Here is a 110,509-nt window from a genome sequence, read left to right as displayed (position 1 = left end):
TGGTCGGCCTGGACCGAGACGTCGACGGCGTCGGAGGGCTGGAAGGCGATGGCGGCCTCGAACGGGCCGAGCTTGCCCGCCACCGCGTCGAGGAGGTCGGCCGGGCCGCTCACCCGCACGGGCGCGCGGGCGTCGCCGAGGATGCGGGCGAGGCTCTGGGCGAGCTCGTCCACGGCCTGGCGGCGCAGGGCCTCGGTCAGCACCGGCACGAGCAGGTGCCCGACCCGGTCGGTCAGGCCGGCCCCGAGGGCCTGGAGCGCGTCGGCGAAGCCGGCCGCGAGGCGGTCGCCCTCCTGCCCGCACCAGGCCTGGCGCAGCTCGGTGAGGTGCGCGGCGTGGTCGGCCTGCAGGCAGGCGAGCACCGTGGCGGTCTCGGCCGCCGCCTCGGCCCGGCCGAGCTCGCGTCCGCGCTCGAGGCCGCGGGCCTCGGCCGCGCGCAGCAGGGCCTCGCGGTCCTCGGGCGGCTCCACGGGCTTGCGCAGCAGGGCCGCGAGCCCCTCCGGGGGACGGGGCGGCGGCGGGGAAGCGGGGGCGGCGGCCCGGGGGGCCGGAGCGGCGCGCACCGGCGCCACGGCGTCGGAGAAGTCGGGCAGGAGGCGAGCGATCGCGGGGGCCATCACGCGGCCTCACGCACGAGCCAGCGCTTCAGAATCTCGGCGGCCTGCGCCTCGTCGGCCTCGATCATCTGCTCAAGTCTCTTCTGCGGCGAGCGGTTCAGCTTCTCGGTGAGGTCTTCGATCATGCTGGCGACCGGGCTCTGGGCGGGGCCCGCCAGGCTCGGGACGGCGTCCGGGTCGGCGTCGAGGACGCCGTTCGGGCCGGCGAGCGCCGCGTTCGCGGCGGCGCCGGGCAGCGCCTGGGCCTCGGCCGCGGCCGCCAGGGCCCGGGCCTCCTCCTGCTGGGCGGCCGGGATCTCCAGGATGGCGCGCATGGCCGGGCGCAGGCCGAACCAGATCAGCAGGCCCGCGACCAGCAGGATGGTGCCGGCGTTGATCAGGGTGGCCGACTGGCGCATCAGCACGTCGGTGAGGCTCAGGGGCGCCACCGGCTCCAGGGCCTGCCCGTCGTTGACGAAGCCGACGGCGGCGACCTTCACGTTGTCGCCGCGGTCCTTGTTGAAGCCGGCGGCCGAACCCACGAGCTGCTCGATCTCGGCGACCTGAGCGTCGATGGCGGCCTTGCCGGCATCCGGGCCGGCCAGGGCGGCGAGGCGGGCGCGGTTGACGAGGACGGCCACCGAGATCTGCTTGATGTTGTAGCCGTCGCTCACCGTCTGGATCGTCTTCGAGGAGATCTCGTAGTTGGTCAGATCCTCGCGCTTCTGCGTCTCGTTGCTGGCGGTGTCGCCGCCATCCGAGCGGGCGCGCTGGTCGGGCAGGTTCGTCTGCGTCGAGGTCGCGCGCTGGCTGGCGTTGCGGTTCTGCGAGTTCTCGGTCTCGCGCACGGCCCGGGTCGAGCGCTCGACGCGCTGGTCCGGGTTGAAGATGGTCTCGTTCTGCACGGTCTTGTCGGTGTTCAGGCGCGCCGCGACGCTGACCTCGAAGTTGCCGACGCCGAGATAGGGGGTCAGGGTCCGGCGGATGTTGTCCTGGACCTCGTGGCCGATGGTCTTCTCCAGGGTCGCCATCTTGCCGGTGGGCACGGCCGAGGCCTCGTCGCCCGAGAGCAGGAGCGAGCCGTCCGAGCCGATCACGGTGACGCGGTCGGGCTTCATGCCGGGCACGGCGGAGGCGACGAGGTGGCGGATCGACTGGGCGCCGCTGACGTCGTCGGCCGGCTCGGTGCGCACCACCACGGAGGCGGAGGGGGGCTGCTGGTCGCGGCGGAACGAGCCGCGGTCGGGCAGCACGATGTGGACGCGGGCGGCCTTGACGCCCTTCATGCCCTGGATGGTGCGGGCGATCTCGCCCTCCAGGGCGCGCACGCGGGTCACCTCCTGCATGAACGAGGTCATGCCCAGCGAACCGAGGTCGTTGAACAGCTCGTAGCCGGACTTGGAACTCTGGGGCAGGCCCTTCTCGGCCAGCAGCATCCGGGCCTGGGCGGTGTGGCCGTAGGCCACCAGCACGGCCGCGCCGTCGGCGCTGACGTCGAACGGGATGTTGGCGTCCTTGAGCACGCTGCCGATGCGGCCGACATCCTCGCGGCTGAGGCCCGTATAGAGCGGCTCCTGCGCGGGCCGGCTGAGATAGTAGGCTCCGAGGCCGACGGCGAGGAAGACCACCACGCCGATCAGCGACAGGGCGGCGATCCGCCGGCCGCCGAGCGCGAGGATGTTGTTCCAGAGCCGTTCGGCGTGCTGAAGACCGGACATTCGGTGGGCTGCTCCGCTCCGGATCCGCGATCCGATACCGTCCTCTCACCCGCCAGCCTTGCGCGGAGATTGCGTCGCGGGGCGCCGGGCGGCCCGCTCGGCGGCGGTGAGCCCGCAAAACCACCGGAGCTCAGAAAAACGACCGCACCAATCCGCCCACCAGCATGTTCCAGCCGTCGATGAGGATGAAGAACAGCACCTTGAAGGGCAGCGAGATCACGGTGGGCGGCAGCATCATCATGCCCATCGACATGACGATCGTGGAGACGATCATGTCGATCACCAGGAACGGCAGCGCGATCAGGAAGCCGATCTCGAAGCCGCGGCGCAGTTCCGAGATCATGAAGGCCGGGATCAGGATGCGCAGGTCGATCTTCTCGCCGCCCTCGGCCTTGGGGATGTTGCGGCTGGCGAGATCCGTGAAGGTCTGGAGATCCTTCGGCCGGACGTGCTGGACCATGAACTCCCGGAACGGCTCGACGAGCTTGGGGATCGCCTCCTCCTCCGAGATGCGGTTCTCGGTCAGGGGCTTCAAACCCTCGTTCCAGGCCCGGTCGAAGGTCGGCGCCATCACGTAGAACGTCATGAACAGCGACAGGCTGACGAGGAAGATGTTGGCCGGCGTGCTCTGCAGGCCGAGGCCCGAGCGCAGGAACGAGAAGGCGATAGCGAACCGGGTGAAGCTCGTCACCATGACGAGAAGGCCGGGGGCCAGCGACAGCACGGTGAGCAGCGCCACGAGCTGCAGGATGCGCCCGCTCGCCGCCCCGTTCCCGGCCGGCAGCAGCGCATCGAGGGCGGGCAGCCCCGTGGCCGACTGGGCCAGCGCCGGGCCGGCCAGAGCAAGCCCGGCGCCGAGGACGAGGCCGGCGGTGACGAGGCGTTTCATGGGTGTTCCAGCCGGTCGTGTCACAGGCGGCACAAGCCCCGACGCATCCGTGTGCCACGCGCCGCACCGCCGCTCGGCGAACGGGTTCGCGAGCCATCGCGCACCGGTGTCGGGCGCCACAGGCTCCCTCTCCTTCCAGGAGAGGGGACCCGCGCAGCCCGAGCACGTCCCGTCTCCGAGGCGGTCGCCGGAAGGGCGCGCAGGCCCGGCGGGATTGGCGAGGCCGATGCCGCGACTGCGCCCCATCACTGCACCACCAGCATCTCGACGATCAGCTCGCGCACCTGCCCCTTCGTGCGGAGCGCCACGCGCTCGTTGAGGTCCTCGCGCAGGTGCTGCAGGCCGCTGGGGCCCTCGAGCTGCCGCAGGGATAGGGTGCGCAGGTAGGCGACGATGTCGGAGCGGATCTCGGCGAGCGCCACGTCGGGGTTCGGCACGCTGCCGGTCTTGAACACCACCGAGGATTCGAGGCGGACCCAGTTGTCCGGGGTGTCGGCGAGGTTGGTCACCACCGAGCCGACGCTGCGCAGGGCCACGTCCCCGGTGTATTTCAGAACCTTGACCGCCTTGTCCTCCTCGTCCTTCTTCTTGACGTCCACCGCCTTCTCCACGGTGGACAGGAGGTACATGCCCAGGCCGCCGCCCGTGCCGATGGCGACGAGGCTGGTCAGGGCGAGGGCCAGGATCCAGCCCTTGCCGCCGCCCGCCTTCGCCTCCGTCTTGTCGCCGGTCTTGGCCGCCATGGCTCCGCTCCCGCCTTCCGGATCTCAGAACGGCGCCAGGGTCTCGAAGACCTGCTGGCCGAAGCTCGGGCCCTGCACGTCCGAGATCCGGCCGCGCCCGCCGTAGGAGATGCGCGCCTCGGCGATCTTGTCGTAGTCGATCGTGTTCTTGCGCGAGATGTCCCGCGGCCGGACGATGCCCGCCACGGTGAGCACGCGGACCTCGTTGTTGACCCGCACCTCCTGCGAGCCGCTGATGACCACGTTGCCGTTGGGCATCTGCTCGGTGACGATGGCGGCGACCTGCAGGCGCAGCACCTCGGAGCGGTCGATGTTGCCCGCCCCCTTGGTCTCGGTGGAGGAGCGGATGCCGGTATCGGCGGTGGCCGAATCCTTCAGGCCCGAGACGCCGTAGCCGAAATCGAAGCCGAGGCCCGACTTCTGGCTGCGCGAGCGGTCGCTCGAATTGCCGAACTGCGCCTTGTCGTCGATGAGGATCGAGACCGTGATCACGTCGCCGACGTTGCGGGCGCGCGGGTCCTGGAACATCTCGGCGCTGCCCGGCGCCCAGGTCGAGTGATAGGAGCGGCGCCCGAGGGAGCCGTAGCTGGTGGGCAGGGCCTCGCGCGGCGGCTGCAGGCCGGTGCCGATCGGCGTCAGCAGCGGCGCCTGGCCGATCCGGTCCATCGGCGTGTTGCAGGCCCCGAGGGCGGGGGCCGCCAGCGCCAGGATCAGGCCGGCCCGGAACGTGTTGGACAGCATCAGGATTTCTCGCTCGTGCGGGACTTCTTGGCCGGATCGGATTTGCCCCCGCCGGTCTTGCCCATCTCGGTCATCATGCGGGCCAGCTGCGCGGCGCGGGCGGCCTCCATCTCGCTCAGGATTCCGCTCGCCGTGCGGGCGTTGAGCTTGGTCAGGATCGCGGCGGCGCCCTCGTCGGGCATGTTGGCGAGCTGGAGCGCGGCGGCATCCGCCCGCATCTTCGTGTAGATCGCGACCACGCCCTCGTCGGCCTTGGCCAGGAAGGCGTCGCGGCGGGCGAGCCAGGTCTCGTACTCGGCGCGCTTGGCCTCCAGGGCGGCGATCCGCTCCTCGACCTGCTTCTCCAGCGCCGCCAGCTGCTCCTTCTGCCAGGCGAAGCGCGCGTCGGCGGCGGCGTCCGCGATGCCGGCGCAATAGGCCGGCGGCTTCGGCGCGGGCTTGACCGGCTCGGGTTCGGGCGCGCGGACCTCGGCGATCTGGACCGGCTCGGCGGGCTTCGCCTCCGCCGCCTTGTTGTCATTCACCTTGGCGTCGATCGCCCCCGTGGTCTCGATCGGCTGGGACACCACCGTGACGGGTTCGGCGGGGCCGACCGGCTGGGGGACGCCGGCGACGGGCTTGTCGGAAACAGGCTTGGCCGCGACGGCGAGGCGGGGCGCGGCCGCCTTCGGCAGCGGGCCTGGGTTCAGCCCCGAGATCGCCGGCCGGCCGCCCTCGAGGGCGCGGGCCGGGCCGAGGCCGACCGAGGCGAGGGCCAGGGCGCCGGCGAACAGCAGCACCCGCAGGGCCATCAGGGCGAGCCAGCGCCCGGGCTGCACCGGCGGGCGGCTCTGGACCACCAGGCGGGCCGGCTCGGCCGGCAGGGGAAGGCGGTTCGCCGCGCTCATTGCACCACCAGCTCCGCCTGCAGCGCCCCGGAGGTCTTCACCGCCTGGAGGATCGAGATGATGTCGCTGGGCTTCAGCCCGACATTGTTGAGGCCGCGCACCAGGGTCTGGAGATCCGAGCCGCCGATGATCGCCATCCGGCCGGACTGCTCGTTGACCGCCACCTCGGTGCGCGGCACCACCGCCGTCTGCCCGTTGGAGAACGGGGCCGGCTGCGAGACCTCCGGCGCCTCGGTGACCCGCACGGTGAGGTTGCCGTGCGTCACCGCCACGGTGGAGATCTGAACGTTGCGGCCGATCACCACCGTGCCGGTGCGCTGGTCGACGACGACGCGGGCCGGGGTGTCGGGATTGACGGTGAGGTCGCCGATCTCGGCCACGAACCGGGTCTGGGCGATGTTGCTCGGCCGCAGCAGGGCGATGGCGCGCTGGTCGCGCGGGGCCGCGACCCGGCGGTTGAAGCGTGCCAGCGAATAGGCGTTGATGGCGTCGGCCACCATGGTGGCGGTCTTGAAGTCGGGGTTCTTCAGCTCGAACACGAGTTCCGGCAGGTCGCGGAAGGTGCCCGGCACCTCGCGCTCGATCAGGGCGCCGTTGGGGATGCGCCCCGCCGTCGGCACGCCCTGCGTCACCGTCTCGGCCTGGCCGCCGACGCTGAAGCCCGAGACCGCCAGCGGCCCCTGCGCGGCGGCGTAGGTCAGGCTGTCGCCGCCCATCAGGGGCGTCATCAGCAGGGTGCCGCCCTTGAGCGAGGTGGCGTCGCCCAGCGAGGTCACGGTGACGTCGATGCGCGAGCCGGTGCCGGTATAGGGCGGCAGGTCGGCCGTCACCATCACGGCGGCGACGTTGCGGGTGCGCAGGCGGGCGTCGCGGACGTTGATGCCCATGCGGTCGAGCATCGATTGCAGCGACTGCTCGGTGAACTGCGCGTTGCGCAGGGTGTCGCCGGTGCCCTGCAGGCCGGTGACGAGGCCGTAGCCCACGAGCTGGTTGTCGCGCACGCCCTTGAGGGTGGCGATGTCCTTGATCCGGGTACCGGCCAGGGCGGGGCTCGGCAGCGCCAGGAGCAGCGCCGCGAGCAGGGCGGGAATCTTGGCGGACATCCTGGCGGAAATCCTGGCGGGAATTTTGGCAGCCAACTTGGCCGACATCTTGCCGAAGAGGCTGCGCATCAGTGGTCCCCGGTCCGGATTCGGCCGTCGGCCATCACGGTGCCGAGCACGATGCGGTTGGTGTCGGTGTTGCGCACGCGGATGACGTCGCCGAGGCCGCCGTTCTGGAGCGGCGCGCCGACGGCGGTGATGAGCAGGCCCTGCTCCTCGAACACGATCTGGGTCGGCGTGCCGCGGCTGACGAGGCGGGGATCGTCGATGGCGTTGACCGGCACCGGCTCGCCCGGCAGCAGCATGCGCTTGGCGACTCGCCCCGAGATCGCCAGGGCGGCGTCCACCACGGCGGTGCGCGCCTTGAAGGTCTCGGGGTAGGCCTGCATGCGCAGCATCGACGGCTTGATGGTGTCGCCGGGATAGATCGTCACCGTCGGCACCGGCAGCAGCAGGTCCTCGGCCGCGGCCGGCCCGGCCAGCAGCGCCAGCAGGATGGCGGCCGGCCGGCGCAGGGAAAGGCCCGGAAGGTGGATACCCATGACGTGGTCGCGCCCTTGGAGGGAAAGCCCGGAGGGGCGGCGGCGGCCCTGGCGAAGAAGCCGGTGCCGCCCGTCGCCGCCGCGCGGAGGTGGGGGATGATCGAAGCCGGGCGGCGGCGCCGTCCGAAGCGCTCGGCGGATGCGCTCAGCGGATGCCCTTGGAGACCGTGCCGGCCATCTCGTCGGCGGCCTGGATCACCTTCGAGTTCATCTCGAAGGCGCGCTGGGCCGTGATCATGTTGGTGATCTCCTTGACGGGATCGACGTTCGAGCTCTCCAGGTAGCCCTGCTGCAGCTTGCCGAAGCTCGGGTCGCCCGGCACGCCGGTGACGGGGGCGCCGGAGGCCGCGGTCTCGCGGTAGAGGCCGTTGCCCAGGGGCTCCAGGCCGGCATCGTTGGCGAAGTTGGCGATGGTGATCTGGCCGAGGTTCTGCGCCTGCACCTGCCCGTCCACCTTGGCGAAGACCTGGCCCGACTGGTTGATCACCACGTCGACGGCGCCGTTGGGGATGAGGATCGCCGGGTCGAGGGCGTAGCCCTCCAGGGTCACGATCTGGCCGGCGTTGTTGCGGTTGAACGCGCCCGCGCGGGTGTAGTTGATCTCGCCGTTGGGGTTGGTGATCTGGAAGTAGCCCCGGCCGTTCACCGCCAGGTCGAGCTGGTTGGCGGTGTTGGCGAGCGGCCCCTGCCGGTGCAGGTTGCGGATGGCGGCGGTGCGCACGCCCAGACCCAGCATGGCGCCCTCCGGCACCGGCTCCTGGCCGGCCTGGTTCGGCACGCCCTGCTGGCGCTCGGCCTGGTAGAGCAGGTCGGTGAACTCGGCCCGCGCGCCCTTGAACCCGGTGGTGTTCAGGTTGGCGATGTTGTTGGCGATGACCTCGAGGTTCATCTGCTGGGCGTTCATGCCCGTGGCCGCGATGGCGAGCGCTCTCATGGTGTCCCGGTCCCGTCGAAGCGTATGGCGAGGGTCGTCACGCGATCAGGTCGTCAGATCGGCATGCGGCTGAGTTCGAGATAGGCGGCGACCACCTTGTCCCGGACGGCGATGGCGGTCTGCAGGCTCTGCTCGGCGGACATCACCGCCTCCACCACCTGCTGCGTCGAGGCCTTGCCCTGGATGCCCGAGATGGCGGTGGCCTCGCCGGTGCGCAGGGAGGTGCGCAGGCCGCCGGCGAGCTGGGCCATGAGGTCGCCGAAATCGGTGCCGGGCGCCGCCGAGGTGGCCGCCGGCAGCACGGGGAAGCTGGTGCGCGCCAGGGGCGCGGCGGCCTCGGTGCGGGGGATGCCGGCGGCCCGGTCGAAGGCGGCGAGCGAGGTGAGGGCTTCGATCATCGGGAGGCTCAGGTTCTCAGGAGGTCGATGACGCTGGCGACCATGGCGCGGGCCTGCTTGATCACCTGGACGTTGGCTTCGTAGGAGCGGTTGGCCTCGCGGATGTCGGCCATCTCCACCAGCACGTTGACGTTGGGCATCTTCACGTTGCCCTCGGCGTCGGCCGCCGGGTTGCCGGGGTCGCGCTCGATGCGGAAGGGCGCGTCGTCGGTGCCGATCCGGCGCAGGGCGACCGTGGGGCCGCCGGCCGCCCGGTCCATGGCGGAGCGGAAGGTCACGGTCTTGCGGGCATAGGGGTCGGCGCCGGGGGCGTCGCCCACGGATTGCGCGTTGGCCACGTTCTCGGCGGCGATGCGCAGGCGCAGGGACTGCGCCTCCATGCCGGCGGAGGCGAGACGGGTGGAGGCGGAGAGCGGGTCGATCATCAGCTGCCCCGCACCGCCGCCTTGAGCATCCGGTCGAAGGCCTTGACGATGCCCATGTTGAGGTTGTGCTCGCGGCTGACCTCGCCGGCCTTGAGCATCTCCTGCTCCAGGCTCACCGAGCTCGAGGTCGAGAGCGCGTCCCAGGCCTCCGCCGCCGCCACCGGCTTGACCGGGATGCGGCCCTCGCCGGCGGTGACGTGGGCGCTCTCCGTCATGGCCATGCCCATGGAGGCGGTGCGCGCCATCACCTCGGAGAACGGCACCACGTCGCGCGCCTTGTAGTCGGGCGTGTTGGCGTTCGCGACGTTGCTCGCGATGGTCGCCTGCCGCACCGCGAGGTAGCGCGCCTGCTGCGAGGCCAAGTCGAAGAGGTAGACGCCTGTCACTTCCGGCTCCGGGCCCGATCCTTCATGACCGGAGCTTTAGGGCGGCAATCTTGTCCCAGGCTGACGGGGCCCGAGCGGACGATCCGCCGGCGTCCGTCGCGCCGGCGGATCGGGCGCGTCCGGCACGCGATGTACGATCGCCCGGTTCCGACAGGCCGGGACGTTTCGGGATTCGATGCCGCGGAGCCGTGTCGGGACCCGCGATACCGGCCAGCAGAGACTCTACGGCGCATCGACGTCGATGCCGGTCGTCCCCGTCCTCGTCGCAACCAATCGGTCCGCGATCGGTTTCCTTGGGTTCGGCACGCGCGACCGCGTCTGCGCAGGTCCCGGCTGATCCAAGGACATCGACATGCAGGTTTCGAAGGCGATGATGGCGGCCGCGCTGGTTCTGGGCCCGGCCCTTGCGCACGCTCAGGGCGCCCCGGTTCAACCCGCCGATCCCTCGCATTCCGCACCCGGCAGACCCGCGAACCTCTGCCAGGAACTGGTCGCCTTCGTGAAACAGCCCGAGGCCGCGACGAAGGCCGCGGAGACGCCGCCGCAGCTCGCGACGGCCGTGACGGCCAGGAAGAGCGACGACGCGGCGGCCAAGCCCTCCGCGCCGGGCACGCCGCAGAGCACCTCCGGCCAGAGCGGGCAGATCACGGCGTCCGGTCCGGGCGCGTCCGGTCCGCAGGGCGACACCCAGAACAAGGCCGCCCCGACCGGCTCGACGGCGACGGCATCGGGACCCGCCAGGGACGCGTCCGCCGCCGCGCCGGCCGGACCGGTGGCGCCCAAGCCCTCCGCCGAGAACGTGCAGCAGATCGAGAGCGCAGCGGGCGCCAACGACATCCAGGGCTGCCGAGCCGCCGCTCAGACCATGCGGCGCGCAGGGGTCGTCATGCCGGGGCCGCTCCTGGCCCTCTCCGCGATGTCGCCCAAGCTCCTGGAAGGCGCGGCACGTCCCTGAGAGGCCCTGCCACGGGGGACGATCACGTCGGGGGCGCGACCCCGCGCCCGCGTGACCTCCGAGGCCGACGGATCGGGCGGTCGACGCCGGCGCGTCGGCGCCCTCAGGAGCCCGGATGTGCTGACGGTAATCCGCCAGGCATTCGTCGCGGAACACCGTCTTGCCGCGAGCGTCGGCTGTGCCGGCCCGTGGTTCGCCGTGCGCCGAACCGGCCGCTCGGGGCCTGCTGCGGATGTCGGGCGGCGAACGGGACCTCGAAACGGGGCGGATGCGGCCTCCATTGCGGCCCGCGACAGGCCCCGCCGCCCCTCGGATGGGGACGGCGAGCACGCCCGGGCGCCGTCCGCTTGACATGGACGGGCCTGCCCGCCTCAGTGACGACGCCCCGACAGGCCCCCGGGCGAACCCGACATCGGCCGGACCGCTCCCTGACCCGCACCCCGCGCCCCACCTTGCCGATGTCTTCCCCTCCCGCCTCCACCCGGTCCGCGTCGTGAGCGCGCCGCGCGCGCCCGACATCCGGGTCCTGCTGCCGGAGGCGGTTCGCTATGCCGGGGGGGCCGGGGTCGGGCCGGGCGAGAACGAGCACTGGGTTCCGGCCAAGAACCGCTGGTCGCGGGTGGTGCTGCCCTTCGGCGGGCTGGAGCCGGAGGCGTGGTGCAGCCTCGGCTTCCGCCTCGCCTGGGCGGAGGCGGAGACCGCCGGGGCCGCCCTCGACTTCGCCCTGGTGGGCATCGACTTCCTGGCGGAGGACGGCTCGAGCCTCGACTTCGACCACGTTCCGGGCCTCGACCGGACGCTCCTCGACCCGCACGGCAGCTGGATCGCGGGCCCGTCCGCCCTACCCCCCGAAACGCACGGGGCGCGGGCCGGGCGCATCCACCTCGCCTTCCGGGTGCCCGCGCCGGCGACCCGGCTCACGGTGACGATCCGCTCCTGGCGCAACAGCCAGCCCTTCGCGGTGGCCGAGGCCCGCCTCGCGCAAGGGACGGACCTGCCGCCGGCGCCCTCGCTGATCCCCCGGGTCCGGCACCGCCTCGGGCCGGAGCCGGCCTGGCGCGACCACGCCCTGGTGCCGGGCTGCGGCCTCGTGCTGCGCGGCCAGCTCCACACGCCGCGGCCGGGCCCCCACGCGGCGCTCGCCCGCATCGTCTACCGCGACCGGGACGGGGCGGAGCTCGCGCCGCCCTATCCCGGGACGATCTCGGTGCCGGGGCTCGGCGCCCTCGTCGACCTCTCGGCCCACCAGCAGGCCCGGCGCTTCACCCTGGAGCTCCAGCCCCCCGCCGGGGCGGCGCGGGTGGCGGTCGGCTTCGCCACCTGGGAGGCGGACGGGCCGGAGGCGGAGCTCCTGGCCCCGCCGGAGATCGCCCTGGAGGACCGGATGCGGCTGGAGAGCCTCTGCGCCGACGACCTCCTCGCCGCCCCGGACTTCCTCGCCCGCCTCGCCGAGCGCCTGTCCCTGCCCGGCGCCGCCTTCGCCGGCTGGTGCCCGCAGCCCGAGGCCGTGGCCGCCCTGCCGGGGGTGCTCGCCCGGGCCCGGGCGATCCAACGCGGCGAAGGCCAGCGCGCCGCCGGCCTCGACCGGACCCTGCGCCTCGCCGGCCAGCCGGCCTGGACCCTGCCCGAGGCGCCGGACTGGACCGAGGACCCGTTCCGCTCGGTGCCCTGGCGCCTGGAGTACCAGTCCCTGGCCTGGCTCGGGGCGCTGGCCGAGGCCCCCGGCGGCGCGGGCATCGCCGTCGGCCTCGCCCTGTCCTGGTCCCGGGCCAACCCCTGGGGGGCACCCACCGACGGCCTCGCCCTGCACCCGGCCGCCCTCGCCGCCCGCACCGAGACCGTCCTGCGGCTCCTCGCCCGGGCCGGCAAGCCCGGCGCCGCCGCCTCCCTCACCCTCACCGGCGAGGCGGTGCGCCACGGCTTCGCCCTGGCCGAGATCCTCGGCCAGAACACCTTCGGCCACTCCATCCACCAGCTGCAGGCGGCCGCGACCCTGCGCACCGTCGCCTGCGCCCTGCCGCTGCTGCCGCTCTCGGCGCACTGGCTCTCCCTGGCCGAGAACGCCCTCGAGGCCGGCCTCGCGCCGCTCCTCGACGCGGAGGGGCGGTTCTCCGACCCCGCCCTGCACCAGCGCCTCGAACTCCTGACCCTGCTGCGCGCCCTCGGCCTCGGGCTCGACGCCGGCGACCCCGCCGAGGCGGCCCTGAAGGCCCGCCTGGACCGGCTCGTGGCGGCCGGGCTCCCGGCGGTGGCCGGTCTCCTCGATCCGACCGGGCGCCTGCCGCCGTTCGGCGACGCGCCGGCGGGCGAGGATGCCGCCGGCTGGATCGGACGCCTCGGCGCGGATGCGGGTCGCGCGCTCAGTGCCGTGCGCTGGTCCGGAGACGCGCGACCTCGACGCGACCGTCCCAGTATGCCGCGCGTCGCCCTCGAGCCCGCCGCGGGCCGCGTCGACCCGTCCTCGGGCATGATCGCGCAGCGCCACGACGCCCCCGGCCGCGGCTGGGGCCACTTCGCCTGCACCTTCGCCAGCCAGGGCCAGGGCCCCGGTCCGGGCCACCGGGACGTCGGCTCCTTCGTCTACGCCTGCGAAGGGGTGCGCTGGATCGTGGAGGCCGGCGGGTCGAGCCAGGTCGAGACCGGCGCCGCCCGCCACCACCTGCTCTCGGGGGCCGGCCACAACGTGGCGGCCCTCGACCAGCGCGAGCCCATGGCCGGCCCGGCCCTCCACCTCGGGGCGCAGCGCCTCATCGGCGCCACCGCCCACGCCCTCGCCACGCAGGGCTACGGGCCCGAGATCGCGCACCGGCGGGTCTTCCTCGTCCTCGACGACCTCTCCGGACTGGCGGTGTTCGACCGCTTCATCGGGTCGGGCGCCCTCGGTTTCGGGGGCGCGGTCCACCTGTCGCCGGAGATCCTGCTGGCCCTGGCCGGTCCGCGCCGGGCGATGGCCCAGGCCGGCCGCCACAGGCTCTCGCTCTCCCCCGTGGCGGTGACCGGGCGCGGCGCCGGGCTGACGATCCGCAACGGCTGCAACGCCCATCCGGGCGCCCTGCGGGGCTTCGTCGCCGCGACCGCCGGCGGCCTGCAGCCGACCAGCGTGCTCGGCTACGCCTTCGCCGGCCAGGGAACGGTCTGCGGCGGCCTCGCCCTGGCGGCCGACGCGGATGCCGACCGGCGGCTGACCGCGCTCCTCGCCGAGGCCGCCTTCGCGCGCCTGCTCATTGAGAACTGAGGACGGGCGTCAGGAGCGGACTTCGCGCTTGGCGACGAAATTGAACTCCTCCACCAGCACGTCCTTCACGACGTCGGAGCCGAGCCGGGCATTCACCTGCTTGCGGATCTCGGCGAGGCGCTGGGTGACGTTGTAGCGGGAGAGGCGTTTGAAATCGATCGCCGGGTCCGTGTAGATCTGCCGAAAAGTCTCATCGACCACGAAGGCGTTCGGCGGCACCGAGAGCGTGTGCATCAGCCGCGCGTCGGCGGTGAAGACCAGAACGGCGACGATGTAGCCCTGTACCTTTCCATCCACGACCATCGGCACGTTGATGGGCGGCAGCTTCTGGTACTGGAGACCTTCGAGGTAGGGCTCGGTCTTCTTGGCGAACAATCCTGCGCCCCAGGTCACCGCGCCGTAGCAGGACAGGATGGTGAGGCCGCAGATCCACAGGCCGGTGACGAGAATGCGCATGGCGGGGAGCGGGCCTCAGCGCCGGAGGTGGCCGGAATAGGTGCCGTCGGACTCCGCCTCGCGGATCGAATCCGCGACGATGCCGGAGATCTCCTCGACGGCCCGCAGGTGCAGGCCGACCACGTCCTGGTTGCGCTCCAGGGCCCCGCGCAGGCGCAGGAGCTGGTCGAGGACCGGCGGTTCGAGCCCGGCGGGATCGAGGCCCCGCGTCAGGCGGGTGAGTTCGAGGAGGCTCTGGCTCTTGCGCCGGTTCACCGTCTCCTGGTCGACGGGACGGTGCGCCAGGAGCGCCTCCGTCTCCGCCGTGACGGTGGCTTCGAGGCGCTTCAGGGATGCGAGCAGCATGGGGTCTCAGCTCTCCGAGGTCTTGGCGGCCGGGGCGATGGCGGTCGCGGGCGGGTTCAGCGGACGCGCCGCCTCGAGCATCCGGGCGATGCCGACCCCGCCGGCCTTGGCGACCTGGGTCCCGACCTGGTCGGCGAGCATCGACTTCCAGATCCCGCCGGCATTGCCCTTGCCGAAGACCGCGCTGGCCTTCGACGGCATCATCGTCTCGACGAACTGGCGCAGGACGAAGGCCTCGAACTGCTTGTAGGGATCTCCGGCCTTGCCGGCGCCCGAGACCGCGTTGTCGGTCTGCAGGGCGGTGAGGGTTCCGCGCGCGTCGAGGGGCATGTGCACCGAGACGCCGGCCATGCGGTAGGCGTCCCCGAAGGCCGCCGGATCGGTTCCGGGGGCCGACAGCTTGGCGGCGGCCTCCTGCACGCGGCCGGGATCGGCGGCACGGGCCACATCGAGGACGATGTCGGAGGGGGGCGAGATGCTCATGGCAGGCGCTCAAGCGGGTTCGAGGAGCCGGTCCTTCGGAGGCATAGGCCCCCTGGCTTTCGGCAGGCTTGCGTCGTGGCCGCGGCGCTTGCATCGTGGCCGCGGCGCTCGGCTCAGTCCGAGGGGGATGCGCCGCGCGCGACCAGGAGGTCGAGCTGCTCCAGCATGGCGTGCTGCTCGCGCTCGCGGTCGCGCAGCTTCAGGAGGCCCTCGGCCTGGCGCTCGGCGCGCTTTTCCGCGAGGCCGCGGGCCGTCAGTATTTCAGACAGTCGTGTCGAGGTCGCGCTGAGTTCGGTCGCCTCCGCGGCGAGCGCGCGCAACCGACGCGCGGCGGCGTCGAGGAACAGCCCGTGCATGGTCTCGCCGGCCAGCGTCGCCAGCATGGCGGCCCGGTCGGCCTCGACCTTGGCGGCCTGCGCGCGGTTGGCGGCGAGGTCGCGCTCGGCGAGGCCCCGCATCTGCTCCTGGACCTTGAGGAGGCGCTGGGCGCGCACGAGCCGCAGGCGGGTGGTCATCGGCTCAGCCCCGGCGCAGGTAGTCGAAGTAGCCCATGACGAACTGCATCATGAACTCGTTGCTGATGGCGTAGAGCAGCAGCAGCCCCCCGGCCATGATGAACGGCGTGGCGATGAAGTAGACCGGGATCTGCGGCACGAGCTTGTTCACGAAGCCGGCGGCGAGGTTCACCGCCACCGCGTAGACGAGGAACGGCGAGGTGATGCGCAGGCCGAGCACGAAGGCGGTGGTGACCTGGTCGACGATGCGCACCAGGGCGGCCTGCGAGCCGATGCCCTCGCCGGGCGGGATCCGGCCGTAGGAATCGATCAGCCCGCGGAACAGCTCCCAGTGGAGGTCGGCGGCGAACAGCAGGGCGGCGGCCGCCATCATGATCATGGCCTCCACGGCCGGGACCGGGTCCATGCCCTCGGCGACCGACCCCGGCATGCCGCCGAAGCCCACCATGGTGACGGCGGCGTTCACGACGGTCTCGAGCACCACGTAGTAGACCCGGCCGAGGAAGCCGAGGACGAGGCCGGTCAGGCTCTCGGTGACGATCCAGCCCAGGGTCGCGCCGGGATCCTGGGCCGCGAGCTTGCCCTGGAACAGCGGCAGCAGCAGCGGCGTCAGGGCGAGCGAGACCGCCAGCGAGATGAGGAGGCGGACCTGCGCGGGCACGCGGGGGCTGGAGAAGCCCGGCACGATGAGCAGGCAGGCGCCGACCCGGCAGAAGATCAGGAACACCCCGAGGAAGCTCTCGGGTCCGAGCACGGCCAGCAGCGGCGCCGTCACGAGATGGTGCCGAGGGAGCGGATCTCGACCCCGCGCGCGATCTCCAGGTGCGAGAGCACGGCCAGCGTCGGGTAGAGCCGCTCAATGATCATGCGCACGTAGGGGCGCGCGTCCGGCGCGGTGACCAGGGCGAAGTTGCGGGTCTCGCGCATCTGCTTGCGGATCGCCTCCGAGGCCTCGGTGCCGAACTGCTCGACGAGGCGCGGGTCGATGTCGAACTCGATGACCTCGCCCTTGCCGTCGCGCTTGAGGCTCTGGTGGAAGGAGAGGTCCCAGGCGCTGCCCAGGCGCAGCACCGCGAGCACGCCGTTCTCGGCCAGATCCCCGCAGATCTGCTGGGCGATGCGCATGCGGACATGCTCGGCGATCTGCTCGGCCCGGCGGGCATGGGGCGTGATCTCGGCAATCGCCTCCAGGATGAGGTGCAGGTTGCGGATCGACACCCGCTCGGAGAGCAAGAGCTTCAGCACGGCCTGCAGGCCCGAATAGGAGATCTGCGACGGGCAGATCTCGTCGAGCAGGCGCTTGTACTCGGGGTCGAGCCGGTCGAGCAGGTTGCGCATGTCCTTGTAGGACAGGAGCGTGGGCAGGTTGTTGCGGATGACCTCCGAGAGGTGGGTCAGCAGCACGGAGGAGCCGTCGATGGGCTCGAAGCCGCCGCGCCGCACCTCGCCCGCATAGGCGTCGAGCACCCAGCGCGCCTTCATGCCGAAGGCGGGCTCGCGGACCTCGTCGCTCGGCACGTCCGGCACGGGGCCGTCGCCGACCACCACCAGGAGTTCGCCGGGCCGCAGGTCCTGGGTCGCCACCACGGTGCCGTGGATGAGGATCTGGTAGCATTTCGGCGGCACGGCGAGGCTGTCGGTCAGCTTGATGTCGGGTACGACGAAGCCGTACTGGCGCGCGAACTTGCGGCGCATCTTGGCGACGCGGTGCGTGAGCTCGGACTGGCCGCCCTGGAGCTGGAGCGAGACCTGGCGCCCGAGGCAGAGCTCGATCTCCGGGGTCTTGAGCGATTCCTTGACGGATTCGCGCACCGCGATCTGCTTCTTCTCCTCCTCGGCGATGGCCTTGGCGTCGACGATCGCCTTCTGGGCGGCGAGCTTCCTCGGGATCGCGTAGGCGGTGAAGGCCATCAGCCCGGAGAGCACCATGAAGGGCACGAAGGGCAGGCCCGGCACCAGGGCGAACATGAACATCAGGGCCGCGGCCACCGACAGGGCGCGCGGATAGGCCCCGAGCTGGCCGATCACCGCCTGCTCGGCGGTGCCCCGCGTGCCGCCCTTCGAGACGAGGAGGCCGGCGGCCAGGGAGACGATCAGGGCCGGGATCTGCGAGACGAGGCCGTCGCCGACCGAGAGCTTGGTGAAGACGTCGGCCGCCTGGCCCAGCGGCATGCCGTGGCGGGTGGTGCCGATGATGATGCCGCCGAACACGTTGACGGCGATGGTGATGAGGGAGGCGACGGCCTCGCCGCGCACGAATTTCGAGGCGCCGTCCATCGAGCCGAAGAAGGCGCTCTCCTCTTCCAGCTCGCGCCGGCGGAGCTGGGCCTCCTTGTCGTCGATCAGGCCGGCGTTCAGGTCGGCGTCGATCGCCATCTGCTTGCCGGGGATGGCGTCGAGGGTGAAGCGCGCACCGACCTCGGCGATGCGGGTGGCGCCCTTGGTGATGACGAGGAAGTTCACCGTGATCAGGATCAGGAAGACCACGATCCCGATCACGAAGTCGCCGCTCATCACGAATTGCGAGAAGCCCTGGATGACGTGGCCCGCCGCCGAGACGCCGTGCTGGCCGTTGGCCAGGATCAGCCGGGTGGTGGCGATGCCGAGCGCCAGGCGCAGCAGGGTCGCGATCAGCAGGACGGTGGGGAAGGCCGAGAATTCCAGCGGCTTCTTGATCCAGAGCGCCACCATCAGGATCAGCACCGAGAGGGCGATCGAGAAGGCGAGGCCGATATCGAGCAGGATCGCCGGCACCGGCAGGAACAGGATCGCCAGGATGGCGACGATGCCCGCGGCGAACCAGATGTCCCTCTGGGACCGGCGCTCTCCTGCGATCGTGGCGCTTGCCGCCATGGCGGATACTCAACCCCCGTGAACCTACACGGGCTTGTCGCTCCGCAAGCTTGCGCGAGGGTCGCGCGGCACCTGGGCTCGCCCAGGTCGCTGGCTCGCGAAGGTCGCGCGGTCTCGGCGAGGCGACCGAACGGGCACGGCGTGCGTTGGAAGACCGACGACTCCGCGGTGCGGGGGCGCCCATGCTAAGATCTTTGTCTGTGTCGGCGCCGCCGGCTGGGATTTCGGACCCAGCGGACGGTGCCCCCAAAGTGTCCTGTGAAAGTCGCGATCGACCCATGTCCAAGCTCCGCCTCGCTCTTCTCGTGCTCCCTGCCGTGCTCGTGCCGGCTGCCGCATCGGCCCAGTCCACGCCGCTTCGCGAGCTGCTCAAGCTCTCCTGCACCGGGGACTACCTCGAGCATTGCAGCATGCATCCGCCCGGCGGACCGGAGGTCGAGGCCTGCTTCCGGCAGAACCTGCGCAAGCTCTCGCCGGACTGCGCCCGGGCGATCCGGACCTACCAGCGCGAGAAGAAGTCCACCCGCTGAGGACCGGCCGGGCCGGGCCTCTCGCCGCTCACGCTCGAGGATCACGCCGTGTCGCAGACAGGTGAAAGCGCGCAGGCCGGTCCGGACGCCGTCCGCTTCCGCGACGCCGCCGAGGCGGCCCTGGTCGTCGAGTTCGGCGCGCGGGTCGATCCGGACCTGAATGCGCGGGTGCTCGCCCTGGACGCGGCCCTGGCGCAGGACCGGATCGACGGCCTCCTGGAGACGGTGCCGACCTATCGCTCGCTGATGCTCCACTACGACCCGCTGGTGCTCGACCGCGACGTCCTCGCGGCCCGGGTGACGACCCTTCTCGACCGGCCCCCGTCCCGTCCGCGCGAGGCCCGCGCCTGGACGCTGCCCTGCTGCTACGACCCGGCCCTGGCGGAGGACCTCGCGGCGCTGGCCGACTGGGCCGGGCTGGCGCCCTCCGCCGTGGCCGAGCGCCACGCGCAGGCCGCCTACCGGGTCTACATGTACGGCTTCGCGCCCGGCTTCGCCTATCTCGGCGGGCTGCCGGAGAGCCTGGCGATTCCCCGCCGACGGACACCGCGCCCGCCCCATCCCGCCAACGCGCTGCTGGTGGGCGGCGGCCTCGCGGCCGTGGCGAGCGTCCCGATGCCCACGGGCTGGTACGTCGTCGGCCGCACGCCGGAACGGCTGTTTTCCGAGGCGCGCCCGCAGAGCTTCCTCGTCGAGCCCGGCGATGCCCTGCACTTCGAGCCCATCGATGCGGCGACCTTCGCCGCCCTCGAGGCCCGGGCGGCCCACGGCGAGGTCATCGCGCGGAGGCGCGCGTGACGGCGGTGCGGCCTTCGACGGGTGCGGGCTCCTCGGGGTCGGGCACGGCGACGCTCCGTATCCTCGCGGCCGGCGGCGGCGTCACCCTGCAGGATGCCGGCCGGCACGGCTTCCTGCGCTACGGCATCACGCCCGCCGGACCGATGGACCCCCTGGCCCATGCCACCGCCAACCGCGCCCTCGACAATGCCCTGACGGCGACCGCCATCGAGGTCTCCCTCGGCGGCCTCGCCCTGACCGTTGAGGAGGCCGCCGTCGACGTCGCTCTGGCGGGGGGTGACCTGCGCATCGACCTCGACGGGCGCCCCCTCCCCCCGGCCGTCGCGCTCACCCTGCGGCCGGGCGCGCGGCTGACCCTGCGGGCGGGCCGGGCCGGGGCCTGGTGCAGCCTCGCGGTGGCGGGCGAGATCGCCGTGGCGCCGGTGCTGGGCTCGACCGCGACCCACACCCGCTCCGGCCTCGGCGGCTTCCACGGACGCGGGTTGCAGGCGGGCGACGCCCTTCCGGTGATGCGCCCGCGCGCCGCGATCGGCGACCCGGCGCGCCTGGCGGTGCCCTGGCTGCACCGGCCGCCGGCGGTGATCCGCGTCGTCCCGGGACCGCAGGACGACCTGTTCGAGGCCGCCGCCCTCGACGCCTTCCTGGCGGGCCCCTGGCGGGTCGGGCCGCGGGGCGACCGCATGGCCTGTTTCCTCGAAGGGCCCGCGATCCGCGCCCGGAGCCACGACATCGTCTCCGACGGCGTCGCCATGGGGGCGATCCAGGTGCCGGGCTCGGGCCAGCCCCTGGTGCTGATGGCCGACCGCCAGCCCACCGGCGGCTACCCGAAGATCGCCACGGTGATCGGGGCCGATCTTGGCCGCCTCGCCCAGGCCCAGGCGGGCACGCAGCTGCGCTTCGCCGCCGTCGACCTCGCGCAGGCGGTGGCGGCCCGGCGGGCGGAGCGCGAGGCCCTGGGTCCGGCCATCCGGCGCCAGCCCGTCCTGCGCACCGAATTTCCCTCCGAATTCCTGCTCGGGACCAACCTCATCGACGGCGTCGTCGGCTAGGATCGCGCCGCCAGCGGCCGCAGGGCCGCGCCGAGCCGGGGATGCGCCAGATGCCGACCATCGACCTGAATGCCGATCTCGGCGAGGGCTTCGGCGCCTATCGCTGCAGCGACGACACGGCGATGCTCGGCCTCGTCACCTCCGCCAACGTCGCCTGCGGATTCCATGCCGGCGACCCCGAGATCATGGCCGAGACCTTCGCCCTGGCGCGGGCGCGGGGCGTCGCCGTGGGCGCGCATCCGGGCTTTCCCGACCTGGCGGGCTTCGGCCGCCGGCCGATGCCGTTCGGCCCGGCCGAGATCGAGCGCCAGGTCGCCTACCAGATCGGCGCCGCCCAGGCGCTGGCCGCCTGGGCGGGGCATCGCCTGACCTACGTCAAGGCGCACGGGGCGCTGGCCAACCGGGCGGCGGCGGAGCGGGACGTGGCGGATGCGATCGCCCGGGCCGTGAGGGCCGTCGACCCGGGTCTGGGGCTCCTGGCCATCGCCCGCACCGAGCAGGTGGCGGCCGGCGAGGCGGCGGGGCTCAGGGTCCATGCCGAGATCTTCGCCGACCGCGGCTACACCGAGGCGGGCCAGCTCATCCCGCGCGACCGGCCCGGCGCCCTCATCGCGGACGCCGAAGCGGCGGCGGACCGGGTGCTGGCGATGGTGCAGGCCGGCGGCATCCTGACCGCCCAGGGCACCTTGCTGCCGACGCGCATCGACTCGGTCTGCGTGCACGGCGACAGCGCGCATGCGGTGGCGATGGCGCGGGCGGTGCGGGCGCGGCTGGAGGAGGCGGGCATCACCCTGCGGGGTCTGGCTCAGAACCCGGTGACGATGCGCCCGTAGGTGGCCTCGGCGAAGGTGTAGATCTGCGCCCCGATGAAGGAACTGGTGACGAGGAGCACCAGCAGGATCACCACGATCTTGGGCACGAAGGTGAGCGTCACCTCCTGGATCTGCGTGAGCGCCTGCATCAGCGCCACGGCGATGCCGATCAGCATCGCGGCGCCGATCGCCGGCCCGGCCGCGACGATCACGGTCCAGATCGCGGCGCGCACGAGTTCGAGGGCGTCGACCTCGTTCATCCGATGGGTTGCCTCATCCTGCGGGGTCGTCGAGCCGGGCCCCTGTCCAGAGCCGGGGCCCTGTCCAGGGCATTGTCTTCACGCGAGCCGGCATCCACCTCGCATGGAAACGCTCTAGCCCGGAACCCGTCACTGCGACAGCGAGATGCCCTGCGTGAGGAGCACGTCCTGGCCGTTGGTGAGGCGGGCGAGCGCGCCCTCGCTGGTGATCTTGACCGACTGGACCTCGCCGGTGGCGGTGCCGTCGGCGGAGGTGATGGTCCGGCCGATGATCTGGTCGGCCTGCGACAGGAAGCTCGACGACAGCAGCGAGTCGAGCTTCGCGTTGGTCTTCGTCGCCTGCTCCACCTGCGAGAAGGTCGCCAGCTCGCTGACATAGGCCGTGGAATCCATCGGCTTCGTCGGGTCCTGGTTCTTCAGCTGCGTCATCAGCAGGGTGAGGAACGTGTCGGCGTTCATCGAGGCGGCGATGCCCGTCGCCGTCTTGGTGGCGGCGGCGGTGGTGGCCGTCTGGGATGTGGCCGTGCTGGGGACGCTGGCGACGCTCATGGCGGGCCTCCTGGTTCGATGGCCCGGATCAGGCCGGATGGATGGGGGATGGCGCCGGCGGGGTCCGGGGCACGCTCGTGTCCGCCGGCGGGGCCGCCAGCAGGGCCGCCTCGGCCGGATAGAGCCCGCGGATCAGCTTGAGCGCCTCGATCAGCCGGTCCGCCTCGACGAGCTGGCCGGCGCCGAGGACGCCCTCGCGGATCTCCGGATCGGCGACCACCGCGAGGATGCCGGCCTGCAGGCTGCGGCAGAGTTCGCGGGCCTGATCCGTGGCGGCCGGCTCGATCACCAGCGTCTGGATCGCGAAGTAGAGCTGGCGCAGGGGCGTCGTCGCCGCCTCCGCCTGGAGCACGTGGGTCTCGAGCAGGAAAGTGGCGTCGTTCAGAAGCTCCAGGGAGACCTTCCGATCGACGCGCAGGACCGCGCCGTTCACGTAGACGCGCTCGCCGGCGCGCAGGGACAGGCGCATGGGCCGGCTCACCGCAGGCCGTCCCGGACCGAGGTGTTGACGGTGATCAGCGCCGACAGCGAGCGGTCGGGCGCGGCGATCACCGCGTTGGCCTCGTACATGCTCCACAGGCCGATGGAGACGAGGTCGGCCCGCAGGTCCGGCGGCAGGCCGTTGTCCTCGCTCCGCAGGTCGTCGATCAGCACGCCCCAGAGGCTCTGCAGGAAGCCGGCCGCCATGGCGCGGTCCGCCTGCTGGGCGTCGGGCCGGTCGGCGATGCGCAGCAGGTCGAGGGCCCGGTCGAAGGCCGCGCGCTCGCGCTCGCGTGCGATCGCCGGGGCCTCCTCCAGGATCTCGGCATAGGAAAACTGGTACATATGGGTCCTGTCCCGTGTATCCGCGGCCCCGCCGCGCCGAGCGGACCGGGGCCGATGAGCCGTTGGGGCCGGCGAGGTCCCTCGGGGGGCTCCCCGAAGGGTCCCCCGGGGGCCCCCGGGGGTCCTGCCCCCGGGGGTCTTGGCCTCGCCGCCGGGTCGTTTCGCGGGCCCGGCCGCCCGGGCCGGCGCTGCGCTAGAGGTAGTTGACGAGGGTGAGCTGCCGCAGCTGCGCGGTCAGGGCGTAGGAGATCTGCACCTGGGTCGACAGGCGGTCGCTCCGGGTCTTGGCCTCGGCGGTGTCGACGCCCTCCATCTGCCCGATCTGGGACTGGAGCAGCGTCGTCTGGGTCTCGAGCCGGGTGTTGGCGTCGGTGATCGCGGCCTGCGAGCGGCCGAGATCCGCCTGCAGGCCGATGAGGCCCGCGCTCGCCTCGCCGAGCAGCCCCGCGACCCGCGTGGTGAGCACGTCCTGCGCGGCCGCCGAGAGGTTCCCGGCGCCGAGGTCGGAGGCCATCACGTAGGCCATGGCGAGCTTGCGCAGGGCCGGCGCGTTGGCACTCGCCGAGGTCGTGGCGGTCTCGCTGAGGGAGATCTGGTTGGTCAGGGGGGCGGAGCCGGCGCTGGACCAGTCGGCGCTCCACGCCTCCGCGTCGAACAGGCCCCGGAAGGCCGGCCCGTCGAGGAAGGCCGCCATGTCGCCGGCCGAGATCGTACCCACCCCCGGGCTGTCCTGCGACATCGCGAAGGTGGCGCGGAAGGCCGCGTCGACGGCGGTCTTGGCCGGAGAGGCCGGGCTCGCAGCGTAGGCGGTCAGGGGCGCCTCGGCGGTCCGGGTGCCGCCGAAGACGAACTGGCCGCCGGCGGAGGTGTTGAGGAGCACCCCGAGGCCCGCGAGGCGGTTCGCCGCGATGTCCTTGAGCACGTCGGCACGCTTGTCCGAGGGCGCTCCGATCAGGGCCTTCAGGGTGGCGTCGGCGCCGTCCTGGATCTGCTTCAGGGCGACCTGCGAGGTGCCGAGCCGGAGGGTGGCCGCGTCGTTGCTCTCGCGCAGGGCGCCGAGCTCGGCGATCTTCTGGCGCAAGCCGATGGCGAGGCCGGTGCGGCTCCCCAGGGCGAGGCCGACATCGGCGAAGCGACCGCTGACGATCTCCTGCGTGGCCTTGGCCAGGTCGGATTGCATGCGGGACACGCCGATGCGCGGCGCGTTCCAGAAGCTCAGGGAGGAGAGGGCGTTGGTCCGCATGGGGTCTATCGCACCGCATCCATCAGGGTTTTCAGGAGGTCGTTCACCAGCGTCAGCAGCTTGGCCGAGGCGGTGTAGGACCGTTCGAGGTCGAGGGTCATCGCCGTCTCGTCGTCGCCGTTGACGCCGGTGGCGTTGGAATAGGCGTCGGAGGCGCGGGCCAGCAGCGTCGACTGGTAGGTCGATTCCGCGGTGGCGGCCTGGCGCTGGCCGGCGAGCCAGCCCGTGGAGGCGGTGGCGAAGTCCTGGAGCGTGCTCCGGGTGGCCAAGCCCGAGGACGGGTCGAAGGCCCGGTCCGCGCCCAGGACGGAGGCCAGGGTCCGCAGGCGGTCCGGGAAGGCGGTGACGCCGGACGCGGCCGGGTTCGAGCGGTAGTCGGCCCCGGCGATCCCGCCGTCGCGCAGCAGGTTGACGGCGCCGCCGCGCTGGGGATCTACGGAGGCGTTGACCCGGATCCCGGCGGCCAGGCCGGCGGCGGCGGAGACCGTGCCGCCCGGGACGGCGACGCTGGCCCCGGCGGTGAACAGGCCGGCCGCCCGCGGAGGCAGGCCGCCGACGAGGCCGAAGCCGACATCGACCAGGGTGTTGCCGGCGCTCGCCTCGACGTTCCGGACGGTGAGCTGCGCGGCGGCCCCCGCGGCGGGCGTGGTGGCGAAGGTCAGGCTCCCGCCGGGGTCCAGGGAGGCGACGACCCGGCCGGACAGCGCGGGCGTCGCGGGGTCGGCGGCGATCTGGGCGTTGATCGCGTCGACGAGCTCGGCCGGCGTCACCTTCGTGAGATCCGCGGCCGCCGCGGCCAGGGTGCTCCGGTTGAGCGCGATCCGGATGCCGGAACCGTTGGAAAGGCCGAGCGAGAACGCGACCTCGCTGGTGCCGCTGAGATCCGCGGTGCCGGCCGTGCCCGGGGCGGCGCCCGGGCGGAAGGCCTCCGTCGCCGCCAGGGGGGCGATGCCGCTCACCCGGGGGCTCGACTGGTTCAGGGCGCGGGTGCCGGTCTCGGCGAAGCCGTCCACCAGGGCGGCGGCGATGCCGTCGAGCTGGGCCCCGTAGCGGGTCGCGACGCCGTCGCGCAGTTCGGCGAGTCCGGCGATCCGGCCCGAATGCACCGGCATCGGCGCGTTGGCCCCGGTCACCGGGACGCCGTCGACGATCACGGCGCCGCCCGTCGTGCCGGCCGAGAAGGAGGCGGTGGGGGTGAAGGAGACGCGCCGGGCGCCGCGCTCGAACAGGGGCACGCCGCTGTCGGTGTAGATCGCGACGTCGTTGCTGCCGCGGACCACCGTGGAGATCCCGATCTCCTGCGCCAGGCCGGCGAGGATGCGGTCGCGGTCGTCGAGGGCATCGGTCACGTCGTCGCCGTTCGCCGTGCCGGTGGTGACGATGCGGTTGGCGGCGTCGAACCGCGCCAGGAGGTCGTTGATGGTGGCGACGGACTCGGCCAGGTCGGCATCGGCCTGCGTCCGGACCGTCTCGACCGCGGCCGCCCCGCTGTTGAGGCTCGTGGCGAGGTCGCGCGCGCGGTCGACGGCGTCCCTGGCCAGCGCCTGGTCGTCGGGCTGGTTGGCCGCGGCCTTGAGCGCCGCGTTGAGCGCGCCGAGCCGCGCGGCGGGAGAGGTGCCGTCGTTGGTGTCGCCGATGGTGGCCTGGAGCTTCGTGAGACCGTCGAGCACGGCTTCGCTCGCCGCCACCGACGAGGTCCCGTCGAGCTTGCGGTCGAACAGGGCGGCGTCGGTGGCGCGCTGGATCGAGACCGCGCTGCCGCCGCCGGCCGCCACGAGGTTGGCGATCTTGCGGGTGTAGAACGGGTCGCTCGCCCCGGCGACGTTGCGCGCCGAGACGGCGATCTGCGACGAGGTCGCGACCAGCGAGGTCCGGGCGGTGTTGAGGGCGAGGGCGAGGCCCATCGGATCTGTCCTGGGAAGCGGGCGGCGGGTCGGGCGGCGGGAGCCGCCGCGCCGGGGGGCGCGGCGGACGGGGTTTCGAGGGCGCGCGGCGCGGCGCGGCCTCAGCGCTTGAGGTTCATCAGGGTCTCGAGGAGCTCGTTGCCCGTCATGAACACCTTCGAATTGGCGGTGTAGACGGTCTGCGACTCGATCATCGCGGTCAGCTCGGTGCTGACGTCGACGTTGGACTGCTCGAGGGCGCTGGCCTTGACGGTGCCGAGGCCGCCGAGGCCGGCGAAGCCGATCTGGAGATCGCCGGAGTTCAGGGAGGTCTGGTAGACGTTGCCGGCGCGCGGGTCCAAGTTGTCCGGGCTCTTGACCGAGGCCACCGGGATCTTGAACACCCCGAGGCGGGTGCCGTCGGCGTAGGTCGCGTAGACGACGCCGTCGGGGCCGAACTCGGTGCCGGTCACGGCGGAGGGCGCCTTGCCGTCGGCCGTGCCCTTCAGGGCGTCGGCGCCGGCGAGCTGCGTCAGGCCGCCCATGTCGAGGGTGAACGGATCGCCGCCCGGGATCGTGAAGCTCATCGTGTTGGGGCCGCTCAGCTTGCCGTCGGCACCGAACACGAACGGGATCGGCCCGGCCAGGACGTTCTTGTCCGGGTCATAGACCGATGCGGTCCAGGTGTTGGGAAGGACCGGGGGAGCGGCGCTCGGGTCGGCGGGAGACCGCTTGAAGACGACGTCCAGGGTCACGCTCTTGCCGAGCTTGTCGTAGGTGACGACCGACGTCTTCTTCGAAAAGTTCGTCGGCGAGACGACGCCGCTGAGCGCCGGGGTGTCGGCGGAGAGGTTGCCGCCGATCGTCGCCTTCGTGCTGGGCGTCGTCCGAAGGCCGAGGCTCGCCATGTTGACCGGCACCAGCCCGTCGGTGCTGTTGAGGGCCGGGCTCGGATCCTGGCCATCGGCGAGGCTGTAGCCCATCAGGGAGAAGCCGCCCGCGTTGACGAGATTGCCGGTCGGCCCGTCCACCACGAAGTTGCCGGCGCGGGTCAGGAAGGGCGCCTTGTTGTCGTCCTGCACCACGAAGAAGCCGTTGCCCTGGATGGCGAGGTCGGTCTTCGAGCTCGTGAAGGTGATCGGGCCCTGGGAGCCGATCGACCGGCGGACCGTGGTCTCGACCGCACCGGAGGTGTAGTTCGCCGTGGACCCGCCGTCGATCAGCAGGGACGAGAACTCGGCCGCCGAGCTCTTGTAGCCGGTGGTGCTCGCGTTCTGGACGTTCTCGGCGACGGTGGAGATGCGGTTCGACTGCGCATTCATGCCGGAGACGCCGGTGCGCAAAACGCTGATGAGACTCATGACGTCACCTCGAAGACGGGGATCGCGGCGCGGCGCGCAGGATCGGCGGGCCGGGATCGGCGGGCATTGACGGATCGGCGGACACGGAAGGACCGGCGGGCACTAAAGGAAGACAGGCTTGCGCGGGGCTGGATGGCCCTGCGCGGCCGGGCCGAAACGCGGCCGGGGTGGGAGCGAGCGGCATCGTCGCCTCAGGTCCGCAGGGATTGGGCGAGTTCGAGGAAGGCATCCTCGCTCGCCGCCATGCCGGGTTCCTGGCGCAGGGCCTCGTAGATCCGCGGCACCAGGAGGATGGCCTGGTCGAGCTCGGCATCCTCGCCGGCGCGGTAGCCGCCCATCAGGCGCAGGTCGCGGGTCTCCTCGAACCGCGCCATCATGGCCTTGAGGCGGCGCACGAGTTCGCGCTGCTCGGGCGTCCAGACCTCGGAGGCCAGGCGCGAGATCGAGCCGAGGAGATGCACGGCGGGATAGCGGCCCTGCTCGGCGATGGCGCGGTCGAGGACCACGTGCCCGTCCAGGGTGCCGCGGATGGAATCGGCCACGGGGTCGTTGTGGTCGTCCCCGTCCACCAGCACCGAGAACACGCCCGTGATGGTGCCGGCGCCGTCGAGGCCGGGCCCGGCCCGCTCGAGGAGGCGGGGCAGGTCCGAGAACACGCTCGGCGGGTAGCCCCGGGCCACCGCCGGCTCGCCGGCCGCCAGGGCGACGTCGCGGGCCGCATGGGCGTAGCGCGTCACCGAATCCACGATGAGAAGGACGGATTCGCCGGCGTCGCGGAACGATTCCGCGATGGCCAGCGCCATCTTGGGCGCCTGTCGGCGCATCATCGGGCTCTCGTCGCCGGTGGAGACCACGATGACGGCGCGGGCCCGGTTCGGCGCCATGGCGCCTTCCAGGAACTCGCGCACCTCGCGGCCGCGCTCGCCCACCAGGGCGACCACGACGCTGTCGAAGCCGGTGGCCCCGGCCAGCATCGCCAGCAGGGTCGACTTGCCGACGCCGGAACCGGCGAAGATGCCGATGCGCTGGCCGAGGCAGAGGGGCGTGAACAGGTCGAGGGCGCGCACCCCCGTGCGCAGGGGCTTCGTCACCCGCGCCCGCTCCATGGCGGGCGGGGGGGACGCCTCCAGCGGCACGGCGCGGGCGCCCGGCTCGAGCGCGCCGCGGCCGTCGATGGGGCGCCCGAGGGCATCGATCACCCGGCCCTTCCAGCTCGGGTCCGGCCGCAGGGTCGGGTCGCCGAGGCGGTAGGCCAGGGTGCCGATCCCGGCCTCGATCCGGGATTCGAAGGGCTTCACGGTCACGCCCGCCGCGTCCACCCGCACGACCTCGCCGATCTGCTCGCGGCCATTCGCCAGGAAGCCCATGCGGTCGCCGAGCGTCATGAAGGGCGCGACGCCCACGACCCGGGCCGCGCTGGCGGTGACCTCCTGGATCGCGCCGCCGACGCGCACCAGGGGCAGGGCCTCGCGGCCCGTCGCCAGGGCCGCGCCGAGGCGATCGAGGGCGTCGCGCATCGGCTCAGCCCTGCGGGCTCAGGGAGCGGATCGCCCCGGAGAAGGTGGTCTCGGTCTCGGAGGCGAGCGTGGCCGCGCTCTCGAAGGCGCGCTGGATGGTGATGAGCTTCGTCATCTCCAGCACCGGGTTGACGTTGGCGCCCTCGACGTAGCCCTGGACCATGCCGATGCGGGTGAAATCCTGCACCGGGACCGCCGGCAGGCTGGTGCTGACGCCGTTCGGCTCGGCGCGGGTCAGCGCGCTCTTCGGGTCCAGGGTGAACAGGCCGATGGCCCCCACCTGGTTGATGCCCTGCGAGACGCTGCCGTCGCGCCCGATGGTGGGCGGGCCGGCCTGCGGGTCGAGCAGGATCGGGGCGCCGCCGGGATCGAGCATCGGCTGCCCGGTGAGGCTGCGCAGCTGCCCCAGCGCATCCATCGTCATGCGCCCGTCGCGGGTATAGACGGGGCCCTTGGCGCCGCGCACGGCGAACCAGGCGTCGCCCTGCACCGCCACGTCGAGGGGGCTGTCCGTCTTGATCGTCGGCCCGGCCCGCTGGGAGATGTAGGTGTCGCCCGAGGAGGCGAAGGCGACGGCGCCCTTGGTCGCCTGGGCGAGGAGGGCGGTGAACTTGGTGTCCTCGGCCCGGTAGCCGCTGGTGGACAGGTTCGCGACGTTGTTGGCGACCGCGTTCAGGCGCTTGTCGAGGGCGATCTGCGCCGAGAGCGAGACGTAGAGGGCGTTCTGCATGGCGCCTCAGCTCCCCGACCGGATGCGCTGGAGGCTGAGCAGCACGCTCGCGTCGAGGCCCTGCGCGGTGGAATCCGCAAACAGGTTGAGGATTGGCGCCGAGGCGGCGTTGTTCTGCGCATCCCAGATCGCGGTGAAGCGCTGCACGAAGCGCTGCAGCTTGTCCGGGTCCTTGAAGCTCGCGAGATCCACCCGGGTCTCGATGATCGCCGCCTGTCGGGCGATCCCGTCCGACGAGGACACGTCGGGCAGGCCCAGGACGGTCTTGACCACCTGCGACAGGGCCGGATCGCCCAGCACGCCGTAGCCCGAGGAGACCGTGGGCGCCACGCGGGCGAAGTACAGGGCGAGGCGCACGCCGGTATCCTCGCTCCCGGCATCGCCCTCCAGGCTCTGGCGCAGGTACGCGGCGGTGGTGTCGGCGACGGCGGCGGCACGGGTGGTCGTCGTCTCGCCGTAGGTATCGAAGTCGAAGGCCCGGGCGAAGGCGACGTAGCGGTCGTCGGCGAGGCGGTTGGCGAAGGCGGAGCGGTCCGTGACGCCCTCGGTGAGCACCTTGCGCATGAAGGCCTTGGCGTAGGTCATGTCCTCCAGGCCGTAGGCCTTCATCGCGTAGGCGTAGAGGCGCCGGTCGCCGAGGAAGTCGTCGATGGATTTCACCGAGCCGATCTTGGCCGTGTAGTAGGCGGTCTCGCGGGCGATGTCGGGCTGCTTGGCCTTGCGCGCCAGGGACGCGTCGAGGTCGCGGGCGATCAGGCTGTAGCTCGCGAAGGTGCTCGTCATGGCAGGGGGCGATCGCTCGTGAGGCGCGGCGGCAGCGCCGGATCGAGGGGGAAGTGGGACCGTCGGGCGGGAAACGTCCCGGCGTCCCGACCCGGTGCGGGCCGCGCCCGGCCTAGAGCGGATGGCTTGCGGGAAGCTGGTGCCGCCGGGCTCGGGAGAGGCGTCACAGCCGGGTCGGCCCGATGATCGTCTCCGAGGTGATCACGACCCAGCCGGCGCCGGTGGCGCGGATGGAGAGGATGCGGCCGGCGCCCGGAAGCACGGCGCCGGGCACGACCTGGCGCAGACCCTCGGGCCCCTCCACCAGGGCGGCCCCCTCGGTGACCCGGCGCAGGACATAGGCGCGCGTCCGCGCGGACGGCTCGGTCCGCTCCGCTTCGGAGGCGGCCGGGACCGGATCGGGCAGCGCCCCCGTGGTGGTCGGATCGAGGTCGATCGCGGCCTCGCGCACCGGTGCGACGGGCCGCTTCCAGGCGAAGCCGCCGCCGACCGCCGGCAGGAACGGCTGGACCGAGTAGGTGTTCGAGGCGCCGGTGATCGCGTAGGCGGCGAAGCTGCCCGAGACCAGGGCGAGAGCGAGACAGATGCCCACGGCCGTGCGCTCCACCGCGGCGGCCCGGGACCGGCGCAGGATCTCGGCCCCGGCGGACGGACGGGCGTAGCCGGAACGCGGTGCGAGGGTGGCGGGGGTGCGACGGGGGAAGGTCGTGGTCATGGTCGTGGTCATGGCCATCGCATGAGGAAGCCGCGGGTCAGCCGAAACCCTCACAGGTTATAGTTACCAAATCCTTAAGACCCGGCCGCGATCGACAGTCCGGCAACCCACTGTTAAGCGTGGCCCACGGTTCGCGGACGGGACGGCACGACGATGGCGGATTGGCAGGAGGCGGTAGCCCGGGGAGACCGGCCCGCGCGCACGCCCTCGCCGAAGCGCTTCCGCGTGATGCAGCAGGGCCGCATCGTGCTCGGCCCCGAGACCCTGGTGCCCTGCATCATCCGCGACCTCTCGCCGATGGGCGCCAGCCTGCGCCTGCCGCGCCCGACCCCCCTGCCCGAGCGCTTCGACCTCGTGATCGCCGGCCATGAGCTGCGCACCGTCGCGGTCCGGCTGCGCTGGCAGCGCGCCGACTTCGCCGGCGTGACCTTCCTGACCCAGGACTGAGACTGCGCCCGGGAGGCGCGTCGAGACCGCCGTCGGTGCATCCGGGCACAGGTCCGGGCCCCTGCCCTTAAGCTCCTGCTAAGCCGGACCGGTCATAGTCGCCTCATCGGCAAGCGACTGACCCAGATCGGGACGGAAGCCCCTCGATACGAACGCGGTGGATAGGTTTCGTGGACCTATAGACATGATGTCGCCCCACCGGTCCGGTGAAAATCCGGGATGTATGAAGCAATAGCGTCTCTCCGTACCGGGAGAGCTTCAGCCCCCGCGGCCTATTGCTCGGCTACGCACACGAATTCCTTGCAATTCCTGCCAACCGGACATCCTCGCAATGACCAGCCTGCTGACCAACAACGCCGCCATGACGGCGCTGACGACCCTCAAGAGCATCACGACCCAGCTGGATACGACCAGCAACCGTGTGTCGACGGGCCTGCGCGTGTCGTCCGCCGCCGATAACGCCGCCTACTGGTCGATCGCGACCACGGTCCGCGCCGACAACTCATCGCTCGGTGCCGTCAAGGACGTGCTCGGCCTGGGCAGCTCCTCGATCGACACCGCCTATAACGGCATCAACAGCATCATCGAGAACGTCAAGAGCCTGCGCACCCAGCTGACTTCGGCCCTGTCCTCGAACGTCGATCGCGCCAAAGTCCAGGTCGAAATCGCAGCCATCCAGTCGACCATGAAATCCACCGCCGACTCCTCGGTCATGAGCGGCCAGAACTGGCTCTCGGTGGATTCCTCGAACGCGAAGTTCACGGCCACGCAGAAGATCGTGGCGGGCTTCTCCCGCGACGTCACCGGCGGCATCAAGTTCTCCGAGGTGTCGATCAACGTCGGCGCTGCCGGCGGCCTGAAGCTCTACGATGCGGGCGCGAGCGCCGGCACGTCGGCGAAGGTGACCGGCCCGTCCTCCTTCGGGCCCAGCACCGACTTCACGACGGCCGTCAGCTTCACGGTCAACGCCAACGGCGGCGGCGCCGTCACCGTCACCCTCGATGCGGCGAAGTTCCCCGCCGGCTCCGGCTTCGACCCGACCAAGGTCACGAACGATCAGGTCGTCGCGGAGATCAACAAGCAGCTTGCTGCCGACCCCAAGACCACCGGCGCCGTTTCCGCGAGCCTGGATAGCGGCGGTCGCCTCCAGTTCGAAACGACGAAGCTCGGCGCATCCGCCACGGTCGCCGTGGTCTTCGCCAGCGCGGGCCTCGGCTATGCCGCGGCCACGCAGACGGGTACCGGCGTCGCCGGAACCACGGCGACCCAGGGTATCCTGGACAGCGTGGATGCCATCACCAACAAGTCGGTGAGCAACATCGATATCTCCGCCGCCAGCGATGCGCAGGTGAAGGCCTTCATCACCCAGGTCGACAAGGCCCTGGCTGCCATGACCAACACCGCGACCTCGCTCGGTTCGAGCAAGAAGCAGGTGGATGGCCAGAAGGCGTTCATCGACACCCTGATGAAGGCCAACGACCGGACCATCGGCACCCTCGTCGATGCCGACATCGAGGAGGAGTCCACCAAGCTCAAGGCCCTGCAGACCCAGCAGCAGCTCGGCGTGCAGGCCCTCAGCATCGCCAACTCGGCGAGCCAGAACGTCCTCTCGCTCTTCCGGTAAGGTCGACAGCGCCCCCGGGGAGTTTCCGGGGGCGCCTCACGCAGAAAGGCCACGCCTCCGCGAGGGGGCGTGGCCTTTCTGATTCCGAGCCCCGCGCCGGAGCGGTCGAGGGGTCCGACTCAGCCGACGAAGGTGTAGCCGGCCAGCCGCTTGGCCTCGATCGGGTCGTAGCCCAGGCGCATCCGCAGCTTCTTGCGCAGCTTGCTGATGTGGCCCTCGACCACGCTCTCCTCCACGTCGGCGCCGTGGTGGGCATAGACGGCGTTGAAGATCTGCGCCCGGCTGAGCTGGCGGCCGCGCTGAGCGGCGAAGTACTCGAGGATGTGGCGCTCGCGGCGCGGCAGGATCAGGCTGACCCCGTCGATCTCCGGGTCGCGGCCGTCGGAGAACACCTTGAGCCGGCCGCTGCGATCCTGCGCGGCGGGCGCCTGGACCTCGCCGCGGATGCCGCGGCGGCGGATCGCCTCGGCCCGGGCCAGGATCTCGCGGACATGGACCGGGCGGCGCACGACGTCGTCGATGCCGGCGGTGAACAGGTCGAGGGTCTGCTCCAGGGAGCGGGTCTCGTTGAGGGCGATGATCGGGGCCTGGGAGAAGCTGCGGATCGCGGCGGTCCGGCTGGCGCGATCGGCGCATTCGCCGAGCACGATCCCCTGGAGCGCGTCGGCCGGGTTCCCGGCGAGCCAGGCCAGGAAGTCGTCGGCGTTGCTGCTCCGCGCGGGAACCGACTGCGCGTTGAAACCGGCCACATACTCGGCGGCCACCTGATGCCGCTCGTCTACCACGATGTACATTTCAGCGCCCCGCCGAAAACGAGTTGTTGTGCAAACCGGCCCGACGATCACCTTGGAAGCGGAGCGACTTCGTTGTTCGCTCTCATCATCCAGGTTTTACTTGATGATGATTTCGCAGCCGCACCTCTCTTCGGAGATGTATTGGCTGCCGTCCGTCGATCTGCGTTGGAAACGTTTCTTTAAGGAAATGGTTAATTTTGAATTAAGGGGTTCACCGTCCTGTGATCCCGGGCCGATTTTCGGCCTGCCAGGGGCTCCGTCGGGGCCTCGTCCGGCGGCGCTGTGGCAGATCGGTCACGGCCCCTGGGTCGGCCGGAGCCGGCGCGACGCCGGCATCCCGCGCGGGGTCGAATCGGTTACGGGAAGCCGGTCGCGAGCACGCGCCGGCGCGGCAGGGCCCGGCCCCGGGACGCGATGTCCGGATATTGTAGCCCGGAGAACGGCCTCCGGGCGCTAGAGCCTGCTCTTGCGGTGTCGCATTGTCTTCGGGCGAGCCGGCAGCCACCGCGCTTGAAAAGGCTCTAGGCCCGGGCGGTCCGGGTCGCGGCCGGCGCCAGCGTCTCGCCCAGGAGTTCGATCTGGGCGACGAGGCGGGTCAGGCCCTCGCTGCGGGGCGCGGATGGCATCGGCGGCAGGACGCCGTCCCCCTCGCCGCCGAGGCTCGACAGGGTGGCGGTGATCCAACCGCTCCAGGCCGCGAGCGCGTCCGGCTCCGCCGTCTCGACGGCGTAGCGCAGGGCGGTGAGGCGCGCCGAGATCCGCCGCAGGGTCGCGTCGGCCACCATGGCGGATTCCACCTGCGGATGGCGTCCGGCGCGGGGCTGCTGCAGGGCGCGGGCGAGCGCGGCCTCGAGGTCGTTGAGGGCGAGGCCCGAGGCGCGGGCGGCCTGGGCGCGGATGCCGGAGGCCTCCGCCTCAGGTCCGGCACAGAGCACGGCCCGGGCGAAGGCGGCATGGGCCCGGACCGCCTTGCGCAGTTCGAGGCGGACCTGGTCGGGCTCCCAGATCGGCCAGAGCACGAGGGCGCTCGCCACCGCGATCAGGCCGCCGAGCAGGGTCAGGAGCGCGCGCATGCCCGCCACCTCCCAGGAGCCGTGGCCGGGCTCGACCACCTCGACCAGCAGCACCACGAGGGGCGTCAGGCAGGCGATGAACACGCCGTAGCTCACCTGGCGGGCGGCGAAGCCGATGATGCTCAGGGGGAAGACCAGCGCCGCCAGGGCCAGGGGCGAGGTGGCGAAGCTCGCCAGAACGGCGCCGATCAGGCCGCCGAGCACGGTGCCGCCGATGCGCTCCAGGGCCCGCTGCCAGGTGGCGGCGTAGAAGGGCTGCATCGTCAGCACCACCGTCATGGTGAGCCAGTGGGCGAAGGGCCCCGCCCAGACTAGGGTCGCCCACAGGGCGGGGGCCGCCACCACGGTCGCCCGCACGGCGTGGCGCAGGTTGGCCGACGCGACGGTGAAGTTGGTGCTGAGCGGCCCGAGCAGTCGGGTCGCGAGGGGCAGGCTCGCCCGCCCGAGCAGGGCGCCGCCGGGGCGGTAGCCGTCCGGCGTCGAGAGCTTGGCGCCGATGCGGACGCGGTCGAGGATGCGGGTGGCGAGGTCGTGCAGCCCGCGGTCATGGGCCAGGCGCCGGGTGCTCCGGTCGATGGCCCGCTCCAGGCGGGCGAGATCGATCACGCTGTCGTCGCGGATCGCCCGGGCGATGACGCCCAGGAGCGGCCGCAGCCGGCGCAGGAGGCGGCGCGCCATCCGCCGGCGGCGCGGGTCCGGCTCGCCCTCGATCAGGTCCGAGAGGGCGATGAGGGCGGCGAAGATCTGTTCGGCGGCCTCCAGGCGGATCAGGGCCTGGGCGGTGCGGTCGGAGATGCGCTCGCGGCTGCGGGCGAGATCGACGATCACCGTGCGGGCCTGCTCGATCGCCTCGCGCACGCCCCGGCGGTGGGCGCGGGCGTGCCTGTCGAAGGCCTGCAGGTCGAAGGTCTGGCGATCGAAGATCTGGCGGGCGCCGCCCCGGGCGGTCTTCGCCTCGGGCGTCTCCGGCCAGGCCAGGGAGGCGAGGTCCTCGAGGTCGTCGCAGAGGCGGGTCAGGCGGCGCCAGACCTCGGCCACCGCGCGATGCGTCGGCCGATAGGGGTGGAGCCGCCACAGCAGCAGCGCCAGCAAGGTCGCCCACAGGCCCCCGGCGCTGAAGACCAGCCCGGCCACTAGGGCCTGGTCGGGGGTGAGCGGCCGGTCGAGGGCGAAGCACAGGACGAGGACCAGGACGTTGCCGGCCGCCTGGGCCTGCACGCCCCAGACCCGGGCGTAGGTGCAGCCGAAAATGACGATGCCGGCGAGCGGCACCACGGGCACCGGCCCGAGGGGCTGCATCAGGCCGAACAGCCCCCAGATCACGCCGCCGAGCAACGAGAAGACGGTGAGCACGAGGAGGCGCGAGCGCATCGGCCCGCCCGCATCGGCGAAGCAGGCGAGGTTCGCCGCGAGCGCCACGGTGAGGAGCGGCGGCCAGGGAAACCATTCGTGCAGGAGGATGACGAGGCCGAAGGCCAGGGCCGCCCGCACCCCGTCGACGAGGCTGAGGCCGCGTGGATCGAGGCCGATCGGCAGGCGCGTGAGGTCGAGCCCCGGATTGGTCAGCGTCCCCCGTCCGCGCAGGAAGGCGGCCGCGCGCATCCGCCGGCGCGGGCCGGCCCCCGGGGCGGAGCCGGCCGGACGGCCCTGCGGAGCGGTGGCCTCGGGAGAAGCTGAGCGGGCGGGAGAAGGGGACATCGCGGACGCGGCAGGCTCCCGGAGGGCGCAGGCCCTCCGTACCTCCGCGATCTAGGGCGCTTCCGCGCCCGGCGGAACCGCCGGGGTCGGCACGGGAGCCCTGCGCTCCACGGGAGCCTTCAGGTTCACGGGAGCCTTCAGGTCCACGGGAGCCTTCGGGTCCACGCGAGCCTTCGGGCCCACGGGAACCTTCGGGTCCGTGACGGGGGGCGGCCCGCCGCCGGTCAGATCGCGCGTCCCTTCTCGATCACCCGCGTGTCGACGACGTCGGCAGGCTCGTAGAGCCAGCGCGCCATGGCGCCCGCCGCCATCGCGCCGACGATCGGCGCGAGCCAGAACAGCCAGAGCTGCCCGAGATGATCGCCGCCCGCGATCAGGGCCGGGCCGGTGCTGCGGGCCGGGTTGACCGAGGTGTTGGTCACCGGGATCGAGACGAGGTGGATCAGCACCAGGGCGAACCCGATCGGAATCCCGGCAAAGCCGGTTGCCGCCCCCTTCGAGGTGGTGCCGACGATGATCACGAGGAAGAAGAACGTCGTCAGGGCCTCGGTGACGAGGCAGGCGGCGAGGCTGTACCTGCCCGGGCTGAGCTCCCCGTAGCCGTTCGACGCGAACCCGTTCGGCACCCAGCCGGGCTTGCCCGAGGCGATGGCATAGAGGACGCCCGCGGCCAGGATCGCGCCCACCACCTGGGCCACGATGTAGGGCACCACGTGCCGGTTGGCGCAGCGCTGCGCCGACCACAGCCCCAGGGTCACGGCCGGGTTGAAGTGACCGCCGGAGATGTGACCGACCGCGTAGGCCATCGTCAGGACGGTGAGGCCGAAGGCCAGGGCGACCCCGAGGAAGCCGATCCCCAACTCGGGAAAGGCCGCCGACAGGATGGCGGCGCCGCAGCCGCCGAAGGTGAGCCAGAACGTGCCGAAGAACTCGGCGGTCGCCCGCCGCATCGTGTCGTGATCCATGACGATGCCTCCCGCTCGTGCGTTCGCGCAGCGCTCCTCCCAGGGCGGGTTCGCCGCCACCGCTCGGCACGACGCGACACCAAAGATCCTGCGCCGGATTCAATACAGCGCAGTATTCGAGGATCGCACGATCGTCAGATCTCAGCAACGCTCGGGAACTGTCAAATTTCTAGACGGCCGGCGAGCGCCGAAAACTGTCTTTTCATAGCGCGAACCGCCAAGGCGCGGATCAGAAACTGTTTCGTCCGAGGACACCATCGGCGCTGCGGCGCCCGCGCCCGCCACCCGGGCCCGGCGCAGAGGGGCGACCGCGCACGCGACCCGGCGGGGTCCGTGCGCGTGCGACGGGCTCTCGGAAGAGCGCGGCTTCGAGAGCCAGCTCCCGGAAGATCGAGCCTTGGAAATCGGGTCTTGGAAGATCGGGCCTCGGAAGACCGGGCCCGACGAAGGATCGGGTCCTAGAACTTGCCGCCGAGACCGACGCTGCCGCCCTGGCCCATCTGGGGGGCGAGACCGCCGGAGCTCGACCGGGTCGCGGTCTCGCCCTCGATGTCCTCGCGCCGGATGCGGCGCTCCTCGTTCGCCGCCGCGCGGGTCTGGCCGCCGCCGGCGCTCGGCACGGCGATGCGGCGCGTCGGGGCGGTCTGGAGCGGAGCGCCGTCGGGATCGATCTCCGCGGAGCGGCCGCGCTGGGGACCCGGCACCGAGCCGCGCATGGAGGGGGGCGGGCCGACCTCCGTCTCGGGCATCACGCCGCCACCGCCGCCGAGCGCTTGGCACCCGGCGAGCGCGGCGGCAACGAGCGCGACGGCGCAGGCTCTGGACGGAAGGGACATCGGCTCTGGTCCTCGGGAAAACGCCGGCGACCGCTTTCGGGGCGCCCACTCACTCTGTCTGCCTCTGTACGACGCGGTTTTGGCGAAAACCAGACACGCTCCGGTGCGTGGGGGATTGCGGCCACGCTTGGCCCGGTGCCAGAGTGCGCCGCCAGGGGCGGGGATCGGCGCGAGACCGGTCCAGTTCTTGCGCGAGTGCCGCGCGCGACGTCGCGCCGTCCTGCCTTCGCCGGAGCCGGGTCCCTCCGCCGCCGGCGACCGGAGGCGGCCGCGACCCGCGCGTCCATTCCTCTCGCCCATCCACAACTTCGCCTTGGTCGACGCGCAATGAGGCCGGAACCGCCCCTGGGGCGGAACCCGCCGCCCAAGCTGCCATTGTGTCAGGCCGGCGAGACGCACCACTCGGGGAACGCGCGTGTTCAGAACTGTCCGGATGATCGCCGCCGCGACGATCACCCTGTTGGCCGCCTCCGCGGCCGCCGAAACCCCGGCCGCGCCGGGCAAGGACGCCGCGCCGAGCCCCGGCGAGGTCACGACCGGCACGCCCGCGACCCCGGCACCCGCGCCGGCTCCGGCCGCGATCCCCGCCACGCCGCCCGCCACGCCGCCCGTCGCGGGCACGCCGGCTCCGGCTCCGGTTCCGGCTCCGCCCCCCGGCGCGCCGGCCACGGGCACGCCCGCCACGGTGCTCGACACCCAGGATTACGAGGGCATCCTCGGCAAGGGCGTGCGCAGCTCGACCGGCGAGGATATGGGCCGGATCATCGACATCATCCTGGACAAGGACGGCCGCCCGCGGGCGGCGATCATCGATTTCGGCGGCTTCCTCGGCGTCGGCTCCCGCAAGATCGCGGTGGACTGGCGCGCCATGCGCTTCACCACCGACGGCAAGGCGAGCCGGCCGGTCCTGCAGCTCAGCCGCAACCAGGTCCGGGTCTCGCCCGAGTACAAGGCGGGCGAGCCCATCGTGGTGCTCGGCCCCGCCAGCCCGGCCGCGCCCGCCGAGGGCGAGCAGGCCGCCGCCCCGGTCCAGGGACCGCCCGCGCCCCCGGCGGCGGCCGCTCCTCCGCCGGTCGCCGCGCCCGCCGCGCCCGCTCCCGCGGCCCTGCCCGCGCCCGCTCCCGAGAAGGCGCCGGACAAGCCGGCCGAGAAGTCGCCGGATCGATGACGGTTCCGCTCCCGAAGGATCGCCGGGCGCTCAAGCCGCGGGACGTCGCGCGTCCGGAGTTCCGGCCGCGGCCGCTCCCGCGCCGCGACGCCCTCACGGACGATGTCCCGCCGGCGACGGCAGCGGAGAACCCGGCCGACATGAAGGTGATCTCGCGCCGGAGCACGCGCGGCCTCGACGGGTTCGCGTTCTTCGTGGCGAACCTCCAGACCGGCTTCGGGCCGTTCCTGGCCGTGTACTTCACCCAGGCCAAGTGGACCCAGTCCGACATCGGCTTCGCCCTCACGGTGGGCAGCCTCGTCAGCCTGCTCGGCCAGGTCCCCGGCGGCGCCTTCGTGGACGCGGTGCGCTCGCGCCGCTTCGCCGCCGGCTTCTCGGTGGTGGCCATCGCGCTGAGCGCCTTCGCGCTCGCCATGTGGCCGAACTTCCTCGTGGTGCTGCTGGCCATGGCCGCGCATTCCGCGGCGAGCTGCATCCTCACCCCCGCCATCGCGGCGATCAGCATCGGCCTCGTCGGCCATGCCCGGGCGGGCGAGCGGCTCGGCCGCAACGCCAGCTTCTCGGCCCTCGGCAACGCCGTCGCCGCCGCCGGGATGGGCGCCTGCGGCTACTACCTCTCCAACGACGCCGTGTTCTACCTCACCGCCGCCCTGATGGTGCCGACCCTGATCGCGCTCTCGCGGATCCGGTCCGACGAGATCGACGGCCCGGCCCAGACCCAGGCCCGGCCGGCCGGGGACGCCGCGGCGGCGCGGGACGGGGCCGGCCTGCGCGCCCTCCTCACCAACCGCGCGCTGCTGTGCTTTGCCGCCTGCATGACGCTGTTCTTCCTCGCCAACGCGGCGATGCTGCCGCTGGTGGGCAGCATGCTGACCCTGCGGGCCAGCGAGACCGCGACGGCGCTGATCGCCGCCTGCATCGTCGTGCCCCAGGTCGTCCTCGCCGTGTCGGCGCCCAGCGTCGGGCGCCTGGCCGAGCGCTGGGGCCGCCGCCCGCTGCTGCTCATCGGCTTCGCCGCCCTGCCGATCCGCGGCCTGCTCTTCGCCTATGTCGACAGCCCCGAACTCCTGGTGGCGATCCAGGTCTTCGACGGCATCTCGGCGGCGGTGTTCGGCGTGATGGTGCCCCTCGTGGTCTCGGACGCCACCCGGAGGACGGGCCATTTCAACCTCGCCCTGGGGGCGGTCGGCACCGCCATGGGCATCGGCGCCGCCCTGTCGACCTCGCTCGCCGGCGTGATGGCGGACCGGCTCGGCAGCCACACCGCCTTCCTCGGCCTCGCCATCGTGGGCTTCGCCGCCTTCGCCCTAGTGGCGCTGATCATGCCGGAGACGCGCCGCGATCCGGCGGCGTGACACCCGGCGGAGCGCGCAGAAGCGGGACCACGGCATCGAATTCGCTTGCCGCTCAAGCGATGTTCAGGTTTGCACGCTAAAACGCGCAAACCTCTGCCGGACACTGCAACGCTTGCCCCCGCTTCGCGTTGCGAGTCAGGGGGGCTCAAGATCCTGAGTGGGGCACGCGCGGGAAACCAGGGTCCGCGAGGACGCCTTAACAGAAGCAGGTCCACCCCCTGTCCGGGCGGACCCTCGAAACCGGGACGGTCACCGCGATGGAAGACCTCTGCGTTTATGCCGATAGGCCGTTCGCCTTCGTGGGACGCTATCTGCGCCGACGCGCCCTGCCGCACATCGTCATCCTGTGCGCCGTGCTCGGCGCCGTGGGCTTCTCCGTCAGCACCGACTATGCGCTGAAGGGGGTCGTCGATGCGCTGAGCAAGGGGCCGCAGGCCGGCCTGATCTGGAGCGCGCTCGCCCTGCTGATCGCCTTCATCGCGGCCGACAACATGCTCTGGCGCGTGGCGAGCCTCGTCGGCTCGTTCACCTTCGTGGGCGTCACCGGCGACATCCGGCGCGACCTGTTCCGGCACATGACCGGGCACTCCCCGACCTTCTTCGCCGACCGGCAGCCCGGCACCCTGGCCTCGCGCATCACGGCGACCTCGAACGCGATCTTCACGGTCGAGAACATGTTCGTGTTCAACGTGATGCCGCCCTGCGTCGCCGCCTTCGGCTCGATCCTCTACATCGGCAGCGTCAACCTCACGATGGCGCTGGTGCTCGCCGGCATCTTCGCCGCCGTCGTGCTGCTGATGTTCAAGATGGCGGCGGCCGGAAAGCCCCTGCACCACGACTTCGCCGCCAAGGCCGCCTCCGTCGACGGCGAGATGGTCGACCTCGTCGGCAACATGCCGCTGGTGCGCGCCTTCTCGGCCTTCAAGCGCGAATACACCCGCTTCGACGGGACGATCGGCCAGGAGATGCGCTCGCGCCGCTCCTCGCTGCTCTACCTCGAGAAGCTGCGCATCGTGCACGCCATCCTGACGGTGCTGGCGGTGCTGGGCCTGCTCTACTGGGCCATCACCATGTGGGAGGCCGGGCAGGCCACCAACGGCCAGGTGGTGCTCGTCTGCACCCTGGGCATCCGCATCCTGGCCGCGACCCGCGACCTCGCCGTGGCCCTGGTGGACGCGACCCAGCACACGGCCCGCCTCTCGGAGGCGCTGCACACCCTGCTGCAGCCGCACGACCTGATCGACCACCCGGAGGCCGAGCCGCTCTCCGGCAGCGCCGGCGCCGAGATCACCTTCGACCACGTCGCCTTCTCCTACCCGGACGGGCGCGGCGTCTTCACCGATTTCGACCTCGTCATCCAGCCCGGCCAGCGCGTCGGCCTCGTAGGCAAGTCCGGGGGCGGCAAGTCGACCCTGTTCTCGCTGCTGCAGCGCTTCTACGACGCGCAGGGCGGCCGCCTCCTGATCAACGGCCAGGACATCCAGCGCGTCACCCAGGAATCCCTGCGCGAGGCCATCACGGTGGTGCCGCAGGACGTCTCGATGTTCCACCGTACGCTGCGGGAGAACATCCGTTACGGACGGCCCGACGCCTCGGACGAGGATGTCTGGAAGGCCGCGGCGGCGGCCCACTGCACCGACTTCATCGAGGCCCTGCCCGAGGGCTTCGACACCATCGTGGGCGACCGCGGCGTGAAGCTCTCCGGCGGCCAGCGCCAGCGCATCGCCATCGCGCGGGCCATCCTCAAGGATTCGCCGATCCTGCTCCTGGACGAGGCGACCTCGGCCCTCGACGCCGAGTCCGAGGAGGCGATCCGCCACGCCCTCGCCAACCTGATGAAGGGCCGCACGGTGATCGCGATCGCGCACCGCCTCTCGACGCTGAAGGACTTCGACCGGATCGTCGTGCTGGAGGGCGGCCGCATCATCCAGGACGGCTCGCCGGACAAGCTGACCCATCTCGACGGATTCTACCGCGAGCTGATGAAGAAGGAATCGATGTCGATGGCGCTCGCCGCCGCCTGAGGCGGGGGCGGGGGCGGGGGCGGGACGACCCCCGACGATCGGAGCAGGCCAGCGCCCTCCCCCGCCCGCTGTGCGGGTCCGTCCTCCGCGTGGGGCGGAGGGAGGAGCCCGCACCGGGGCCGAGACCCGTCGGGATCGGCGCGGACGAGCCGCCGAGCCGCCCCGATCGACCGACCGGGGGGCAGCATGCCCTCATACGGTTTCCGGATAATGGCTTCGGTCATCCTGTGCGCGACGCGCTCCCTCTCCTTTTAGGAGAGGGGACCCGCGCCAGAACCCGAACGATTCAGCCGGAAACTGTATCAGTTGTGGGACTGGATGAAGTTGCGCACCAGCGGGTAGGTCTGGCTCTCCCACTTGCGGCCGGAGAACACGCCGTAATGGCCGACGCCGGCCTGGAGGTGGTGGCTCTTCATGTGGTGGGGCAGGCTGGTGCAGAGGTCGTGCGCCGCCATGGTCTGGCCCACCGCGCAGATGTCGTCGCGCTCGCCCTCCACCGTCATCAGCGCGGTCTTGCGAATGGCGCCCATGTCGATGGGGTTGCCGCGATAGGTCAGCTCGTTCTTGGCCAGGGTGTAGTCCTGGAACACGGTCTTGACCGTCTCGATGTAGAACTCCGCCGCGAGGTCGAGGACGGCGAAGTACTCGTCGTAGAAGCCCTCGATCTGGCGCGCCTTGTCAGTCTCGCCGTTGGCCAGGTGCCAGAACAGGTCGGCATGGCCCTGGATGTGGCGCTTGGCGTTCATCGAGACGAAGGCCGAGACCTGCATGAAGCCGGGATAGACCCGGCGGCCGGCGCCCTTGTGCCGTTCGGGCACCGTGGCGATGAGGTTCTTCTCGAACCACGCGATCGGCTTCGAGGTGGCGAGGTGGTTCACCGAGGTCGGCGAGATCCGGCAATCCACCGGGCCGGCCATCAGCGTCATGCTGCGCGGGTGCGCCACGTCCTTCGAATGCGCCATCACGGCGGCGGCGGCCAGCGCCTGCACGGCCGGCTGGCACACGGCGACGAGATGCGCCCCCTCTCCGATCGCGCCGAGGAACTGCACGAGGTGGTCGACATAGTCGTCGAACCCGAACGGACCGGCGCTCAGGGGCACGTCGCGGGCGTTGTGCCAGTCGGTGATGTAGACGTCGTGATCGGGCAGCAGGGTCCGCACCGTGCCGCGCAACAGGGTGGCGAAGTGGCCAGAGAGCGGCGCCACCACGAGGACGCGGGGCTGCTCGGTGTCGATGTCCTTCTTGAAGCGCAGCAGCGTCCCGAACGGCGTCGCGAAGGCCGCCTCCTCGGTCACCGGCACCTCGCGGTTGCCGACCGTCACGCTGTCGATGCCGTAGGCGGGGCGGGTGAAGGTCAGCCCGGCGCGCATCATCATGCGGGCGCCCGCGGACCACCAGTTCAGCGGTTCGCGGTAGCCGGCGGACGTCCAGGGGGAGACGGCGTCATGGACGAGACGTCCCCAGGCGCGCGTCTGCTCCGCCAGGTCAGACTGGGCATCGAAGGCACGATAGAGCATGCAGCCCGAACTCCTACGCGAACCGTCAAATCGCAGAACGTCCGCGGCGAGCGGGCGCGACGGCAGAGCCGTCGACGATGGGGCGCTAGGCTGGGGCAGGCAGGGCCCGGACGCAACGGCCATAACGTGTGATATCCTGCGGTTGTTGTGCGTATGCATCACCCGGGAAGTGTCGCGCGTCGCATCGGAATAAGAGGTGAACATCGTCTCATCGAAGGCCGTGACTGTGAAAGGTCAACCTACGCCGTGACAAAAGGCTCCCGTACCGGTCGAGCCGGCGATGCGGTGACTGGAAACATCCTGCCTGTCGGTGCGGCCCGGCGGCACGAGTCTTGGATCACGTGTCGGCGAGGGAACACGGGGGGACACCATGCCTGCGGCGACGCTGACGATCTCGAGCCGGAATTACTCGTCGTGGTCCCTGCGCGGCTGGCTGGTCTGCCGCATGGCCGGGCTCGATTTCGAGACGGAGCTCCTCTCCGGGAACGACGCCTCCACCCGGGCGGAGCTCCTGCACCTGTCGCCCTCGTTCCTCGTTCCCCGCCTCGTCCACGGCGAGATCATCGTCTGGGACACCCTCGCCATCGCCCAGTACCTCAACGAGATCCGGCCGGAGGCCGGGTTCCTGCCGCGCAACGCCGTGGCCCGGGCCCATTGCCGCTCGATCTCGGGCGAGATGCATGGCGGCTTCATCAACCTGCGCTCGGCCCTGCCGATGAACCTCAAGGCGCGGCACAGGAACTTCAAGATCTTCAACGGCGCGCGGGGCGACATCGAGCGGGTGATCACGATCGTCGACGAATGCCTGGGTCGCTACGACGGCCCGTACCTCTTCGGCGAAACGCCGAGCCTCGCCGACGCGATGTTCGCCCCCGTCTGCACCCGCTTCCGCACCTACGATGTCAGCCTGTCGCGCCGGACCGAGGCCTATCGCGACACCATCCTGGCCTGGCCGCTGATGGAGGAATGGGCCGCCGAGGCGGCGCGGGAGCCCGACGAGATCGAGGAACTCGACATGGAGTTCTGACGGCTCCGGTCCGGCCGCCGCCCCTTCGGACGGCAGCGGGCGGTCGCGTGCGCGGCGGCACGTCACCATCGCGCGACGCGACCCATATCACTCTCATCGCAGTCGAGACGCAGAAGACACAGGGTCTTCGTCTCACACAGGAGTGATATTCTTTCCATGAAACATCGTCTTTTCGCCCTCGTTGCCGCAACTGTTTTTGCTGTTGCTGCTCCGGCGACCGGAAGCTTCGCGTTCGACCGCGTCGCACCGGCCTACGGCGATGTGCCCGCCTCCCGCTACGACGACATCACGACGGGCTCGATCCGCTCCTACGATGTCCCGGTCACGGGCCGCTGCGCGGACAATTCGGCGAGCCAGGGCAACGCCAACCAGCAGAACTTTCCGGTCCAGCAATATGGCCAGACCTCGGGCGGCCCGCGCTGCTGATGCGACCCTGACGACGCGACGTCTGACGACGTGACGTGAGCCGGCCCCGAGCGCCCGGCCACGGAGGAAGGCCCGGCCCCGTGCGGTCCGGGCCTTTTCGCGTTCCCGGCCCCCGGGCTCCGCTCACTCGGCGGCGGCGCGAAGGCCCGGCTCGGCCGCGACGGCCGGCGGCGACGCCGAGACGGTGCGCGGCAGCTCGATCCGCGCGGTCAGGCCGCGCGGCGTCCGGTTGCGCAGGGTGAAGCGCCCCTCGTGCGAATCCACGATAGCGAGGACGATGGAGAGCCCGAGGCCGAAGCCGCTGGCGGTGTCGAGATTGCGCGCCCGGTCGCCGCGCACGAAGGGCTGGAGCATGGCGTCGCGCTCGGCCTCCGGGATGCCGGGGCCGTCGTCGCTGACGTCCACCGCCACGCCGCGCTCGGTCTGCGTCACCGTCAGCCGTGCCGCCCCGCCATACTTCACCGCGTTGTCGACGAGGTTCATGATCGCGCGCTGCAATTCGTCCGGCCGGCCCTGGACCAGGACGTGGCGGGTCTCGGCGACCCGGACGTCGGCACCGATATCGGCGAACTCGTCCGCCACGGTCTGCACGATGGAGGCGAGGTCGATCAGCGTCTTGGCGCCCCCCTCCGGGGAGTGACCGTCGCGGACGAAGGACAGGGCCGCCTCCACCAGACCGTTCATCTGGTCGAGGTCGCGCAGGGTCATGGTCCGCGCGTGGTCGTCGTCGATGAACTCCGCGCGCAGACGCAGGCGGGTGATCGGGGTGCGCAGGTCGTGGCTGATCGCGGCGAGCATCTGGGTGCGGTCGTCCACGAGGCGGCGCACGCGGGCCCGCATCCGGTCGAGGGCCCGGGACAGGGCGACCACCTCGCGCGGGCCGTTCTCCGGCAGGTCCACGAGGTTCATGCGGGTGCCGAAGACGTCCGCCGCCTCGGCGAGCCGGGCCAGCGGCGCGGTGAGCGCCCGCGTGGCCCAGAGGCAGATCAGCGAGACGGCGACCCCCAGGAACACGAAGGTGAAGATGATGGCGCCCTGCCGCATGGGCGGGCGGTCGTCGTCCGGCACCAGGGCCGAGAGCCGGGCGCCCCCCGGCGTCGCGATGCCGACGCGCACGCCCGGGGGCGCATCCGCCGGCCGCCTGGCCGCCGACAGGTCGGTGATGGCGAGGGGGCGGCCGAAGCCGTCGCGCAGGCGCTGGACCACGAAATGGTCGCTGATCCGGTCGTCGCCCGCCGGCTCCGGCACGGTGGTCCCGGCATCGGTCTCGTCCCAGGGCTCGATCCGCAGGGTCGGCAGCATCCGGGCGGCGTTGGCGATGAGCGCCGGACGGTCGGCCGGGCTGGCGCCGTCGAGGAGGCGGGCCACCGTGGCGAGGCGGTTGGCGGCGACGCCGGGATGGTCGTCGGGTCGCCACGGCTCGCGCAGGGTGAAGAAGGCCAGCGTCGCCATGGCGTGCGCCAGCACCACCGCGGCGACGATGAGCAGGGCGATCTGCCCGGCGACGCTCGACGGCACCAGGGCGCGCAGGCGGCTCCAGGACGGCGTCATGACGCGGCCCTCATCGGGGGTCCCCATCCGGGGGTCGTTGATGCGCGGGGTCTTCTTGCGCGGGATCTCCATGCGCGGGGTCCTCATGCGCGGGTGACCTCCGGCGTGAAGAGGTAGCCGCCGGAGCGGATGGTGCGGATGATCTCGGGGTTGCGCGGGTCCTGCTCGATCTTCTGGCGGATGCGGCTGATCAGGACGTCGATGCTGCGCTCGAACGGGCCGGCGGCCCGCCCCTGCGTCAGGTCGAGGAGCTGGTCCCGGGAGAGCACCCGGCCGGGACGCAGGCAGAGGGCGTGCAGCAGGTCGAACTCCGCCCCCGTGATGGCGATGCGCGCATCCTCCGGGCTGAGGAGCTGGCGTAGGGAGACATCGAGGGTCCAGCCGAGGAAGTGCAGGCGGCGCACGCCCTCCTCCGCCTCGGCCTCCGTGCCCGTGCCCCGCCGCAGGATGGCGCGGATGCGCGCCAGCAGCTCGCGCGGGTTGAAGGGCTTGCCGAGGTAATCGTCGGCGCCGATCTCGAGGCCGATGATCCGGTCGATCTCCTCGGCCTTGGCGGTGAGCATCAGGATCGGGATGCGCGAGGTGGCGCGCAGCCGCCGGCACAGGCTGAGCCCGTCCTCGCCCGGGAGCATCAGGTCGAGGACGACGAGGTCGACCCGGGCATCGGCCAGCACCTTGTCCATGGCCACCCCGTCCCCGGCGAGGCTGACCCGGCACTCGTTGGCGCGCAGGTAGCGGGCGACGAGGGCGCTGATCTCGCGGTCGTCCTCGACCAGGAGGATGTGGGGATGGGTGGCGGTCGTCTGCGTCATGGTCCCGAGCATCGCGGCTCCCTCCGCATCCGGGACCGGCGCCCGGACCCCATGCGGCTCTGTCAACGCGGGATTATGCGCCCGGCTGCGTGCAGTTCGAAGGGCCGGCGCGGCAGGGATTTGTAAATGCCTGTTTCGCGCCCCCGCGCCGGACACCGCCGGAAACATCCGCGGCCGGGCGCACAAAGCACCGGCGCGGATTGCCGGGACGCGCGGGGATTCTTATGTCGTGACGCGCAGGCGCCGGTCTCGTGGCCGTCACGGACGGATGGCGGCCTCACTGCTCCGGGAGACGACGATGCAAGGCTCGAACCGGCTGTTCGACGATTTCGCCCGCCTGATGACCGACGCCGCCGGAGCCGCGCAGGGCGTGCGCCGCGAGGCGGAGACGGTGTTCAAGGCCCAGGTCGAGCGCCTGATCCGCGACATGGACATCGCCTCCCGCGAGGAGCTCGACGTGCTGCGCGACCTCGTCTCGGCCCTGCGCAGCCAGAACGACGCCCTGGCCGCCCGGGTCACCGCCCTCGAGGCGAAACTCGGCGCCGAACCGGTGGCCGGGGCCAGCGAGGCGATCTGATTCCAGGTTGATTCGCGGGCGCTCCCGCCCCGCCACGCTTGTGCACAGGAAGGAACGGTGGACGGTCGCTTTCCTGTTCACCGGCTTCCCGGGCCGCTTTGAAACGCGAGTCCAGCACGGTCTATAGTGGGTCATGACCTGATTCGCTCCCGCCCCGAAACGCCCTGAACCGAACAGAATCGCCGCCTGCCGCACCCTCACCGGGTGGGCGTGGAGCAACTCCGGAACAGAGCGCCAGCGGTGGCAGGATCGAGTTTCACAACGACTTCGCCGATCTTCGCCAAGATCGACACACTGGACCGCCATGACCCAACTCCACATCGAAGATTACGATCGGCACGAGCATCCCCTCGACATCGTCGAGCGCCTCGCGTCGCTGCGCGACTGGATCTTCGACCGGGCCGAGACCGACGAGATGTCGGTCTCCGTGGCCGGGCGCTGGGCCGACTATCACGTGGCGTTCACCTGGATCGAGGACGTGGAGGCGCTGCACGTCGCCTCCGCCTTCGACCTCAAGGTGCCGGAGCGCCGCCGCACCGAGATCCTGACCCTGGTCTCCCTGGTCAACGAGCAGCTCTGGGTCGGGCATTTCGACCTCTGGTCCACCGACAACGTGGTAATGTTCCGTCACTCGCTGCTGCTGACGGGTGGCGCGGCCCCGACCCAGGGCCAGTGCACCATGATGCTGAAGTCGGCCGTCGACGCCTGCGAGCGCTACTACCAGGCCTTCCAGTTCGTGCTCTGGGCCGGCAAGTCGGCCCGCGAGGCCCTCGACGCGGTGCTGTTCGAGACCGAAGGCGAGGCGTGAGCACGCCGGCCACCCCCGTCCTTCCCGCCTCCCTCACCCTGGTGGGCGCCGGCAAGATGGGCGGCGCGATGCTCGCCGGCTGGCTTGCGGGCGGGCTCGACCCGGCCCGCACCACGGTTCTCGATCCGCAGCCGTCCCCCGAGATGCAGGCGCTCTGCGCCGCGCACGGGCTCGCCCTGAACCCCGCCGCGCCGCCGGTCGCCGAGGCGCTGGTGCTCGCCATGAAGCCGCAGGGGCTGGAGGGCGCGGCGCCCGCACTGGCGCCGCTCGTCGGCCCCCGGACCCTGGTGGTGTCGATCCTGGCGGGCAAGACCATCGCCAACCTGCGCGACCGCCTGCCCGGCGCCCGCGCCATCGTGCGGGCGATGCCCAACCTCCCCGCCAGCATCGGCCGGGGCGCCACCGGCGCCGTGGCCAGCGCGGCGGTCGATCCGGAGCAGCGGGCCCAGGCCCATGCGCTCCTCGCCAGCGTCGGCGTCGTGGAATGGCTCGACGACGAGGGGCTGATCGACGCGCTCACCGCCGTCTCGGGCTCCGGCCCGGCCTACGTCTTCCTCCTGGCCGAGGCGATGGCGCAGGCGGGCGTCGCCGCCGGCCTGCCGGCGGACATGGCCGCGCGTCTCGCCCGCTCCACGGTCACGGGCGCCGCCGCGCTCCTCGACGCCAGCCCCCGCGAGGCCGGGCTCCTGCGCCAGGACGTGACCTCGCCGGGCGGCACCACCGCCGAGGCCCTTGCGGTGCTGATGCGCAGCGGCGGCCTGCCGGACCTGATGCGCGAGGCCGTGGACGCGGCGCGGCGCCGCGCCGGGGCCCTCGCGGGCTGAGCCGGCCCTGACGATCCGGCCGGCGGACCCTACATGAAGGCCTGATTGGACGAGGATCGCACGACCATGGCCAAACGCCCCGGCTCTCCCAAGCCCGAGACCCAGAAGACCGAGACGGACTCCGCCGACACCCTGCCGGCGGCGGCCGCAGCGCCAGAGACGACGCTGCCTCCGCGCGAAGCGGCCGTCGAGGCCCTGATGCGGCTCGCCGCCGAGCAGCCGTGGAACGACATCGAGGTCGGCGACATCGCCCGGGAGGCCGGCCTGACGCTGGCGGAACTGCGCGACCTGTTCCCCTCGAAGGGCGCCGTGCTCGGGGGCCTCTCCCGCATCATCGACCGCAAGGTGCTGGAGGGCGACACGGCCGATCTCGCCGACGAGCCGACCCGCGAGCGCCTGTTCGACGTGCTGATGCGCCGCCTCGACGCGATGACGCCCTACAAGGACGCGCTGCGCCGGATCTCCTACGCCCTGCGCGGCGACCCGCTCTCGATGCTGGCGCTGAACGGCGTCGCGCTGAACTCGCACCGCTACATGCTGGCCGCCGCCGGCATCAACACCGAGGGCCCCCTGGGCCGCCTCAAGCTCCAGGGCGTGGTCATCGCCTTCGCCCGTACGGTGGAGGTCTGGCTCGACGACGAGGATCCGGCCCTGGCCCGCACCATGGCGCGGCTCGACAAGGAGATCCGCAACGGCGAGCGCTTCATGGAGCGCGCCGACGACGCCCGCCGCCTGACCGCGCCCTTCCGGGCGCTCGGCCGCTCGCTGCTCGACCGCGGGGGCCGCTCGCGCCGGGCGCGACAGGCGGCGGACGACCGCAACGAGGACGAGGGCAACCCCCTCGGCGGCGATCCGGCCGCCGCGATCTGACCCCTATCCCCCGGCCGACCGGTCGGACTCGCCGAGATGGACGGCGAGCCAGACCGTCGGCCGCTTGGGATCGGTGAAGGTAACCCGGTGTTCGGTCCCGGCCGGGATGAACAGGGTGTCGCCCGGCCCCAGCACCGTCTCCGCATCCCCCATCGCGACCCGCGCCGCCCCCGCGAGCAGCAGCACCCATTCGTCATAGGCCTGGCGATAGGGCTGGTCCGGCGGCGTGACCTGTCCCTGCGAGACGATCCGCTCGATCCGGCAGCCCGGCCGGGCGAGGAGTTCGGTGAAGACCTCGCCCTCCGAGGCGTCGGGCAGCTCGGCGAGCAGGTTGGCGTCGGGCATCATCCGGGACAGGCTCGGTGCGGGGCGCGCGGCGGCCGGCGAGGGCCGGGCAGGCGGGCCGAAGCGCCCGGCGTCAGCCCCGGCCGAGCAGGCGATGGACCTGCCAGGTGAGCATCATGCTCGCCACCATCAGGGTCGCGTAGAGGAGTTGGAGGAGAAGCGGCGCGTCGTGCATCGGCTCGGACCCTTGGAGCTCCGGTGCGAGGGAATGCGCCTCCCTGCAACAACCGCGCCATGGATTCCGGCCCCGCGCCGCCGATCCCTCAGGATACCGGTGCGGCGCTCCGGTCGAGGGCCTTGTTCGAGACGAGGCGCATCAGCACCGCCAGCAGGTCGGTCTGGGTGATGATCCCGAGGATGCTGCGGTCCTCGGCCGTGACCACCACCGCGTGCGCGTGGCCGTTGGTGAGCGGCTCGATCAGGCCGAGCACCGGTTCGGCGGCGCCGGCCGTGCGCGCCTCGGACATCACCTGCGCGAGGCCGCCCTCCCCGCGCAGGGCGAGTTCGCGCAGGCCCAGGGTCCCGGCGAGGCGGCCGGCCTCGTCCACCACCGGCAGGGTCCGGATGTTGTGCCGGAGCAGCAGGTCGCGCGCCCGCGTCAGGGGCTCGTGCAGCCCGATCGTGATCACGTCGCGGGACATCACGGCCTGGCACGCCAGCGTTCCGTGCGTTCGCACGAGGGCCTGGTTCTCGACCTCGCGCAGCAGGCGGTCGAGGTCGCTGCGGTCGATGTCGAGGGTCTCGTGCAGGTTGAGCAGCGCCGCATCGACGTCGCGGGCGTTGAAGCCGACCCGGATCGCGGCCGGCAGGTCGGCGGTGCCGTGCGGGTTGGCCGGAGGTGCGGCCGGCACGTGCGGGTACGTGCGCCCTGAAATGCGGTGGAAGGCGATGCCGAGGCTGACCAGGATGATGGAGTTCAGGCAGACCGGCACGAAGGGAAACAGGAACCCGGAGGAGGCGATGGCCGGGCCGCCGATCAGCGCGGTCAGGGCGGCCGCGCCGCCCGGGGGATGCAGGCAGCGCGTGAACGACATCGCCGCGATGGCGAGCGAGACGCCGACCCCGATGGCCAGCACCGGGTTCGGGATGAAGTGGGCGGCGGTGACGCCGATCAGGGCCGAGATCGTGTTGCCCCCGATGATCGGCCAGGGCTGGGCGAGCGGACTCGCCGGCACCGCGAAGAGCAGCACCGCCGTCGCCCCCATGGGCGCGACGATGAGCGGGATATGCGGCCCCTGCCCCACCATCCAGCCGGAGACCAGGCCTGTTAGGGCGATGCCGATGAGGGCGCCCAGGCAGCCGATCAGGCGCTCGCGCAGCGTCGCGCCCGCCAGGATCGGTCGGAACAGGCGGGAGCCGAACAGCGTGTCGGCTGGGCGGTCGGGGCCGGCGGTGTCGGACATTCCTCTGCCCTCGCTCGCGCAGGGCCCGCAGGGCGGGCAAACGCTGAAAATACAGGCTGGCGACTCTGGTATACCAGATCGACCTTACAGGGCGAGGCTCAAAATGCAAACCGCAAAGGCATAATGCCTTCCGCAAAGGCAGACCGGTGGTTCGAGCCACCGGCTGGCAGGCGTGATGGGTGGACGCGCATTCGCGGCGGTCGGGCGCCCGCCCTGCGGCTCAGCCCTGCGGGTCGGAGCGGCCGGGCTCGACGATGACGCTGGGGGGCGTCGGGCCGGCGCCGTCGAGGACCTTGCGCAGGGCGCGGGCCCGGGTGCGGCCGGCGCGGCGGCGCGTCTCGGGCACGGCGCCGTATTCCCGCGCCACCTCGGCCACGGCGGAGCGGGCGATCGAGCCCTGCTCGGCCGCGTGCTCCGCCATGGCGAGGCTGTCGGCGGCCAGCACGAGGCTGCTGCCCGCCGCCTCCACCGCCTCGGCCAGCTTGGCGATCTCCTCCAGACGGCCGGCATCCTGCGAGACGTTGCGGATGTAGACCGCCGCCACCCGGCCCGGATGGGCGGCGACGATGCCGGCATAGACTTCCGGATCGTGCTGGCCGCTGTCGCCGATGAGCACGAAGGGCAGGTCGTGGTAGAGCGCCAGCATGTGGTCGATGAGGTGGCGCTTGTGGTCCTCGGCCCGGCGCGGCAGCGGGCTCGTCCAGGACAGGCCCCATTCGCGCAGGAACAGCACCGGCCCGACGGGAATCCGGTGCATGACGAAGAACTCGCTCAGCATGTCGTAGAGGCCCCACGGCGCCCGCGAGACGTAGAGCATCGGGTTGCCCTCCGCCCCGCACGGCCCCGCATAGAGCGCCCTGTAGAGCGCGGCGGCCCCCGGGAAGGCGACCCGGTTCTCGGCGTCCTCCACGAACAGGCGCCACAGCATCTTGACCTTGTTGGCCACGCCCGTGCGCATCACCGTGTCGTCGATGTCGCTGATCACCACCCGCCGGCAATCGGCCGACGGGATGAACACCTGTCCCTTCGCCCGCACGGGTTCGGGGCCAGCCAGATCGAGCTCCATCTCGTGCCAGGAGGCCTGCGGGGGCGCGGGCAGGTTCGGCCGCAGATGGACGCGGAAATAGCCGTCGCGGTCGGTGACGACCTGCTCCTCGCAGCCGAAGAAGCGCGCGGTGAGAACCGCGCCCGCCACCTTGCGGCGGGTGATGCGGCGCCGGATGTCGCGCAGTTCGGCGGCCCAGCCCTCGTCCGGCGCCTCGGCGGCCCGGCGCGACTGACGGAAGACCCGGCCGATGAGAAAGACCTCGTCGCGCGAGCCGTAGCCCCGGTAGGTCTCCACCACGGTGCCGGCGCGGCCCTGGGACCGGCGCACGGGCCTCGCCAGCAGGCGCAGCGCCCGCAAGGTGCCCTTCGCGAACCGGGCGGCCCCTTTCGGGCCGGTCATGGGTGCGTCGTCATCGTCGTGGGGCCCCGTTTCGGCATCGCCGGTTCAATGCCCGGCGCCGGCAAAGGTTCGGCGTGCGCCGCTTCGGCCGCGACCGAAGGGCTGTGGACGGTGCGCGCCATGCCGTCGCGCGAACGGAACAGGGCCATCCGCCCCCGGTTCACCTCGGCACCCCGCGTTCCGGGTGCGGTCAGCGTCGAGTCCCCATGCATATCCCCACCGACGACAGCGGCCATCCCCTGGCCGTGGCCTTCCAGGATTTCATCCGGAGCCAGCCCTTCCCCTGCGTCGGCGCGAAATCCGCCCTCTCGAAGGGCCAGATGAAGATCGTCGTGGCGCGCAGCATCGCCTCGAGCTGGGACGATGCCCGGCTCTATCCGGCTCTGCTCGCTTTCGTCTGCCGCTACCGGGCCAAGCCCGACCTGTTCCAGAGCTTCGCAGTCATCTTCGAGGACGCGACCGATCTCGGCGAGGAGGCCTTCGAGGGCCATCTCTGGGACCGGGTGCAGTCCCTGTCGGACAAGGACGCGTTCCTCGGCCAGCGCTACGACACCCGCGTCGAGGCCGATCCGAATGATCCGCACTTCTCGCTCTCGTTCGGCGGCGAGGCGTTCTTCGTCGTCGGCATGCATCCCGGCGCGAGCCGGCCCGCCCGGCGCTTCCCGCACCCGGTTCTGGTGTTCAACCTGCGCGCCCAGTTCGAGCAACTCCGCGCCGAGGGCCGCTACGAGAAGCTGCGCAGCGCGATCCTCTCGCGCGACGCGGCGCTGGCCGGCTCGATCAACCCGATGCTCGCCCGGCACGGCGACGCCTCGGAGGCCCGCCAGTACAGCGGCCGCGCCGTCGATGCCGATTGGATCTGCCCGTTCCGCGGCCGTGCGACGGAGGACCGGGATGCCGCCTGACGCCCAGACGCACGAGATCGCGCCCCGCTCCGGCGTGGCCTTCACCCTCGACAAGGGCGAGCGCCTCACCGTGATCGACCCGCAGGGCGAACAGGTGGCCGACCTCCTCGCCTTCGTGCGCGGCGACCTCGACGAGGTGATCTCGTCGGGCCGGACCCTGGACTATGCCAGCCGGATCTATCTCACCGCCGGCGACCCGATCTATTCCAACCGCTCGAACGTGCTGCTGCGCATCGTCGAGGACACGGTCGGCCGCCACGACTTCCTGCTGACGCCGTGCTCGGCCGACACCTTCCGGATCATCTACGGCGACGCCCACCCGCACCGGGGCTGCTTCGGCAACCTCGCGGCGGCGCTCGCCCCCTACGGCGTCGCGCCGGACCGGATTCCGGTGGCCTTCAACGTGTTCATGAACGTCACGGTGGACGGCGGCACGGGCGAACTGAAGGTGGAGCCGCCGCTGAGCCGGGCCGGAGACCACGTCACCTTCGCGGCGGAATGCGACCTCGTGATCGGGCTCACCGCCTGCTCGGCCCTGCAGTCGAACAACAACAGCTTCAAGCCGATCCGCTACCGCATCGACCCGGCCCGCGCCTGAGGCGGGTGCCCGAGGGGCCTGCGGCCGTGCTATGGGCGGCGCCCGGATGCCCCGGCGCCGTCCCTCCCGGGGGCGGCCCGTCGTGAACAGGTCGAAGCGAGCCCCATGCGAACCATCGTCTATGCCGACGGCGGATGCGATCCCAATCCCGGCCCCGGCGGCTGGGGCGTGGTGATCGAGGCCGAGAGCGGCCGGATCGAGCTCTGCGGCGGCGACCGGGCCACCACCAACAACCGCATGGAGCTCACCGCCGCGATCAACGCCCTGCGCCACTTCCCCGAGGGCGCGCAGATCGAGATGCGCTGCGACAGCCAGTACGTCATCAAGTCGGTGACCGAGTGGATGCGCGGCTGGAAGGCCAAGGGCTGGCGCACCGCCACCGGCTTGGTGAAGAACGTCGAGCTGATGCAGGAACTCGACGCCCTGGCGGCGCGCCGCGACGTGCGCTGGACCTGGGTGCGGGGCCATGCGGGCGAGGCCGGCAACGAGCGCGCCGACCGGTTGGCCGCGCAGGGCCGGCGCGAGGCCCTCGGCCTGCCGCCGCGCCCGGAGAGCGGACCGGCGCCGCTGACCGGGACGGCCGCCCTGCGTGCGGCCGCCGCCCCGGCGATGTCCCCGTCGGTCTCGCCGGCCGCCCTGGCCACGCCCCCCGCGGCGGCGGAGGCGGCCCCGCCGCGCACGAGCGCGATCCCCCTCGATCTCGGCCTCGGCCTGGAGGTGTCGCGGGCCGCGAAGGCCTCCGGCCTGACGCCCCAGGCCTACGTGGAACGGGCCGTCCGCCTCGCCCTCGACCTCGGCCCCGAGGGGCTGGAGCGCGCCCGCGCCGACCTGCGCGGTGCGAAGGGCGCGAAGGGCGCGAAGGGCGCATCCACCCCTTGAGTCCGGCGGGCGACCCCGCGGGCCCGCCCCTCCCCGCGGGCTTCTTCGCCCGGCCGGCGGCGGAAGTGGCCGTCGCCCTGATCGGCTGCGACCTGCGGGTCGACGGGATCGGCGGGATCATCGTGGAGACGGAGGCCTACGATCGCGGCGACCCGGCCTCGCACAGCGTCAACGGCCCGACCCGGCGCAATGCCAGCATGTTCGGGCCGCCGGGGCACGCCTATGTCTACCGCTCCTACGGCATGCACTGGTGCCTGAACCTCGTCTGCGAGCCGGGCAGCGCGGTGCTGATCCGGGCGCTGGAGCCCCGCCACGGGCTCGAGACGATGGCGGCGCGGCGCCGGCTGTCCGATCCGCGCCTGTTCTGCGCCGGCCCCGGCCGCCTGTGCCAGGCCCTGGCCGTCACCCTCGCGATGGACGGCCTGGCCCTCGACGCGCCGCCCTTCGCACTCGCCGCCCCCGGGACGGCGACGGCCTGGATCGCCGATCGCCGGATCGGCATCTCCCGCGCGGTGGAGACGCCCTGGCGCTTCCTGCTCGCCGGATCGCGGGCCGTGAGCCGGCCGCCCTCGCGCCACGCGACGCCCGGCAGCGCGCTCACGCCGCCCGGACGGTCTCCAGGAAGCGCGTGACCTGCACGGTCAGGTGCTCCGACTGGGCAGTCAGGTCCGAGGCCGACACCAGCACCTGACGGGCGGCGGCACCGGTCTCCTCGGCCGCGTGGGCCACGCCCGAGATGTTCTCGGTGACCTCGCTGGTGCCGCTGGCGGCCTGGCCGACGTTGCGCACGATCTCCTGGGTCGCCGAGCCCTGCTCCTCGACGGCCGCCGCGATCGAGGTCGTCACCTGGCTGATCTCGCCGATGCGGCCGCTGATGGTGCGGATCGCCCCGACCGCGTGCTGCGTGGAGGCCTGGATGCGGCCGATCTGCTCCTCGATCTCGTGGGTCGCCCGCGTGGTCTGGTTGGCGAGCTCCTTGACCTCGGCGGCGACCACCGCGAAGCCGCGGCCGGCCTCGCCGGCCCGGGCCGCCTCGATGGTGGCGTTCAGCGCCAGCAGGTTGGTCTGGCCCGCGATGGTGGTGATCAGCGCGACGACGTCGCCGATCCGGGCGGCGGCGGTGCTGAGGTCCTGCACGAGACCGGCGGTCTGGGCCGCCTCCTCCACCGCCCGCAGGGCGAGGTTGGCCGAGCCGTCCACCTGCCGCCCGATCTCCTGAACCGACGAGCCGAGTTCCTCGGCGGCGGCCGCCACGGTGTTGACGTTGGAGGCGGCCTCCTCGGCGGCGGCGGCCACCGTCACCGACCGGTCGGTGGTGCGGGCCGCGTTGGTGCTCATCGCCTCGGCGGTCTCCTGCAGCGCGCCGGCCGAGGCCGACACGGTGGCGATGATCGAGCCGACCGCGGTCTCGAAGCTGTCGGCGAGCTCGTGCATGGTGCGCTGGCGCTCGGCCGCCACCGCCGCATCGGCGATCTGGCGGCGCTCGGCCTCCTCGGAGGCCTTGCGGGCGACCAGGGCCCGGATCTCCTCCACCGCGCGGCCCACGGCGCCGACCTCGTCGCGCCGGTCGCGACCAAGGATCACCGCATCGCCGTCCCCGCGCGCCATCCGGCGCAGCGCCTCGACCAGTTGGCCGATCGGGCGGGTGATCCCGAACACGGCGACGAGCCCGGCCGCCACCAGCCCGGCGAGCAGGCCGAGGCCGCCGAGGAGCAGGGTGTTGAACCGGGTCCGGTCGGTCATCGCGGCGAGGTCGCGGGCACCGTCGTCGACGAAGGTCCGGATGTCCCGGCCGAGGGCGCTGCCCTCCGCCACCATGGCGTCGAAGGTGGGATCGACGGTCTCGTGCAGCAGGGTGACGGCCTCGGCCTTCAGGCCGCTGCTCGCCAGGGTCCGCGCCTCCGAGCTGTCGGCCATGAAGCGGTTGACCTTCTGCTTCAGGGCGTCGATGCGCGGCGCGAAGCTGGGCGCCCCGTCCCGCAGCTCCGCCAGCACCTTGTTCAGGCGCTCGCTGGCGTCTTCGAAACCCTTGTCCGTCTTCTGCATCTCGCCGGGGCTCACCTCGGCGATGTTGCGGAAGTTGAAGTAGCTCATCGTGAAGACCAGCCGGTTGACCGTCCGCAGGTCGGCGATCGCCTTCGTATCGTGGGAGATGAAGCGGCTGTAGGCGCCGTCGATCATCGTCATCTGCGTGGTGGCGTACCAGAGACAGCCGCTGACGATGACCCCGATCAGACTGACCACGGCGATCAACTTGGTGATGATACTGAAGCGCGCGAGCAAACCCACGAGAGATCTCCGGACCGACATCGGCATCCCGACTAACAGTCGGAGGCTTAAAGCCACGCTAAGGAATCGTAACGGATTGGGTCTTCCTGTCCCTGATCTCGATATAGCATTATAGTTACTATCACACCGAAAGTTTATCTGCCGGTTCTGGCAGGTCTCATGCAAATTTCCGCGCCATTTGAGCATGAATACATCATGGACGATCCCAATGCGCGGAAAGCTGGGCGCCCCGCAGGCACAGATGAAAAAAAACCCGCCTCGGCTGGCGCCGGGCGGGGATTGAGGTCATCGAGCTTGGGTCGTGGATGCAACGGTCGGGAGGCGCTATGGTTCCGGTTTGGCGCGCGGCTCCTGAACCGCCGGTCGAATCCCCGCGTTTCCCTGGCCAGGTCTGCCCGCGGCGCGGCCTGCGCCGCACACCAGGGAATAACCATGTCCGCCATCGACGACCGGAAGACCCAGTATCTCGCCGAGCGCGCGCGCCTGATGGCGGAACTCACCGCGCTCGGGCAGGAAGCCCACACGGAGAAGCGCCAGTTCGAGGACGGTTACGCCCTGCGCGACATGGACGAGAGCGCCCGCGAAGGCCTTCGCCTGCGCATCGGCGAGTTGACCGCGCTGATCGAGAAGATCGAGACGGGCGACGCCTGAGAGGCGGGCCGGGTCCCGCGATCAAAAAAGGGCCCGCAGGGTCGATGCCCGGCGGGCCGAGACGGTCCGAAACCTTGGAGATCCCGAGGCTAGACCGCGCCTCCAGGCCCGACATCCCCCAAATGGGGGGTGCCGCGTCGGTCATCAGACCTTCGCATACGGCGTCTAGGCATCGCACCGGAGTCTGGAATCCGCGAGCGCGGCAGAACGGCCCCGCGCATCGTGGATCGCGATGGGGCCCGGGCCGACAGCGCGCTTGCGCTGTTTGGGCAACAGTGGGATCGCTTCGCTGCGGACCTGGATTAAACCATATTGTCACAGTTATAGCATCGTCTATACCGCATTCCTGGAATAGGGGCTGGGGGCGGCATGACGAGACCGGATCGCTTTGGGCGCGGTGGCCCGGACCGCGGATTGCCCGCCGGTCTCGCCCTGCTCACCCTGACGGCCATCTCCGGCGCGCAGGCCGCCGATCCCGGCACGCCGCGCCCGGCGGTCCCGGCGCCCGCCTATGTCGACTGGTCCGGCCCCTATCTCGGGATCGAGGGGAGCGCCGGCAATTCCTACGGCGCCTACGGTTTTCGCGATACCACGGCCGGTGGCCGCACGGTTCCGGCGTTCAAGACGGGCGACGCCACCGGTCGGTCCGACCTCGGCCGCAACGCGACGACCGCCGTCGGCGGCCTGTTCGGCGGCTACAACTGGCAGAGCGGCCCCTGGCTCGCCGGGATCGAGGCCGATGTCGCGGGGGCGAACCTGAAGCGGCCCGTGCTCCTGCCCACCCCCGGCTACGTCGGTGGCGGCGATCCGGGCCTCGGCCTGATCCGGGCCAAGACCGACGTCTACGGCACCCTGCGTGGGCGCTTCGGCTACGCCTTCGAGCGCGCGCTGGTCTACGCGACCTTCGGGCTCGCCGGCGCCGATGCCCGCATCCTGGCGAGCTATCCCGACCCCGGCACCGGGCTCGTCTCGACCGCGCGGCGCGACCTGTCTGCGCTCGGCTTCACCCTGGGGGCCGGCGTGCAGTTCGCCGTGACCGAGAGCCTCGCCCTCGGAATCGACTACCGCTACCTCGACCTCGGCGGCAGCGGCCGCTTCGGCCTCGGCGCCGTTCCGGGCGTTGGCCCGGTGGCGACGCGGCTGGACGCGTTCACCTCGCACCAGATGATGGCGCGCCTGTCCTGGCACCCGAACGGCTTCGTGCTGCCGCCCGAGGCCGAGGAGGCCGCACCGCACGACCCCGGCGACGGCTCGGGCGACCGCTTCTCGCTGCATGGCCAGACCACCTTCATCGCCCAAGGGGTGCCGGGCTTCCGCGCGCCCTATACCGGTCCGGCCAGCCTGATCGGCCACCAGGTGCAGTCGACCACCACCGCCACCGCCTTCCTGGGCCTCAAGCTCTTCGAGGGCACGGAACTCTACTACAACCCGGAATTCTCCCAGGGCTTCGGCCTGAGCCGGACCCTCGGCGTCGCGGGCTTCGTCAACGGCGAGGCGCAGAAGGCGGGCGCGCCGTTCCCGAAGCTGCGCTCCAACCGCTACTTCGTGCGCCAGACCTTCGGCCTCGGCGGCGAGACCGAGGACGTGCCGGACGGCCCGAACCAAGTCGCCACCCGGCGCGATATCGAGCGGATCACCGTGGTGGCGGGCAAGTTCGCCCTCGGCGATTACTTCGACGGGAACGTCTATGCGCACGACCCGCGGGTCGACTTCATGAACTGGGGCATCTGGGCCTCCGGCGCCTACGACTTCCCCGCCAACCTGCCGGGTTTCACCCAGGGCGTGATGGTCGAGTACAACCGCGCCGAATTCGCGATCCGCGCCGCCTACACCCAGGTCCCGAAGGAGCCGTCCAGCGACGTCCTCGACCCGCGGGTCTTCCGCCGGGCGGGCACCACCATCGAGTTCGAGGAGCGCCATGTGCTGCCGGTCCTCGACCAGCCCGGCAAGTTGCGTATCGGCTTCTTCACCAATGTCGGCAACACGGCCGATTTCCGCGAGGTGGTCTCGCTGACCCAGGCGGGCGTGTTCGGCGACATCAACGACGCGGCCGCCGCCACGCGGGCCGCCCGGCGCAAGACCGGCTTCTACCTCAATCTCGAGCAGGCGGTGACGCCGGACCTCGGCGTCTTCGCCCGCGTGAGTGCCAATGACGGCCGCAGCGAGAGCCTGTCCTTCACCGATATCGACCGGTCCGTCTCCGGCGGCGTCTCCCTCAAGGGCACCGCCTGGGGCCGCCCCGGCGACACGGTCGGCCTCGGCACCTCGATGAACGCGATCTCGCCGAGCCACCGCGCCTTCTTCGCCGAGGGCGGCATCGGCCTCCTCATCGGCGACGGGCGGCTCAACTACGCCCCCGAACGCGCCGTGGAGGCCTACTATGCCTTCGCGCTGAACAAGACCCTGACCCTGTCGCTGAACTACCAGCACGTGGTGAACCCGGCCTACAACCGCGACCGCGGGCCGGCCGATTTCTTCGGGACCCGCATCCACGCGGATTTCTGACCTTCGGGTGCCCCCGTCAGGAGCGGGAACGCTCCGGCTGGTCGCAGCGATAGGCCCGCCCGTTGACCGAGGCGACCGGCACGAAGCGGCCGCCCGCGGCCCGGCACTCGGCGACATGCGCGTCCATGGCCCACTTGTCGGCGAGCGCGAGGCTGAGGGGCACCACCGTGACCACTAGCAGCAGCGCGACCACGGCGCAGACCGCCCAGCCGACGCCGCGAGGCGGCGGCTCCGGCGGATGGAACCGCTCGGGGGGCAGCGGCGCGAGGAACGCCAGCGTGGTGAACCCGAGGAGAGTGGCGGCGCCCATGGTCATCCCGCGCTCGTGATCATCCCGCACCGGTCGGGTTCCCCAGGGTAGCCGATGCGGGCGCTCCGGGGAGGCGACCATACGAAGCAGCGTCCGTCGCGCGCCCGTACGGGGCCGCCCTCAGGCCCAACGCGCCAGGGCCGCCTCCGCCTCGGCGGCATTGTCGCGGATGCGGTAGATGGTCTGCCGGCTGAGGCCCGTCGCGGCGGCGATGGCCGAGATCCCCCTGCCCTCGCCGAGCGCGCCGCGCACCACCTCGTACTGCGTCCGGGTGAAGCTCGGCTTGCGCCCGCGATAGGCGTCGCTCCGCTCCCGCGCCTGGGCGATCCCGGCCTTCTGGGCCTCCCGCATGGCTTCCGCCTGGGCCTGGGCGGTCGCCGCCATGAAGCCGATCAGGGCGTCGCGCACGGCCTGCTGCATCGGGTCGACCGTGGCGCCGTCGAAGGTGAGCCGGTGGATCACCGTGCGCACCACGACGCCGCGGCGCATCATCTCCCGCAGCGTGTCGCAGACATCCGCGTAATTGCGGCCGAGGCGGTCGACCCAGCGCACCACCAGCACGTCGCCCCGCCGGAGCAGATCGAACAGCCGGCGCCCCTGGGGCCGCTCGCGCAGGGCGGTGTTCAGGCCCGACACTCCGTCATCCGCCACCACCTCGTCGATGGCGAAACCCGCCGCCGCCGCCTGCGCCTGCTGGTGGGCGATGGTCTGGTCGCCTGTCGAAACCCGGGCATACAGAATGGTCTTCATCGTTCACGGCCGCACTCAGGGAATCCGGCCGCAGGACGGGGGGCAGCGGCACGGCTGTCAATCCTCCGGCCGGGCGGAGAATTTCGGGGCGAGCCGAGATTTCCGGGGCGAATCGCGATCTTCGGGGTGAACAGAGGCCTCGCCGGACGCCCGGCGGCGCCGGGACGGTCGATGCGCCTCCGTTCGGGCGCCTCCCTGTGGACCGCCCCCGGGGGCTCGACCGGAGCGTGTCATCGTCCGGCGCAGCCACCGATTCCATCCGCCCAGACCTGCCAGGCAAACGGCCCGTTTCTATGTTCCCCCAAACATTCGGCATTCGAAATTCGCCCGCGACCCGCGACGCACACCGACGGGCATCGCATCGTATCTCGACATTTACTGAACGAGTACCGCAGCCGAGCCGGTGGTCTGCGCTGATTTACCGTCGGCGAAGTGGCGAACGAGTCCTTTCCACCCTGTGAATATCGCAGACATTTGATTGTGGAACCATAACGGATGGTCTAAAGTTGCAATCCGGGCAGGTAACCTCCCTTCGATTCAGGGCTTTGGGCCAATGACCAGACTTCACGCGGCCCTCGCCGGACTCGTCGCCTCCACCTGCCTTTCGATTTCTGGGGCATCGGCGGCGACGAGCAGCTGCCTGTCGGCACGCTCCTCCGAGACCGATGCCGCCGCCGAGCGCCTCGCGGCCGATCCCGCCTCGCTGCTGACCCAGTTCGGCACGGGCGGCGGGACGATGGCCATCGAGGTTCGGAACGCGACGCTCCGGAATCCCGACCTCGTCGCTCAGCTCCTCGCCCTGAACGGCAAGGGCAACACCGACCAGATGCGCGCCCTCGGCACCGGCCTGGGTGCGGCGGCGGTGATCTGCATGCGGAGCAACCCGACGATCGCACTGCAGATGCAGCGCGCCGTGGTGGTCGCCGGCAACACCGACGTCCAGCGCGGCTTCGAGGGTGTGGCGGGCGACATCGTGACGGAGTCGATCGCGGCTCCCACGTCCTTCGCCCCGCCCGGCGAAGTTGCCGACAGCGTCCCCGGCGGGGGCGTGTATCCCCGGCCGCCGGCCGAGCGGAGCGGCGGCGTGCTGCTCACCGGCACCACCTACCTCCTGGGCGGCAACCTGATCGCCGTGGTCGGGTCACGCGGGGCGTCGGGTTCGTCGATCCAGTCGGGCCGGGACACGTCGAACAGCCGGTTCGGGTCCGTCAGCACCTTCCGGCCTTGAACCGCGCAAGAAAATTTGCGATCCAGGCCCCGGTCGTTGCGTCGCACAATTTTCGTGTGGCCACACCCTTGTATGAGGGGGGGCTTGGTCTAAGGTCCGCCCTACGCAGCCGGTCGCGATCGGGACTACCGTAGCGCCCTGGCCGCGCGCAGGTTGGAGGTCGCAGTCTTGAAGGCATGCCAAGACGCTGCACGGTCGATCCGGTCCCCTACCGGGTTTCACGCCGAATCGATCTCCCCCACATTGCGCGCGAAGGGCCGCCCCCTTGCCGCGTACGAGCGGGCGGGCACCGGGATCGGGCGCAGGACCGAGCCGAACACGGGCGCTCGCGCAGCGCGCAGGATGACGGCTGCGGATCGCGCGCCTTCGACCGGCATCGGCCCAATTCGTGCAGATGTCGTTCCGTAAGTCTGCGCGATGAAAAGACGAGCAGGAACTCGGGGGCTGGGGCGGCGATGTCCGGTTCCGGCAAACGGGCTCCGGTCCAACATCGATGGTCAGGCGCACATGCCTTTCTAAACGCGCATTGCTGGTCCAGACCGGCGCGTGAGCTCCGCAGAGCTCAGAAGGTCGGACCTGCCTCGTCGAATCCAAGACAAGGCGTTTTGTTACATTGTCTTCGAACGCACCAAGTGGTCTTCGAGTGCACGAAGTGACCGGTGGGAGAATAGCGGGATGCTGAAGCTGCTGGACCAGACGCGTCCCATGCCGGAGGAGCCACCGGAGCGGCCGGCCAAGAAGCTCGACCTCAAAGACATGATCATGATCCTGCGCCGGCAATGGCCTGTGATCCTGGCCTGCACGCTGGTCGGCATGCTCCTGGCCCTCGGCTACGCCGCCACCGCCGCGCCGCGCTACACCGCCTCGGTCAAGCTGCTGATCGACACCCGCAAAAACAACGTCATGTCGAAGCAGGAAGTCAATTTCGGCGGCCCCGTCGATGCCGGCGCGGTCGAGAGCCAGGTCGAGATCCTGAAGTCCGAGGGCGTGGCGCGGTCCGTGATCCGCGACCAGCAGCTTCTCAAGGACCCGGAATTCGTCGGCTCGGGATCGCCGTCGCTGATCGGCTCCCTGCTGTCGATGCTGTCCTCGAGTGACGCCGAACCGACGGTCCGCTCCGACGAGGACATCGAGCGCGACGCGATCCAGAACTTCGTCCGCCGCGTCACCGCGAAGCGCGTCGGCCTGACCTACGTGATCCAGGTCGATTTCCAGTCGGGCAATGCCGAGAAGTCGGCGCGCATCGCCAACGCGATCGCCGATGCCTACATGGTCGGCGAACTGGACGCGAAGTTCCAGGCGACCCGCCGGGCCAGCCGCTGGCTCCAGGAGCGCATCGCCGAACTCAAGACGCAGGCGACGCAGAGCGACCTCGCCGTGCAGGCGTTCAAGGCCGACAACAACATCGTCGACACCAGCCGCGGCCTGATGAGCGAGCAGTCGCTCGCCGACGTCAACAGCCAGCTGATCCAGGCTCGGGCGGTCACGGCGGAAGCGAAGGCCCGCCTCGACCGCGTGCGCGAGATCAGCAACGGCAACCTTCCGGACGCCACCGTCGCCGATGCGCTCCGCAACGACGTGATCAATCGCGCCCGCGCGCAATACCTCGACGCCGCCCGCAAGGAGGCGGACTGGTCGGCCAAGTACGGCCCCCAGCACAGCGCCACGGTGAACCTTCGCAACCAGATGGAGGAGCTGAAGCGCTCCATCATCGACGAGGTCCGGAGAATCGCCCAGACCTACGAGAGCGATTACAACATCGCCCGCGCCCGTGAGGTGTCCCTGGAGACCAGCCTCTCGAAGCTCGTCGATCAGGCCGGCACCACCAGCCAGGCGCAGGTGAAGCTGCGCGAGCTGGAGAGCTCCTCCCAGACCTACCGCAACCTGTACGACACCTTCCTGCAGAAGTTCGAGGAGGCGACGCAGCAGCAGACCTTCCCGATCACCGAGGCCCGCGTGATCACTCCGGCGACGGAGCCGTCCGGAAAGTCGGGGCCGAAGACCATGCTGATCGTCCCGGCGGGCACGATCGCGGGCTTCATGATGGGCCTCGTGGCGGCGATCGGCCTCGAACTCCTGAACAGCTTCTTCCGCACCCCGGCGGAGATCAAGCAGCAGACCGGACTCGAGTGCATCGGCATCCTTCCGAGCGTGCCGGATTCGAATGCGAGCCCGCCCGCGATGGTCGACGTCGCGTCGAAGGTCGCCCTCGGCAAGGGCAGTCGCTTCCGTCACGTCGTCGATACGCCCTTCTCGCGGTACACGGAGGTGCTGCGCAACGTGAAGGTCTCGATCGACATCGCACGCCTGGGCCGTGAAGTGCGGGTCATCGGACTGATCTCGTCGCTGCCGAAGGAAGGCAAGACCACGGTCGCCGCCAACCTCGCGGAACTGGTCGCCCAGACCGGCCACCGGGTCCTGCTCGTGGACGGCGACCTGCGGAACCCGACCCTGACGCGCAACCTCACCCCCCATGCCGAGGTGGGCGTCGTCGAAGTCCTGCGCCGCTCCATCAGCCTCGCGGACGGCGTGTGCCGCGATACCGACACGGGCCTGGACTTCCTTCCCGCCGTCATACCGCAGCGGATCCCGAACACGGCCGAGCTCCTCTCGTCGATGGCGATGGCTCAGCTGCTGTCGGATGCGCGCGGAACCTACGAGTACGTCTTCGTCGACTTCGCGCCGATCATGTCGGTTGCCGACGCGAAGGCCGCGGCTCACCTCATCGACGCCTTCGTGTACGTCGTCGAGTGGGGCAAGACCTCCCAGCACGCCGTGGTCGAGGCGCTCTCGAACGCCCCCGCCATCCACGAGCGGACTCTCGGCGTGGTGCTCAACAATGCCGACGTCGCCGCGCTGAAGCGTCTCGAGTTCTACAAGGGCCGCTACTACAGCAACTACTACCACGAAGAAGCCGCCTGATCCGTCCTCCCCGACAGCGACGGCGCTGTCGGGGTTTCAGGGACCGGGGTTTCAGGGACGCTGCGCGAATTCCCCGTCGGGCGGGATTGCGCGGCTCGGATCGGACGGAGGCCGGCCCCGATGGGGCTCGCGCGCATCCGCCCCATGCCTGCCGGCCAGGGATGCGAGCGCCGAGAGCCGCGATCGCCGAGGGACGATCCGGGACCTCCACGCGGCGGCCTGACCTTGCCCTCCCCCCTCCATGGCAGAATCCCCTCACGCAGCCTTGAACGGGTGGAACCCGGAACGCAGGGCCGGCCAGTCGGTTCATCCGGGAGATGTCCCAGCCGGAGCCCGTGACCTTGCCCCCGATCCTGCAAGCGCCCGTCCGTTACAGCCCCGAGGTGGAGGTGGTCCGGCCCGATGAGGGCGAGACCATCGAGCAGCTGAACCACACGTTCGACAAGATCCTGGGAACCGTCGCGGACCATTCGGGCCATGCGGTGCGCTCGGTCCACGCCAAGTCGCACGGAATCCTCGAAGGCGTTCTCCGGATCGACGATGGCCTTCCGCCGGAACTGGCGCAGGGTCTGTTCGCCAAACCCGGCGAGCACCCGGTCTACATGCGCCTGTCGACCAATGCGGGCGACATCCTGCCCGATGCCGTCTCCCTGCCGCGCGGTCTCGCGCTGAAGGTGCTCGACGTCGAAGGCGAGCGCCTACCGGGGGCCGAAGGCACCACCCAGAACTTCATCATGGTCAACGGCAAGGTCTTCCAGGCACCGAACGCCGAGAAGTTCCTCGGCAGCCTGAAGCTGCTGGCCGGCACCACCGACCGGGTCGAGGGCCTCAAGGTCGCGGCCTCCACGGTGCTGCGGGGGGTCAACAAAGCCCTGCAGGCGGTGGGCGTGGAGAGCACCACCATCGCCTCCCTTGGCGGCGCACCCAATGTCGATCCGCTCGGCGAGACCTATTACAGCGTCACGCCGTTCCGGTACGGCGACCATATCGCCAAGTTCTCCGTTGCCCCGGTGGCTCCGGCCCTGACCGCGCTGACCGGCAACGAGATCGACGCGTCCGGCCGTCCCGACGCGATCCGCGAGACGGTGCAGTCCGAGATGCGCGGCATCGAGGGCGTCTGGGAATTCCGCGTCCAGCTCTGTCGCGACCTCCAGCGCCAGCCGGTGGAGGATCCGACCTCTGAATGGAGCGAGGAGGAGGCTCCCTTCCAGCGCGTCGGGCTGATCACCGTACGGCCGCAGGACAGCTGGGACGCCGCGCGGGTGCAGGCGGTCAACGAGGAGATGCGCTTCAGCGTCTGGACCGGGCTCGCTGCGCACCAGCCGCTGGGCAACATCAACCGCGCCCGCAATGCCCCCTATAAGCACTCGGCCGAGTTCCGGCAGCGCTTCAACGGCTGCCCCATCCATGAGCCCGGCGCCGGGCGCTGAGATCCGGCACCGGCCGCCCTCCCATAGTCAGATCCCCTCATGCAAGGACGCCGCATGAATCCGCTCGCACGAACCCTGGTCGCCGCCCTGCTGGTGGTCCCTGTCGCGAGCGGGGCTTTGGCGGAGGCGGGCGACCATGCCGGCCATGGCGCCGTCACGGTCCCGGACGCGGCCAGCGTCGTCTACGAGCCGGGACCGGCGAACCTGCCCAAGGGCACGCAGATCAGCCGGGTGGCGGGCGATCCGGCCAAGGCCGGCCCCTTCGTGCTGCGCATCAAGTTTCCCGCCGACACCGTGATCGCACCGCACACGCATGCCCAGGCCGAGACGCTGACCATCCTGGCAGGCTCGATCTACCACCAGCATGGCGCGACGCTGGACAAGAGCGCCGGCAAGGTCCTGCGCGCCGGCGGCTTCGTCTACCTGCCGCAGGACATGCCGCACGCCCTCTGGACCACGGGCGAGCCGGTAGAACTGCAGGTCAATGGAACCGGTCCCTTCGGCCTGAACTACATCGACCCGGCTGACGACCCGAGCCACACGGCCCAGGGTCTTCGCTGAAATAGGCCGACCCGGCGACCCGCGCCACCGGGCCTGCCCGCCAGTCCGCCCCATCGAACCCCCTCCACCGGAGCGATCCCCGTGACCTATCCCGCCCTGACGGCCTTCTACGCGGCCGTGTTCGCGCTCCTCTATGTCGGGCTCTCGTCCTGGGTGGTCGCCGGCCGGCTGTCGGCGGACGTCCTGCACGGGGATGGCGGGAACCAGACCCTGGAAAAGCGCATCCGCGCGCAGGGCAATTTCGGGGAATACGTGCCCCTGGCCCTCCTCCTCGTCGCCCTGCTGGAAGCGGCGGGCGGCGGTGCGACGCTGGTGCGCGGCCTCCTGATCGTGTTGCTGGTCGCCCGCGTGCTGCACCCGTTCGGGATGTTCGCGCCCAAGAACTCGCCCCGGCAGTTCGCCTGCCGCGGGGGCGGAATCCTGGCGACCTTCGCGGTCATCGCCGTCGCGGCCGTCGCCCTCCTGCTTCGGGTCGGCTGAGGCTTCGGGCGATCCGGCTCCGGGCGCGCCCCCTTTCGGAGCGCCGATCGCTGCCCTGGTGCCGCAGCGCCTCGACGCTGTCGACCGGGGGATAGCGGCAGCAGCAACCTTCACGTTGTGTACCGCTACCTTTCACGATTAAGAACGATTCCGAAGTCAGCCGGTCGGTGCATCCAGCGTCGACGCCGCCTCAAGGATCGTCATGCGTTCGAAGAGCATCCCATACGTCCTCGCATTCAGCGCAGCCTTTGCTGTCGCGAGCGCCGCCCCCGCCCTGGCCGAGGAGGTGACGACTGCCGAGCAGACCATCAATGTCATGAACAAGCTTTTCGGAACCCATCCCGGCAAGCGCGCGAACCATGCCAAGGGCGTCGTCGCCGAAGGCAGCTTCACGCCCTCGCCCGATGCGGCGCGGATCAGCAAGGCATCCCTGTTCCAGGGACCGGCCGTTCCGGTGACGATCCGCTTCTCGGACGCCACCGGCGTGCCGACGATTCCGGATGGTTCGAAGAACGCCAACCCGCACGGGATGTCGCTCAAGTTCAAGCTCGCCGACGGCTCGGACATGGACGTCGTCCTGAACGCGCTCAAGTATTTCCCCGTCGCCACCGGCGAGGCCTTCCGCGACCTGCTGCAGGCGGTCGCCGACAGCGGTCCCGACGCGGCCCACCCGACCGCGCTGGAGCGCTTCACCCAGACCCATCCGGCGGCGGCCACGGCCGGCGCCACGGCCAAGACCCCGTCGAGCCTGGCGCGGCAGACCTATAACGGGGTGAACGCCTTCGTCTTCGTCGACAAGGACGGCAAGCGCCAGCCGTTCCGGTTCCGGTTCGTGCCGGTCCAGGGGGAGGACATCCTCTCGCCCGAGGAAGCCGCCAAGCGCGCGCCGGACTACCTCATGGCGGAGATCGGGCCCCGGATCGCCAAGGAGCCGGCCCGCTTCACCGTCCAGGCGCAGCTCGCCGCGGCGGGCGACCCGACCAACGACGCCACCAAGCCCTGGCCCGACGACCGCACCTTCGTCGACCTGGGAGTCCTGACGGTCTCCAAGGTCGTCCCCGACAGCGCCGAGGCGGAGAAGGCGCTGCTGTTCATGCCCAACGCCCTCACGGACGGCGTCGAAGTCTCCGACGATCCCCTGATCGACGCGCGCGTCCAGGCCTACGCCGTCTCGTTCGGGCGCCGCAGCCAGTAGGGCCCTGCGCCGCCGGGTGCCCGCTCAGCGCGTGGTCCCGGCGGCCGGCGCGGCGGGTGACCCGGTCCGCGCGGGCGCCGTGTCCGATCCCGGGCCGGTGCGGCGGCTGCCATCCTCGGTGGCTCCCGAGCCGGTGAGCCCCCCTGCCCCGACGCTCGTGGTTCCCGACCCGCCCCGGGTCTCCGAACCGGACCGGGCCGTCCCGCCGGTGTCGCCGGCCTTGCCGGCACCCTCGGCGGCGGCCAATCCGGTCAGGCCGAGAAGCATGGCGCCTGCGAGGAGGGGGGCCAGTTGGGGGGTACGAATGGGCATGCTCACGCGATCTCCGTCGTCCGCCGGATTGTCCCGACCTGCCTGAGAAGCCTCGTTCGCCCCGGGCTGTTCCGCCGCCAGACCGAGTAAACGCCATTGAGGCCGCATCGCGGCCGGGTCCGCGGGCGCGGCGCTCGGGCTTCCCCGGAGACCCGGACGGGATCGGGGGCCGCCGGCCCGAGCGCGTTCGACGGCCCGAACGGGTGCCCCGGCCCAGACCCGACGAGCCCTGTTTCTCCCGGCGTCAGGCGATGATCGTGAAGTCCTGGTACTTGAGGAGCGCGTTGTTCGAGAACGTCGCCACCTGGATGGCGGCGGCACTTCCGCTGCCGTCGGCGTCCCAGCCCAGGGTATGCGAGCTCGTACTGAACACGAACTCCGCGTGGGCCTTCGTCGCGACCCCGGCCAGACTCGACTCGAACCAATCGCTCGCGAGGGCACCGATGGCGAGTCCGTAATCGGAGGCGTGGACCGCGAGCTTGTCGCCCTGCGCGGAGGCGAAGTCCGTCACCCTGTCGACGCCATGGCCGAAGGCGTTGAAGAGGAAGGTGTCGGCGCCGAGGCCGCCGGTCAGGACGTCGTTGCCCCACATGCCTTCCAGCGTGTCATTGCCATCGCCGCCCGAGAGGGTGTTGGCGGCGCTGTTCCCCGTGAGGACGTTCGCCAGGGCGTTGCCCGTTCCGTTGATCGCCGTCGTGCCGGTCAGGACGAGGTTCTCGACATTCGTCGGCAACGTGTAGGTGACCGAGCTCTGCACCGTGTCGATGCCGGCATTGGCGGCCTCGACGACCTTGTCCGCCACGTTGTCGACGATGTAGGTGTCGTTTCCGCCGAGCCCCTGCAGGGTGTCGGTCCCGACGCCCCCGTTCAGCACGTCGCCGTTGTCGGTCCCGATGATCGTGTCGCTTCCGGACGTTCCGACCGGCGCCGCCGAGAGGACGACGGAGACGTTGTGCTGCCCGAGGCCGTTCAGGGTGAGATCGAGGGTGTTGCCCGACAGGGACACCCCGTCCGCGCCGGTGATCTGGACGAGTTGCCCGGGATGGGATTTGAGCTGGACGAGGTCGTGCCCTTCGCCCACCACCGAGTAGCCGAGGTTGCTGCCATCGCCCGTCACGGTGAGGAGGTCGGACCGGTCGGCCAGGGTCGTCAGGTGGGTGACGTCGTCCGGCGTTCCGTCGAGGGCGATCTTGAAGATGCCGCCCGCCTTCGGCACGAAGACGCTGTCGCTGTCATAGGCGTACCAGCCGGCGACGTTCTTGATGGTGTGACCGGTGCCGACATCGAGGGCGAACTTGCCGAGATCGCCGGCCGCGGTCGTCGCCGTCGCGGTGAGGACGTTCGAGGCCGCATCGAAGCTGTAGCCCACATCCGACTTCTCGAAGCTCGCGGAGCGCTGGGCGAGATCGGCCAGGGTCACGAATTCCGAGCCCGCCTGGGCCGCCCGCGCGATGAAGTCCGTGAACATCTGCTGGGTGTAGCCGGCGTCGGTCGTATCGGTCAGCCAGTCCGTCGGGCCGTAATCGTGCCAGGGCCAGACGACGACCGGCAGGTCGGAATGCGCGGTCAGCGTGCCCCATTCCTTGGCCCAGGCCGCCGTGGCCTGGGCTGCCGTCAGATGCTGGTAGCCCACGAGGGTGAAGTCGAAGGAGGTGTCGGGCGCGATGTAGACCGACTTCATGTCCGCGGCCGCGGGACTGAGGTAGCCGATCGCCCCGGGATAGCCGGCCCCGATCAGGGACGCTCCGCCCGAGATGTAGGGGTAGTACTGGGCGATCTGCCGGGCGGTCGCGAGGGTGTCGGACGCACCCGGAATGGCAGCACCGATGTTCGTGAGCCCGAGCTGCTGCTCGATGATCGCGCGGGACTGCTGGAACTCGGACTGGAACTGCGCCGCCGTGAGGACATTCGTGTTTTCGGGATGGGTGAGCGAATGCGAGCCGATCTCGTTCCCCATGGCCAGCATCTGGTTGTAGTATTTCTTCGAATAGGTCCAGTCGGTATTCTCGCCGTTGGCTGGGTCGTTGCCGATATCGATATAGTAGGACCCGACGAAATTGTAGGCCTGCTTCCACTGCGTGAGGATCGGCAGGAGCCTGTCGTAGATGCCCGGCCCCGATTCCGGCCGGACATCGTCGGTATACATGGCCTGATCCATGTCCACCCGGGCGGCGACGATGGCCTTGTCGCGGCTCATGTGCAGGCTGACATCCGGTCCCGTCGCCGGCTGCATCGTCCAGTCCAGGGCATGGCCGAGCATGTTGTTGTCCGCCAGCATGCCGTCCGTGGCGAAGTGGACGTTCCGGCCGCCCGTCTGCGTCGCCATCACGGCGATGTGCGACTGCCCGTTCACCGTCTGGTTGGCCAGGGTCGTGCCCAACCCGTCCGTGCTGGTGAAGTAGGACGTGCTCACGTTGGTGTACTGGTGGATCGACTGGCCGGCGGTATAGCCGTTCATGATCGGATTCGTCGTCGCGGCCGCCGTGACGTCGACGTTCGCGCCGTTGACGCCGTCGACCCGGCTGACATCCAGCAGCGCCTTCATCCGTGCGTAGGAATCGCCGGAGAGCGGCTGGTTCTTCTCGTCGTTGGTCATGAAGTCGCCGGCGGTGATGATGCCGACGTGGTAGGCCTTCTCCAGGGTCGTCAGCGTATCGGTGATCGCACCGACCTTGGCGGCCGCGACGTTCCGGAAGGACGGAAAGATCAGCGCGTCGTAATTCGCGAGCTTCGTCAGGTCCGTAAGATCCGCCTCGGACAGGAGGTCGTAGGGCACGCCCGCCGCCGTGGCCTGGTTCTGCGCGGCCATGAACAGCTGCGAATAGGCCATCGGGCTGAAATAGTTCGCGGCCGTCGACTCCGAGTAGACGATCCCGACCTTGTGGCCCGTATAAGTCCGGGCGGGCAACGAACCCGGGTCGGTGAGGGTGTAGGGTCCCGCGCCGTAATCCCCGGGGAGGAAGACGCTGTTGTTCACGTCGGCGAGGACGTTCAGGCTCTTGGTCCCCCCGATCTGCGCCGCCGACAGGCTGAGTTCCAGGACGGTGTGGTCGGCATTGTAGGCGTAGGTGAGCGGCGTCGCCGAGACGAGGGTCTGTCCGTCCGCGCCGGTGTAGAGGTAGGGCTTGCCGTCGGCCGCGATGTTGATGTTGTAATCGTAGCCCTTGTACAGGCCCCAGATGCCGTACCCGGTCGCGGTGTTCTTGTCGGTGTCCAGCCAGATCGTCGTGTAGGTGCCGATGGAGGTTCCGATGGGCGCCTGGATGGCGAAGGTCAGGGTTCCGCCGGAGAGGTCGCCGTAGAGGCTGTATCCCGCCGTCGTCGTTCCTGCGGGATTGAGGCGGCTGGCGGACGACCAGTCGGTCAGGTTTCCGTCGATGGCGTACATGATAGGCCGGCCTCCCCATTCGTATCCGATCGCAGCGCATGAGCGACGACCCGGGCCGGCGCCCCTTCAGGTGGGCGGACCCGATGTCTCCGATGGCAACGACACCTGACTATTCAAATATTCAATGATGAAAATCATCGGTTTCACGCCCTATGTACCGATTTAATCCTCGTCCATAAATCAGCAAATGGGATTAGAGCTTGATCCCTACGGGGGTCTGTTTCGCCAAGGCGAAGCAGTATCCCGCCCGGACTCGGATCGGGACCGGTGGTGGCCGGGACGTTCGCGAAGAGGGCGCCGCCCATGAGCGCGCGCCGCGGCGCCGATCGCGCCGGTGCGGAGAGCGGGCGCCGGCGGGGGAGCTCAGGCGCGGGCGGCCTGGCGCGCCTCGGCATAGAGGGCTTCGCAGCGCGTCAGCCAGAGATCGCGGCCGAACAGGCGCAGGACCCGCGCGTGCGGGACCGTCCGGGGGATGGCGAGGGCGTCGCCGATCGCCCGGGCCAGCGCCGGCACGTCGTCCGGGGGCGCGAGATGTCCGGCCTCGCCGACGACCTCCGCGGCCGCCCCCATGGCGATGCCCGCCACCGGCACGCCGCAGGCCATGGCCTCGATCGCCACGAGGCCGAAGGGCTCGTCCCAACAGGGCGTGAACAGGAAGACGGAGGCGCGCCCGATCTCGCCCGCCAGGGCCTCGCCGGAGAGATGGCCGCCGTAGCGGATCGGTCCACCGAGCTGCGGGGCGATCCGCGCATCCCAGTAGTCGCGGTCCTCGATCGGACCGAACAGGGTCAGGGGGATGCCGGCGCGCCGGGCCGCCGCGACGGCGAGATGCGTGCCCTTGATGGGCGCGATCCGCCCGGACCAGGCGGCGCCGCCGTCCCCGTATTCCCGAAAGGGCCAGGCCGCGGGATCGACGGCGTTGTGCAGCACCGACACCTGCGGCGGAGCCCCCTCGGGCCACCAGGTCCTGCGCTGGGCCTCCGAGGTCACGGTGATCCGATGGCCCGGCACGAGGCTGTCCTGCACGAACCAGCGCAGGGCGTCGTAGGGCGGCACGTGCAGCGACGTCACGGTGGGCACGCCCGCGAGACGCCGGCGCTCCAGCGGCAGGCGGCTCAACGCATTGTTGTGCAGCACGTCGAAGCCGCCGGCCGCGATCCGGTCGCAGGCGGCGGCGTAGCCGGCATCCACGTGCGCCTTGAGCCCGGCATCGCCCCGGTGCTCGAGGCCCGGGAAGCTGCGCTCGTGATGGACCGGGATCACCGGGTCGATGGAAAAGCGCGGGTCGCTGTCCCCGGCGGCGAACAGCACCACCTCGTGTCCCCGCGCCGTCAACCCCTCGGCCAGGACCCAGGCATGGGCCTCCATCCCGCCCGCGAAGGGGCGCGCCACGGGATGGCGCAGATGGGCGAGGAGCGCGATCCTCACGCGGTCGCCGTCGCGGAGCCTTGCGCTTCGAGGAAGCGGATCACGGAGGCGGAGTTGCTGTAGGGCTGGTGGCTCTGCTGCCCGGTCAGCGCGAAGTCGTCCGCCTCGGGGCGGCGCAGGATACGGATCGGCCGGTCGGGGGCGTCGTCGATCAGCCCCATCACCTTGAAGGCGTAGAGCCAGTGCCCCATCGTGCGGTAGCCCCACTTGGCCTCGAACAGCTCGGCGTTGCGCACGACGCTGTCGAGGTGGTGGACCGGCGGCATGTGGTGGGGGTGGTACTGGTGGTAGGCCAGCCCGCCCTTCATCCAGGCGATGGGGATGCCCGCCTGGTCGAGGATCTTGCCGAAATCCGTGTCCTCCCCGCCGTAGCCGGTGTAGCGCTCGTCGAAGCCGCCGGTCGCCAGGAAGGTGGCGCGCCGGATGGCGAAGTTCAGCGACCAGAAGCAGCGGTAATCCGGGCAGATCTCCAGGCCGGCGGCCGGCGGCCCCCGGCGGTCGGAATGGCGCTCGGCGACCGCCGCGAAGGCGTCGCAGGTCCAGGCCCCAGCCGTCGCGCGCTCGGGCAGATGGAGGACCTCGCCCATCAGCAGGCCGTCGAGCTCGTCGAGGCCGCGCGCGTAGTCGGCCACGAGGTCGGGGGCCGGGATGCAGTCGACGTCGAGGAAGACCAGGGCGTCGCCGCCGGCGGCCGCGACGCCCCGGTTGCGGGCCGCGGCCAGCGGCAGCTCGCTCCCCGGCACCAGGATCTGGCGGACCGGGAAGGCGACCTCGGGCAGGTCGTAGGGCGCGTCCTGCATCACCGCCACGATGAACTCGGCGGGCGCCTGCGTCTGGCGCTCCAGGCCCAGGAGCACGTTGCGCAGGTGCGCCGGCCGTCCCTTGGCCAGGGTCACGACGGAAACGGTGGACATGGGGCGGTCTGGCTCCGGGGGGGGTTCGCGCGCGAGGGCGAGCGCTAGAGGAACGCGGATGGTCAGCCGGTGGCAACGACCGTGAGGGCGGCAGGCTCCGTCGCGCCGTGCCAGAGTTCGTCGGTCAGGCCCTCGAGCCAGCCGGCGGCGCGGGCGGCGGCGTCCGGCGCGTAGAGGCTGCGCAGGGGGGCCGGGTCGAGGGCGCGGGCCCGGGCGAGGAGGTCGCGCCAGCCCTGGAGATCGCCCGGCCAGACCGGGGCCTGGACGGCGGCCCCGAGCCGGACCAGGGCCTCGGCCTTGCGGGTCTGCTCGCCGAAATAGCGCCATTCGGGCATCACGATCAGGCGTCCGCCGACGCGGGCCACCTCATGGACGGTGTTGTCGCCGGCGGAGGCCACCACGATGTCGGCGGCGGCGAGGTAGTCGGTCACCGAAGGCACCCAGCCGAGTTCGCGCAGGTTCGCGAAATCGGTCTCGTGACCCTCGCGATGGGTCGGCCCGAGGGTCAGCCACAGGGCTTCGGGCACGGCGCGGGCCGCCACCGTCAGGGGGGCGTAGGGCGTGCCGCTGCCCCCGCCCCCGGTCACCGCCACGACGATCTCCCGCTCCGGGTCGAGGCCGAGCTTCGCGCGGGCCTCGGCCCGGCCGGGCACGCCGTCGACGCTGGTGCAGAGGCCGCCGCTGTAGAAGGTCTTGGCCCGAAGCGCCGCCGGGTAGTCGTCCTGCTCCATGCGTTCGTCGAAGGGGGCGAGCATGCCGACGCAGGCCTCGTAGGCGCCGACATGGCCGATGTCGGTCCGGTCGCCGTGCATCCGGATCTGCACCGCCGGCACGCTGGCGATGCGCGCCAGCAGCGCGATCTCCGCCGAGACGTCGACCACGAACAGCCCGACGTCGCGCTCGTCGAGGTGGTCGAGGATCCGCCGCATGGTCCGGCGCATCGCGGTGAGGCCCAGCGGCACGCAGTGCATGACCTGCGGGGTCGGCTCCGCGTAGAGCCGCGGCGTCGGCACCCCGGCCCCGATCATGTTCGGCAGCGGCACGATCTCGATGTCGCGGGAGAATCCGTCGAACAGCTGCGGTCCTGCGGTGAGCACCGAGACGGGCCGGTCCCTGGCGAATTCGGCCGCCACCGCCATCGTACGGTTGGCGTGGCCGCGTCCCTGGTGATGGACGAAGAACGCGATGGGTTTCTTCATGGCTGTCGGGTTCGCGATCCGTCAGGAGAACAGGGCGTCGGGCCGCAGGGCGGCGGCAATCTCGGGGCCGGCCGGCCGGCGCAGGACGCGGATCGCGGGGGCGTCGTCGTCCCAGTCGATCAGCCCGGCGGCCCGGAACTGGCCGAGCCAGTAGCTCATGCACCAGCGCCCGTGCCGGCCCCGAAAGCGGGCGGCGTTGGCCAGGATGGCGTCGAAGTGCTGCAGCGGCGGCACGTGAACGGGATGGTGCTGGTGGTAGGCGCGGGCGTTCCCGACCCAGTAGGTCGGCAGCCCGGCGGCGGCGAGGCGCGCGGCGAGGTCCGTCTCCTCGCCGCCATAGCCGCGATAGGCCTCGTCCATGCCGCCGACGGCGCGCCAGGACCGGGCCGGCAGCGCGAAGGACAGCCCCCAGAGCTGGCCGGGATCGGCCTCCCGGCGCAGACCCTCCGGCGGGCTCGCGGGGCGGGCCGGATGGGCACGGCCGAGCCGGGCGAGGGCCGCTTCGTCGGCGGCCTCCTCCGCGGTCAGCCCCGGCGGCAGGTACAGCACTTCGCCGAGGAACAGGCCGTCGGTCTCCATCGCCGCGCGCCGGTAGGCCCCCACGAGGGTGGGCGACGGGATGCAGTCGACGTCGAGGAAGATCAGCAGATCGCCCGTGGCGGCCTCGGCCGCGCGGTTGCGGGCGGCGGCGAGGGGCATCGGTTCCCCCGCCACGTGGCAGTGGCGGACCGGACAGCCGGGGTCCGGCAGGTCGGGCGCGCGGTCCGGCTGCATCCAGGCGATGACCAGTTCGCGCGGGTGTACGGACTGGCGCGCCAGACCCGCCATGAGGTTGCGCAGGCGGTCGGCCCGGCCGCGCACTAGGGTGAGGACGCTCGCGCGAAGCCCGGCGGACGACCCGGCCGACGGATCAGCCGGCATCGGCCAGCATCCGGCGGAAATGGCCGACGCCCTCGATGATGCCGCGGGCGTGCGAGGCCCGGGCCACGTAGGAATGCTGCAGGGCGGCGTTGCTGGCGAGATCGTCGGAGTAGTTGGCCACGATGATCGCCTGCGCCTGGGCGCGCAGCATCTCGACGTCGTTGCCCGAATCGCCGGCCACGAACACCGCCCGCTCGGGCAGGCCGTAGAGGGCCCGCACATGGCCCACCGCCGTGCCCTTCGAGGCCGCCTCCGGCAGCACGTCGAGGTAGAGGCCGTGGCTGTGGATCACGTTGGCGGACAGTCCCGCCTGCGCGAGGGCGACGCGGACCCGCTGGGCGGTCGCCGCATCCCCGAAATAGCTGAGCTTGTGTCCGCGCTGCTCCAGGGGGCCCTGGGGCACGAGGCCGTCGAGATCGGACAGGGCGGCCCGCACGCCGGCCCGGTCCCAGCCGGCCGAGACGGCGGCGCGCCAGGCGGCATCCACCGTGTAGGTCACGCCGTTGGTATCGAGGTGATAGATTTCCGATCCCACCGAGGTGATCATCACCTGCGGGCGCGGGCTGGCCTGCTGCTCCAGGATCGCCATGGCGGAGTGGAAGGAGCGGCCGGTGGCGACGCCGAAGGCGAGACCCGCCTGCCGGCTGCGCCAGCGCCGGAAGGTGCCGAGCGCCGCTTCGCAGCCCACCAGCGTATTGTCGATGTCGCAGACGAGGAGCTGTCGCGGTGCCCCCAGCGGCGGCTCGGGTGCGAGCAAGGCCCGCAGCAGGTCGTGGTACTGCGCGGCGTGCCGGTCCCAGTCATAGGCGGCGGCCGCTCGGGCGCCCCCGGCCACGCAGCGGGCATAGAGGTCCGGGTCCTCCAGGATGCGCAGGCAGGCCGTCGCGATCGCCCCGGGGTCGCGCGGATCGACCAGCAGACCGTTGCCGCAGGTCTCCACGATGTCGTTGGGGCCGCCGCTGTCGGTGGCCACCAGCGGCAATCCGGCGGCGGACGCCTCGAGAAGGGTCAGGCCGAACGGCTCGTTGAGGGCGGGATTGACGAAGAGGCCGCCGCGCGCGCGGGCATAGGCGTAGAGCGCCGGGACGTCCTCGGGGCCGTGGGTCTTCGGGTAGGCCACGCGCCCGTAGAGGTCGTAGCGGTCGATCAGCACCAGGATCTCCCGCATGGTGCCGGCCATGTCGCCGTCGAGGGCCTCGATGTCCTGGCGGGTTCCGGCCATGAGCACGAGGTTGGCCCGCGCCTGCAGGGCCGGGCTCTCGCCGTAGGCCCGCACCAGGGCGCCGAGATTCTTGCGCGCCACCGGGCGGGCGACGGCCAGCAACGCCGGCTTGCGCGGATCGTGCAGGAACCGGTCGATGGTGGCATCGACCCGCGGCAGGGATTCGGCCGCCGCGAAGCGGGCGAGGTCGCTGCCCGGCGGCAGGACGCGGATGCGACCCGGGTCGTAGGCCGCGTACCCGGCATACTGCACCTCGGCCTCGTCGCGGGAGGAGGCGATGACCAGGCGCGCGCGGGCCAGCGCGCCTTCCTCGGCGCCGATCCGGCGGACGAGGTCCGGGCCGTCCTCGGCCCCCGGCCCCAGCATCGACGCCTTGACCCGGCCCAGGGAATGGGCCGTGAACACGAAGGGGATGCCGCACGCGGCCTCGACGATCGCCGCCACGGAAGCGGCGTCGGCGTAGTGGGCGTGAATCAGGTCGGGCGCGCGCGGCTGCACGGAGATCCAGGCCATGAGGCTCTGCGCGAAGCTGTCGACCTCCGCGTGCATCTCCTCCTTCGAGCGGTAATCCGGCGACGCGCTCGCGAGCCGCACGAGCGTGACCTTGTCGGAGATCCGCTCTTCGGGCACGGCGTAGTCCGGGCCGGTCGCCCCGTTGAACAGACGGGTCGCCATCACGATCCGATCGATCCCCGCGTCCTGGGACGAGGCCGCCACCAGATCGAGCAGGTAGCGGATGTGCCCGCCCGTGTCGGCGGTGAGCCCGAACACGACCCCGCCGCCGCGCAGGCAGCCTTGCAGGGCAACATGCAAGACGAACATCAGGCCGCTTGCAACTCAGGCGATTTCCAACAAACAGAATTCAGACAAAGAAAACTTGTCGGGGAAGTACATACCGTGATTCGTGTCGCCCAAGTCGCCCCCAACATATTCCCCGTTCCCCCTGAGCACCACGGTGGCACAGAGAGGGTCATATATGACCTCGGCACGGCCCTGATTAACCTAGGTGTGAAGGTAACGCTCTTCGCGCCCTCGGACAGTGCGACAGACTTGCCGCGCATCGGCGACCAGCCGAGCCTCGCCGCCCTGGAGCGGCGCCACGGGCGGGTCGCGCCGGGGGTCCCGGCCGCCCTGGACGCCCTCCAGCTGGAAGCGCTGCGATGCCGGCTGGACCAGTTCGACATCGTGCATTGCCACGGCGAGTTCGCGCATGCGGCGCTCCTCGGCGCGCGCCGGCGCCACAGCCTCACGACGGTGCACTGGCGGGTGGACGAACTCGATCGGGCGCTGTTCTTCGCGGGCTTCCCGGACCTGCCGGTGGCGGCGATCTCGGCCGCCCAGGCGGCCGGCATTCCCCCGGCCAATCGGGCCGGGATCGTGCACCACGGCCTCGCGCGGGACCGTTATGCCCTGAGCCCGCAGCCCGGCCCGCACGTCGCCTTCGTGGGCCGGATGACCGACCAGAAGCGGCCGGACACCGCGATCCGCGTGGCGCGTGCCGCGGGCCTACCGATCCGGCTCGGCGGCACGATCGACGTCGGCAATCCCGATTATTTCGAGCGCCGGGTGCGCCCGCTCCTGGGGGACGACGCGACCTATCTCGGCCCCGTGGACGACGCCCGGAAGGCCGACCTCCTGGGGAGCGCGCGGGCGCTGCTGTTTCCCATCGACTGGCCGGAGCCCTTCGGCCTCGTGATGATCGAGGCGATGGCCTGCGGCACGCCGGTGGTGGCCTGGAACCGGGGCTCGGTGCCGGAGATCGTCGAGGACGGCGTGACCGGCTTCATCGTCGCCTCCGAGGCGGAGGCGGTGGCGGCCCTCGGGCGGATCGGGCAGCTCGACCGCGCCCGGATCCGCCAGCGCTTCGAGGCGCGCTTCACCGCCGAGCGCATGGCGGCCGACTACCTCGCCCTCTACCATCGCCTGCTGGCCGCCTGATGCGCACCGCCCTCCTCGCCTGGGACTATCCGCCGGCTCCGAGCGGCCTCTCCACCGCGGCCCGCGAGATCGCCGAGAGCCTCGCGCAAGCGGGCGCGGAGGTCACGGTCTTCACCCTCGACCGCACGGGTTGCGAACGGATCGGCGGCGTCACGGTGACGGGGCTCGCCCTGCCGGCCGGCGGCGGGCTGGCGCGCCTGCGCCTGTGGGGCGCGGCCGGGCACCTCGCCGCCCCCCTCGCCTTCCGCCGCGCCGTGCTCGCCGCCCATGCCCGCGACCCGTTCGACATCGTGGAGGCGACGAACTGGTACGCCCCCGCCGCGCTGCTGTCCGGGCGCCGGGACCTGCCCCTGGTGACGCGGAGCTCCACGCCGGCCGCCTTCACGCGCGATCCGCCCGCCAGCCTGCGCGACCGCCTCGACGGCCGGGCCGCCGACGCCCTGGAGCGCGCCCAGGCCCGGGGCAGCGCCGGACTGATCGCCAACACCGCCGAGCACGGGGCGGTGATCGCCCGGACCTACGGTCTCTCCGGGCTGCAGCCGGAGGCCGTGATCGGCCTCAGCCTCCCGCCGGAGATCGTGGCGGCGGCCCGCGGGGCGCCCTACCCGGAGGCGGCAGGGCCGCTGCGCCTGCTCTTCGTCGGCCGGGCGGAGGCGCGAAAGGGCTTCGACGCGCTCCTCGGCGCGGTCGCGATCCTGGCCGACGAAGCGGAGCGCGACGCGGGCCCGCCCTTCCGGCTCGACCTGATCGGTGTGCCCCCGGCGGACCTGCCCGTTGGCCTGCCGGAGGCGGCCCGCGCCCGCATCCGGGCGCGGGGCCGGGTGCCCGCCGCGGCGCTGGCCCGGGCCTACGCGGAGGCGCACGTGGTGCTCGCGCCCTCCCGCTACGAGAGCTTCGGGCTCGTCTACCAGGAGGCCCTCGCCTATGGCCGGCCGGTGGTGGGCTGTGCGCAGGACGCGAGCGCCCGCGCCTTCGTCGGCGCGCCCGGGGCGGGCCCCCTGGCCCGGGAGGCGACCGGCCCGGCCCTGGCCGAAGCCCTGCGCCCGCTCCTGACCGATCCGGGCCTGCGGCAGGCGTATCGGCGCCGCGCGCTGACGGCGGCCGGCCGCTTCACCCGGGCGGTCCTGGCGCGTGAGACGCTCGACCTCTATGCCCGCGCCGTCGCGGCGGCCCGGACCCGCCCGCGGGGCCGCACCCCCGCGAACCCGGCGCCTCAGTCGCGGTAGGGACGCAGCAGCGCGGCTTCCTCCTCGGGACGTCCGCGCCCGGGCGCCAGGCTCTCGTAGCGGCGCGAGCGCGCCAGGACATGCGCGCGGTCGAGATGGTGCTCGATCACCCCGTGCAGGGCGATCAGGCTGCGGGGCCAGCCGCCATCGAGCACCGGCCGCTCGTGCACGCGCCCGGCATAGCGCACGCAGCGGCGGTTCAGCCGGTACTGGACGTCCGGGTAGACGTCCGCGAGGGCGCCGTCGACGCGGTTCCGGCGGGCGAGCCCGACCGAGACCACGTCGCTCGCCTCCGCCAGGGCCGCCAGCGCCGGCAGGCGCCGGCCGGCTTCGACGGCGAGGGTCTCGTCGGCATCGAGCTGCAGCATCCAGGGATGCCGGGCGAGGTCCTGGAGGGCGTTGCGCTGGGCGGCGAAATTCCCCGCGAGGGGCCGGCCGCCCACCCGCACCGCACCGGGCGGGAACCCGGCGGCGGGCACCGCCTCCGGCGCCCGCCCCGGCGCATCGAGCAGGATCACCACGTCGTCGGTCCAGGCCGCATGGGCCGCCAGCACCGCCAGGGCGGAGCCCAGCGCCTCGGGGCGGCAGAGGAGGCCGAGGGAGACGGGCCGGCCCGGGGCTCCGTCGAGCGCGTACAGCCCCCCACGCGCGGCGTGCCGGGCGTGGGGATGGCGGAGGTCCGCCTGCCCCGCCTCGTCGTGGGGACGCACGCCGAGGCCGAACCCGGTCGCGGCGCTGCGCAGGGTGTAGAGGTCGAGACCGTAGGGCGCGTCCGGGTCGGCGTCGAACTCCGAGCCCGTCATCCGGGCCGCCAGATGGGCACGGCACGCCGCCGGATCGGCCCCGGCCGCGAGCAGGACGCCGCAGGAGCCGCAGGCGAACGGAAAGGCCCGCACCCGCCCGCCCGGATACGCGAGGGACCGGTCGGTCGGGCCGAGCAGGTCGGCCGCGCAGACGAAGCATCGGCGCATCATCGCTCCCCCGGCCCGTCCTTCGCCGCAGGGATCTTGCCGCGCGGGGTCGGCGCCATACCTCCGCTGCTCCGCGCATTCCTGCCGCAACCGGACCCCCAGGTCGACTCCCCGCGCATGCTCGACCTGTTCCCCTCCGCAACGGGACCGCTCGCCGTCGTGGGCAACGCACCCGGGCTCGATGCCGCCGCCGCGATCGACGCGGCGCCCTGCATCGTGCGCTTCAACAACGCGCCGGGCTTCGGCGGTCGCACCGGCTCCCGGGTCACCCACCTCGCCCTGGTCAATCGCGGCGGGCAGATGCGCGAATGGGTCGCCGATCCGCACTTCCTCGACCGTCCGGTGGTCCGCCGCGCGAAAGCCTTCATCCTGCCGTTCCCGATGCTGCCGGCCGAGCACAACCGGCCGGAACAGGTCTGCTGGACCCGCGAGGCCCTGGCACTGCTGGCCCCGCTCGGCCGGCCCGTCCACATCCTGACGGAGGACCTGCACCGGGAGGCGCGGCGCTGCCTCGCGCCCGAGACCACGGATCGGCCGAACCCGAGCACCGGCTTCCTGGTGACGCTGGCGTTCCTCCTCGGGCGTCCGCCGGGCCGCGGCCCGGTCGAGGCGCACGGCTTCGGCTTCGCCGGCTGGCCCGGCCACCCCTGGTCGGCCGAGCGCGCCTGGTTCCGGCAGGCCGAGGCGGCCGGGCGCCTGCGCCTCCATCCCTGCCCCCTTTGACCGGCCCGATCAGGATCACGCGCGTTCGATGACCACACTCCTCACCGTCCTGAAGAGCGGCGGCCGCTACGACGCCACCTGGGTCGAGCGCCTGGCACGGGGCGTTCGCCGCCACGCCCCGGCCTTCGATCGCATCCTGTGCCTCACCGACCTTCCCCTGGCGGTGGATGGCGTCGAGCGGGTGCCGCTCCGGCACGACTGGCCGGCCTGGTGGGCGAAGCTGGAAGCCTTCCGCCCCGGCCTGACGCACGGGCCGACGCTGCTCTGCGACCTCGACACCGTCTTCACCGGGCCGGCGGACGCCCTGGCCGAGCCCGGCCTCGCCGCGATGGAGGATTACTTCCACCGGGGACGCCTCTCCAGCGCCCTGCTGCGCTGGGACGGCGGCGCGCTGGATTTCCTCTACGCGACCTTCGCGGCCGAGCCCGCGCGCTGGATGACCCCGGGCGCCTGCGGTCCCGTCCCGAACGCGGTGCACGGCGATCAGGTCGTCATCGATCACCTCGTGCGCCGGGCGGGCCTGCGCCCGGACGTCCTCCAGCACCGCTATCCGAACCTGCTCGACTTCTACGACCCGCGCCGGGCCGAGCACGGCCCGGTGGTGATCTTCATCGGCGAAACGAAGCCGGATACCGCCAGCGGCCCGGTCCGGGCGGCCTGGACGGGGCCTTGACCGTCCCGCGGACGCGGCCGCCGCCGCCATCCGCGCCGTGATCCGGGCGCCCTGACGCGCGGTCGGTGGGTCGCGTCGCGCGCAGCCGTGCAACGCAGAGCCCCCCACGGCAACCTGCGCCAGGTCTGCCGCCAGACTGACGGCGCCAGGCAGGAACGCGATTCCCGGGCGAGCGAGACGCCGTTCGCTGCCGCGAGGCCCCGCGCATACGAAAAACCCCGCCTGGGAGGCGGGGCCGATGCGTTCGATCGTCCGGTCGGCGTTCAGGCCGCCAGTTTCACCGCCGAGACCGGGGCGTTGTCGTTCACGAGGGCGAGTTCGCCGGCGGAGAGGACGGAGGCGGTGTCCTTCGGGGTCAGCCGGTCGGCGACGAAGGTGACGAGCGCGACGTTGGCGGCACCGGCGAGGGCGACGAGAAGCAGAGCGGTCATGAAAGGTTGTCCCGAGAAGCGATGGCGTTGGAGTGGGTATGACACCTGCGCTTCTCAAGAGGTATACCAAATACGATATCCCAGATATACCGACTCCGCATGAATACGGATGTCGTGGAACAGACGTTCCGGCGTCCTGCACTATATTACGATGTCGCGATCCAGATGAGGTGCCGTGTTTTGCATAATACTGCACTTATGGATCCATCAGATGCTTCTCCCTCGTCAGACCCGTTCCGCGATCGACGGACATGGGGCGACCCGCTCTTCGGATCGGCGTCCGAGGCCTCCGGGAAACACGGGGCGGGCCGGAAACGGCCAGGACGGAGGCCGGCGCGTGCTGCATGCCGCCCACCGCGCGACGCTCGAACGGTGCGGGGACGCCGGCCCGAGGGCGGCACCGCACGGCGTTTGCCGGCCCGGGCAGGTCTGGCGCGGATCTGTGGTACCAGCGCACGAAACCCGCGCCGCCCTAGATCGCGCGGCCCCCTCTGATCGGAAAACCCATGCGCGCTTCTCGACATCTTGCGGGGGCTTATCTCGGTATCGGCCTGCTCGGCATCGGCCTGCCTTGCGCGGTCATGGCTCAGCCCGCGCCAGCAGCGACGGCAGCCACCGGCGTTTCCGATCCGGCCACCCTCAAGGCGGCCCGGGAGGTGGTCTTGCAGATGCAGGGCGATCGCACGGCGCTGCTGAACGCGATCGCGGCTCCCATGGTCGGGATGATGCAGCAGATCGGGATCAAGCAGCAGGACCAGGCCCAGGTCCTCGTGCAGGAGGTCGTGATGCCGACCCTGACGGCGCATTACGACGAGCTTCTCGACATCCAGGCCCGCAGCTTCGCGTCGGCCCTGGGCAAGGACGACCTGCAGGCGATTGCGGCGTTCTACGCGACTCCGGCCGGCAAGCGGCTGATCACGGCGCAACCCCAGCTTGCCCAGGCACAGTTGGCGGGCACGCAGCAATGGATGCAGGCCGTGATGCCCGAGCTACAAGGCAAGCTCGCCGCGGCGATCCAGGCCCATGGCTGGACCACGGGCAGCCAGCCGAAGGCGCGCTGACTGCCATCGAAGCCGACCCTCGGGAGCGAAAAGGAACAGCATCATGACGAGCGATGACAGCGGCGCCCAGGATCGTCGCGAAACGAAGGCGGCCAAGCATCTGGAGAGGGCGCGGGCCGGGGGCGAGGCCCAGGCGGACTATGATGCGACCCAGCAGGCCATCGAGGACAAGACGGTGCGTCTGAAGGCGCTGCGGCTTGCCAAGGAGAAGGCCGACAAGGGCGCGTAGCGCCTCGGACCCGTCTCGTGGACCGTCGAAACGAAAGCGCCCCGGGGGTCTCTCCCCGGGGCGCTTGACGACGAAGGCGACCGGATGTTCGGGGCCGGGGACGCTCAGGCCGAACCGACGCGGTCCGGCGATCCTCGCAGGCGCCGGCCCCGGCGATCGGGCCCGAGTCGTTGATTTCGAAGACGCGCCGTCGCGCGGTTTCCGCGCCGGGAACGGCGCTTCGACCGAGCGTCCGACCGTTTCAGCCGGCCAAGGCGCGCATCTCCGAAACTCCGTCGTGCAGCACGTAGCCGCGGCCCCAGACGGTCTCGATGTAGTTCTTGCCCTGGCTGGCATTGGCGAGCTTCTTGCGCAGCTTGCAGATGAAGACGTCGATGATCTTCAGCTCGGGCTCGTCCATGCCGCCGTAGAGATGGTTCAGGAACATCTCCTTGGTCAGCGTCGTGCCCTTGCGCAGGGCGAGAAGCTCCAGGATCTGGTACTCCTTGCCCGTGAGCTTCACGTAGCTTCCCTCGATCGCGACGGTCTTCTCGTCGAGGTTCACGATCAGGTCGCCGGTGGTGATCACCGACTGGGCGTGGCCCTTCGAGCGGCGCACGATCGCGTGGATGCGGGCGACGAGCTCGTCCTTGTGGAAGGGCTTCGTCAGGTAGTCGTCGGCACCGAAGCCGAGGCCCTTCACCTTGTCCTCGATGCCGGCCATGCCGGAGAGGATGAGGATGGGCGTCTTGATCTTCGACGCCCGCAGGGACCGCAGGACCTCGTAGCCCGAGATGTCGGGCAGCGTCAGGTCGAGCAAGATGATGTCGTAGTCGTAGAGCTTGCCGAGATCGATCCCCTCCTCACCGAGATCGGTGGTGTAGGTGTTGAAGCTCTCGGACTTGAGCATCAGCTCGATGCTCTGCGCGACAGAGGCGTCGTCCTCAATCAACAGCACGCGCATGGCCAGGATCCTCCAAAGGTTGAGGCATTCTGACCGGACATCGGCAACAAACCGTTAAGGTTGTGCCGGGGCCGGCCACATCAACGACCAAAGAGGTGGGGACAGAGCGCGCCCCCGGCCTGCGCGCGATGTCGCAGCGCACGTCGCGCCCCGCCGGCGGGCACGGGACGGCCCGGGGCGAAGGCCGCGGGAACGACCCGTCATCCCGCGACCGCCCCGGTCATTCTCGACCCCACCCGTCCTGCGGAGCGGGGTCGCGACGCACGGCTGTCCGAGCCCGGTCTCGACGTCCAGGGGGGCCGCGCCGGGCAGCGATCCCGCGGAAGCTCCGGAGATCAGGCCGCCTTGTTGCTCCGGCCCTTGGCCTTGGGCTCCGGCTCCTCGCCGCGATCACCGACCCGGCCGAGGCCGATCGACTTCGCGAGGGCGGAGCGGTGGGCCGCATAATCCGACGCGACCATCGGGTAGTCTGCCGGAAGGCCGTAACGCTGCCGATAGCTGTGCGGATCGAGGCCATGGCCGGTCAGGTGACGCTTGAGCGTCTTGTACGACTTGCCGTCCAGGAAGCTAACGAGGCCGCTCGGGGTCACCGACTTGCGGATCTGAGCGGGCGTCGGCTTGTCGAAGGTCTCCTCTGGAGCGGCCTCGGTCGTCCCGTCGGTCAGCCGCGTGAGGGCCGCGTGGACGCCCCGGATCAGCGCCGGCAATTCGGACGTCGGCAGGGAGTTGTTCGAGACGTACGCGGCGACGATGTCACTCGCAAGTTCGACGAACTCGACGGTCTGATTGCCTGAAGTGTCTGACATGCTACCACTCGCTCCTGATGCATCCGAACAAGGACATCGGGCATCGGCGAAACGTGATCAAGGCAAATTCGTGTGCTCGTAGCTATCTCCCACATCCTAGGCTTGCCATTCTCTTAGGCACCTCTCAGGGTACGCCGATAAAGGCGTCGGACATCTTCGATCAGGGGCCGGCTTGCGAGCGGCGCTGAAAAGATCGTGCAACGCCGCGATGCCTCACGGGGAAACGGCGGCGCCTTTGCTTTTCCGTCGGTGATCTCCGAACGCGCCACGGTCCCGGCAGACGATCCGGCGGGGCGCGCCATTCCGAGCGATCACCCGTCTCGCTTCCTCCGGCCCCCGGGTCGATCTGCAGGCCGCCCGATCCCTGGTGCGGGCGATCACCGCGAAATCCGGCGCGTTTCACGCCCTCGCGTACCGTCGTTCGCGGGCGGGTTCGTCAATGCCATCCGGACCGGGACCGGCACCCGCGGGCCCACCAGCAGCCGCCGAGGCTCAGACCGAGCCGCGCTTCCATCTGCATGACCTTTACGTCGATCAGAGCATGCTGCTCGACAACGGTACCGCCTCAAAATTCAGCACCAGCTACAAGTAAAATATTCGCTATCACAAGCAGTACCAGATTTTAGGACTTTACTCCGCCGCTCACGACCGTCGCTTCGTGCACCGGAACAGCCAAGCATAATTATGTCGTTTACGCCACTGCTGGCGAATTCTGAAGCCCCTTGACTCACAGGGGCGATCCTCGCCTGATGACTTCAAAACTCGGTCTCACTCAAGATGATACACAGTCCTCGCGCTTTGTTGAGAGGGGTCCTCATGACGGCATCCAAACATCTGAAATCCTATGCCCAAGCCGGTCGGAACCGGGTACAGGGCTGGCTCAGCCGCATCGATGCGGAAATCTTCTCGGAGATTCTGCTCGACCAGAATCGGCGCGACGTTCGCGGCGGAGTCGCCGAGATCGGAGTTCATCATGGCAAGTCGTTCATCCCGCTCTGCATGGGACTGAAGCCGGGCGAACGGGCCTATTGCATCGATCTGTTCGACGACCAGCATCAGAACATCGACAAGTCAGGCGAAGGCGATTACGCAAAGTTTGCTGATAACCTCAAGACGTTCAACGTCAAGTCGGACAACATCGTCATCAAGAAGGGCTCGTCGCTGGATCTGACGAGCGACACCATCCTGGCCGAGGTGGGACCGATCCGCTTCTTTTCCGTGGATGGCGGCCATTGGCACGACATCGTGGTCAACGACCTGAGGATCGCCCTGTCGTCGGCGACCGAGGATTTCGTCATCGCGGTCGACGACATCCTTCACAAGGAATGGCCCGAAGTCACGACCGGCTTCCTGGAGTGGTACAGGTCCGTCGCCGAGACGGTCGCGCCGTTCGCGATCAGCAACGGCAAGATCTACGTCTGCAGCAAGGGCATGGCGAAGCATTACGAGACGCTGCTGCTCCGCAACCGGCATCTCGAGTTTCACTTCGTCAAGAATGTCGACTTCGAGGGCTTGAAGATCCCGTTGATCTCACAGAATCCGCGCATGGGCGTCAGCCGGCTGGCCCACTACGTCCGCACCTACCATCCGGCCGTCTTCGGCCTCCTGCGTGAGGCCAAGCACCGGATGAAGGGCCAAGTCCGCACCGGCCATCCGAAGTAGGATGGCGGGGGCAGCGCCGGGCTCACGTTCGGCGGCCTCACGTCGCCCGCGCACCCCGTGCGCGCCAGTTGGCCTGGATCTGGGCTCTCAGCTTCGCGATCCGCGCCTCGTGCGCCGCCCAGTACGCCTTCTCGAACTCGGGCGTGCCGCGCTTGAGGCCCTTCGGCAGGGGCGTTCGCGCCAGGGACGACCCGGCGGATCGCGGCGACGCGAAGGCCACGCCCTGGGCCGCGACCGAGGCTCCGGGGAGCCGGAGGACCGCCTGGGCCCGGGCGCAGTAGGTCACGGACAGGGGCGACATCGTCTCGGACCCGTGACCGGCCCGGTACTTCATCAGCGCGCGGCAGAGGTCGCCCTTCGCGAGGCGCCAGGCCTCGCCCAGATACCGGACCCCGTAGCGGATGTTCACCTCGGGCCGGGCGAGTTCGGCGGCACTGCCCCTGAAGCCCAGCATGGCGGCCGTCGCGGGCCGGACCTGCATCAGGCCGATCTCCCCGACACCTCCGATGACGCCGGGGTCGTAGCCGCTCTCGATCTGGGCGACGGCGTCCGCGATCTCGGCGGGCAAACCCGCGGTGGCCGCCTCGCGCCGGATGATGGACAGGAAGGTCGCCCGGGCGCTGCCCTCCGGCGGGGAGGCCGGCATGCCCTCGGGAAAGGTGGCGAGCCCCTTGGCGTGGGCCAGGACCATGCTGGCCGGCTGCGCCTCCGCTGCCGGCGCGGACGCGGCCGTCGCCCAGCACGCCAGCCCCAGCCTCATCAGCGAACGACGCATCGGCTCTCCTCACACCCCGGGAGCGCTGTAGCACCGCGCCGCTAACAAACCGTCTCGCGGGGCCTTGCGCCGCCCGGACCGATCCTCACATCTCCGGCGGCGCGTCCGGCGACTTCTCGTGGCGGTCGCGATGCGCGGCGGCCCGCGCCAGCAGCAGCAGCGTGACCGGCGTCGAGACGGTGAGGAACACCCCGATCAGGGCGTCCCGCAGGACGAGGCGCCCCTCGATCAGCGACAGGAGCAGCATCGAGCTGACCAGGATCAGGGCCATGCCCAGCGTCGCCCCCAGGGTCGGCGCGTGGACGCGCTCGTAGAAGGTCCGCAGGCGGACAAGGCCGAGGGCCCCGGTCAGCGAGAAGGCGGCTCCGACGATCGCGAGCGCGACCACCAGCCAGGCGGCCCAGAGCGGCAGTTCGGCGCCGCTCACTGGATCACCTCGCCCTGCATCAGGAACTTGGCCAGCGCCACCGTGGCGGTGAAGCCGATCATGCCGAGGATCAGCGCCGCCTCGAAATACAGGCCGCTGCCGGTGCGCATGCCGTGGACCACGATCGCCAGCATGCCGTTGAGGTAGAGGGTGTCGAGCCCGAGGATGCGGTCCTGCGCGCGCGGACCGCGCAGCATCCGCCACGCGGCGAGCGCCATGGCCAGGACCAGCATGCCCTGGGCGAGGCCGAGCCCCCAGTCGAGAACCGTGGTGGCGCTCATGCGAAGACCTCCATCAGCGGGCGCTCGTAGCGATCCTTCACCCGCCGCACCCATTCGTCGCCGCCCGTATAGTCGAGCACGTGCAGGAGCAGGCAGCCGGTCTGGGAATCGTACTGCACCCAGAGCGTGCCGGGGGTGCCGGTGAGGATGATCGACAGGACCGTGATGCCGAAGGGCTCGCGCAGGTCGAGGGGAATGGTCACGAAGCCGGTGCGCCGCGCGCCCCGGCGCAGCCCGAGGATGATCCGGGCGACGTCGATGTTCGACCGGACCATGTCGTAGAGGACGACGACGGCCAGGCGCGCCAGGGTGGCGGGCGCGCGCACGTGCACGGCGCGGGGCTGCAGCGCCCGCATCACGGCGGGGACCGACAATCCGACGAGGAGCGCCAGCGCGGCGCTCCCGGGGGTCAGCGGCGCGTTCAGCAGGAGCCAGGTCAGGGCGAGCCCGAGCGTCAGCAGCGGATAGGGCAGGAACCGGCTCATGCGCCCGCGCCTCCCCGGGCCGCGCCGAGGACGGCGCGGACGTAATCCTGCGGTTGGGCCAGCCATTGCACGGTGGCGTCCGCATAAGCGAGGGCCGGGCCGCCCCACAGGGCGAGGGCCAGGCAGGTCGCGAGCAATCCGCTGAGCGCCAGGAATTCGGACGGGCGGAGCACCGGCGGCGGGTCGTCGCTCGGAACCCAGAGGTTCTGGATGCCGAGGCGCACCAGGGGCGCCAGGGTGCCGAAGCTGGAGAGCGTCAGGGCGGCGATCAGCCCCCAGGCCGATGCGGTGATCGGCCCCGCGGCCAGCCCGGAGAACATCGCGAGCTTGCCCACGAACCCGGCGAGCGGCGGAATGCCCGCAAGCATCAGCGTGCAGAGGAGGAAGCCGCTCCCCAGGAGGGCGACCGCCGCCGGGAACGCCCGGCCGACCTCGATCGCGTCGGCATCGTCGAAGGGATCGCGGTACTCGTCGGCGAAGACCGCCTGCTCGGCCCGCGCCGGTGCGCGGCCCCGCTGCAGGATCTCGGCCAGGAGGAAGAGGGCGCCGGCCGCGAGCGTCGATCCGACGAGGTAGTACAGGGCGCCCGCGAGCGCGGCGTCGCTGCCGGTGCCGAGGACCGCCAGCATCGTGCCGGACGAGATCATCACCGCGTAGCCCGCGGCCCGGGTGAGCTCGCGCGCCGCCAGGATGCCGACGGTGCCGTAGGCCATGGTCGCGAGCCCGGCCGCGAGGATCCAGGCCTGACCGAAGCCGCTCGAGGAGCCCGAGCCGAACAGGAGCAGGCTCAGGCGGATCACCACGTAGACGCCGACCTTGCTGAGGATCGCGAGGATCGCGGCCGCCGGTGCGCTCGCCGCCGCGTAGGTCGTCGGCAGCCAGAAGCCGAGGGGCCAGGCGCTGCACTTGATCAGGAAGGCGAGCCCGAGCACGGCGCAGCCGATCTCGAACAGGGCCGGTTCGGCCACCGGCTCCGCGAGCCGCCGGGCGAGGTCCGCCATGTTGAGCGTCCCCATGGTTCCGTAGATCAGGCTGACGCCCACGAGGAAGAACAGCGAGGCGACGAGGTTGACGGCGATGTAGCCGAGGCCGGCCCGGATCCGCATCTCGCCCGAGCCGTGCAGGACGAGGCCGTAGGAGGCGGCCAGCATCACCTCGAAGAAGACGAACAGGTTGAACAGGTCGCCGGTGAGGAAGGCCCCGTTCACCCCCATCAGCAGGAGCAGGAACAGGCCGTGGAAGCGGGGCCCCGCCCGGCCCCAGCGGGCGAAGGAGAAGACCAGGGCGCACAGGCCGAGCACGCTCGCCAGGGCCAGCATCAGCGCCGAGAGCCGGTCGACCACCAGGACGATGCCGTAGGGCGCGTCCCAGTTTCCGAGGTGGTAGACCTGGGCCGCCCCGTCGGCGCGCCCGACCAGCAGCAGGGCGATGCCGAGGAGCAGGAGCATCGTGACCAGGCTAAGCCCCGATTTCAGCCGGCGCCGGCGCTCGTCCATCAGGAACATCGCCCCGGCCACGGCGATCGGCAGCACCACCGGAAGCACCACGAGGTGGTCCGACCAGGCGGTCTCGGCGGTGGCGCTCAGGACGGAGGGAATCATCGGCGGACGATCATGCTGAGGGAGCGCATCATGGGTGCGGATGTCCGGGCTGCGGCTCGGCCTGGGAGGGCTCGCGGCCGTCCACGTGGTCGCTGCCGGTGATGCCCCGGGCGGCGAGCAGGACCACGAGGAAGAGCGCGGTCAGCGCGAAGCCGATCACCAGGGCGGTGAGGACCAGGGCCTGGGGAACCGGGTCGTCGACGGAGACCACCTCGGCACCGGCCCCGAGCACCGGCGGCGCCCCGACCGTCAGCCGGCCCATGGCGAAGATGAAGAGGTTCACGGCGTAGCTCAGCAGCGAGATGCCGAGGGCGACCTGGAAGGTGCGCGGCCGCAGCATCAGCCAGATGCCCGAGGCGGCGAAGACGCCGATGCCCAGCGACAGGACGAGTTCCATCAGGCGGATTCCCTCTCGGCGGCCCGCTCCGCCTCGGCTTCGGCCGCCCGCGTCCGGCGCACGGACTGGTGGGCCAGGGCGACGAGCATCAGGGCGCTCGCCCCCACCACCAGGACCATGATCCCGAGATCGAAGACCAGCGCGCTCGCGACCGGCACCTTTCCGAGCACCGGCGGCTCCCAATAGGCGAAGTAGGCGGTCAGGAAGGGCCGCCCGAACAGCCACGACCCCGCGCCGGCCAGGACGGCGACCAGCAGGCCGACCCCGATCCAGGCGATCGGCTGGATGCGCAGACGCGCCTCCACCCACTCCGCGCCCTGCGCCATGTATTGCAGCATGAAGGCGATCGTCAGCGCGATGCCGCCGGCGAAGCCCCCGCCCGGCAGGTCGTGGCCCCGCAGGAACAGGTGCAGGGCGAGCAGGACGATGAAGGGAAACAGCCAGGTCATCACCACGCGGGGAACCAGCAGGGCATCGGCGGCGGTGTCGCCGGGGCTGCGGCCGGCCCGCGACGCGTCGTAGGCATCGTGGCTGACCTGCTGCTTGGGACGCTGCAGGCTGTCCGAGGCGGGGCGGAAGCGACGCAGGAGCGCGAACACCGTGAGACCGACGATGCCGAGCACGCAGATCTCGCCCAGGGTGTCGAACGCGCGAAAATCGACCAGCAGCACGTTGACCACGTTGCGCCCGCCCGCCTGCGGGTAGGCCTCCTCGACGAACCAGCGCGCGATGCCGTCGACCGCCGGCCGCGTCATCACCGCGTAGGCCAGGCCGGCGAGGCCGAGGCCCGCGAAGGCCGCGATGCAGAGGTCGACGATGCGCCGCCGGCGGGCCCGCGCCGCCTCGGAGGCCGGAGCCGGGATCGCCGCGTCGCGCTTGGGCAGCCAGCGCAAGCCGAGCAGGAGCATCACCGTGGTGACGATCTCGACCAGGATCTGCGTGACCGCGAGGTCGGGGGCCGAGAGCCACAGGAAGGTCAGGCTGCTCACGAGCCCGGCTCCGCCGACGAAGATCGCGGCCGAGAGGCGATGGTACTTCGCCCGCTCCGCCGCGCCGACGGCGCAGGCGGCCCCCACCAGCCACATCAGCGCGAAGGCGGGGTCGAAATCCGTGCTCTTGCCCGGGGCGAACAGATCGAGCCCCCGCCCGAGGCCCGCGACCATGGCGGCGAGGAGGACGGTCAGGAAGAGGATGCGCAGCTGCACCTGGAGGCGCTCGCTGCCGAGGAGCCCCTCCAGCCGGCGCGCCCCGGTCACGAGGCCGGTCATCGCCCGCTCGAACAGCCAGCCGCCGTCGATCCGGTCCATCAGCCAGGGGCCGCCGCGGGGATTGGCGTTGATGCGCCGGCCGAACGCCACGTAGAGCGCGATGCCGCCGAGGAGCGCCACGACGCTGAGGGCCAGGGGTGCGTTGAAGCCGTGCCAGATCGCGAGGTCGTAGTCCGGCGTGCGCGCGCCGAGGACCGACCGGACCGCGCCCGCGAGGGCGGGCCCGATGGTGAGGTTCGGCATGAGCCCGATGGCGATGCAGACCAGGACCAGCAGTTCGATCGGGATGCGCATCCACCGGACCGGCTCGTGGGGCGCGTGCGGCAGGTCGTGCGGGGCGGGCCCGAAGAAGGTCTGCCGGATGAAGCGCACCGAGTAGAGCATGGTGAAGGCGCTCGCCAGGGTCGCCAGGACCGGCAGGGCGAGGTTCAGCCCATGCTCGCCCGCATTGTCGACCGCCTCCGCCAGGAACATCTCCTTCGAGAGGAAGCCGTTGAGGAGGGGCACGCCCGCCATCGCGGCGGCGGCCACCATCGCCAGCGTCGCCGTGTAGGGCATCGCCCGCCACAGCCCGCTGAGGCGCCGCATGTCCCGCGTGCCCGTCTCGTGGTCGATGATCCCGGCGGCCATGAAGAGCGAGGCCTTGAAGGTCGCGTGGTTCACGGTGTGGAAGATCGCCGCCACGACCGCCAGCGGCGAATCGAGGCCGAGCAGCAGGGTGATCAGCCCGAGATGGCTGATCGTCGAGTAGGCGAGCAGGCCCTTGAGGTCGTGCTGGAAGATCGCGCTCCAGGCCCCCACCAGCATCGTCGCCATGCCGGCGGTGCCGACGATCCAGTACCAGCTCTCGGTTCCGGCCAGGACGGGCCAGAACCGGATCATCAGGAAGATGCCGGCCTTCACCATGGTGGCGGAATGCAGGTACGCGCTGATCGGCGTCGGGGCCGCCATCGCGCGCGGCAGCCAGATGTGGAAGGGGAACTGCGCCGACTTGGTGAGGGCGCCCGCCAGCACCAGCACCAGGGCCGGGAGATAGAGCGGGCTGGACCGGATCGTGTCGCCCGAGGCCAGGACTACCGCGAGGTCGTAGCTGCCGACGATCCGGCCGATCAGCACCATGCCGACGAACAGGCAGAGCCCGCCGGCCACCGTGATGGTGAGGGCCATCCGGGCCCCGTCGCGGGCGGACGCGTTGTCGGTCCAGTAGCCGATCAGCAGGAAGGACACGATGCTGGTCAGCTCCCAGAACACCACCAGCTGGATCAGATTGCCGGAGAGCACGATGCCCAGCATCGCGCCGACGAAGGCGAGGAGATAGCTGAACAGGCGCGGCACCGGGTCTTCGGCGGCCATGTAGTAGCGCGCGTAGAGCACCACGAGGGCGCCGATCCCCAGCACCAGGACCGCGAACAGCCAGGCCAGGGCGTCGAGCCGCAGGACGAATTGGACGCCGAGCGTCGGCAGCCAGTCCACCGCCCAGACGACGCTGCCGCCGGATGCGGACACCGCCGGATAGAGAAGCCCGATGCAGGCGAGGCAGACCACCAGGATCGAACCGGCCAGGATCGCGGCGGCGTTGCGGGCCTGTCCCGGCAGCCCGATCACGACCGCGCTGCCGAGGAAGGGAAGAACCGCGGCGATGGCAAGAAGGAGGTGGGGCGGCATCAGCTCGGGCGATGAGAGGAACGGGCGGATACGGGCAACCTCACGATCGACCGGAGGTGCCGGCCCGCGGACGGGAACGCGCTGACGCACGCCAGACGGCTATAGCCGCCGGAAGACCGTGAGGCGAGCACCAGCCGGCAGGAAGCGCCCGCGGCACGACGCGACCCGCCGCGGCGGGGGCCGGGCGGGTCGGTGTGGGGCGGGCGCCGGGTCTGACGGGCGGGGCTTACAGGTTGAGGAGGGCCTGGGCCGATCCGACGACGGTGTAGACGAGGCCGCCGGCAAAGGCGGCGACCATGGCGTAGGAGAAGCCTCTCAAAAGCATGGCGGGTTCTCTCTCCTGTTGTCTGTCTTGGGCTGTCTGTCTTGCTTGTGCCGTCTGTCTTGCCGGTTGTCTGTCCTGTCGCGTCCGGCTCGGATCAGCAGCGGTTTCCGCCCGAGGTCTGGCCGTATTGCTGGGTGGGGAAGTTCTGCTGGTTGGCGTTGCCCTCGGCGGCCGAGCTCATCGGGCAGTACTGAGGGTTGCGCAGGGGTGCGACGCTGCGCAGCTCGAGCGCGCCGGTCGTCTCGACGTCGTAGGGCGAGAAGCCGGTGTAGCGGGACGGCCTTTCGAAAGCCATGGCGGACGAGATCGGAGCAACGCCAAGGACGAGGGCGGTGGCGAGGGCGGCGATACGGGTCTTCATTGTGGCTAACGGGCTCCTTTACAGTACGAACCAGTGTGTTTGGTTCGTTTCATCTGCCTGAACCCAATATGGGGCCTCGTTCTCCGCCATGACGTGCGGTCAGGCACGCGAGAAACCGGATTAATCTTCCGGCTCCGGGACGACGCTTCGCGTATGTCTGGATGCATCATGAATACATCTTGCGAAAGACGATCGTCGATCTCGCGCCGGGACGAAACGCTCGGAAGGCCGGCCGGCACGCGACCGCCGAGACCGCCGGACCCGGCCCGAGCGCAGGCCACGCCGGGTCGATGCCGGCGCGGCCCCAGGCGGCTATTATCTCGAATCCCGCCCGCGAAGACTCAAGGTCGATGCAATGTCTCAAATCCAGGTGCAGATCCACGCACAGGCATGCTCAGATAATCCAACACGATAATGTTAAATTTATCGGGGAACACGGCCGTCGCAACAGACTTACAGCCGCACTGTGCCACTCCAGAGCACATGACTGGAAGTCAAACATGAAGACGCTCGCAATGGTTCTGGCCTCTGGCCTGATGTTCGCCAGTTTTTCGATCGGCGCCGCCTCGGCCGCCCCGGGCCTGACGCAGGCCGAGCGGATGCGCGCCAGCTCCTCGATCGGCTATGCCGGCAACTACAAGGCCCGCAAGTACCACATGCGCCACCATGGCCATCGCCACGATGCGATCCACCATTCCCGCGCCAACCGCACGCACCACACCCGCAACCGCCTGATGCACGGAGACCCGAACGCCCGCAATCCGATGCTGCCCGGCTACGCCCAGCAGCGCGGCAACACCTCGGGCGGCCCGCGCTACTGACGGCGTCCCGCTCAGCCCCCGGGCGGAGCCCATCGCGAGTCCCGGTCGACGCCGCGCGGGTCGATCCGGGCTTGGCATCCGCCGCCGCCGGGGGGCGCGCCCCGGCGCGACGCGGTCGCGTTCGGCAACCCGAGGGCCTCCCTCGGGTTGAGGGTTCAGGCAGCAGCAGATGGCGTATACGATGTCGAACCGCGGTATACACGCGCCCTTTTTCGTCGTGGCGGTCCTCTCCGCGGCCGTCCTGGCCAGCGGGAGCACCGGCGCGGCGCAGGCCGCGAACCGCTCCGGCATCCATCACCCGCAGGCGCACCGGTATTCCTGCCGGCCGCCGCTGAAGTTCGCCGCGGGGGCCTGCGTGACGCGCTGCCCGGCCGGGTACCGGGATACGGGGCGATACTGCCGCTTCCGGAGCATGAGCCGGTGATGCGGGACACGGCGGCCGTCACTATCCTGGAGGCGCCCCGCTGCCATCTCGGCGAGGGGCCCTGCTACGACCCGCGCACCGACACCGCCTGGTGGGTCGACATCCTGGAGCGGCGCCTGTTCGAAGCGCCGCTGGCTGGGGGTGCCGCCCGGATGCACGCGCTGCCCCTGATGGCGAGCGCCGTGGCCGCGGTCGACGAGACCCGTCACCTCCTGGCGGCCGAGGACGGCCTCTACCTGCGCAGCCTGCGGGACGGCGGCCTGACCCTATTCTGCCCGCTGGAGGCCGAACGGGCCGGCACCCGCTCCAACGACGGCCGGGTCCATCCCTGCGGCGCTCTCTGGATCAGCACGATGGGGCGGAACGCCGAGCCCGGGCACGGCGCGATCTACCACGTGGCCGGCACGCGGGTGACGCGCCTCTATACCGGCCTGACCATTCCGAACGCCCTCTGCTTCTCCCCCGACGGCACCACCGGCTACTTCGCCGATACCGATGCCGGGCTGCTGCAGCGCGTCGCCCTCGATCCCCGCACCGGATTGCCGGTGGGCGAGCCGGCGACGCTCTACGACCATCGTGGCGGCGAGGGGGGTCTCGACGGCGCCGCCGTCGACGCGGAGGGCCGGCTCTGGTGCGCCCGCTGGGGCGCGTCCTGCATTGACGCCTACAGCCCGGAGGGCGCGCGCCTGCGCACGATCGCCCTGCCGGTGACGCGGCCCTCCTGCCCGACCTTCGCCGGCGCCGGCCTGGACCGACTCCTCGTCACCAGCGCCTACGAGGGCATGACCGAGGCGGAGCGGGACGCCGACCCCGAACACGGCCGCACCCTGCTGGTGGCGTTCGGAGGCCGCGGCCTGCTCGAGCCCGCCTTCCGGCTGTCGGCGAACGGCAGCGGGACCTGAGCGGTCCCGGCCCGATAACAGCCGAAATGCTTCCCGAGCACACAGCGAGGCCGACACCCCGCACGGCGATGGCGGCGCCGGAACGGCGGGCAACCTCTCCCCGGACGGGACCTACCGGGCGCGGTTCGACGCCGAGCCGACATTCTCGCGCCGGCTCGACCGCCACCAGGGCGGCAACGTGGGGCTCCGATCGGATGAACCGTTCGAGAGCCGGACCGCCTCCCCGACGCGAAGCACGGTGCCAACCAGTGGTCTGGGTTAGGGCGTGTCATCGCTTGAGCCAGTCGAGGGCCGGGGCCAGGCAGAGGACGCCCATGAAGCTGACGGCGGCCTTTTCGTAGCGGGTTGCAATGGCGTGCCACTCCTTAGGCCTGGCCCAGAGCCGCTCGACCTGATTGCGGTTGTTGTAGATCCAGTCCGGGCAGGCGACGAGCGCCTCGTGGCGTTGGGGCGGGATCGCGGGCCGCGCACCCCTGTCCCAGATGTGCTCACGAAAGGCGTGGCTGGTGTAGCCCCGGTCCCCGACGACCCACTTGGGCACACCCGGAAGCTGGTCGAGGAGTGGCACCGCATGGGGCAGTTCATGGGGCAGTTCATGGGCTTGACCGGGCGCCAGCCGGAACGTGATGGCGCGGCCCTGTCCGTCGGCGATCACGCAAGCCTTGGTCCCAAAGCCGCCACGCGAGCGGCCAAGTGTCTTACGAGCGTCTCGCCCGGGCCCAGATCCCCTCTTTTGGCAGCCCCGGTCGCCTTTTGGAGTGTCCATGCGGACGGGCGCAGACCTCACACCGTTCCTTGGCCCCCTCGAAGCGGATCACGGCCGAAAGCTGGGGCCAGTCGATAGGATAGAAGAAGCGGTGCTCGCGCCGGATCGGCATGCGCGTCAGTCCTGCCGTGCCGCCGCGGCTGCCTGGCTGCGGGTGCGTGCCCTTGGGGAAGTAGCTTTAGAAGGTGTCCCGGCTAACCCCGAGGCGCTTGGCGATGGCCGCGATCGAGATGGTGCCCAAGGGCAGCAGAGCACGACCGGCCTCGATGTCGGCCGATGTGAGCTTCTTCGGCTGGTCCCCTCTGCGTCTCCTCGCCGAATGCACCTCAAATCCGTACCGCAGGCCTCCCGCTGAGCTTCAACCGTGGGGATATTTTGGTCTAGCTGCACAATAGCAGCGAGACCCGATCGTTCTTAATTCGCTGGCCCAGCAAGAATTTTGGAAAATCACGTCGAATTCGGCAGGCGTTCGCCATGGATTCAAAAACCAGACTTTCGAAGTCAGATGCTGCATATTTAGCTTTGAGAAAGGAAATAACAGATTTTACACTTGCGCCTGGTCAAAACATTTCAATAAAGAGGCTTTCTGATGAACTAAGATTCAGTCAAACTCCATTAAGAGAGGCTCTATTTGCTCTGGAAAAGGACGGCTTTGTCATCAAAAATAGAAACGAGTCTTTTACTGTGACTCGTCTTGATCAGGGTCATACAAAAAATTTATTTGAATACGGCATGATGCTTTATGATCAATGCATAGCAAAAGGTGGGCCAATAGATCATTATTTTGACAATATAGAAGCATCATCCGTTCTCGAAAACACCACCAACACCGTCAATCTTGATTTGTTCTATGAATGCGCCCAGATTGGTGCAGACAATCAATTAATATCAAATCATCTTGAGATATTTAGATGTAAATCCGCTTCTTTGAGAAGTGCAATACAACAAGTAGCTAATTATCTTTATTCATTTATCTATCAAAAGCCGTTTATTATCGATGATAAGCGAGGTGAAGCGACAAAAATACTGAAAGCTATCCATGCCAGAAAAAATATAAGTTCAAATCGTATTGCGACCGCAGTTCTGATATACTATTCAACCAAAGGACATCGCTGCAATACTAGCGTTTTTCTTCTACCCGAAGTTCAAAAATAATGAATAAAATATTAAAATTGCTATTTTTGGCATTGATTTCGTTGATACTGATATCATGGTTTTATCTCTCCCGTCATTCAGTCGACAAAAACACGTTCATCACCGTACCCGCTCGTCGTGGCACCATCTCGTCCACGATCCTCGCGAGCGGCTCGATCGAGCCGGCCAACCTCGTCAGCGTCGGTGCCCAGGTTTCCGGGCGCGTCATCGCGCTTCATGTCGAACTCGGCCAGCAGATCAACGAGGGGCAGCGCATCGCCGAGATCGATTCCGTTCCCCAGATGAATACCGTGCAGCGGAATGAGGCAGCCTTGAGCGCCCTGCGAGCGCAGCGCGACCGGGTCAAGGCCGTTCTCAGGCAGACCGAGTTCGCCTTCCGCCGCCAGGGCGACATCATCGCCGGTAGGGCCGGTACCCGTCAGGACTACGAAGCCGCCGAGGCGGCCTATGCGAGCGCCCAAGCCGATCTCGCCGCGCTCGACGCCCAGATCGAGGGTGCGACCGTCAACGTCCGCAACGCGCGCACCGAACTCGCCTACACGCGGATCACCGCACCGATCGACGGCACTGTCGTGGCCATCGTCACCAGGCAGGGGCAGACCGTGATCTCATCCCAGATCGCGCCCACGATCGTCCGGCTTGCCGACCTCGGCACGATGTCGGTCAAGGCCAAGGTCTCCGAGGCCGACATCGGCCGCCTCAGGCCGGGCATGCCGATCCGCTTCAGCACCCTGGCGCAGCCCAATCGACGCTACGAGACGACCCTCAGGACGATCGATCCGGCCCCCGATTGTCCGACGTCAGCACCTATGGGACAGATTGAGGGTCTTCACGAACGGAGGATGGCTGGTTCATCGTAGCCCCTGAGGAGCGAAGATGAAGCAGACATCCGGACCGGCCAAGAAGCCGGCAGAAGCGGTGATCAAGGACATCCGTCGGGCCACACGTCGGCAGTTCTCGTCCGAGGAGAAGATCCGTGTGGTGCTGGAAGGCTTGCGGGGCGAGGACAGCATCGCCGAGTTATGCCGACGTGAGGGGATCGCCGCCTCGATGTACTACGGCTGGTCCAAGGAGTTCCTGGAGGCTGGCAAGAAGCGCCTGTCCGGCGACACGTCTCGTGCGGCCACTACGGATGAGGTGCGGGACCTCCGTCGCGAGACGGGGGCGCTGAAGGAGGTCGTAGCTGATCTCGTCCTGGAGAACCGTCTGCTCAAAAAAAGCATGAGCGGGGCTGGGGGCGACGAGGCATGAGGTACCCGGCCCCCGAGAAGCTGGAGATCATCCGGCTCGTCGAGCAATCCCACCTGCCGGTGCGCGCTACCCTGGACAAGCTCGGCATCACCCGCTCGACGTTCTACCGCTGGTACGACGCCTACCAGCGCGGCGGCCCCGAGGCGTTGAATGACCATCCTTCGCAGCCAAGCCGGGTCTGGAACCGCCTACCTGCGGAGATCCGCGAGCAGATCGTTGCTCTGGCCTTGGAGCAGCCTGAACTCAGCCCGCGTGAACTGGCGGTACGCTTCACCGACGAGCGGCGCTACTTCGTCTCGGAAGCGACCGTCTACCGGCTGCTCAAGTCTCAGGACCTGATCACCAGCCCGGCCTATATCGTCATCAAGGCCGCCGACGAGTTCCGCGATAAGACCACCGCGCCCAACCAGCTTTGGCAGACGGACTTCACCTACCTGAAGGTCGTTGGCTGGGGCTGGTACTACCTGTCGACGGTCCTGGACGACTTCTCACGCTACATCGTCGCCTGGAAGCTGTGCACGACGATGCAGGCCAGCGACGTCACCGCCACGCTCGACCTGGCGCTGGGTGCGGCTGGGCTCGATCAGGCGCGGGTGATGCCGCGGCCACGCCTGCTCTCCGACAATGGGCCGAGCTACGTCGCCAGCGACCTAGCTGACTGGCTCGGCATTCGGGCCATGACCCACATCCGCGGCGCGCCATGCCATCCTCAAACGCAGGGCAAGATCGAGCGTTGGCACCAGACGCTCAAGAACCGCATCCTGCTTGAACACGCCTACTTGCCCGGCGAGCTGGAGACGCAGGTTGCCAACTTCGTCGAACACTACAACCATGCCCGAGCCCATGAGAGCCTGAGCAACCTCACGCCCGCCGACGTCTACTTCGGACGCGGTGAAGGGATCCTGGCCGAGCGGGAACGCATCAAGCGCCAGACCTTCATGGATCGCCGCTTGCGCCACCACGCGCACGCTGCCTAACCTCTCACCCCAGATGGACCAGAGCCTCCGCTCCTGAACACCGCTGAATGTCCCAAATCATCTGACGACGGACACCCAGCTCCACGCTGCCTCGGCCGAGATCGGGGTCGCGACCGCGAACCTTCTGCCCCGCGTCACCGTGAACGCCAACCTGAACGAGAGCGCGGTCACCCTCGCGGCGCTGGCGGCGTCGAGCAGCTGGGGGGCCGGGCTCGCTCTCGCGCAGCCGCTCTTCGATGGCGGCGCCCTGGCGACACGGCGGCAGGGCGCCGTCGAGGGCCGCGAGGCGGCGGCGGCGGCATACCGATCGACGGTTCTGGCAGCGCTCCAGAACGTCGCGGATGTCCTGACGGCTCTTGAAGCCGATGCCAAGATCCTGACCACGGCGACGCAGGCGGAGGCGCTTGCCCGGCAAGCCCTCGCCGCCTCGCAGGTGCGGTACAGGGCCGGCGCTCTCACCTATGGCGACCTGCTTCTGAACCAGACACGCTATGCCGCCACGACCCTGACGCGCCTAGCCGCTCAGAGCCAGCGCCTCGTCGATACCGCTGCGCTACAGCAGGCGCTGGGCGGGGGTCGTGAAGTGCCGGATTCGAAACCGTGACGGCGCAACTATAAAATAATATATTATAAAATATATCCTTCGATACTCATTGATAAATTTGACAATTAGTTTGAATTTTATTGTCGCTCGTTTAATAATTAATACTAGCGATGTAGCTTTGGTGCCCATGATCATCGTCGGTTTGGCGGCGAGCGGTGCATCCGACGCCGCTCAGATCAACCAGACACCAATTCATAGAAATTCATTCCTGGAAAAATTCGAAGACATACAAGCAGTATGCTAGCAGTTCTTGTGGGGGGACCGTGCTGTACGCTGATGACTGTGCCGAACATCCCATTTGCCTCAACGCAAGATGCACTGATGATCCGGACGTCGGTACCCAGATCTGCTCGGGAACCCCGTCGAGGAACGGCACCAACAAGCAGTTTAGCGAAGCCGGCCATTGAGGCGCACATGGACACCCGACGGACCGTCGTCAAAGATATGGGCCTTGCTGCTCTGACAGTGGGTGCCACCGCGTCGGACATCGAACCCGCGTATGCCTTGAGCACGGAGCGGACAGATCGCCTTCAGCCCGGACCGCTCGGCGATATCTGGCTCGGATCTCCGACAGCCAAGGTCACGATCATCGAATATGCGTCGCTGACCTGTCCCCATTGTGCCGCCTTCCACAGGGACACGTGGCCTGTCCTGAAGGAACGCTACGTCGACACCGGCAAGGTGCGCTTCACGATGCGGGAATTCCCGCTCGATCTGATCGCGACCGCCGCCTTCATGATGGCGCGTTGCGATGACGGAGCACGGTACTACCAGGTCATTGACCTGTTGCTCGATCAGCAGCCGGCCTGGGCGTTCGTGAGAAAGCCGAACTTGCCCGTCGAGGCCATGGCGCAGACGCTGCACCAAATTGGCTTCACGAAAGAGAAATTCAATCTCTGTCTGAGAGACGGAGATAAATATACTGGGATCAACGCCACCAAGAACAGGGCAGGGACCTGTTCAAGTTCGAGCCGACACCAGCATTTTTTATTAATGGTGATCGTTATATTGAAATAATAACAGTAGTTTAATTTGAAGTAATTATAGATAATAATTTGTAAACATTTTGATAATTTTTATTGATCTATAAATTAGATTGCAATGGGCCTGATTACTAAGAAACATCGAATATCATGGACGCTACATGAGAAATACAGCTATATCTTTTATGCTTACGGTTTTGTATGTACTGGTAACACTCTCGTCATCAACTGCGTTTGCGGCTAGCTAAGGCGGAAGGGGCGGGGGTGGTATAGTAATTCCCATGTATATATTTCGTTCATTTACGGAAGACGAATGCGCTTATTTATGTACTGGCGGAGTATCAACTTACCGATCTGCTCTCGAAAACGGTCGATATAAATGTCAAGGCTTCGTGCAGCAATGGTAGGAGTGGGATCAAATGTCTGCCCGGAAACTAACAAACAATCCGGAAATATTCATCACAGAGGCAGCCCTCGACCACACGCGCCGTTTTATAAGCACGGGAGATTCAAGCAAGGAACGAAGATATATAGCTGTCATAGAATGGTGCGAAAGATCAAGATATTTGAGTAATGAATTTACTAGCGATCTGATCGAGCTCAAGCAACAGCTTACAGAAAAAGCACTCGCAGTCGAATTAAAAAGGAGAGCTGACGCGCACGCGAAGCCATTGCCGCCTCATATTTCGCTCGGAGCAGTCGAGGTCTGGAAATGCCCTAAGGATGATATTATTACCATTCTTGGATCTGATATCTGTATAAGAAAAGGTACATTCCGGGAAGCCTTAATCAATGGTAATGTGATAGATCTGTCAGAGGAAACCAAGCTTGTGTTGAGAAAATTTTAGTATTTATTTGAAAAAAGAGATTGTCGCACAGAATACTGGCTATTCGATCCATCTTAGGAATTATACTAGATGTTTGATCCCAGGCTTCGATGGTGCAGACTTTTCACGAGCGTGGAAGGAAGCGCTATGGGCCAGGTTCACCATGTAGGCGCCACGACGACAGCGGCAGTCCGTCGAGCGATACAGTATAGTCAAGAGAGCCTGAGGGTGCTGGCCAAGCGCTACGGGATCAACCCGAAGACCGTGGCGAAGTGGAAGAAGCGGACTTCAATGTGATCGGCCCCCACGCGGTGGTCCAACGGTGAAGTTAGTGCGCGGTAGGCTGGAGTTGACCCCGTTTGTGGTCCACGGCCTATGCAAGTTCTCGGGCTGTGATAGCTTGATTGGCGAAGGCTCGGGGCGTCAAGCCGCCCAGGGCCGTGTGGGGTCGATCTTCGTTGTCGTGGCACCTCCAGTCCTCGATGCGCTCACGGGCATCGGCCAGCGACAGGAACCACGAGGCGTTCAGGCATTCCGCTCGTAGACGGCCGTTGAACCACTCGATGTAAGCGTTGTCGGTCGGCTTGCCCGGTCGGGAGAAGTCGATCTCGACCCCGTTCAGGTAAGCCCACTGGTCGAGCATGCGCCCGGCGAACTCCGGTCCATTGTCGACCCGCAGGCTCTTGGGCCGCCCCCTCAGCCGGACCAAGGCATCGAGTGCCTCGGTCACCTGGAAGGCGCGGAAGTTGGCTCTCGGCGTGAGTGAGAGCGCCTCTCGCGTGTGGCAATCGACGACCGTCAGGATCCGGAACGGACGACCGTCGAAGAGGCGGTCGGACATGAAGTCCATGGCCCAGACCTCGTTGGGTCCACCGATCGCCGGTCGTCCCTGGCGATACCGCCACGCCCGCTTGCGTTTGGGCAGCTTGGAGCGGATCGACAGGCCCTCATCCCGGTAGATCCGGTAGGTGCGCTTGTGGTTCACCTTCCAGCCCTCCCGTCGCAGCAGGATGTGCAGCCGCCGATAGCCGTAGCGGACCCGTGCGGCAGCCAGCTCCTTCAGTCGCATCCGCAGCGCGACCTGCGGATCGGAGCGCTTGGTATAGCGCTGGGACGAGCGGCCGAAGCCGGTGGCCAGACAGGCCCGACGCTCACTGATGTCGTAGGCCACCTGCAGGTGACCAGCGACTTCACGGCGAACGGCGGGCCTCACCACTGATCCTTGAGCACGTCCTGCAGCATCGAGCGGTCCAGCGTCAGGTCTGCGACCAACCGCTTGAGCTTGCTGTTCTCGTCCTCCAGCTGCTTCAACCGCCGGATCTCAGGCACGCCCATGCCGACGAACTGCTTCTTCCAACGGTAAAACGTCGGCTCGGATACACCCATCTTCCGGCAGACCTCGTCCACCGTCGCACCGTTCTGAAGCCTGCCGCAGGGCAAAGGCGATCTGTTCGTTCGTGAAGCGCTTGCGAGGCATGGCATCCTCCCTCCTTCAGGGTTCAGGATGCCCGGAAAACTTGCGCTCAGCGCGGACCAGTTTGCTGGGTCAGGGTCAGTCCGCCACCGTCACCCAGCCTGTCCGCCGTGCGGCAGGCCATCGTCGGCCGGCTGTTCGCCAGCCTCGTCCCGCCCGCCCTGTGCCCCCACTGCCGAAAGCGCTTCAGGCTACCCCCTGATATCAAAGTGCCCGGGTAGTGCTAGTTTGCCATCGGGGTCGTGTTGGCGGTCAGGGTCATCTTCACCTCCACCACGTCGCCCGGCTCTAGAGCGGTGTCCGACTCGGCCTGGATCACCTTCGCGGCGCCGGAGACCTGACGCACGACGGAAATCTGCGGGGAATTCACCCCCGATCCGAGCAGCTGTGAGCGAAGGGCGCTCGTGTAGACGAGCTTCTCGGTCAGGGCGCTGATCCGGGACTGGCTCTTCGAAATCGTGTCGTTGGTTTCCTTGAGGTCCTTCAGGAGCTGCTCGGACCGCTCGCTGATGAGCTTCTGCAGTGCCTGTTGCGCATCGCTGCGCACTCTCCGGTCCACCTCGATCTGGGATCCGACCTGCAGCGACCGCGTCGCGGACAGCAGGGCGAGGCGGCGCGCATCTGCGACGCGCGTAGCCGGCAGCGTCCCCTTGGAGAACAGGTCGGCGATCCGGGCGGCTTCGGAGCTGTCGAGCTTGGCGTTCTCGTCCTCGTTCTTCTTCTGCTTGTCCAGCGCGTCGAGACCGTCGTTGAGCAGCGAGATCTTACGCTCGAGGGCGGCGCGCTCGGAGTTGAAGGCCTCGAGGCCGGCCCGCAATTGGTCGGTCTCGGACTTGGCGGCTTGGTCGCGCAGGCCCTTGGCGAGGGGCGAGCGCAGAGCGAAAGGTTGGGCGGGCTCCTTGGATCGATCCAAGAGCTTCTGCAGGAAGTCCCGGCGCGCGTAGGCGTGCTCGATGTCCATCCACTTGGTCCGGAGTTCATCCTCCAGGTCGACGTTCGTCATCACCGGATTCTCGACCCGAAGCCTGACGACGTCGTAGCCCCCGGCCAGTGAGATCGACTGACGCACGGTCATGCCGGGCCGGAATTTCTGTTCCCCCGGGCGGCTCACGTCTCCGTTCACATAGATGGGAACGTAAT

The 110,509-nt window shown here is 70.2% G+C and carries 108 protein-coding genes and 5 pseudogenes (2 of these 113 cut by a window edge); 46 read left to right on the top strand and 67 right to left on the bottom strand.

Annotation, left to right across the window (positions count from 1 at the left end):
- The 12 genes from ACXJY8_RS21765 to flgB form a co-directional block, all read right to left on the bottom strand.
- A protein-coding gene (locus ACXJY8_RS21765; RefSeq protein ID WP_463773633.1) for a hypothetical protein crosses the window boundary here: on the bottom strand, positions 1–617 show its 5' portion. Its footprint begins 67 nt before the window's first position; only the first 617 of its 684 coding nucleotides appear in the window; it begins with the start codon at positions 615–617; its stop codon lies off the left edge, out of view.
- Complete coding sequence (gene fliF / locus ACXJY8_RS21760) at positions 617–2,314, bottom strand: flagellar basal-body MS-ring/collar protein FliF (protein ID WP_463773630.1); 1,698 nt, start codon at positions 2,312–2,314, stop codon at positions 617–619. The genes ACXJY8_RS21765 and fliF overlap by 1 nt, the downstream gene beginning before the upstream one ends.
- Positions 2,315–2,444: 130 nt before the next feature.
- Positions 2,445–3,203: a flagellar type III secretion system pore protein FliP gene (fliP, locus tag ACXJY8_RS21755; protein WP_463773625.1), complete on the bottom strand. Its 759-nt coding sequence runs from the start codon at positions 3,201–3,203 to the stop codon at positions 2,445–2,447.
- 245 nt (positions 3,204–3,448) lie between these two features.
- The gene (locus ACXJY8_RS21750; protein ID WP_463773622.1) at positions 3,449–3,946 is read right to left on the bottom strand and encodes a flagellar basal body-associated FliL family protein; all 498 of its coding nucleotides are present in this window, start codon (positions 3,944–3,946) and stop codon (positions 3,449–3,451) included.
- A gap of 24 nt (positions 3,947–3,970) precedes the next feature.
- On the bottom strand, positions 3,971–4,687 hold the full coding sequence (gene flgH / locus ACXJY8_RS21745; RefSeq protein ID WP_463773620.1) for a flagellar basal body L-ring protein FlgH: 717 nt from the start codon (positions 4,685–4,687) through the stop codon (positions 3,971–3,973).
- Positions 4,687–5,253, bottom strand: a complete 567-nt coding sequence (locus tag ACXJY8_RS21740) for a MotE family protein (protein ID WP_463780896.1) — start codon at positions 5,251–5,253, stop codon at positions 4,687–4,689. The genes flgH and ACXJY8_RS21740 overlap by 1 nt, the downstream gene beginning before the upstream one ends.
- A gap of 317 nt (positions 5,254–5,570) precedes the next feature.
- Positions 5,571–6,677, bottom strand: coding sequence for a flagellar basal body P-ring protein FlgI (flgI, locus tag ACXJY8_RS21735; RefSeq protein WP_463773616.1), 1,107 nt, complete (start codon positions 6,675–6,677; stop codon positions 5,571–5,573).
- Positions 6,678–6,745: 68 nt separating this feature from the next.
- Positions 6,746–7,219 (bottom strand): flagellar basal body P-ring formation chaperone FlgA, encoded by a 474-nt coding sequence (gene flgA, locus ACXJY8_RS21730; RefSeq protein WP_463773613.1) that lies wholly within the window; start codon positions 7,217–7,219, stop codon positions 6,746–6,748.
- A 145-nt stretch (positions 7,220–7,364) separates the two neighbouring features.
- Entirely contained in the window at positions 7,365–8,153 is a 789-nt protein-coding gene (gene flgG, locus ACXJY8_RS21725; protein WP_463773609.1) for a flagellar basal-body rod protein FlgG, read from the bottom strand.
- Positions 8,154–8,206: 53 nt separating this feature from the next.
- Entirely contained in the window at positions 8,207–8,551 is a 345-nt protein-coding gene (fliE, locus tag ACXJY8_RS21720; RefSeq protein ID WP_463773607.1) for a flagellar hook-basal body complex protein FliE, read from the bottom strand.
- 8 nt (positions 8,552–8,559) lie between these two features.
- Positions 8,560–8,976 (bottom strand): flagellar basal body rod protein FlgC, encoded by a 417-nt coding sequence (gene flgC, locus ACXJY8_RS21715; RefSeq protein ID WP_463773604.1) that lies wholly within the window; start codon positions 8,974–8,976, stop codon positions 8,560–8,562.
- Positions 8,976–9,362, bottom strand: a complete 387-nt coding sequence (gene flgB, locus ACXJY8_RS21710) for a flagellar basal body rod protein FlgB (RefSeq protein ID WP_463773601.1) — start codon at positions 9,360–9,362, stop codon at positions 8,976–8,978. Before flgB ends, flgC begins: the two co-directional genes overlap by 1 nt.
- A gap of 352 nt (positions 9,363–9,714) precedes the next feature.
- On the opposite strand from flgB, the gene ACXJY8_RS21705 reads away from it, so the two are divergent.
- Positions 9,715–10,317, top strand: coding sequence for a hypothetical protein (locus ACXJY8_RS21705; protein ID WP_463773598.1), 603 nt, complete (start codon positions 9,715–9,717; stop codon positions 10,315–10,317).
- Positions 10,318–10,810: 493 nt separating this feature from the next.
- Positions 10,811–13,552 (top strand): heparinase II/III domain-containing protein, encoded by a 2,742-nt coding sequence (locus ACXJY8_RS21700; RefSeq protein ID WP_463773595.1) that lies wholly within the window; start codon positions 10,811–10,813, stop codon positions 13,550–13,552.
- Between the two features lie 9 nt (positions 13,553–13,561).
- On the opposite strand, the gene ACXJY8_RS21695 is transcribed toward ACXJY8_RS21700, so the two are convergent.
- The 6 genes from ACXJY8_RS21695 to flhA form a co-directional block, all read right to left on the bottom strand.
- Positions 13,562–14,008 (bottom strand): hypothetical protein, encoded by a 447-nt coding sequence (locus tag ACXJY8_RS21695; RefSeq protein ID WP_056477721.1) that lies wholly within the window; start codon positions 14,006–14,008, stop codon positions 13,562–13,564.
- Positions 14,009–14,023: 15 nt separating this feature from the next.
- Complete coding sequence (locus ACXJY8_RS21690; RefSeq protein WP_463773589.1) at positions 14,024–14,353, bottom strand: flagellar protein FlgN; 330 nt, start codon at positions 14,351–14,353, stop codon at positions 14,024–14,026.
- Between the two features lie 6 nt (positions 14,354–14,359).
- A complete protein-coding gene (locus tag ACXJY8_RS21685; protein ID WP_463773585.1) occupies positions 14,360–14,836 on the bottom strand; it encodes a rod-binding protein in 477 nt (158 codons plus the stop codon).
- 113 nt (positions 14,837–14,949) lie between these two features.
- Positions 14,950–15,351, bottom strand: coding sequence for a hypothetical protein (locus ACXJY8_RS21680; protein ID WP_463773580.1), 402 nt, complete (start codon positions 15,349–15,351; stop codon positions 14,950–14,952).
- A gap of 4 nt (positions 15,352–15,355) precedes the next feature.
- Positions 15,356–16,126 (bottom strand): flagellar biosynthesis protein FliR, encoded by a 771-nt coding sequence (fliR, locus tag ACXJY8_RS21675; RefSeq protein ID WP_463773577.1) that lies wholly within the window; start codon positions 16,124–16,126, stop codon positions 15,356–15,358.
- A complete protein-coding gene (gene flhA, locus ACXJY8_RS21670; RefSeq protein WP_463773574.1) occupies positions 16,123–18,204 on the bottom strand; it encodes a flagellar biosynthesis protein FlhA in 2,082 nt (693 codons plus the stop codon). Before flhA ends, fliR begins: the two co-directional genes overlap by 4 nt.
- Before the next feature lie 278 nt (positions 18,205–18,482).
- Here flhA and ACXJY8_RS21665 point away from each other — a divergent pair, with 278 nt between their 5' ends.
- Genes ACXJY8_RS21665 through ACXJY8_RS21650 form a run of 4 tightly spaced genes read left to right on the top strand, consistent with a single transcriptional unit; the run spans position 18,483 to position 21,414 of the window.
- Positions 18,483–18,734 (top strand): hypothetical protein, encoded by a 252-nt coding sequence (locus ACXJY8_RS21665; RefSeq protein ID WP_463773572.1) that lies wholly within the window; start codon positions 18,483–18,485, stop codon positions 18,732–18,734.
- A gap of 48 nt (positions 18,735–18,782) precedes the next feature.
- Positions 18,783–19,532, top strand: a complete 750-nt coding sequence (locus tag ACXJY8_RS21660) for a 5-oxoprolinase subunit B family protein (protein WP_463773569.1) — start codon at positions 18,783–18,785, stop codon at positions 19,530–19,532.
- On the top strand, positions 19,529–20,581 hold the full coding sequence (locus tag ACXJY8_RS21655; protein WP_463773566.1) for a 5-oxoprolinase subunit C family protein: 1,053 nt from the start codon (positions 19,529–19,531) through the stop codon (positions 20,579–20,581). The genes ACXJY8_RS21660 and ACXJY8_RS21655 overlap by 4 nt, the downstream gene beginning before the upstream one ends.
- 50 nt (positions 20,582–20,631) lie before the next feature.
- Complete coding sequence (locus ACXJY8_RS21650) at positions 20,632–21,414, top strand: 5-oxoprolinase subunit PxpA (protein WP_463773562.1); 783 nt, start codon at positions 20,632–20,634, stop codon at positions 21,412–21,414.
- Here ACXJY8_RS21650 and ACXJY8_RS21645 read toward each other — a convergent pair.
- The 11 genes from ACXJY8_RS21645 to ACXJY8_RS21595 all read right to left on the bottom strand — a co-directional run bounded on the left by ACXJY8_RS21645 (position 21,387) and on the right by ACXJY8_RS21595 (position 31,271).
- Positions 21,387–21,653 carry a flagellar biosynthetic protein FliQ gene (locus tag ACXJY8_RS21645; protein WP_463773558.1) on the bottom strand — a complete coding sequence of 89 codons (267 nt, stop codon included), beginning with the start codon at positions 21,651–21,653 and terminating at the stop codon, positions 21,387–21,389. The genes ACXJY8_RS21650 and ACXJY8_RS21645 overlap by 28 nt on opposite strands.
- Positions 21,654–21,782: 129 nt before the next feature.
- A complete protein-coding gene (gene flgD, locus ACXJY8_RS21640; protein WP_463773553.1) occupies positions 21,783–22,202 on the bottom strand; it encodes a flagellar hook assembly protein FlgD in 420 nt (139 codons plus the stop codon).
- Positions 22,203–22,230: 28 nt separating this feature from the next.
- Positions 22,231–22,671, bottom strand: coding sequence for a flagellar biosynthesis repressor FlbT (gene flbT / locus ACXJY8_RS21635; RefSeq protein WP_463780894.1), 441 nt, complete (start codon positions 22,669–22,671; stop codon positions 22,231–22,233).
- Between the two features lie 8 nt (positions 22,672–22,679).
- Positions 22,680–23,027, bottom strand: coding sequence for a flagellar biosynthesis regulator FlaF (flaF, locus tag ACXJY8_RS21630; RefSeq protein ID WP_463773549.1), 348 nt, complete (start codon positions 23,025–23,027; stop codon positions 22,680–22,682).
- A 193-nt stretch (positions 23,028–23,220) separates the two neighbouring features.
- Positions 23,221–24,270 carry a flagellar hook-associated family protein gene (locus tag ACXJY8_RS21625; protein WP_463773546.1) on the bottom strand — a complete coding sequence of 350 codons (1,050 nt, stop codon included), beginning with the start codon at positions 24,268–24,270 and terminating at the stop codon, positions 23,221–23,223.
- Positions 24,271–24,275: 5 nt separating this feature from the next.
- Positions 24,276–26,174: a flagellar hook-associated protein FlgK gene (gene flgK / locus ACXJY8_RS21620; protein ID WP_463773543.1), complete on the bottom strand. Its 1,899-nt coding sequence runs from the start codon at positions 26,172–26,174 to the stop codon at positions 24,276–24,278.
- Positions 26,175–26,275: 101 nt separating this feature from the next.
- The gene (locus tag ACXJY8_RS21615) at positions 26,276–27,514 is read right to left on the bottom strand and encodes a flagellar hook protein FlgE (protein ID WP_463773540.1); all 1,239 of its coding nucleotides are present in this window, start codon (positions 27,512–27,514) and stop codon (positions 26,276–26,278) included.
- Positions 27,515–27,705: 191 nt separating this feature from the next.
- Positions 27,706–29,031: a flagellar protein export ATPase FliI gene (fliI, locus tag ACXJY8_RS21610; RefSeq protein ID WP_463773536.1), complete on the bottom strand. Its 1,326-nt coding sequence runs from the start codon at positions 29,029–29,031 to the stop codon at positions 27,706–27,708.
- A 4-nt stretch (positions 29,032–29,035) separates the two neighbouring features.
- Positions 29,036–29,761 carry a flagellar basal-body rod protein FlgF gene (flgF, locus tag ACXJY8_RS21605; RefSeq protein ID WP_463773531.1) on the bottom strand — a complete coding sequence of 242 codons (726 nt, stop codon included), beginning with the start codon at positions 29,759–29,761 and terminating at the stop codon, positions 29,036–29,038.
- A 6-nt stretch (positions 29,762–29,767) separates the two neighbouring features.
- A complete protein-coding gene (locus ACXJY8_RS21600; RefSeq protein WP_463773529.1) occupies positions 29,768–30,544 on the bottom strand; it encodes a DUF1217 domain-containing protein in 777 nt (258 codons plus the stop codon).
- A gap of 163 nt (positions 30,545–30,707) precedes the next feature.
- Positions 30,708–31,271 (bottom strand): hypothetical protein, encoded by a 564-nt coding sequence (locus tag ACXJY8_RS21595; protein ID WP_463773526.1) that lies wholly within the window; start codon positions 31,269–31,271, stop codon positions 30,708–30,710.
- 141 nt (positions 31,272–31,412) lie between these two features.
- Between ACXJY8_RS21595 and ACXJY8_RS21590 the strand changes: the two genes are divergently transcribed.
- The gene (locus ACXJY8_RS21590) at positions 31,413–31,706 is read left to right on the top strand and encodes a PilZ domain-containing protein (RefSeq protein ID WP_463773523.1); all 294 of its coding nucleotides are present in this window, start codon (positions 31,413–31,415) and stop codon (positions 31,704–31,706) included.
- A 331-nt stretch (positions 31,707–32,037) separates the two neighbouring features.
- Complete coding sequence (locus tag ACXJY8_RS21585) at positions 32,038–33,330, top strand: flagellin N-terminal helical domain-containing protein (protein ID WP_463773518.1); 1,293 nt, start codon at positions 32,038–32,040, stop codon at positions 33,328–33,330.
- Positions 33,331–33,449: 119 nt separating this feature from the next.
- On the opposite strand, the gene ACXJY8_RS21580 is transcribed toward ACXJY8_RS21585, so the two are convergent.
- From ACXJY8_RS21580 to ACXJY8_RS21565, 4 genes are all read right to left on the bottom strand, one after another.
- A complete protein-coding gene (locus tag ACXJY8_RS21580) occupies positions 33,450–34,124 on the bottom strand; it encodes a response regulator transcription factor (protein WP_463773515.1) in 675 nt (224 codons plus the stop codon).
- 521 nt (positions 34,125–34,645) lie between these two features.
- The gene (locus tag ACXJY8_RS21575; RefSeq protein WP_463773512.1) at positions 34,646–36,895 is read right to left on the bottom strand and encodes an FUSC family protein; all 2,250 of its coding nucleotides are present in this window, start codon (positions 36,893–36,895) and stop codon (positions 34,646–34,648) included.
- A gap of 224 nt (positions 36,896–37,119) precedes the next feature.
- A complete protein-coding gene (gene aqpZ, locus ACXJY8_RS21570; protein WP_463773510.1) occupies positions 37,120–37,860 on the bottom strand; it encodes an aquaporin Z in 741 nt (246 codons plus the stop codon).
- A 458-nt stretch (positions 37,861–38,318) separates the two neighbouring features.
- Positions 38,319–38,696, bottom strand: coding sequence for a hypothetical protein (locus ACXJY8_RS21565; RefSeq protein WP_463773508.1), 378 nt, complete (start codon positions 38,694–38,696; stop codon positions 38,319–38,321).
- Positions 38,697–39,111: 415 nt separating this feature from the next.
- Between ACXJY8_RS21565 and ACXJY8_RS21560 the strand changes: the two genes are divergently transcribed.
- The 3 genes from ACXJY8_RS21560 (at position 39,112) to ACXJY8_RS21550 (ending at position 43,243) form a co-directional block, all read left to right on the top strand.
- Positions 39,112–39,864: a PRC-barrel domain-containing protein gene (locus tag ACXJY8_RS21560; RefSeq protein ID WP_463773506.1), complete on the top strand. Its 753-nt coding sequence runs from the start codon at positions 39,112–39,114 to the stop codon at positions 39,862–39,864.
- A complete protein-coding gene (locus ACXJY8_RS21555) occupies positions 39,861–41,219 on the top strand; it encodes an MFS transporter (protein ID WP_463773502.1) in 1,359 nt (452 codons plus the stop codon). Before ACXJY8_RS21560 ends, ACXJY8_RS21555 begins: the two co-directional genes overlap by 4 nt.
- 257 nt (positions 41,220–41,476) lie before the next feature.
- Positions 41,477–43,243 carry an ABC transporter ATP-binding protein gene (locus ACXJY8_RS21550; RefSeq protein ID WP_463773499.1) on the top strand — a complete coding sequence of 589 codons (1,767 nt, stop codon included), beginning with the start codon at positions 41,477–41,479 and terminating at the stop codon, positions 43,241–43,243.
- Between the two features lie 302 nt (positions 43,244–43,545).
- On the opposite strand, the gene ACXJY8_RS21545 is transcribed toward ACXJY8_RS21550, so the two are convergent.
- Positions 43,546–44,760, bottom strand: a complete 1,215-nt coding sequence (locus ACXJY8_RS21545; protein ID WP_463773497.1) for a polyhydroxyalkanoate depolymerase — start codon at positions 44,758–44,760, stop codon at positions 43,546–43,548.
- A 370-nt stretch (positions 44,761–45,130) separates the two neighbouring features.
- On the opposite strand from ACXJY8_RS21545, the gene ACXJY8_RS21540 reads away from it, so the two are divergent.
- Both ACXJY8_RS21540 and ACXJY8_RS21535 read left to right on the top strand, forming a co-directional pair.
- On the top strand, positions 45,131–45,787 hold the full coding sequence (locus ACXJY8_RS21540) for a glutathione S-transferase family protein (protein WP_463773494.1): 657 nt from the start codon (positions 45,131–45,133) through the stop codon (positions 45,785–45,787).
- 156 nt (positions 45,788–45,943) lie between these two features.
- On the top strand, positions 45,944–46,213 hold the full coding sequence (locus ACXJY8_RS21535) for a hypothetical protein (protein WP_463773491.1): 270 nt from the start codon (positions 45,944–45,946) through the stop codon (positions 46,211–46,213).
- A gap of 123 nt (positions 46,214–46,336) precedes the next feature.
- Here the strand turns inward: ACXJY8_RS21535 and ACXJY8_RS21530 are convergent, their stop codons facing one another.
- A complete protein-coding gene (locus tag ACXJY8_RS21530; RefSeq protein ID WP_463780892.1) occupies positions 46,337–47,791 on the bottom strand; it encodes an ATP-binding protein in 1,455 nt (484 codons plus the stop codon).
- A gap of 56 nt (positions 47,792–47,847) precedes the next feature.
- Positions 47,848–48,576, bottom strand: coding sequence for a response regulator (locus ACXJY8_RS21525; protein WP_463773489.1), 729 nt, complete (start codon positions 48,574–48,576; stop codon positions 47,848–47,850).
- A gap of 298 nt (positions 48,577–48,874) precedes the next feature.
- On the opposite strand from ACXJY8_RS21525, the gene ACXJY8_RS21520 reads away from it, so the two are divergent.
- From ACXJY8_RS21520 to ACXJY8_RS21505, 4 genes are all read left to right on the top strand, one after another.
- The gene (locus ACXJY8_RS21520; RefSeq protein ID WP_463773487.1) at positions 48,875–49,153 is read left to right on the top strand and encodes an accessory factor UbiK family protein; all 279 of its coding nucleotides are present in this window, start codon (positions 48,875–48,877) and stop codon (positions 49,151–49,153) included.
- Positions 49,154–49,457: 304 nt separating this feature from the next.
- Entirely contained in the window at positions 49,458–49,961 is a 504-nt protein-coding gene (locus tag ACXJY8_RS21515) for a type III secretion system chaperone family protein (RefSeq protein WP_463773485.1), read from the top strand.
- A complete protein-coding gene (gene proC, locus ACXJY8_RS21510; protein WP_463773483.1) occupies positions 49,958–50,785 on the top strand; it encodes a pyrroline-5-carboxylate reductase in 828 nt (275 codons plus the stop codon). The genes ACXJY8_RS21515 and proC overlap by 4 nt, the downstream gene beginning before the upstream one ends.
- Positions 50,786–50,851: 66 nt before the next feature.
- Positions 50,852–51,655, top strand: coding sequence for a TetR/AcrR family transcriptional regulator (locus ACXJY8_RS21505; RefSeq protein WP_463773479.1), 804 nt, complete (start codon positions 50,852–50,854; stop codon positions 51,653–51,655).
- 3 nt (positions 51,656–51,658) lie between these two features.
- Here ACXJY8_RS21505 and ACXJY8_RS21500 read toward each other — a convergent pair whose 3' ends face one another.
- The 4 genes from ACXJY8_RS21500 to ACXJY8_RS21485 all read right to left on the bottom strand — a co-directional run bounded on the left by ACXJY8_RS21500 (position 51,659) and on the right by ACXJY8_RS21485 (position 54,999).
- Positions 51,659–52,003: a cupin domain-containing protein gene (locus ACXJY8_RS21500; protein WP_463773474.1), complete on the bottom strand. Its 345-nt coding sequence runs from the start codon at positions 52,001–52,003 to the stop codon at positions 51,659–51,661.
- A 260-nt stretch (positions 52,004–52,263) separates the two neighbouring features.
- Complete coding sequence (locus ACXJY8_RS21495) at positions 52,264–53,403, bottom strand: HPP family protein (protein ID WP_463773470.1); 1,140 nt, start codon at positions 53,401–53,403, stop codon at positions 52,264–52,266.
- A gap of 220 nt (positions 53,404–53,623) precedes the next feature.
- Positions 53,624–54,469 carry a phosphatase domain-containing protein gene (locus ACXJY8_RS21490; protein WP_463780888.1) on the bottom strand — a complete coding sequence of 282 codons (846 nt, stop codon included), beginning with the start codon at positions 54,467–54,469 and terminating at the stop codon, positions 53,624–53,626.
- Between the two features lie 377 nt (positions 54,470–54,846).
- Complete coding sequence (locus ACXJY8_RS21485; protein WP_463773466.1) at positions 54,847–54,999, bottom strand: hypothetical protein; 153 nt, start codon at positions 54,997–54,999, stop codon at positions 54,847–54,849.
- Between the two features lie 57 nt (positions 55,000–55,056).
- On the opposite strand from ACXJY8_RS21485, the gene gntA reads away from it, so the two are divergent.
- From gntA to ACXJY8_RS21465, 4 genes are all read left to right on the top strand, one after another.
- Positions 55,057–55,755, top strand: a complete 699-nt coding sequence (gene gntA / locus ACXJY8_RS21480) for a guanitoxin biosynthesis heme-dependent pre-guanitoxin N-hydroxylase GntA (RefSeq protein WP_463773461.1) — start codon at positions 55,057–55,059, stop codon at positions 55,753–55,755.
- A complete protein-coding gene (locus tag ACXJY8_RS21475; RefSeq protein ID WP_463773457.1) occupies positions 55,745–56,353 on the top strand; it encodes a DUF1989 domain-containing protein in 609 nt (202 codons plus the stop codon). Before gntA ends, ACXJY8_RS21475 begins: the two co-directional genes overlap by 11 nt.
- Before the next feature lie 105 nt (positions 56,354–56,458).
- Positions 56,459–57,232: a ribonuclease HI gene (gene rnhA, locus ACXJY8_RS21470; protein WP_463773452.1), complete on the top strand. Its 774-nt coding sequence runs from the start codon at positions 56,459–56,461 to the stop codon at positions 57,230–57,232.
- A complete protein-coding gene (locus ACXJY8_RS21465; RefSeq protein WP_463773448.1) occupies positions 57,229–57,864 on the top strand; it encodes a DNA-3-methyladenine glycosylase in 636 nt (211 codons plus the stop codon). Before rnhA ends, ACXJY8_RS21465 begins: the two co-directional genes overlap by 4 nt.
- Here ACXJY8_RS21465 and ACXJY8_RS21460 read toward each other — a convergent pair.
- Entirely contained in the window at positions 57,830–59,542 is a 1,713-nt protein-coding gene (locus ACXJY8_RS21460) for a methyl-accepting chemotaxis protein (RefSeq protein WP_463773444.1), read from the bottom strand. The genes ACXJY8_RS21465 and ACXJY8_RS21460 overlap by 35 nt on opposite strands.
- A gap of 411 nt (positions 59,543–59,953) precedes the next feature.
- Between ACXJY8_RS21460 and ACXJY8_RS21455 the strand changes: the two genes are divergently transcribed.
- Both ACXJY8_RS21455 and ACXJY8_RS21450 read left to right on the top strand, forming a co-directional pair.
- A complete protein-coding gene (locus ACXJY8_RS21455) occupies positions 59,954–60,172 on the top strand; it encodes a hypothetical protein (protein ID WP_463773441.1) in 219 nt (72 codons plus the stop codon).
- A 369-nt stretch (positions 60,173–60,541) separates the two neighbouring features.
- Complete coding sequence (locus ACXJY8_RS21450; protein WP_463773438.1) at positions 60,542–62,677, top strand: carbohydrate porin; 2,136 nt, start codon at positions 60,542–60,544, stop codon at positions 62,675–62,677.
- 16 nt (positions 62,678–62,693) lie between these two features.
- On the opposite strand, the gene ACXJY8_RS21445 is transcribed toward ACXJY8_RS21450, so the two are convergent.
- A complete protein-coding gene (locus ACXJY8_RS21445; RefSeq protein ID WP_463773436.1) occupies positions 62,694–63,017 on the bottom strand; it encodes a hypothetical protein in 324 nt (107 codons plus the stop codon).
- A gap of 90 nt (positions 63,018–63,107) precedes the next feature.
- Positions 63,108–63,737 carry a recombinase family protein gene (locus tag ACXJY8_RS21440; protein WP_463773431.1) on the bottom strand — a complete coding sequence of 210 codons (630 nt, stop codon included), beginning with the start codon at positions 63,735–63,737 and terminating at the stop codon, positions 63,108–63,110.
- 553 nt (positions 63,738–64,290) lie between these two features.
- Between ACXJY8_RS21440 and ACXJY8_RS21435 the strand changes: the two genes are divergently transcribed.
- From ACXJY8_RS21435 to ACXJY8_RS21410, 6 genes are all read left to right on the top strand, one after another.
- Positions 64,291–64,965 (top strand): hypothetical protein, encoded by a 675-nt coding sequence (locus ACXJY8_RS21435; RefSeq protein ID WP_463773428.1) that lies wholly within the window; start codon positions 64,291–64,293, stop codon positions 64,963–64,965.
- A gap of 675 nt (positions 64,966–65,640) precedes the next feature.
- Positions 65,641–67,887: a polysaccharide biosynthesis tyrosine autokinase gene (locus tag ACXJY8_RS21430; RefSeq protein ID WP_463773425.1), complete on the top strand. Its 2,247-nt coding sequence runs from the start codon at positions 65,641–65,643 to the stop codon at positions 67,885–67,887.
- A 353-nt stretch (positions 67,888–68,240) separates the two neighbouring features.
- Positions 68,241–69,317: a catalase family protein gene (locus ACXJY8_RS21425; RefSeq protein WP_463780883.1), complete on the top strand. Its 1,077-nt coding sequence runs from the start codon at positions 68,241–68,243 to the stop codon at positions 69,315–69,317.
- Between the two features lie 54 nt (positions 69,318–69,371).
- On the top strand, positions 69,372–69,878 hold the full coding sequence (locus tag ACXJY8_RS21420; RefSeq protein WP_463773423.1) for a cupin domain-containing protein: 507 nt from the start codon (positions 69,372–69,374) through the stop codon (positions 69,876–69,878).
- A gap of 81 nt (positions 69,879–69,959) precedes the next feature.
- A complete protein-coding gene (locus ACXJY8_RS21415; protein ID WP_463773420.1) occupies positions 69,960–70,358 on the top strand; it encodes an MAPEG family protein in 399 nt (132 codons plus the stop codon).
- A 202-nt stretch (positions 70,359–70,560) separates the two neighbouring features.
- Positions 70,561–71,553 (top strand): catalase family peroxidase, encoded by a 993-nt coding sequence (locus tag ACXJY8_RS21410; protein WP_463773418.1) that lies wholly within the window; start codon positions 70,561–70,563, stop codon positions 71,551–71,553.
- A 24-nt stretch (positions 71,554–71,577) separates the two neighbouring features.
- Here the strand turns inward: ACXJY8_RS21410 and ACXJY8_RS21405 are convergent, their stop codons facing one another.
- The 7 genes from ACXJY8_RS21405 to ACXJY8_RS21375 all read right to left on the bottom strand — a co-directional run bounded on the left by ACXJY8_RS21405 (position 71,578) and on the right by ACXJY8_RS21375 (position 81,759).
- Positions 71,578–71,865, bottom strand: a complete 288-nt coding sequence (locus ACXJY8_RS21405) for a hypothetical protein (RefSeq protein ID WP_463773416.1) — start codon at positions 71,863–71,865, stop codon at positions 71,578–71,580.
- Positions 71,866–72,109: 244 nt separating this feature from the next.
- Positions 72,110–75,253: a polysaccharide deacetylase family protein gene (locus tag ACXJY8_RS21400; RefSeq protein ID WP_463773413.1), complete on the bottom strand. Its 3,144-nt coding sequence runs from the start codon at positions 75,251–75,253 to the stop codon at positions 72,110–72,112.
- A 363-nt stretch (positions 75,254–75,616) separates the two neighbouring features.
- Positions 75,617–76,681, bottom strand: coding sequence for a glycosyltransferase (locus ACXJY8_RS21395; protein WP_463773410.1), 1,065 nt, complete (start codon positions 76,679–76,681; stop codon positions 75,617–75,619).
- On the bottom strand, positions 76,678–77,595 hold the full coding sequence (locus ACXJY8_RS21390) for a glycosyltransferase family 2 protein (RefSeq protein WP_463773408.1): 918 nt from the start codon (positions 77,593–77,595) through the stop codon (positions 76,678–76,680). The genes ACXJY8_RS21395 and ACXJY8_RS21390 overlap by 4 nt, the downstream gene beginning before the upstream one ends.
- Positions 77,596–77,657: 62 nt before the next feature.
- Positions 77,658–78,794, bottom strand: coding sequence for a glycosyltransferase (locus tag ACXJY8_RS21385; RefSeq protein ID WP_463773406.1), 1,137 nt, complete (start codon positions 78,792–78,794; stop codon positions 77,658–77,660).
- 21 nt (positions 78,795–78,815) lie between these two features.
- Complete coding sequence (locus ACXJY8_RS21380) at positions 78,816–79,715, bottom strand: glycosyltransferase family 2 protein (RefSeq protein WP_463773405.1); 900 nt, start codon at positions 79,713–79,715, stop codon at positions 78,816–78,818.
- Complete coding sequence (locus ACXJY8_RS21375) at positions 79,705–81,759, bottom strand: HAD-IIB family hydrolase (protein ID WP_463773404.1); 2,055 nt, start codon at positions 81,757–81,759, stop codon at positions 79,705–79,707. Before ACXJY8_RS21375 ends, ACXJY8_RS21380 begins: the two co-directional genes overlap by 11 nt.
- Before the next feature lie 75 nt (positions 81,760–81,834).
- Between ACXJY8_RS21375 and ACXJY8_RS21370 the strand changes: the two genes are divergently transcribed.
- On the top strand, positions 81,835–82,875 hold the full coding sequence (locus ACXJY8_RS21370; RefSeq protein WP_463773403.1) for a glycosyltransferase family 4 protein: 1,041 nt from the start codon (positions 81,835–81,837) through the stop codon (positions 82,873–82,875).
- Positions 82,875–84,101, top strand: a complete 1,227-nt coding sequence (locus ACXJY8_RS21365; RefSeq protein WP_463773400.1) for a glycosyltransferase family 4 protein — start codon at positions 82,875–82,877, stop codon at positions 84,099–84,101. The genes ACXJY8_RS21370 and ACXJY8_RS21365 overlap by 1 nt, the downstream gene beginning before the upstream one ends.
- Here ACXJY8_RS21365 and ACXJY8_RS21360 read toward each other — a convergent pair.
- Positions 84,089–85,072, bottom strand: coding sequence for a glycosyltransferase family protein (locus ACXJY8_RS21360; protein ID WP_463780880.1), 984 nt, complete (start codon positions 85,070–85,072; stop codon positions 84,089–84,091). The two genes, ACXJY8_RS21365 and ACXJY8_RS21360, sit on opposite strands and share 13 nt — an antisense overlap.
- Positions 85,073–85,189: 117 nt before the next feature.
- Here ACXJY8_RS21360 and ACXJY8_RS21355 point away from each other — a divergent pair, with 117 nt between their 5' ends.
- Together ACXJY8_RS21355 and ACXJY8_RS21350 are read left to right on the top strand one after the other, a co-directional pair.
- On the top strand, positions 85,190–85,795 hold the full coding sequence (locus ACXJY8_RS21355) for a glycosyltransferase family 29 protein (protein WP_463773398.1): 606 nt from the start codon (positions 85,190–85,192) through the stop codon (positions 85,793–85,795).
- Between the two features lie 28 nt (positions 85,796–85,823).
- Positions 85,824–86,468 carry a hypothetical protein gene (locus tag ACXJY8_RS21350; RefSeq protein ID WP_463773396.1) on the top strand — a complete coding sequence of 215 codons (645 nt, stop codon included), beginning with the start codon at positions 85,824–85,826 and terminating at the stop codon, positions 86,466–86,468.
- Positions 86,469–86,731: 263 nt separating this feature from the next.
- Here ACXJY8_RS21350 and ACXJY8_RS21345 read toward each other — a convergent pair whose 3' ends face one another.
- Entirely contained in the window at positions 86,732–86,899 is a 168-nt protein-coding gene (locus tag ACXJY8_RS21345; protein WP_463773394.1) for a hypothetical protein, read from the bottom strand.
- Between the two features lie 506 nt (positions 86,900–87,405).
- Between ACXJY8_RS21345 and ACXJY8_RS21340 the strand changes: the two genes are divergently transcribed.
- Entirely contained in the window at positions 87,406–87,960 is a 555-nt protein-coding gene (locus ACXJY8_RS21340) for a DUF2059 domain-containing protein (protein ID WP_463773392.1), read from the top strand.
- 43 nt (positions 87,961–88,003) lie between these two features.
- Complete coding sequence (locus tag ACXJY8_RS21335) at positions 88,004–88,189, top strand: hypothetical protein (protein WP_463773389.1); 186 nt, start codon at positions 88,004–88,006, stop codon at positions 88,187–88,189.
- A 241-nt stretch (positions 88,190–88,430) separates the two neighbouring features.
- Here the strand turns inward: ACXJY8_RS21335 and ctrA are convergent, their stop codons facing one another.
- Entirely contained in the window at positions 88,431–89,132 is a 702-nt protein-coding gene (gene ctrA, locus ACXJY8_RS21330; RefSeq protein ID WP_463773387.1) for a response regulator transcription factor CtrA, read from the bottom strand.
- Between the two features lie 335 nt (positions 89,133–89,467).
- On the bottom strand, positions 89,468–89,938 hold the full coding sequence (locus tag ACXJY8_RS21325) for a Ros/MucR family transcriptional regulator (RefSeq protein WP_463773383.1): 471 nt from the start codon (positions 89,936–89,938) through the stop codon (positions 89,468–89,470).
- A gap of 816 nt (positions 89,939–90,754) precedes the next feature.
- Here ACXJY8_RS21325 and ACXJY8_RS21320 point away from each other — a divergent pair.
- Entirely contained in the window at positions 90,755–91,600 is an 846-nt protein-coding gene (locus ACXJY8_RS21320) for a class I SAM-dependent methyltransferase (protein ID WP_463773380.1), read from the top strand.
- A gap of 37 nt (positions 91,601–91,637) precedes the next feature.
- Here the strand turns inward: ACXJY8_RS21320 and ACXJY8_RS21315 are convergent, their stop codons facing one another.
- The 8 genes from ACXJY8_RS21315 to ACXJY8_RS21280 form a co-directional block, all read right to left on the bottom strand.
- A complete protein-coding gene (locus ACXJY8_RS21315) occupies positions 91,638–92,375 on the bottom strand; it encodes a transglycosylase SLT domain-containing protein (protein WP_463773377.1) in 738 nt (245 codons plus the stop codon).
- An 85-nt stretch (positions 92,376–92,460) separates the two neighbouring features.
- Entirely contained in the window at positions 92,461–92,802 is a 342-nt protein-coding gene (mnhG, locus tag ACXJY8_RS21310) for a monovalent cation/H(+) antiporter subunit G (protein ID WP_463773372.1), read from the bottom strand.
- Positions 92,799–93,083 (bottom strand): K+/H+ antiporter subunit F, encoded by a 285-nt coding sequence (locus ACXJY8_RS21305; RefSeq protein ID WP_055957555.1) that lies wholly within the window; start codon positions 93,081–93,083, stop codon positions 92,799–92,801. Before ACXJY8_RS21305 ends, mnhG begins: the two co-directional genes overlap by 4 nt.
- On the bottom strand, positions 93,080–93,568 hold the full coding sequence (locus tag ACXJY8_RS21300) for a Na+/H+ antiporter subunit E (protein WP_463773368.1): 489 nt from the start codon (positions 93,566–93,568) through the stop codon (positions 93,080–93,082). The genes ACXJY8_RS21305 and ACXJY8_RS21300 overlap by 4 nt, the downstream gene beginning before the upstream one ends.
- On the bottom strand, positions 93,565–95,169 hold the full coding sequence (locus ACXJY8_RS21295) for a monovalent cation/H+ antiporter subunit D (protein ID WP_463773365.1): 1,605 nt from the start codon (positions 95,167–95,169) through the stop codon (positions 93,565–93,567). Before ACXJY8_RS21295 ends, ACXJY8_RS21300 begins: the two co-directional genes overlap by 4 nt.
- Before the next feature lie 28 nt (positions 95,170–95,197).
- A complete protein-coding gene (locus tag ACXJY8_RS21290) occupies positions 95,198–95,566 on the bottom strand; it encodes a Na+/H+ antiporter subunit C (RefSeq protein WP_463773361.1) in 369 nt (122 codons plus the stop codon).
- A complete protein-coding gene (locus ACXJY8_RS21285) occupies positions 95,566–98,499 on the bottom strand; it encodes a monovalent cation/H+ antiporter subunit A (RefSeq protein ID WP_463773359.1) in 2,934 nt (977 codons plus the stop codon). Before ACXJY8_RS21285 ends, ACXJY8_RS21290 begins: the two co-directional genes overlap by 1 nt.
- Before the next feature lie 419 nt (positions 98,500–98,918).
- On the bottom strand, positions 98,919–99,185 hold the full coding sequence (locus ACXJY8_RS21280; RefSeq protein ID WP_463773354.1) for a hypothetical protein: 267 nt from the start codon (positions 99,183–99,185) through the stop codon (positions 98,919–98,921).
- Positions 99,186–99,685: 500 nt separating this feature from the next.
- Between ACXJY8_RS21280 and ACXJY8_RS21275 the strand changes: the two genes are divergently transcribed.
- From ACXJY8_RS21275 to ACXJY8_RS21265, 3 genes are all read left to right on the top strand, one after another.
- Complete coding sequence (locus tag ACXJY8_RS21275; protein ID WP_463773350.1) at positions 99,686–100,006, top strand: hypothetical protein; 321 nt, start codon at positions 99,686–99,688, stop codon at positions 100,004–100,006.
- Between the two features lie 181 nt (positions 100,007–100,187).
- Entirely contained in the window at positions 100,188–100,430 is a 243-nt protein-coding gene (locus tag ACXJY8_RS21270) for a hypothetical protein (RefSeq protein ID WP_463780877.1), read from the top strand.
- Positions 100,430–101,332: an SMP-30/gluconolactonase/LRE family protein gene (locus tag ACXJY8_RS21265; RefSeq protein WP_463773348.1), complete on the top strand. Its 903-nt coding sequence runs from the start codon at positions 100,430–100,432 to the stop codon at positions 101,330–101,332. Before ACXJY8_RS21270 ends, ACXJY8_RS21265 begins: the two co-directional genes overlap by 1 nt.
- Before the next feature lie 268 nt (positions 101,333–101,600).
- On the opposite strand, the pseudogene ACXJY8_RS21260 reads toward ACXJY8_RS21265, so the two are convergent.
- From ACXJY8_RS21260 to ACXJY8_RS21250, 3 genes and pseudogenes are all read right to left on the bottom strand, one after another.
- Positions 101,601–102,088 (bottom strand): annotated as a pseudogene (locus ACXJY8_RS21260) (IS5 family transposase); the annotation flags it as partial.
- A pseudogene (locus ACXJY8_RS21255) lies at positions 102,088–102,210 on the bottom strand (HNH endonuclease); the annotation flags it as partial. The pseudogenes ACXJY8_RS21260 and ACXJY8_RS21255, both read right to left, overlap by 1 nt.
- A 66-nt stretch (positions 102,211–102,276) precedes the next feature.
- A complete protein-coding gene (locus ACXJY8_RS21250) occupies positions 102,277–102,423 on the bottom strand; it encodes a helix-turn-helix domain-containing protein (RefSeq protein ID WP_463773345.1) in 147 nt (48 codons plus the stop codon).
- A gap of 149 nt (positions 102,424–102,572) precedes the next feature.
- On the opposite strand from ACXJY8_RS21250, the gene ACXJY8_RS21245 reads away from it, so the two are divergent.
- The 7 genes and pseudogenes from ACXJY8_RS21245 to ACXJY8_RS21215 form a co-directional block, all read left to right on the top strand.
- Positions 102,573–103,253, top strand: coding sequence for a GntR family transcriptional regulator (locus tag ACXJY8_RS21245; RefSeq protein WP_463773342.1), 681 nt, complete (start codon positions 102,573–102,575; stop codon positions 103,251–103,253).
- Positions 103,253–104,113, top strand: a complete 861-nt coding sequence (locus ACXJY8_RS21240) for an efflux RND transporter periplasmic adaptor subunit (protein WP_463773340.1) — start codon at positions 103,253–103,255, stop codon at positions 104,111–104,113. The genes ACXJY8_RS21245 and ACXJY8_RS21240 overlap by 1 nt, the downstream gene beginning before the upstream one ends.
- A 16-nt stretch (positions 104,114–104,129) precedes the next feature.
- A protein-coding gene (locus tag ACXJY8_RS21235; RefSeq protein WP_463773284.1) for an IS3 family transposase occupies positions 104,130–105,481 on the top strand; the annotation gives its coding sequence in 2 pieces (ribosomal slippage) (positions 104,130–104,466 and positions 104,466–105,481; 1,353 coding nt in all).
- 43 nt (positions 105,482–105,524) lie between these two features.
- Positions 105,525–106,085, top strand: a complete 561-nt coding sequence (locus tag ACXJY8_RS21230; RefSeq protein WP_463780875.1) for a TolC family protein — start codon at positions 105,525–105,527, stop codon at positions 106,083–106,085.
- 414 nt (positions 106,086–106,499) lie between these two features.
- Positions 106,500–107,116: pseudogene (locus ACXJY8_RS21225) on the top strand (thioredoxin domain-containing protein).
- Between the two features lie 371 nt (positions 107,117–107,487).
- The gene (locus ACXJY8_RS21220) at positions 107,488–107,916 is read left to right on the top strand and encodes a hypothetical protein (RefSeq protein WP_463773337.1); all 429 of its coding nucleotides are present in this window, start codon (positions 107,488–107,490) and stop codon (positions 107,914–107,916) included.
- A 126-nt stretch (positions 107,917–108,042) separates the two neighbouring features.
- A pseudogene (locus tag ACXJY8_RS21215) lies at positions 108,043–108,186 on the top strand (helix-turn-helix domain-containing protein); the annotation flags it as partial.
- Between the two features lie 82 nt (positions 108,187–108,268).
- Here the strand turns inward: ACXJY8_RS21215 and ACXJY8_RS21210 are convergent.
- Both ACXJY8_RS21210 and ACXJY8_RS21205 read right to left on the bottom strand, forming a co-directional pair.
- Positions 108,269–109,372 (bottom strand): annotated as a pseudogene (locus ACXJY8_RS21210) (IS3 family transposase).
- A gap of 220 nt (positions 109,373–109,592) precedes the next feature.
- A protein-coding gene (locus ACXJY8_RS21205; protein WP_463773334.1) for a polysaccharide biosynthesis/export family protein crosses the window boundary here: on the bottom strand, positions 109,593–110,509 show its 3' portion. Its footprint extends 346 nt past the window's final position; only the last 917 of its 1,263 coding nucleotides appear in the window; the start codon falls outside the window, past its right edge; it ends in the stop codon at positions 109,593–109,595.

This window comes from Methylobacterium sp. TK31 (genome assembly GCF_055361545.1).
Note: the sequence above shows the minus strand (reverse complement) of the source record. Positions and strands in the feature narration are given on the sequence as shown.

Excerpts from the sequence above, each read along its gene's own strand:
- fliF (WP_463773630.1), bottom strand. The coding sequence starts at position 2,314 with ATGTCCGGTCTTCAGCACGCCGAACGGCTCTGGAACAACATCCTCGCG.
- fliP (WP_463773625.1), bottom strand. The coding sequence starts at position 3,203 with ATGAAACGCCTCGTCACCGCCGGCCTCGTCCTCGGCGCCGGGCTTGCT.
- ACXJY8_RS21750 (WP_463773622.1), bottom strand. The coding sequence starts at position 3,946 with ATGGCGGCCAAGACCGGCGACAAGACGGAGGCGAAGGCGGGCGGCGGC.
- flgH (WP_463773620.1), bottom strand. The coding sequence starts at position 4,687 with ATGCTGTCCAACACGTTCCGGGCCGGCCTGATCCTGGCGCTGGCGGCC.
- flgI (WP_463773616.1), bottom strand. The coding sequence starts at position 6,677 with ATGTCCGCCAAGATTCCCGCCCTGCTCGCGGCGCTGCTCCTGGCGCTG.
- flgA (WP_463773613.1), bottom strand. The coding sequence starts at position 7,219 with ATGGGTATCCACCTTCCGGGCCTTTCCCTGCGCCGGCCGGCCGCCATC.
- flgG (WP_463773609.1), bottom strand. The coding sequence starts at position 8,153 with ATGAGAGCGCTCGCCATCGCGGCCACGGGCATGAACGCCCAGCAGATG.
- fliE (WP_463773607.1), bottom strand. The coding sequence starts at position 8,551 with ATGATCGAAGCCCTCACCTCGCTCGCCGCCTTCGACCGGGCCGCCGGC.
- flgC (WP_463773604.1), bottom strand. The coding sequence starts at position 8,976 with ATGATCGACCCGCTCTCCGCCTCCACCCGTCTCGCCTCCGCCGGCATG.
- ACXJY8_RS21705 (WP_463773598.1), top strand. The coding sequence starts at position 9,715 with ATGCAGGTTTCGAAGGCGATGATGGCGGCCGCGCTGGTTCTGGGCCCG.
- ACXJY8_RS21695 (WP_056477721.1), bottom strand. The coding sequence starts at position 14,008 with ATGCGCATTCTCGTCACCGGCCTGTGGATCTGCGGCCTCACCATCCTG.
- ACXJY8_RS21690 (WP_463773589.1), bottom strand. The coding sequence starts at position 14,353 with ATGCTGCTCGCATCCCTGAAGCGCCTCGAAGCCACCGTCACGGCGGAG.
- ACXJY8_RS21685 (WP_463773585.1), bottom strand. The coding sequence starts at position 14,836 with ATGAGCATCTCGCCCCCCTCCGACATCGTCCTCGATGTGGCCCGTGCC.
- ACXJY8_RS21680 (WP_463773580.1), bottom strand. The coding sequence starts at position 15,351 with ATGACCACCCGCCTGCGGCTCGTGCGCGCCCAGCGCCTCCTCAAGGTC.
- flhA (WP_463773574.1), bottom strand. The coding sequence starts at position 18,204 with ATGGCGGCAAGCGCCACGATCGCAGGAGAGCGCCGGTCCCAGAGGGAC.
- ACXJY8_RS21665 (WP_463773572.1), top strand. The coding sequence starts at position 18,483 with ATGTCCAAGCTCCGCCTCGCTCTTCTCGTGCTCCCTGCCGTGCTCGTG.
- ACXJY8_RS21650 (WP_463773562.1), top strand. The coding sequence starts at position 20,632 with ATGCCGACCATCGACCTGAATGCCGATCTCGGCGAGGGCTTCGGCGCC.
- ACXJY8_RS21645 (WP_463773558.1), bottom strand. The coding sequence starts at position 21,653 with ATGAACGAGGTCGACGCCCTCGAACTCGTGCGCGCCGCGATCTGGACC.
- flgD (WP_463773553.1), bottom strand. The coding sequence starts at position 22,202 with ATGAGCGTCGCCAGCGTCCCCAGCACGGCCACATCCCAGACGGCCACC.
- flbT (WP_463780894.1), bottom strand. The coding sequence starts at position 22,671 with ATGCGCCTGTCCCTGCGCGCCGGCGAGCGCGTCTACGTGAACGGCGCG.
- flaF (WP_463773549.1), bottom strand. The coding sequence starts at position 23,027 with ATGTACCAGTTTTCCTATGCCGAGATCCTGGAGGAGGCCCCGGCGATC.
- ACXJY8_RS21625 (WP_463773546.1), bottom strand. The coding sequence starts at position 24,270 with ATGCGGACCAACGCCCTCTCCTCCCTGAGCTTCTGGAACGCGCCGCGC.
- flgK (WP_463773543.1), bottom strand. The coding sequence starts at position 26,174 with ATGGGCCTCGCCCTCGCCCTCAACACCGCCCGGACCTCGCTGGTCGCG.
- ACXJY8_RS21615 (WP_463773540.1), bottom strand. The coding sequence starts at position 27,514 with ATGAGTCTCATCAGCGTTTTGCGCACCGGCGTCTCCGGCATGAATGCG.
- fliI (WP_463773536.1), bottom strand. The coding sequence starts at position 29,031 with ATGCGCGACGCCCTCGATCGCCTCGGCGCGGCCCTGGCGACGGGCCGC.
- flgF (WP_463773531.1), bottom strand. The coding sequence starts at position 29,761 with ATGCAGAACGCCCTCTACGTCTCGCTCTCGGCGCAGATCGCCCTCGAC.
- ACXJY8_RS21600 (WP_463773529.1), bottom strand. The coding sequence starts at position 30,544 with ATGACGAGCACCTTCGCGAGCTACAGCCTGATCGCCCGCGACCTCGAC.
- ACXJY8_RS21595 (WP_463773526.1), bottom strand. The coding sequence starts at position 31,271 with ATGACCACGACCATGACCACGACCTTCCCCCGTCGCACCCCCGCCACC.
- ACXJY8_RS21590 (WP_463773523.1), top strand. The coding sequence starts at position 31,413 with ATGGCGGATTGGCAGGAGGCGGTAGCCCGGGGAGACCGGCCCGCGCGC.
- ACXJY8_RS21585 (WP_463773518.1), top strand. The coding sequence starts at position 32,038 with ATGACCAGCCTGCTGACCAACAACGCCGCCATGACGGCGCTGACGACC.
- ACXJY8_RS21580 (WP_463773515.1), bottom strand. The coding sequence starts at position 34,124 with ATGTACATCGTGGTAGACGAGCGGCATCAGGTGGCCGCCGAGTATGTG.
- ACXJY8_RS21575 (WP_463773512.1), bottom strand. The coding sequence starts at position 36,895 with ATGTCCCCTTCTCCCGCCCGCTCAGCTTCTCCCGAGGCCACCGCTCCG.
- aqpZ (WP_463773510.1), bottom strand. The coding sequence starts at position 37,860 with ATGGATCACGACACGATGCGGCGGGCGACCGCCGAGTTCTTCGGCACG.
- ACXJY8_RS21565 (WP_463773508.1), bottom strand. The coding sequence starts at position 38,696 with ATGTCCCTTCCGTCCAGAGCCTGCGCCGTCGCGCTCGTTGCCGCCGCG.
- ACXJY8_RS21555 (WP_463773502.1), top strand. The coding sequence starts at position 39,861 with ATGACGGTTCCGCTCCCGAAGGATCGCCGGGCGCTCAAGCCGCGGGAC.
- ACXJY8_RS21550 (WP_463773499.1), top strand. The coding sequence starts at position 41,477 with ATGGAAGACCTCTGCGTTTATGCCGATAGGCCGTTCGCCTTCGTGGGA.
- ACXJY8_RS21545 (WP_463773497.1), bottom strand. The coding sequence starts at position 44,760 with ATGCTCTATCGTGCCTTCGATGCCCAGTCTGACCTGGCGGAGCAGACG.
- ACXJY8_RS21540 (WP_463773494.1), top strand. The coding sequence starts at position 45,131 with ATGCCTGCGGCGACGCTGACGATCTCGAGCCGGAATTACTCGTCGTGG.
- ACXJY8_RS21535 (WP_463773491.1), top strand. The coding sequence starts at position 45,944 with ATGAAACATCGTCTTTTCGCCCTCGTTGCCGCAACTGTTTTTGCTGTT.
- ACXJY8_RS21530 (WP_463780892.1), bottom strand. The coding sequence starts at position 47,791 with ATGGGGACCCCCGATGAGGGCCGCGTCATGACGCCGTCCTGGAGCCGC.
- ACXJY8_RS21525 (WP_463773489.1), bottom strand. The coding sequence starts at position 48,576 with ATGACGCAGACGACCGCCACCCATCCCCACATCCTCCTGGTCGAGGAC.
- ACXJY8_RS21520 (WP_463773487.1), top strand. The coding sequence starts at position 48,875 with ATGCAAGGCTCGAACCGGCTGTTCGACGATTTCGCCCGCCTGATGACC.
- ACXJY8_RS21515 (WP_463773485.1), top strand. The coding sequence starts at position 49,458 with ATGACCCAACTCCACATCGAAGATTACGATCGGCACGAGCATCCCCTC.
- ACXJY8_RS21505 (WP_463773479.1), top strand. The coding sequence starts at position 50,852 with ATGGCCAAACGCCCCGGCTCTCCCAAGCCCGAGACCCAGAAGACCGAG.
- ACXJY8_RS21500 (WP_463773474.1), bottom strand. The coding sequence starts at position 52,003 with ATGATGCCCGACGCCAACCTGCTCGCCGAGCTGCCCGACGCCTCGGAG.
- ACXJY8_RS21495 (WP_463773470.1), bottom strand. The coding sequence starts at position 53,403 with ATGTCCGACACCGCCGGCCCCGACCGCCCAGCCGACACGCTGTTCGGC.
- ACXJY8_RS21490 (WP_463780888.1), bottom strand. The coding sequence starts at position 54,469 with ATGGAGCTCGATCTGGCTGGCCCCGAACCCGTGCGGGCGAAGGGACAG.
- ACXJY8_RS21485 (WP_463773466.1), bottom strand. The coding sequence starts at position 54,999 with ATGGCCCTGTTCCGTTCGCGCGACGGCATGGCGCGCACCGTCCACAGC.
- gntA (WP_463773461.1), top strand. The coding sequence starts at position 55,057 with ATGCATATCCCCACCGACGACAGCGGCCATCCCCTGGCCGTGGCCTTC.
- ACXJY8_RS21475 (WP_463773457.1), top strand. The coding sequence starts at position 55,745 with ATGCCGCCTGACGCCCAGACGCACGAGATCGCGCCCCGCTCCGGCGTG.
- rnhA (WP_463773452.1), top strand. The coding sequence starts at position 56,459 with ATGCGAACCATCGTCTATGCCGACGGCGGATGCGATCCCAATCCCGGC.
- ACXJY8_RS21460 (WP_463773444.1), bottom strand. The coding sequence starts at position 59,542 with ATGTCGGTCCGGAGATCTCTCGTGGGTTTGCTCGCGCGCTTCAGTATC.
- ACXJY8_RS21455 (WP_463773441.1), top strand. The coding sequence starts at position 59,954 with ATGTCCGCCATCGACGACCGGAAGACCCAGTATCTCGCCGAGCGCGCG.
- ACXJY8_RS21450 (WP_463773438.1), top strand. The coding sequence starts at position 60,542 with ATGACGAGACCGGATCGCTTTGGGCGCGGTGGCCCGGACCGCGGATTG.
- ACXJY8_RS21440 (WP_463773431.1), bottom strand. The coding sequence starts at position 63,737 with ATGAAGACCATTCTGTATGCCCGGGTTTCGACAGGCGACCAGACCATC.
- ACXJY8_RS21435 (WP_463773428.1), top strand. The coding sequence starts at position 64,291 with ATGACCAGACTTCACGCGGCCCTCGCCGGACTCGTCGCCTCCACCTGC.
- ACXJY8_RS21430 (WP_463773425.1), top strand. The coding sequence starts at position 65,641 with ATGCTGAAGCTGCTGGACCAGACGCGTCCCATGCCGGAGGAGCCACCG.
- ACXJY8_RS21420 (WP_463773423.1), top strand. The coding sequence starts at position 69,372 with ATGAATCCGCTCGCACGAACCCTGGTCGCCGCCCTGCTGGTGGTCCCT.
- ACXJY8_RS21410 (WP_463773418.1), top strand. The coding sequence starts at position 70,561 with ATGCGTTCGAAGAGCATCCCATACGTCCTCGCATTCAGCGCAGCCTTT.
- ACXJY8_RS21405 (WP_463773416.1), bottom strand. The coding sequence starts at position 71,865 with ATGCCCATTCGTACCCCCCAACTGGCCCCCCTCCTCGCAGGCGCCATG.
- ACXJY8_RS21400 (WP_463773413.1), bottom strand. The coding sequence starts at position 75,253 with ATGTACGCCATCGACGGAAACCTGACCGACTGGTCGTCCGCCAGCCGC.
- ACXJY8_RS21390 (WP_463773408.1), bottom strand. The coding sequence starts at position 77,595 with ATGTCCACCGTTTCCGTCGTGACCCTGGCCAAGGGACGGCCGGCGCAC.
- ACXJY8_RS21385 (WP_463773406.1), bottom strand. The coding sequence starts at position 78,794 with ATGAAGAAACCCATCGCGTTCTTCGTCCATCACCAGGGACGCGGCCAC.
- ACXJY8_RS21380 (WP_463773405.1), bottom strand. The coding sequence starts at position 79,715 with ATGCCGGCTGATCCGTCGGCCGGGTCGTCCGCCGGGCTTCGCGCGAGC.
- ACXJY8_RS21375 (WP_463773404.1), bottom strand. The coding sequence starts at position 81,759 with ATGTTCGTCTTGCATGTTGCCCTGCAAGGCTGCCTGCGCGGCGGCGGG.
- ACXJY8_RS21365 (WP_463773400.1), top strand. The coding sequence starts at position 82,875 with ATGCGCACCGCCCTCCTCGCCTGGGACTATCCGCCGGCTCCGAGCGGC.
- ACXJY8_RS21360 (WP_463780880.1), bottom strand. The coding sequence starts at position 85,072 with ATGCGCCGATGCTTCGTCTGCGCGGCCGACCTGCTCGGCCCGACCGAC.
- ACXJY8_RS21355 (WP_463773398.1), top strand. The coding sequence starts at position 85,190 with ATGCTCGACCTGTTCCCCTCCGCAACGGGACCGCTCGCCGTCGTGGGC.
- ACXJY8_RS21350 (WP_463773396.1), top strand. The coding sequence starts at position 85,824 with ATGACCACACTCCTCACCGTCCTGAAGAGCGGCGGCCGCTACGACGCC.
- ACXJY8_RS21345 (WP_463773394.1), bottom strand. The coding sequence starts at position 86,899 with ATGACCGCTCTGCTTCTCGTCGCCCTCGCCGGTGCCGCCAACGTCGCG.
- ACXJY8_RS21340 (WP_463773392.1), top strand. The coding sequence starts at position 87,406 with ATGCGCGCTTCTCGACATCTTGCGGGGGCTTATCTCGGTATCGGCCTG.
- ACXJY8_RS21335 (WP_463773389.1), top strand. The coding sequence starts at position 88,004 with ATGACGAGCGATGACAGCGGCGCCCAGGATCGTCGCGAAACGAAGGCG.
- ctrA (WP_463773387.1), bottom strand. The coding sequence starts at position 89,132 with ATGCGCGTGCTGTTGATTGAGGACGACGCCTCTGTCGCGCAGAGCATC.
- ACXJY8_RS21325 (WP_463773383.1), bottom strand. The coding sequence starts at position 89,938 with ATGTCAGACACTTCAGGCAATCAGACCGTCGAGTTCGTCGAACTTGCG.
- ACXJY8_RS21320 (WP_463773380.1), top strand. The coding sequence starts at position 90,755 with ATGACGGCATCCAAACATCTGAAATCCTATGCCCAAGCCGGTCGGAAC.
- ACXJY8_RS21315 (WP_463773377.1), bottom strand. The coding sequence starts at position 92,375 with ATGCGTCGTTCGCTGATGAGGCTGGGGCTGGCGTGCTGGGCGACGGCC.
- ACXJY8_RS21305 (WP_055957555.1), bottom strand. The coding sequence starts at position 93,083 with ATGAGCGCCACCACGGTTCTCGACTGGGGGCTCGGCCTCGCCCAGGGC.
- ACXJY8_RS21300 (WP_463773368.1), bottom strand. The coding sequence starts at position 93,568 with ATGAGCCGGTTCCTGCCCTATCCGCTGCTGACGCTCGGGCTCGCCCTG.
- ACXJY8_RS21295 (WP_463773365.1), bottom strand. The coding sequence starts at position 95,169 with ATGATTCCCTCCGTCCTGAGCGCCACCGCCGAGACCGCCTGGTCGGAC.
- ACXJY8_RS21290 (WP_463773361.1), bottom strand. The coding sequence starts at position 95,566 with ATGGAACTCGTCCTGTCGCTGGGCATCGGCGTCTTCGCCGCCTCGGGC.
- ACXJY8_RS21285 (WP_463773359.1), bottom strand. The coding sequence starts at position 98,499 with ATGCCGCCCCACCTCCTTCTTGCCATCGCCGCGGTTCTTCCCTTCCTC.
- ACXJY8_RS21280 (WP_463773354.1), bottom strand. The coding sequence starts at position 99,185 with ATGAAGACCCGTATCGCCGCCCTCGCCACCGCCCTCGTCCTTGGCGTT.
- ACXJY8_RS21275 (WP_463773350.1), top strand. The coding sequence starts at position 99,686 with ATGAAGACGCTCGCAATGGTTCTGGCCTCTGGCCTGATGTTCGCCAGT.
- ACXJY8_RS21270 (WP_463780877.1), top strand. The coding sequence starts at position 100,188 with ATGTCGAACCGCGGTATACACGCGCCCTTTTTCGTCGTGGCGGTCCTC.
- ACXJY8_RS21265 (WP_463773348.1), top strand. The coding sequence starts at position 100,430 with ATGCGGGACACGGCGGCCGTCACTATCCTGGAGGCGCCCCGCTGCCAT.
- ACXJY8_RS21245 (WP_463773342.1), top strand. The coding sequence starts at position 102,573 with ATGGATTCAAAAACCAGACTTTCGAAGTCAGATGCTGCATATTTAGCT.
- ACXJY8_RS21240 (WP_463773340.1), top strand. The coding sequence starts at position 103,253 with ATGAATAAAATATTAAAATTGCTATTTTTGGCATTGATTTCGTTGATA.
- ACXJY8_RS21220 (WP_463773337.1), top strand. The coding sequence starts at position 107,488 with ATGTCTGCCCGGAAACTAACAAACAATCCGGAAATATTCATCACAGAG.